This window comes from Peribacillus frigoritolerans, assembly GCF_001636405.1.
Lineage (GTDB): Bacteria > Bacillota > Bacilli > Bacillales > DSM-1321 > Peribacillus > Peribacillus frigoritolerans.
The window spans coordinates 1,294,307-1,409,649 of record NZ_KV440950.1 but is presented as its reverse complement, the minus strand read 5'-3'; the positions used below and the strand labels follow the sequence as shown (position 1 = coordinate 1,409,649).

116 protein-coding genes, 1 pseudogene and 2 riboswitches (2 of these 119 running past the window's edge) are annotated in these 115,343 nt (G+C 39.7%); of the genes and pseudogenes, 28 read left to right on the top strand and 89 right to left on the bottom strand.

Features of this window, described 5'->3' with window-relative positions; translation table 11 throughout:
• The 8 genes from A6755_RS06955 to A6755_RS06920 form a co-directional block, all read right to left on the bottom strand.
• Positions 1-30: the beginning of a hypothetical protein gene (locus A6755_RS06955; protein ID WP_244889645.1), read on the bottom strand. Its footprint begins 1,554 nt before the window's first position; 30 of the gene's 1,584 nt are visible here — the first part of the coding sequence; its start codon is at positions 28-30; its stop codon lies off the left edge, out of view.
• Between the two features lie 11 nt (positions 31-41).
• Positions 42-1,724 (bottom strand): hypothetical protein, encoded by a 1,683-nt coding sequence (locus A6755_RS06950; RefSeq protein WP_063590224.1) that lies wholly within the window; start codon positions 1,722-1,724, stop codon positions 42-44.
• 761 nt (positions 1,725-2,485) lie between these two features.
• The gene (locus A6755_RS06945) at positions 2,486-3,040 is read right to left on the bottom strand and encodes a hypothetical protein (RefSeq protein ID WP_063590223.1); all 555 of its coding nucleotides are present in this window, start codon (positions 3,038-3,040) and stop codon (positions 2,486-2,488) included.
• Between the two features lie 442 nt (positions 3,041-3,482).
• Complete coding sequence (locus tag A6755_RS06940) at positions 3,483-4,262, bottom strand: SDR family NAD(P)-dependent oxidoreductase (RefSeq protein WP_063590222.1); 780 nt, start codon at positions 4,260-4,262, stop codon at positions 3,483-3,485.
• Between the two features lie 62 nt (positions 4,263-4,324).
• Positions 4,325-5,614, bottom strand: coding sequence for an MFS transporter (locus A6755_RS06935; RefSeq protein ID WP_063590221.1), 1,290 nt, complete (start codon positions 5,612-5,614; stop codon positions 4,325-4,327).
• Positions 5,615-5,828: 214 nt separating this feature from the next.
• Positions 5,829-6,905, bottom strand: coding sequence for an MDR/zinc-dependent alcohol dehydrogenase-like family protein (locus tag A6755_RS06930; protein WP_063590220.1), 1,077 nt, complete (start codon positions 6,903-6,905; stop codon positions 5,829-5,831).
• A gap of 83 nt (positions 6,906-6,988) precedes the next feature.
• A complete protein-coding gene (gene aldA / locus A6755_RS06925; protein ID WP_063590219.1) occupies positions 6,989-8,440 on the bottom strand; it encodes an aldehyde dehydrogenase in 1,452 nt (483 codons plus the stop codon).
• Between the two features lie 149 nt (positions 8,441-8,589).
• On the bottom strand, positions 8,590-9,288 hold the full coding sequence (locus tag A6755_RS06920) for a class II aldolase/adducin family protein (protein ID WP_063590218.1): 699 nt from the start codon (positions 9,286-9,288) through the stop codon (positions 8,590-8,592).
• Between the two features lie 166 nt (positions 9,289-9,454).
• On the opposite strand from A6755_RS06920, the gene A6755_RS06915 reads away from it, so the two are divergent.
• Positions 9,455-10,873, top strand: coding sequence for a rhamnulokinase (locus A6755_RS06915; RefSeq protein ID WP_063590217.1), 1,419 nt, complete (start codon positions 9,455-9,457; stop codon positions 10,871-10,873).
• A 20-nt stretch (positions 10,874-10,893) separates the two neighbouring features.
• The gene (locus tag A6755_RS06910; protein WP_063590216.1) at positions 10,894-11,649 is read left to right on the top strand and encodes a DeoR/GlpR family DNA-binding transcription regulator; all 756 of its coding nucleotides are present in this window, start codon (positions 10,894-10,896) and stop codon (positions 11,647-11,649) included.
• Positions 11,650-12,073: 424 nt separating this feature from the next.
• Here A6755_RS06910 and A6755_RS06905 read toward each other — a convergent pair whose 3' ends face one another.
• The 8 genes from A6755_RS06905 to A6755_RS06870 all read right to left on the bottom strand — a co-directional run bounded on the left by A6755_RS06905 (position 12,074) and on the right by A6755_RS06870 (position 18,782).
• Entirely contained in the window at positions 12,074-12,508 is a 435-nt protein-coding gene (locus A6755_RS06905; RefSeq protein ID WP_063592473.1) for an SMI1/KNR4 family protein, read from the bottom strand.
• A gap of 102 nt (positions 12,509-12,610) precedes the next feature.
• On the bottom strand, positions 12,611-12,823 hold the full coding sequence (locus A6755_RS06900; protein WP_063590215.1) for a bacteriocin immunity protein: 213 nt from the start codon (positions 12,821-12,823) through the stop codon (positions 12,611-12,613).
• Positions 12,824-13,113: 290 nt separating this feature from the next.
• Positions 13,114-13,623 (bottom strand): ankyrin repeat domain-containing protein, encoded by a 510-nt coding sequence (locus A6755_RS06895; RefSeq protein ID WP_063590214.1) that lies wholly within the window; start codon positions 13,621-13,623, stop codon positions 13,114-13,116.
• 20 nt (positions 13,624-13,643) lie between these two features.
• Complete coding sequence (locus tag A6755_RS06890) at positions 13,644-15,515, bottom strand: T7SS effector LXG polymorphic toxin (RefSeq protein ID WP_063590213.1); 1,872 nt, start codon at positions 15,513-15,515, stop codon at positions 13,644-13,646.
• A gap of 279 nt (positions 15,516-15,794) precedes the next feature.
• Entirely contained in the window at positions 15,795-16,622 is an 828-nt protein-coding gene (locus A6755_RS06885; protein WP_063590212.1) for a MetQ/NlpA family ABC transporter substrate-binding protein, read from the bottom strand.
• An 18-nt stretch (positions 16,623-16,640) separates the two neighbouring features.
• Positions 16,641-17,303 carry a methionine ABC transporter permease gene (locus A6755_RS06880; RefSeq protein WP_063590211.1) on the bottom strand — a complete coding sequence of 221 codons (663 nt, stop codon included), beginning with the start codon at positions 17,301-17,303 and terminating at the stop codon, positions 16,641-16,643.
• The gene (locus A6755_RS06875; protein WP_063590210.1) at positions 17,296-18,045 is read right to left on the bottom strand and encodes a methionine ABC transporter ATP-binding protein; all 750 of its coding nucleotides are present in this window, start codon (positions 18,043-18,045) and stop codon (positions 17,296-17,298) included. The genes A6755_RS06880 and A6755_RS06875 overlap by 8 nt, the downstream gene beginning before the upstream one ends.
• Before the next feature lie 224 nt (positions 18,046-18,269).
• A complete protein-coding gene (locus A6755_RS06870) occupies positions 18,270-18,782 on the bottom strand; it encodes a helix-turn-helix domain-containing protein (protein ID WP_063590209.1) in 513 nt (170 codons plus the stop codon).
• A 165-nt stretch (positions 18,783-18,947) separates the two neighbouring features.
• On the opposite strand from A6755_RS06870, the gene A6755_RS06865 reads away from it, so the two are divergent.
• Together A6755_RS06865 and A6755_RS06860 are read left to right on the top strand one after the other, a co-directional pair.
• The gene (locus tag A6755_RS06865) at positions 18,948-20,246 is read left to right on the top strand and encodes an MFS transporter (protein WP_063590208.1); all 1,299 of its coding nucleotides are present in this window, start codon (positions 18,948-18,950) and stop codon (positions 20,244-20,246) included.
• Between the two features lie 34 nt (positions 20,247-20,280).
• Complete coding sequence (locus A6755_RS06860; protein ID WP_063590207.1) at positions 20,281-21,264, top strand: ornithine cyclodeaminase family protein; 984 nt, start codon at positions 20,281-20,283, stop codon at positions 21,262-21,264.
• Positions 21,265-21,746: 482 nt separating this feature from the next.
• On the opposite strand, the gene A6755_RS06855 is transcribed toward A6755_RS06860, so the two are convergent.
• On the bottom strand, positions 21,747-22,208 hold the full coding sequence (locus tag A6755_RS06855) for an SRPBCC family protein (protein ID WP_063590206.1): 462 nt from the start codon (positions 22,206-22,208) through the stop codon (positions 21,747-21,749).
• Positions 22,209-22,429: 221 nt separating this feature from the next.
• Between A6755_RS06855 and A6755_RS06850 the strand changes: the two genes are divergently transcribed.
• Positions 22,430-23,698 carry an ATP-binding protein gene (locus A6755_RS06850; protein ID WP_063590205.1) on the top strand — a complete coding sequence of 423 codons (1,269 nt, stop codon included), beginning with the start codon at positions 22,430-22,432 and terminating at the stop codon, positions 23,696-23,698.
• Positions 23,699-23,968: 270 nt separating this feature from the next.
• Here the strand turns inward: A6755_RS06850 and A6755_RS06845 are convergent, their stop codons facing one another.
• The 8 genes from A6755_RS06845 to helD all read right to left on the bottom strand — a co-directional run bounded on the left by A6755_RS06845 (position 23,969) and on the right by helD (position 34,922).
• A complete protein-coding gene (locus tag A6755_RS06845) occupies positions 23,969-27,139 on the bottom strand; it encodes an ATP-binding cassette domain-containing protein (RefSeq protein ID WP_063590204.1) in 3,171 nt (1,056 codons plus the stop codon).
• A gap of 276 nt (positions 27,140-27,415) precedes the next feature.
• Positions 27,416-27,547, bottom strand: coding sequence for a small, acid-soluble spore protein L (gene sspL, locus A6755_RS06840; protein ID WP_034304091.1), 132 nt, complete (start codon positions 27,545-27,547; stop codon positions 27,416-27,418).
• Positions 27,548-27,680: 133 nt separating this feature from the next.
• Positions 27,681-28,604, bottom strand: coding sequence for a dihydrodipicolinate synthase family protein (locus A6755_RS06835; protein ID WP_063590203.1), 924 nt, complete (start codon positions 28,602-28,604; stop codon positions 27,681-27,683).
• Between the two features lie 22 nt (positions 28,605-28,626).
• Positions 28,627-29,412 carry an HpcH/HpaI aldolase family protein gene (locus A6755_RS06830; RefSeq protein WP_063590202.1) on the bottom strand — a complete coding sequence of 262 codons (786 nt, stop codon included), beginning with the start codon at positions 29,410-29,412 and terminating at the stop codon, positions 28,627-28,629.
• 253 nt (positions 29,413-29,665) lie between these two features.
• On the bottom strand, positions 29,666-30,340 hold the full coding sequence (locus A6755_RS06825) for a GntR family transcriptional regulator (RefSeq protein ID WP_063590201.1): 675 nt from the start codon (positions 30,338-30,340) through the stop codon (positions 29,666-29,668).
• A 122-nt stretch (positions 30,341-30,462) separates the two neighbouring features.
• A complete protein-coding gene (locus A6755_RS06820) occupies positions 30,463-31,758 on the bottom strand; it encodes an Nramp family divalent metal transporter (protein ID WP_063590200.1) in 1,296 nt (431 codons plus the stop codon).
• A gap of 483 nt (positions 31,759-32,241) precedes the next feature.
• Positions 32,242-32,478 (bottom strand): hypothetical protein, encoded by a 237-nt coding sequence (locus A6755_RS06815; RefSeq protein WP_063590199.1) that lies wholly within the window; start codon positions 32,476-32,478, stop codon positions 32,242-32,244.
• Between the two features lie 104 nt (positions 32,479-32,582).
• Positions 32,583-34,922: an RNA polymerase recycling motor HelD gene (helD, locus tag A6755_RS06810; protein ID WP_063590198.1), complete on the bottom strand. Its 2,340-nt coding sequence runs from the start codon at positions 34,920-34,922 to the stop codon at positions 32,583-32,585.
• Positions 34,923-35,334: 412 nt separating this feature from the next.
• Between helD and A6755_RS06805 the strand changes: the two genes are divergently transcribed.
• Entirely contained in the window at positions 35,335-35,592 is a 258-nt protein-coding gene (locus A6755_RS06805) for a zinc ribbon domain-containing protein (RefSeq protein WP_057276990.1), read from the top strand.
• 422 nt (positions 35,593-36,014) lie between these two features.
• Here A6755_RS06805 and A6755_RS06800 read toward each other — a convergent pair whose 3' ends face one another.
• The 4 genes from A6755_RS06800 to A6755_RS06785 all read right to left on the bottom strand — a co-directional run bounded on the left by A6755_RS06800 (position 36,015) and on the right by A6755_RS06785 (position 41,012).
• Positions 36,015-36,929 (bottom strand): response regulator, encoded by a 915-nt coding sequence (locus tag A6755_RS06800; protein WP_063590197.1) that lies wholly within the window; start codon positions 36,927-36,929, stop codon positions 36,015-36,017.
• The gene (locus A6755_RS06795; RefSeq protein ID WP_084737502.1) at positions 36,926-38,197 is read right to left on the bottom strand and encodes an ATP-binding protein; all 1,272 of its coding nucleotides are present in this window, start codon (positions 38,195-38,197) and stop codon (positions 36,926-36,928) included. Before A6755_RS06795 ends, A6755_RS06800 begins: the two co-directional genes overlap by 4 nt.
• A gap of 416 nt (positions 38,198-38,613) precedes the next feature.
• Positions 38,614-39,591 (bottom strand): 2-hydroxyacid dehydrogenase, encoded by a 978-nt coding sequence (locus A6755_RS06790; protein WP_063592471.1) that lies wholly within the window; start codon positions 39,589-39,591, stop codon positions 38,614-38,616.
• Between the two features lie 98 nt (positions 39,592-39,689).
• Complete coding sequence (locus tag A6755_RS06785; protein WP_244889644.1) at positions 39,690-41,012, bottom strand: Nramp family divalent metal transporter; 1,323 nt, start codon at positions 41,010-41,012, stop codon at positions 39,690-39,692.
• A 411-nt stretch (positions 41,013-41,423) separates the two neighbouring features.
• On the opposite strand from A6755_RS06785, the gene A6755_RS06780 reads away from it, so the two are divergent.
• Positions 41,424-41,684: a hypothetical protein gene (locus tag A6755_RS06780; protein ID WP_063590195.1), complete on the top strand. Its 261-nt coding sequence runs from the start codon at positions 41,424-41,426 to the stop codon at positions 41,682-41,684.
• Positions 41,685-41,877: 193 nt separating this feature from the next.
• Here the strand turns inward: A6755_RS06780 and A6755_RS06775 are convergent, their stop codons facing one another.
• The 6 genes from A6755_RS06775 to A6755_RS06750 all read right to left on the bottom strand — a co-directional run bounded on the left by A6755_RS06775 (position 41,878) and on the right by A6755_RS06750 (position 46,863).
• Positions 41,878-42,147, bottom strand: a complete 270-nt coding sequence (locus A6755_RS06775; protein WP_063590194.1) for an excalibur calcium-binding domain-containing protein — start codon at positions 42,145-42,147, stop codon at positions 41,878-41,880.
• Positions 42,148-42,304: 157 nt separating this feature from the next.
• Complete coding sequence (locus A6755_RS06770; protein WP_063590193.1) at positions 42,305-42,862, bottom strand: competence protein ComK; 558 nt, start codon at positions 42,860-42,862, stop codon at positions 42,305-42,307.
• A gap of 156 nt (positions 42,863-43,018) precedes the next feature.
• A complete protein-coding gene (locus A6755_RS06765; RefSeq protein ID WP_063590192.1) occupies positions 43,019-44,050 on the bottom strand; it encodes a DNA sulfur modification protein DndB in 1,032 nt (343 codons plus the stop codon).
• Complete coding sequence (locus A6755_RS06760; protein ID WP_063590191.1) at positions 44,037-45,143, bottom strand: DNA sulfur modification protein DndB; 1,107 nt, start codon at positions 45,141-45,143, stop codon at positions 44,037-44,039. Before A6755_RS06760 ends, A6755_RS06765 begins: the two co-directional genes overlap by 14 nt.
• Positions 45,144-45,457: 314 nt before the next feature.
• The gene (locus A6755_RS06755; protein ID WP_063590190.1) at positions 45,458-45,769 is read right to left on the bottom strand and encodes a protealysin inhibitor emfourin; all 312 of its coding nucleotides are present in this window, start codon (positions 45,767-45,769) and stop codon (positions 45,458-45,460) included.
• A gap of 32 nt (positions 45,770-45,801) precedes the next feature.
• Positions 45,802-46,863 (bottom strand): M4 family metallopeptidase, encoded by a 1,062-nt coding sequence (locus A6755_RS06750; protein WP_063590189.1) that lies wholly within the window; start codon positions 46,861-46,863, stop codon positions 45,802-45,804.
• Between the two features lie 354 nt (positions 46,864-47,217).
• Between A6755_RS06750 and A6755_RS06745 the strand changes: the two genes are divergently transcribed.
• The 4 genes from A6755_RS06745 to A6755_RS26960 all read left to right on the top strand — a co-directional run bounded on the left by A6755_RS06745 (position 47,218) and on the right by A6755_RS26960 (position 50,311).
• Positions 47,218-48,561: a PepSY-associated TM helix domain-containing protein gene (locus A6755_RS06745; protein ID WP_063590188.1), complete on the top strand. Its 1,344-nt coding sequence runs from the start codon at positions 47,218-47,220 to the stop codon at positions 48,559-48,561.
• 27 nt (positions 48,562-48,588) lie between these two features.
• Positions 48,589-49,059, top strand: a complete 471-nt coding sequence (locus A6755_RS06740) for a FixH family protein (protein WP_063590187.1) — start codon at positions 48,589-48,591, stop codon at positions 49,057-49,059.
• Between the two features lie 173 nt (positions 49,060-49,232).
• Positions 49,233-49,712, top strand: a complete 480-nt coding sequence (locus A6755_RS06735; RefSeq protein ID WP_063590186.1) for a hypothetical protein — start codon at positions 49,233-49,235, stop codon at positions 49,710-49,712.
• A gap of 422 nt (positions 49,713-50,134) precedes the next feature.
• Positions 50,135-50,311: a hypothetical protein gene (locus A6755_RS26960; RefSeq protein WP_156404343.1), complete on the top strand. Its 177-nt coding sequence runs from the start codon at positions 50,135-50,137 to the stop codon at positions 50,309-50,311.
• A 230-nt stretch (positions 50,312-50,541) separates the two neighbouring features.
• On the opposite strand, the gene A6755_RS06730 is transcribed toward A6755_RS26960, so the two are convergent.
• Both A6755_RS06730 and A6755_RS06725 read right to left on the bottom strand, forming a co-directional pair.
• Positions 50,542-51,741 (bottom strand): phosphoglycerate dehydrogenase, encoded by a 1,200-nt coding sequence (locus tag A6755_RS06730; protein WP_034304108.1) that lies wholly within the window; start codon positions 51,739-51,741, stop codon positions 50,542-50,544.
• 106 nt (positions 51,742-51,847) lie between these two features.
• Positions 51,848-51,926: riboswitch (ZMP/ZTP riboswitch) on the bottom strand.
• 167 nt (positions 51,927-52,093) lie between these two features.
• Positions 52,094-52,501: an ATP-dependent metallopeptidase FtsH/Yme1/Tma family protein gene (locus tag A6755_RS06725; RefSeq protein ID WP_063590185.1), complete on the bottom strand. Its 408-nt coding sequence runs from the start codon at positions 52,499-52,501 to the stop codon at positions 52,094-52,096.
• A gap of 147 nt (positions 52,502-52,648) precedes the next feature.
• On the opposite strand from A6755_RS06725, the gene A6755_RS06720 reads away from it, so the two are divergent.
• The gene (locus tag A6755_RS06720; protein ID WP_063590184.1) at positions 52,649-53,164 is read left to right on the top strand and encodes a GNAT family N-acetyltransferase; all 516 of its coding nucleotides are present in this window, start codon (positions 52,649-52,651) and stop codon (positions 53,162-53,164) included.
• Positions 53,165-53,227: 63 nt separating this feature from the next.
• Here the strand turns inward: A6755_RS06720 and A6755_RS06715 are convergent, their stop codons facing one another.
• The 4 genes from A6755_RS06715 to A6755_RS06700 all read right to left on the bottom strand — a co-directional run bounded on the left by A6755_RS06715 (position 53,228) and on the right by A6755_RS06700 (position 55,464).
• A complete protein-coding gene (locus A6755_RS06715) occupies positions 53,228-53,644 on the bottom strand; it encodes a VOC family protein (protein ID WP_063590183.1) in 417 nt (138 codons plus the stop codon).
• Between the two features lie 108 nt (positions 53,645-53,752).
• Entirely contained in the window at positions 53,753-54,244 is a 492-nt protein-coding gene (locus tag A6755_RS06710) for a PTS sugar transporter subunit IIA (RefSeq protein WP_048687174.1), read from the bottom strand.
• Positions 54,245-54,335: 91 nt separating this feature from the next.
• On the bottom strand, positions 54,336-54,725 hold the full coding sequence (locus A6755_RS06705) for an iron chaperone (protein WP_134402096.1): 390 nt from the start codon (positions 54,723-54,725) through the stop codon (positions 54,336-54,338).
• A gap of 94 nt (positions 54,726-54,819) precedes the next feature.
• The gene (locus A6755_RS06700; protein ID WP_063592470.1) at positions 54,820-55,464 is read right to left on the bottom strand and encodes a hypothetical protein; all 645 of its coding nucleotides are present in this window, start codon (positions 55,462-55,464) and stop codon (positions 54,820-54,822) included.
• Positions 55,465-55,663: 199 nt separating this feature from the next.
• On the opposite strand from A6755_RS06700, the gene blaOXA reads away from it, so the two are divergent.
• Positions 55,664-56,455 (top strand): class D beta-lactamase, encoded by a 792-nt coding sequence (blaOXA, locus tag A6755_RS06695; protein ID WP_063590181.1) that lies wholly within the window; start codon positions 55,664-55,666, stop codon positions 56,453-56,455.
• A gap of 147 nt (positions 56,456-56,602) precedes the next feature.
• Here the strand turns inward: blaOXA and A6755_RS06690 are convergent, their stop codons facing one another.
• The 6 genes from A6755_RS06690 to A6755_RS06665 form a co-directional block, all read right to left on the bottom strand.
• The gene (locus A6755_RS06690) at positions 56,603-58,360 is read right to left on the bottom strand and encodes a SulP family inorganic anion transporter (protein ID WP_063590180.1); all 1,758 of its coding nucleotides are present in this window, start codon (positions 58,358-58,360) and stop codon (positions 56,603-56,605) included.
• A gap of 16 nt (positions 58,361-58,376) precedes the next feature.
• Entirely contained in the window at positions 58,377-58,970 is a 594-nt protein-coding gene (locus A6755_RS06685; RefSeq protein WP_034304115.1) for a beta-class carbonic anhydrase, read from the bottom strand.
• Between the two features lie 338 nt (positions 58,971-59,308).
• Positions 59,309-60,043 carry a PepSY domain-containing protein gene (locus A6755_RS06680; protein WP_063590179.1) on the bottom strand — a complete coding sequence of 245 codons (735 nt, stop codon included), beginning with the start codon at positions 60,041-60,043 and terminating at the stop codon, positions 59,309-59,311.
• Positions 60,044-60,071: 28 nt separating this feature from the next.
• Positions 60,072-61,415: a sensor histidine kinase gene (locus A6755_RS06675; protein WP_063590178.1), complete on the bottom strand. Its 1,344-nt coding sequence runs from the start codon at positions 61,413-61,415 to the stop codon at positions 60,072-60,074.
• Positions 61,412-62,113 carry a response regulator transcription factor gene (locus A6755_RS06670; protein ID WP_034304119.1) on the bottom strand — a complete coding sequence of 234 codons (702 nt, stop codon included), beginning with the start codon at positions 62,111-62,113 and terminating at the stop codon, positions 61,412-61,414. Before A6755_RS06670 ends, A6755_RS06675 begins: the two co-directional genes overlap by 4 nt.
• Before the next feature lie 273 nt (positions 62,114-62,386).
• Positions 62,387-62,719 carry an NUDIX domain-containing protein gene (locus A6755_RS06665; RefSeq protein WP_244889730.1) on the bottom strand — a complete coding sequence of 111 codons (333 nt, stop codon included), beginning with the start codon at positions 62,717-62,719 and terminating at the stop codon, positions 62,387-62,389.
• Positions 62,720-62,944: 225 nt separating this feature from the next.
• Between A6755_RS06665 and A6755_RS06660 the strand changes: the two genes are divergently transcribed.
• A complete protein-coding gene (locus A6755_RS06660; RefSeq protein WP_054399744.1) occupies positions 62,945-63,160 on the top strand; it encodes a hypothetical protein in 216 nt (71 codons plus the stop codon).
• 258 nt (positions 63,161-63,418) lie between these two features.
• Here A6755_RS06660 and A6755_RS06655 read toward each other — a convergent pair whose 3' ends face one another.
• Both A6755_RS06655 and A6755_RS06650 read right to left on the bottom strand, forming a co-directional pair.
• Entirely contained in the window at positions 63,419-63,724 is a 306-nt protein-coding gene (locus A6755_RS06655; protein ID WP_063590176.1) for a hypothetical protein, read from the bottom strand.
• 660 nt (positions 63,725-64,384) lie between these two features.
• Positions 64,385-65,092 carry a DNA alkylation repair protein gene (locus A6755_RS06650; protein WP_063590175.1) on the bottom strand — a complete coding sequence of 236 codons (708 nt, stop codon included), beginning with the start codon at positions 65,090-65,092 and terminating at the stop codon, positions 64,385-64,387.
• 464 nt (positions 65,093-65,556) lie between these two features.
• Between A6755_RS06650 and A6755_RS06645 the strand changes: the two genes are divergently transcribed.
• Positions 65,557-66,174 (top strand): cell wall hydrolase, encoded by a 618-nt coding sequence (locus A6755_RS06645; RefSeq protein ID WP_063575227.1) that lies wholly within the window; start codon positions 65,557-65,559, stop codon positions 66,172-66,174.
• A 244-nt stretch (positions 66,175-66,418) separates the two neighbouring features.
• On the opposite strand, the gene A6755_RS06640 is transcribed toward A6755_RS06645, so the two are convergent.
• The 4 genes from A6755_RS06640 to A6755_RS06625 form a co-directional block, all read right to left on the bottom strand.
• On the bottom strand, positions 66,419-66,637 hold the full coding sequence (locus A6755_RS06640; RefSeq protein ID WP_034304131.1) for a hypothetical protein: 219 nt from the start codon (positions 66,635-66,637) through the stop codon (positions 66,419-66,421).
• A 421-nt stretch (positions 66,638-67,058) separates the two neighbouring features.
• Entirely contained in the window at positions 67,059-67,463 is a 405-nt protein-coding gene (locus tag A6755_RS06635; protein ID WP_063590174.1) for a YbaN family protein, read from the bottom strand.
• Positions 67,464-67,651: 188 nt separating this feature from the next.
• A complete protein-coding gene (locus A6755_RS06630) occupies positions 67,652-68,296 on the bottom strand; it encodes an MBL fold metallo-hydrolase (protein WP_063590173.1) in 645 nt (214 codons plus the stop codon).
• A 220-nt stretch (positions 68,297-68,516) separates the two neighbouring features.
• Positions 68,517-69,062 carry a TetR/AcrR family transcriptional regulator gene (locus tag A6755_RS06625; protein WP_063590172.1) on the bottom strand — a complete coding sequence of 182 codons (546 nt, stop codon included), beginning with the start codon at positions 69,060-69,062 and terminating at the stop codon, positions 68,517-68,519.
• Positions 69,063-69,297: 235 nt separating this feature from the next.
• Between A6755_RS06625 and A6755_RS06620 the strand changes: the two genes are divergently transcribed.
• The 3 genes from A6755_RS06620 to A6755_RS06610 all read left to right on the top strand — a co-directional run bounded on the left by A6755_RS06620 (position 69,298) and on the right by A6755_RS06610 (position 72,549).
• Positions 69,298-70,365 carry an alpha/beta hydrolase gene (locus tag A6755_RS06620; protein WP_063592469.1) on the top strand — a complete coding sequence of 356 codons (1,068 nt, stop codon included), beginning with the start codon at positions 69,298-69,300 and terminating at the stop codon, positions 70,363-70,365.
• A 426-nt stretch (positions 70,366-70,791) separates the two neighbouring features.
• Positions 70,792-71,358, top strand: a complete 567-nt coding sequence (locus A6755_RS26955; RefSeq protein ID WP_063590171.1) for a cyclophilin-like fold protein — start codon at positions 70,792-70,794, stop codon at positions 71,356-71,358.
• A 24-nt stretch (positions 71,359-71,382) separates the two neighbouring features.
• Entirely contained in the window at positions 71,383-72,549 is a 1,167-nt protein-coding gene (locus A6755_RS06610) for an MFS transporter (RefSeq protein ID WP_063590170.1), read from the top strand.
• Positions 72,550-72,743: 194 nt separating this feature from the next.
• On the opposite strand, the gene A6755_RS25905 is transcribed toward A6755_RS06610, so the two are convergent.
• The 3 genes from A6755_RS25905 to azlC form a co-directional block, all read right to left on the bottom strand.
• The gene (locus A6755_RS25905; protein WP_244889642.1) at positions 72,744-72,890 is read right to left on the bottom strand and encodes a hotdog family protein; all 147 of its coding nucleotides are present in this window, start codon (positions 72,888-72,890) and stop codon (positions 72,744-72,746) included.
• A gap of 72 nt (positions 72,891-72,962) precedes the next feature.
• Entirely contained in the window at positions 72,963-73,295 is a 333-nt protein-coding gene (locus tag A6755_RS06605; protein ID WP_034304141.1) for a branched-chain amino acid transporter permease, read from the bottom strand.
• Positions 73,292-74,047 (bottom strand): azaleucine resistance protein AzlC, encoded by a 756-nt coding sequence (azlC, locus tag A6755_RS06600; RefSeq protein WP_095679027.1) that lies wholly within the window; start codon positions 74,045-74,047, stop codon positions 73,292-73,294. The genes A6755_RS06605 and azlC overlap by 4 nt, the downstream gene beginning before the upstream one ends.
• A gap of 188 nt (positions 74,048-74,235) precedes the next feature.
• Between azlC and A6755_RS06595 the strand changes: the two genes are divergently transcribed.
• A complete protein-coding gene (locus A6755_RS06595) occupies positions 74,236-75,624 on the top strand; it encodes an aminotransferase-like domain-containing protein (protein WP_063590169.1) in 1,389 nt (462 codons plus the stop codon).
• A 461-nt stretch (positions 75,625-76,085) separates the two neighbouring features.
• On the opposite strand, the gene A6755_RS25900 is transcribed toward A6755_RS06595, so the two are convergent.
• Positions 76,086-76,205, bottom strand: a complete 120-nt coding sequence (locus A6755_RS25900; protein WP_084737495.1) for a YjcZ family sporulation protein — start codon at positions 76,203-76,205, stop codon at positions 76,086-76,088.
• Between the two features lie 244 nt (positions 76,206-76,449).
• Between A6755_RS25900 and A6755_RS06590 the strand changes: the two genes are divergently transcribed.
• Positions 76,450-76,929, top strand: a complete 480-nt coding sequence (locus tag A6755_RS06590; protein WP_063592468.1) for a hypothetical protein — start codon at positions 76,450-76,452, stop codon at positions 76,927-76,929.
• A gap of 178 nt (positions 76,930-77,107) precedes the next feature.
• On the opposite strand, the gene A6755_RS06585 is transcribed toward A6755_RS06590, so the two are convergent.
• From A6755_RS06585 to A6755_RS06570, 4 genes are all read right to left on the bottom strand, one after another.
• The gene (locus tag A6755_RS06585) at positions 77,108-77,794 is read right to left on the bottom strand and encodes an MBL fold metallo-hydrolase (protein ID WP_063590168.1); all 687 of its coding nucleotides are present in this window, start codon (positions 77,792-77,794) and stop codon (positions 77,108-77,110) included.
• 431 nt (positions 77,795-78,225) lie between these two features.
• Positions 78,226-81,396 (bottom strand): bifunctional cytochrome P450/NADPH--P450 reductase, encoded by a 3,171-nt coding sequence (locus A6755_RS06580; protein WP_063590167.1) that lies wholly within the window; start codon positions 81,394-81,396, stop codon positions 78,226-78,228.
• 69 nt (positions 81,397-81,465) lie between these two features.
• Positions 81,466-82,041 (bottom strand): TetR/AcrR family transcriptional regulator, encoded by a 576-nt coding sequence (locus A6755_RS06575; protein ID WP_034304153.1) that lies wholly within the window; start codon positions 82,039-82,041, stop codon positions 81,466-81,468.
• Positions 82,042-82,320: 279 nt separating this feature from the next.
• On the bottom strand, positions 82,321-82,641 hold the full coding sequence (locus tag A6755_RS06570; protein ID WP_063592467.1) for a MazG nucleotide pyrophosphohydrolase domain-containing protein: 321 nt from the start codon (positions 82,639-82,641) through the stop codon (positions 82,321-82,323).
• A 98-nt stretch (positions 82,642-82,739) separates the two neighbouring features.
• Between A6755_RS06570 and A6755_RS06565 the strand changes: the two genes are divergently transcribed.
• Complete coding sequence (locus A6755_RS06565; protein WP_063590166.1) at positions 82,740-83,321, top strand: LOG family protein; 582 nt, start codon at positions 82,740-82,742, stop codon at positions 83,319-83,321.
• Between the two features lie 61 nt (positions 83,322-83,382).
• Here A6755_RS06565 and A6755_RS06560 read toward each other — a convergent pair whose 3' ends face one another.
• The 3 genes from A6755_RS06560 to A6755_RS06550 form a co-directional block, all read right to left on the bottom strand.
• On the bottom strand, positions 83,383-83,802 hold the full coding sequence (locus A6755_RS06560) for an NUDIX hydrolase (RefSeq protein ID WP_034304156.1): 420 nt from the start codon (positions 83,800-83,802) through the stop codon (positions 83,383-83,385).
• Position 83,803: 1 nt separating this feature from the next.
• Complete coding sequence (gene fabZ, locus A6755_RS06555) at positions 83,804-84,229, bottom strand: 3-hydroxyacyl-ACP dehydratase FabZ (RefSeq protein WP_063575217.1); 426 nt, start codon at positions 84,227-84,229, stop codon at positions 83,804-83,806.
• A 112-nt stretch (positions 84,230-84,341) separates the two neighbouring features.
• Positions 84,342-84,956, bottom strand: a complete 615-nt coding sequence (locus A6755_RS06550; RefSeq protein ID WP_063590165.1) for an undecaprenyl-diphosphatase — start codon at positions 84,954-84,956, stop codon at positions 84,342-84,344.
• A gap of 333 nt (positions 84,957-85,289) precedes the next feature.
• On the opposite strand from A6755_RS06550, the gene A6755_RS06545 reads away from it, so the two are divergent.
• From A6755_RS06545 to A6755_RS06535, 3 genes are all read left to right on the top strand, one after another.
• Complete coding sequence (locus A6755_RS06545; protein WP_063590164.1) at positions 85,290-85,808, top strand: histidine phosphatase family protein; 519 nt, start codon at positions 85,290-85,292, stop codon at positions 85,806-85,808.
• A gap of 363 nt (positions 85,809-86,171) precedes the next feature.
• Positions 86,172-86,378 carry a VOC family protein gene (locus A6755_RS27525; RefSeq protein ID WP_244889641.1) on the top strand — a complete coding sequence of 69 codons (207 nt, stop codon included), beginning with the start codon at positions 86,172-86,174 and terminating at the stop codon, positions 86,376-86,378.
• Positions 86,379-86,447: 69 nt separating this feature from the next.
• Complete coding sequence (locus A6755_RS06535; RefSeq protein WP_063590163.1) at positions 86,448-87,041, top strand: dienelactone hydrolase family protein; 594 nt, start codon at positions 86,448-86,450, stop codon at positions 87,039-87,041.
• Positions 87,042-87,056: 15 nt separating this feature from the next.
• Here A6755_RS06535 and A6755_RS06530 read toward each other — a convergent pair whose 3' ends face one another.
• The 9 genes from A6755_RS06530 to A6755_RS06485 form a co-directional block, all read right to left on the bottom strand.
• On the bottom strand, positions 87,057-87,251 hold the full coding sequence (locus A6755_RS06530) for a hypothetical protein (protein ID WP_063590162.1): 195 nt from the start codon (positions 87,249-87,251) through the stop codon (positions 87,057-87,059).
• 1 nt (position 87,252) lies between these two features.
• Positions 87,253-87,483, bottom strand: a complete 231-nt coding sequence (locus tag A6755_RS06525; RefSeq protein WP_063590161.1) for a Fur-regulated basic protein FbpA — start codon at positions 87,481-87,483, stop codon at positions 87,253-87,255.
• Positions 87,484-87,917: 434 nt separating this feature from the next.
• Positions 87,918-88,496, bottom strand: coding sequence for a TetR/AcrR family transcriptional regulator (locus tag A6755_RS06515; RefSeq protein ID WP_063590159.1), 579 nt, complete (start codon positions 88,494-88,496; stop codon positions 87,918-87,920).
• A 320-nt stretch (positions 88,497-88,816) separates the two neighbouring features.
• On the bottom strand, positions 88,817-90,028 hold the full coding sequence (locus tag A6755_RS06510; RefSeq protein WP_063590158.1) for a M20 family metallopeptidase: 1,212 nt from the start codon (positions 90,026-90,028) through the stop codon (positions 88,817-88,819).
• 33 nt (positions 90,029-90,061) lie between these two features.
• Positions 90,062-90,934, bottom strand: a complete 873-nt coding sequence (locus A6755_RS06505; protein WP_063590157.1) for a MetQ/NlpA family ABC transporter substrate-binding protein — start codon at positions 90,932-90,934, stop codon at positions 90,062-90,064.
• Between the two features lie 21 nt (positions 90,935-90,955).
• Entirely contained in the window at positions 90,956-91,606 is a 651-nt protein-coding gene (locus A6755_RS06500; protein ID WP_063592466.1) for a methionine ABC transporter permease, read from the bottom strand.
• A gap of 21 nt (positions 91,607-91,627) precedes the next feature.
• Positions 91,628-92,644, bottom strand: coding sequence for a methionine ABC transporter ATP-binding protein (locus tag A6755_RS06495; RefSeq protein ID WP_063590156.1), 1,017 nt, complete (start codon positions 92,642-92,644; stop codon positions 91,628-91,630).
• 240 nt (positions 92,645-92,884) lie between these two features.
• A riboswitch (SAM riboswitch) is annotated at positions 92,885-92,996 on the bottom strand.
• A 141-nt stretch (positions 92,997-93,137) separates the two neighbouring features.
• Positions 93,138-93,605, bottom strand: a complete 468-nt coding sequence (locus tag A6755_RS06490) for a GNAT family N-acetyltransferase (RefSeq protein WP_084737493.1) — start codon at positions 93,603-93,605, stop codon at positions 93,138-93,140.
• Between the two features lie 73 nt (positions 93,606-93,678).
• On the bottom strand, positions 93,679-94,047 hold the full coding sequence (locus A6755_RS06485) for a nuclear transport factor 2 family protein (RefSeq protein WP_063590154.1): 369 nt from the start codon (positions 94,045-94,047) through the stop codon (positions 93,679-93,681).
• A 397-nt stretch (positions 94,048-94,444) separates the two neighbouring features.
• Between A6755_RS06485 and tnpB the strand changes: the two genes are divergently transcribed.
• Positions 94,445-95,650 (top strand): IS200/IS605 family element RNA-guided endonuclease TnpB, encoded by a 1,206-nt coding sequence (gene tnpB / locus A6755_RS06480; protein WP_063592465.1) that lies wholly within the window; start codon positions 94,445-94,447, stop codon positions 95,648-95,650.
• A 249-nt stretch (positions 95,651-95,899) separates the two neighbouring features.
• Here tnpB and A6755_RS06475 read toward each other — a convergent pair whose 3' ends face one another.
• From A6755_RS06475 to A6755_RS06420, 12 genes and pseudogenes are all read right to left on the bottom strand, one after another.
• A complete protein-coding gene (locus A6755_RS06475) occupies positions 95,900-97,210 on the bottom strand; it encodes an amidohydrolase family protein (protein WP_063590153.1) in 1,311 nt (436 codons plus the stop codon).
• A gap of 176 nt (positions 97,211-97,386) precedes the next feature.
• Positions 97,387-98,364, bottom strand: coding sequence for a zinc-dependent alcohol dehydrogenase family protein (locus A6755_RS06470; protein WP_063590152.1), 978 nt, complete (start codon positions 98,362-98,364; stop codon positions 97,387-97,389).
• Positions 98,365-98,522: 158 nt separating this feature from the next.
• Positions 98,523-99,311, bottom strand: coding sequence for an ABC transporter ATP-binding protein (locus tag A6755_RS06465; RefSeq protein ID WP_063590151.1), 789 nt, complete (start codon positions 99,309-99,311; stop codon positions 98,523-98,525).
• 15 nt (positions 99,312-99,326) lie between these two features.
• The gene (locus tag A6755_RS06460; protein ID WP_063590150.1) at positions 99,327-100,340 is read right to left on the bottom strand and encodes a FecCD family ABC transporter permease; all 1,014 of its coding nucleotides are present in this window, start codon (positions 100,338-100,340) and stop codon (positions 99,327-99,329) included.
• Entirely contained in the window at positions 100,337-101,317 is a 981-nt protein-coding gene (locus tag A6755_RS06455) for a FecCD family ABC transporter permease (RefSeq protein WP_244889640.1), read from the bottom strand. The genes A6755_RS06460 and A6755_RS06455 overlap by 4 nt, the downstream gene beginning before the upstream one ends.
• Before the next feature lie 109 nt (positions 101,318-101,426).
• Entirely contained in the window at positions 101,427-102,395 is a 969-nt protein-coding gene (locus A6755_RS06450) for an ABC transporter substrate-binding protein (protein ID WP_063592464.1), read from the bottom strand.
• A 1,106-nt stretch (positions 102,396-103,501) separates the two neighbouring features.
• Entirely contained in the window at positions 103,502-104,347 is an 846-nt protein-coding gene (locus tag A6755_RS06445; protein ID WP_063590148.1) for an HAD family hydrolase, read from the bottom strand.
• A 119-nt stretch (positions 104,348-104,466) separates the two neighbouring features.
• A complete protein-coding gene (gene ulaA, locus A6755_RS06440) occupies positions 104,467-105,735 on the bottom strand; it encodes a PTS ascorbate transporter subunit IIC (protein WP_063590147.1) in 1,269 nt (422 codons plus the stop codon).
• 31 nt (positions 105,736-105,766) lie between these two features.
• Positions 105,767-106,033, bottom strand: a complete 267-nt coding sequence (locus A6755_RS06435; protein ID WP_053536259.1) for a PTS sugar transporter subunit IIB — start codon at positions 106,031-106,033, stop codon at positions 105,767-105,769.
• A 17-nt stretch (positions 106,034-106,050) separates the two neighbouring features.
• Positions 106,051-106,317 carry a PTS sugar transporter subunit IIB gene (locus A6755_RS06430; RefSeq protein ID WP_063590146.1) on the bottom strand — a complete coding sequence of 89 codons (267 nt, stop codon included), beginning with the start codon at positions 106,315-106,317 and terminating at the stop codon, positions 106,051-106,053.
• The gene (locus tag A6755_RS06425; RefSeq protein WP_063590145.1) at positions 106,314-108,380 is read right to left on the bottom strand and encodes a BglG family transcription antiterminator; all 2,067 of its coding nucleotides are present in this window, start codon (positions 108,378-108,380) and stop codon (positions 106,314-106,316) included. The genes A6755_RS06430 and A6755_RS06425 overlap by 4 nt, the downstream gene beginning before the upstream one ends.
• A 381-nt stretch (positions 108,381-108,761) precedes the next feature.
• Positions 108,762-109,088, bottom strand: a pseudogene (locus A6755_RS06420) (NADPH-dependent FMN reductase); the annotation flags it as partial.
• A gap of 219 nt (positions 109,089-109,307) precedes the next feature.
• Here A6755_RS06420 and A6755_RS06415 point away from each other — a divergent pair.
• The 3 genes from A6755_RS06415 to A6755_RS06410 are packed head-to-tail and all read left to right on the top strand — an operon-like array spanning position 109,308 to position 111,190.
• Positions 109,308-110,399, top strand: coding sequence for a low temperature requirement protein A (locus tag A6755_RS06415; protein WP_034304190.1), 1,092 nt, complete (start codon positions 109,308-109,310; stop codon positions 110,397-110,399).
• Positions 110,400-110,430: 31 nt separating this feature from the next.
• Positions 110,431-110,553 (top strand): hypothetical protein, encoded by a 123-nt coding sequence (locus A6755_RS27895; protein WP_264639418.1) that lies wholly within the window; start codon positions 110,431-110,433, stop codon positions 110,551-110,553.
• Entirely contained in the window at positions 110,540-111,190 is a 651-nt protein-coding gene (locus tag A6755_RS06410; RefSeq protein WP_063590144.1) for an O-methyltransferase, read from the top strand. Before A6755_RS27895 ends, A6755_RS06410 begins: the two co-directional genes overlap by 14 nt.
• Before the next feature lie 616 nt (positions 111,191-111,806).
• Here the strand turns inward: A6755_RS06410 and A6755_RS25685 are convergent.
• From A6755_RS25685 to A6755_RS06395, 4 genes are all read right to left on the bottom strand, one after another.
• Complete coding sequence (locus A6755_RS25685) at positions 111,807-111,962, bottom strand: DUF1540 domain-containing protein (protein WP_065310844.1); 156 nt, start codon at positions 111,960-111,962, stop codon at positions 111,807-111,809.
• A gap of 143 nt (positions 111,963-112,105) precedes the next feature.
• Positions 112,106-113,899, bottom strand: coding sequence for a carbon starvation protein CstA (cstA, locus tag A6755_RS06405; RefSeq protein ID WP_063575196.1), 1,794 nt, complete (start codon positions 113,897-113,899; stop codon positions 112,106-112,108).
• A 141-nt stretch (positions 113,900-114,040) separates the two neighbouring features.
• A complete protein-coding gene (locus A6755_RS06400; RefSeq protein ID WP_063590143.1) occupies positions 114,041-114,787 on the bottom strand; it encodes a LytR/AlgR family response regulator transcription factor in 747 nt (248 codons plus the stop codon).
• Positions 114,784-115,343: the 3' end of a sensor histidine kinase gene (locus A6755_RS06395; RefSeq protein WP_063592463.1), read on the bottom strand. Its footprint extends 1,198 nt past the window's final position; 560 of the gene's 1,758 nt are visible here — the last part of the coding sequence; its start codon lies beyond the right edge, outside the window — the gene reads right to left on this strand; it ends in the stop codon at positions 114,784-114,786. Before A6755_RS06395 ends, A6755_RS06400 begins: the two co-directional genes overlap by 4 nt.

The window sequence follows — 115,343 nt, the reverse complement described above, 5'->3', positions numbered from 1 at the left end:
TGAAGAGAACTGTTCTACATTATTAGCCATTTTATCGCCCCCTATGGGATTAAAATTTCATCCTCTATATACATTCCTTTGTCATTATCATATCTAAGAATACTCAAGTAATCTGGATCTGGTTCAGAAAATTTTATCAACTCATTTTTAAATGTATCCAGCAAAATTTCTACATCTTCTCTTAATAGATTATGAGTATTTCCTGAATTTAACCTCATTAAATACTCAAATAAATGTAAGTCCATTGGTATTAAAATTTCATCTACTGACAAAAAAAACTTAGAAGCCCTATGATCCATTTCAAGGCGAGCATTTTCAGGTAATATTTTTAAGTTTCTCATTTTATATGTCCCATGAATCATTAAGTTATCATTTGTAGCTAATAGGTCGCTTGAAGGATCCACCAACTTTTTAGAAAATGCTCTATTAAGTCCTGTTATAAGGGCTTTTTTTATCTTTCCCTGTTTATGGGCATTATCAAATAACTCTCCAAAATCTGTTATATAATCAAAAGGTATAAGACTTTTTCTATTAAACAGACTTTCCTCAGGAAACTCGAAGTAGAATTTTCTTCTTAATTTATTTATCCACTCATCGACAAAATTATCATTGCTTTCTTTGTTATGGTTCCTATAGATATCTAATTTTTTTATAAAATAACCTAACTTTAAGTCAAGGTCGGCGTTAAAAATTTCTCTATGAATTTCTTCAAGCTTTTTATTACTGCTTAAATCTCCATTTACGATAAAATCATCAATATTTGAAATAGAGTAATTACCGGGGTCCACTTCTCTAAAAGCTTTCAATGCTCTCATTTCCGAAAAAGCTTCTGCTTCTATTCCATGACCATAAAAATTCTCATAAAAAGGTCTATCCATTTGCTTTGCCAATTCACCATGCCTTGCATTCTGAATATCTGAACAATCGAAACCACCGGTTAGAACATAACTTATGTGGATAAGCAATTCCCTCATTGTAATATGAGTACCTAGATAATCTAGCAATCTATATTGTTCTACTAATCTATCTTTTACCTGCTCTTTAGATGTCTTTTCATGATTGAATTGTATAATGCAAGTTTTTTTTCTAGTACAACTACTACATAGCTCCCAATTAGATTCTTTATTCCATTCTTCGAGGACTTTATCTACATATAATGAAGAAGTAACATCTAATAGATTAAAAATACTAAATTGTTGAGTGTTATTTGTATAAGTCTTCAGTCTCTCCCTGACACTTTCTTTCAAGTAATTCATCTGGGAGTTTTGAGATAAAAATTTTGTTAACTTTCCCTCATTTGCTGCAATTAAATAATAAATTTTTTCTTGATGATTATTTTGTATATAGCTCTGTAATTTTGATAATTCATTTTCAATAACCTCTTCCTTAAGCTCAGATAAATCCTTTACAAATCGAATAATACCTTTATCAAACTTAAGGTCAATAATCCCTTCGTCAGGCCAGTCATTCAATTCAGAAGTGCTAAAATTATTGTAAATAGAACGACAAAGTCTCGTTTTTCCATCTCCGGCATTCCCAGTTAAAATTACACTATGAGGCTCATTTTTAAATATAGAGATTAAATGAGACTCAATTTTAGTTTCTATGGTAAAAGAAAAATTATTCCCGTTGGCTTCATAAGTATACTCATCGTATATTTTTGAATGATTAGGTGACAAAACGTTAAATTGGTTAAGATAGTCCACGAAAGGATTCGACGACATTTTTTCCTAACATCCCCTTTTTTCTATAAATAGATACTTTAAACGTAAATAAAAAATACAGGTATTTTCACTGTTTATTAAAACCATATAAATGGTTAATACTTATAATAATTTGAGTCAAATAATTAAATTTCTTCAACGAACTCTATAGGCTACTTAAGCTTTTCCTTGCAGATCTACTTGTAACCTACCCTTTTCTGCTTTTGATACCGTTTTGCTTAAAACTGTAATTATAACCACTTATTATATCATCAGGTATCATTTTACTATCTCATAGTGTTAATATTATACAACTATCCATCTACTTTGTAAGCAATTTGATCTATTTTAAGGAAATTATAATAATTAAATAGGATAAAACAATTGTATAAAACTGAATTACATCTTTAGAAATAATTAGATGTTAAACTTATTTTTAAAAATGAAGTTTACAGCCAGAATAGAATCGTTTTCACGTACTTTTCTCCAAATCTTTTTTATATATGCTACCTTGGTCACAGTTAGATTTCCATACACTAAAAAAAGGGCATAATCCCCTTAACAATATCCGGGATAACGAACACACATAAAAAGTGTCCTTTATCCTGTTTTTTTATATTCTATAGGTGTAATGAGTATGGACTGAGGGTCCAAGGTCTACCATTACTATTCCAATCGCTGCTTTTACTTTTAGTTCTTCTGCTACGTTTATTTTGAGGGGCTTTTGCATTACCTAATTTCTAGCTGGATTTACCTGCTTGCCCCCTTTTAGTAACATATCCCTACAATAGACCATCTATTATCTGTTTTAATTCTTCATATGTACTTGGGTGAGCTATTTTTTTTAGTGAATTTAAAGATATTGTTTTTTGATTAGGAAAATATATATCTAAGTCTTTAGTTAATGCAACGTAAAAATCCCATTGTTTCATATTTAATGGTTCAATTATTTCATGATTTTTTTCTTTTAGTAAACAAAATACATATATATCAGCATTCCGTTTTACGGTCGGGTTATATTTATTTGTTGTATAATCATATTCTTTTTTTGCCCCAATACTAAAACTGATGTTTGAATATTTTTCTTTATGCCATGCTTGGATATACGCAGAAGATTTGACCTCAATTTTCATGCCTTTATAAACTAAATCATATGAATCCCATTCAACTCGTAATTGATTTAAACAGCCAAGAGCAGTTCCGATTAAAAACTCAGCAAAAATTCCCCTTAGGTTGTTTGTTAGAATATTTGAAAATCCCCATTTCCAGAAATCTAAAATAGTATGGTCTGTTCCTAATATTGGAGTTTCTGATTTAAGATGTTTATCATTATTCATTTATAACCACATCCTTTTATGCACATTTCGACAAGCTACCAGCTTCCCCTAATACCTTTTATCTTCCCAAATAATTTCCATATAAACCTGGAGGCATTTCCGTTGGATGAATCTGCTTTGGTTTCCTTTTGCTCTTATAAGAGTGTTCTTAGAAATAACAAAATCAAAAACCAAGTGTATAACTGTGTCTATACACTTAATAAAGAATTTGATGTTTACAAAGCAAGGAGAAAAGAAATAATGCAGCCCTCGTCAATAAGGATCCGTCCGTATAAGTGTATTTACGGATATAGCCTTACCTGCATATTCTTGATTGATTTAAACGGCATGAAATTATACATATAATAAAAAAAAGACAGTTTCTCCTAAATAGAAAAACCTGTCCCTAATAGTAGCCCAATAGATTATGATTGAAACATTAACTTTTTTCTTTATTTTCTTATTACAATGCTGTGTATCCACCATCAACTGTAAATACACTACCTGTAACAAAAGAAGAAGCTTCTGAAGCTAAATATAAAGCAATTCCCCCTAATTCTTCCGGGGTTCCCGGTCTCCCCATTGGAGTAAGATTCATCCAAGCTTCAACCATTTCACCGCCTCTTTCAAAATATGGTTTTGTTAGTTCTGTTTTCATGTATCCTGGTGCAATTGTATTCACTTTAATATTGTGTTGAGCCCATTCCATAGCTAAACTCTTCGTAAGCATGATAACGCCGGCTTTTGAAGTGTTATAGGAAGATTGGCATTGCGGCGTATTGGCAATTATTCCAGACATAGAAGATATATTCACTATAGAGCCTTTCTTTTGTTCAATCATTACTTTGCCAACAGCTTTGGATACTAAAAAAACTCCATTCAAGTTAATATTTATTACTTTGTTCCAATCCTCAAATGACATATTTTCAGCTTTTTCATGTACCGTGATTCCTGCATTATTAAACAACACATCAATTTTCCCGAAGTGGTCCATCACCTTCGTTACCATATCGTTTACTTGATCTTCCTTTGTTACATCCATCCTTATTGCAATGGCTTCCATTCCTTCGTTACGTTTGAATTCTTCAGCTGTTTTTTTAGATTCCTCAAGATTTAGATCAGCAATGACAATATGGGAACCAGCCTGTGCCAAAGCTTCAGCCATAGCTTTCCCTAACCCCATAGCCCCACCTGTTACAATGGATACCTTATCCTTAAGACTAAATTTATTTAAAATAGTCATTTTCACACTCCTCTAAACCGTCTTTTTGTTAACGCTTTCATAATTAGGGGGAAATGCTCATTTTATTTTGCAATTTCCATTGAATGATTTTCATCTATAAATTTGTTCATTGGTTGATTTACTTTCATAAAATAGGTTAATATAAAACCGAAAATATACAAAATAGTAAATGCCCAAATAGTGCCTTCCACACCTGCAATTGGCACAATCGCTGTTGCTAGGGCAGGTCCAACAAAATTACTCAAACCTGCAGATAAATTGTGCATAGATACAGCTGCACCTTTATGGTTTGGTTCAAGCGTTGGAAAAATAGCAGACATTGGAACGAAAGCAGCAATTGCAAATCCAAAGAAAATAGCTACAAATAATCCTACCCACATATTTGGCCCAATAGACATTGGCAAATAATAAAATAGTAATGTTGCTATAGCCATACCTATGCATCCAAACCATCTTACCTGTCTAACCCAACCAATTCTATCTCCTAGAAGTCCCCACATAAGGTTTGTGAAAATAGTGGTAGCATATACTGCTCCCCATATACGTAACCATTCTGACATTGTAAATCCAATTTGATCAATAAATACAATTGGTAGAATGACTACAAATCCGAATAGTGAAATTTGATTAATGATTCGCACAACTGAAGCAATGGCAATTTGCGGGTTTTCATATGCGATTGTAATTGCCCTTAACACTTCACGAAATTTGCTATTTTCAACATTCGTTTCTTTTTTATAACTATCGAAGTTGTCTTTTATTAAAAACATTGCCATAAAGCCGCCTATTGCAATAAAGACTATTGCCATCCATAAAGTACCCATAACGCCTATAGCTGGGATTGAAAAACTCGGTAGATAAGTTCCAAAGACCCCCATTCCAACAGAATACATGCACCAAAACCATCCCATCGCAGAAGCTAACTTTTGTTTTGGAGCTGCGTATGCAATCCAAACCACAAATCCGTAAATAAACATTGGATATGCAATTCCTCGTATACCATACATAGTGATCATCATAGCAAAATTTTCCTGTTCAAGACCTAGAGTTAGAAAACCTATATGAAAAACAATCCAAAGTATAAATCCAAAAATCATTGTACGTCGCGGTCCTACTAATTCTGCCAACACTCCTGAAAGCCAAGATGCTATGGCAACAGTGAAACCATATACTGAAAATACCAATGAAGCTTGTTGTGTAGAAAAACCTAAATCTACTATATACTTAGATAAAAATGCTTGCTCGATTCCATCACCTGTCATAAAGAAAGCAATAGCAATATATCCCCAAACTAAAGCTATTGGTAGACCAAAGATTTGCTTTGATTGAGAAGTAGATAAACTTCCAGCCATAGTTTTTCCCTCCTAAGGTACTTTTTTATTATGATTATAATTGGCATTTTTTTCATAGAGAGTGTTTTACTAAAAAAACTCAGAAATATGGGGTTCCAGGTCGTTATCTCGGATAATATTCACATTACAATTTCAGGCGTGATTTCATATATCACATGACAAGTTGTGCGCTCAAAATAGAATTACATATTAATAGAGGAACCCCTTTATTCTTCTATGGAATTAAAATAACCTTCAAAGAATCAACCCCTTTTTTTACCATTTTGAACCCCTTCTCAAACTCCTCTAGAGGAAGCTTATGTGTAACTACCCCCTCAGTAGGAATTGATCCAGAAGCTATACCGTTAATTACATTCGGATAGCAGTAAGGTCCTAAGTGGGCACCCAAAATATCAAGTTCTTTTCGATCGCCTATAATACTCCAATCGACAGTTACAGGACTGGAAAATACACTAAATTCAACAAAGCGCCCGAGCTTACGGATTGCATGTAAACCTTGGATAACACTTGCTGGCGCACCACTTGCTTCAATATATACATCGCATCCGTAACCCTCTGTCATATTTTTGATTTCTGCCACCACATCTACCTTTGATGGATTGAGAACGATATCAGCTCCAAATCGTTTGGCAAGTTCTAAACGATCATCACGCATATCTATAGCAACTAGTGTACCAGGTCCTCTCAATTTCGCAGTTGCAACCATCCCTAATCCGAGCGTTCCTGCACCCGAGATAACAACAAAGTCTCCTAATTGTATATTCGCTCGATTTACTGCATGCATGGAACAAGCATATGGTTCAATTAATATAGCTTTTTCAATCGGCAGGTCATGGGGAACTTTATGATTTATAGAATTTACCGGGAACTTCATATATTCAGACATGCCGCCGTTTACATTGGTCTGAAATCCATAAATATCGTGCTTTTCACACATCCAGTATTGTCCATGCTTACAAAATCGACATGTATTACAAGGTACAATCTGTTCTGAAATGAGACGGTCATCAATAGAAAACTCTGTCACACCTTCACCTACCTCGACAACAGTACCAACAAATTCATGACCAGGAATGACAGGGGTTTTTACATAACTAGGTTGACCATCCTCTCCCCCCCAAAACATCGGTGCGCCATCCCATGCTTTTACATCACCAGCACAAATACCACAGGCTTCTACCTTAATAAGAATCTCTCCCGCTTCAGGGGAAGGTGTATCTACAGTTTCAAGTTTGTATTCACCAGGTCCATAACATATAACCGCTTTCATTTTCTCAGGTACATTGGACATAATAATTCTCCCTTCTCTTTATCCTCATTTTCGAAAATATTATCTAAAAAGTCTTATCCATATAAAACTCTTAAATTAGGGTTTTAACGATTATATTGAAGATATACAACATGGGTTTGCAAATACTCATCTAACCCATGCTTTCCGTCTGCACCGCCGATACCTGACTTTTTCCAACCCGCGTGAAAACCTTGTATTGCCTCAAAATTTTCACGATTGACATACGTTTCTCCAAACTGCAATTCATTACTTGCACGCATTGTAACATCTAAATTTTGTGTGAAAATGGAGGACGTCAATCCGTATTCGCAATCATTTGCTAATTCTAGTGCTTCATCTAAATCCTTAAAGATTGCAATAGGCAGTACTGGACCAAAGATTTCCTGATGCATAATGTCCATCTCATTATTTACATTTACAAGTATAGTTGGTTCATAAAAATAGCCTTTTTCTCTAGTTGAACGCTTACCGCCTATCAGCACTTTAGCACCATTGGATACTGCTTCTTGAACCATTTTTTCTACTGATTCTAGGGCTTCCATGCTAACAAGAGGTCCCATATCAAGATTATCATCGACCAAAGGATTCCCGTATTTCGTTTGTTTCATTACTTTTACTACTTTTTCAATAAATTCGTCAGCTACTTTCTCATGCACGTAAACACGCTCTGTACAATTACATACTTGCCCGGTATTAATCACACGAGAAGCGACTATTGAACGTACCGCCAAATCTATATCTGCATCATCCATAACAATAGCCGGTGCTTTTCCACCTAATTCCAAGGACACTTTCGTGATGTTTTCCGCTGCTGAACGCATAACAGAAACTCCAGCATCATAACTTCCTGTCAAGCTGACCATCCCTACCTTTGGATTCCCTGATAACTCTTGACCAAGCGTCCTTCCACTGCCAGTAACAATGTTAATAACCCCTTTAGGCAATCCCACTTTTTCAATGATCTTTGCAAATTCTATAGCGTTGTTAGGGGATACATCACTTGGCTTCAAGACGATGGTGTTACCCGTAATCAAAGCAGGAGCGGCTTTACGAGCAATTAAGAAGAACGGGAAATTCCAAGGCAGAATGCCGGCAATAACTCCAATTGGTACTTTATGAACGAAAATATGTTCATTTGGACGATCACTTTGGACGATTTCTCCTTCATAACGTCTTGCCCACTCAGCCATATAATCAATGTAGTCTGCTGTAAAGTGTACTTCCGTTTCAGCAAGGGAGAGGGTTTTCCCCATTTCCTCTGAAATTGTACGTGATAAGACATCCACACTTTCACGAATCTCCTTAGAAATAGCACGTAAATACTGCCCTCTTTCGATTGCTGGAAGCTTCGCCCATTCCTTTTGTGCTTGTTCCGCTGAATCGATCGCTCGACGGACATCTTCAATGGTTCCTTTTGGAACTTCTGATATTACTTCTTCTGTTGCCGGATTCACAACTTGTGTTGTTTCCTTCGAGCTAGATTCAACAAACTCTCCACCAATGAACATTTTGTACTTCTTTGTAGTCGTCTGCATTTAGATACATCCCCTTACTTAAAGAATAGTGATTTAATTGAGCTAGCGAATTAATAGAAATATTTAAAAATGAATAAAGCATAAGTTCCGACTTGTACCATGTCTTTTCTAAGCTAATAAAATTAACCCTCCCCATTATTAACAGTCAATCATTTTTGGAATGACTTTAAGCTAGGGAAACGACCAGGAACTTTGAATTTTTCTTCTCGTAATTGAACTAATGTGCTCACTTGTTCATCCGTCAACTCTTTTGGCTCTCCGATTGCAGAGGTTAAAAAAAGAAGTTTCGCATAGAATTCCATCGATTCCATCTTAAAGTAGGCGTTCATTAAATCAATCCCGCACGTCAATGCCCCATGATTGGCTAATAAAATAGCATCATGATCTTGAAGGTAAGGAACAATAGAGTTAGGCAGCTCTTCAGTGGAAGGTGTCCCATATTCCGCTACAGGTACTTCTCCCAAGAAGATAGTTGATTCTGGCATGATTTGCTTGTTAAGTGGCTTACCGCAAATAGCATAAGCCGTAGCATGTAAAGGATGACCGTGAACAACCGCTTTTACATCTGGACGTTCTTGATATACACGTAAATGCATTTTAATTTCTGAGGATGGGCTCGTGTTTTGAGCATTTTCCTCTATTACTTCTCCTTTACCATTAATCTTGCAAATCATATCCGGAGTCATAAATCCCTTTGATACTCCTGTAGGAGTGCAAAGTAACGAATCTTCTGAAATTTTAACTGAAATGTTTCCATCATTCGCTGCACCCATGTCTTTCATATACATTCTCTTACCAATGTCACATATTTGTTCTTTAAGTTTTTGTTCTTGTTGAGCTCTACTCATTTTAAATCCCCTTATCATATTTATTTCTTAGGTTAATTTTATGCTTAGGTTTTTTTGTTGTCAACACAAAACAAAATTTATATTATTTTTTTATGTTGTTTTATGTTGTTTTTAATAATAAAATTTAGAGTAGAATAAATTGAATAGTGGGATGGTGAGATTTTTTATGAATACATCTAAAAAATGCCTAGCTTTTGATTTTGGAGCATCGAGCGGAAGATTAATTGCAGGTATTTATGATGGGGAAAAAGTCGTATTAGAAGAGATATACCGGTTTAATAATGAACCAATACGAATAAAAAATCATGTACATTGGAATCTCAAAAGTTTTTATAATCACATATTAAATGGGTTGGCAACTGCTTCGTCAATTATAGGGGAATTTGATAGTATTGGAATTGATACATGGGGAGTTGATTATTGTCTTTTAGACAAAGAAGAAAAGCCTTTACACTGGCCTTTTCAATATCGAGATACTAGAACAAAAGGAATCTCAGATGAAATCCCTATTCCTTTTGAAGATTTCTATTCTAAAACAGGTATACAATTCTTGTCATTTAATACGGTTTATCAATTATTTACTGATTTTAAAACCAATCCGGAGTTGTATAAGAAAGCTGAATATTTATTATTCATGCCAGATTTGTTTAATCATTTTTTAACAGGAAACATGAAAACGGAATATACAATTGCTTCCACTAGTCAACTATTGAATGTATACAGCAAACAATGGGATTTTGACTTAATCAATCAATTGGAATTTCCTAAAAAGATATTTCAGGAAATTATTTCCCCTGGAGAAATTCATGGATATTTACTTGATAAGCATACAAAACAATTAGGCATTAAATCCGTTCCAATTATTTCAGTAGGCAGCCATGATACTGCCAGCGCTGTAGCTGGAATACCATTAGAACACGAAGATAGTGCATATTTAATTTGTGGGACATGGTCTTTATTAGGACTTGAAAGACAAGACCCCATTATTAACGAAAAATCTCTAATTCAGTCGTTTACTAATGAAGGTGGTATTTCTAACACAATAAGATTCCTTAAAAATATTAATGGTATGTTTTTATTGCAGCAATTAAGAAAAAATTATAATCAAATTTATAATAAAAACATTGATTTTCCTGATATCATTAAAGCTGCCAAGTTAACCGACGAAAAGTTCTATATTAATCCAAATCATCCCTCATTCTTATCACCGGATAACATTATTGAAGCTATCAGATCTTATTGCATTTCCACAAAACAGGGGGAACCTAATAATCTAGGGGAGTGGGCATTGGCCATCTATAATGGCTTAACAAGGGAATTCAAGGAACAGTTGCTTAACCTTGAAAAGATTACGGGTAATAAAATAAGTCAGATACATATGGTTGGAGGCGGTATTCAAGACGAATTATTATGCCAACTGACTGCAAATGCAACTAATAAGAAGGTAGTGGCAGGTCCTTTAGAATCTAGTGTTATGGGAAATATAATGGTACAACTGTATGCATTAGGAGAGTTCTCAACTCTTTCAGAAACAAGACAGGTTATAAAGAAGTCTGTATCGCAGAAAGTGTACGAACCAAAATAATAAGAAAAAAGGGGATCATTATGTTACCGAAAGAAAGATTACAAAAGATAGTTGATATAATTCAAACCGAAAAGAAAGTCTATGTGTCAGAACTCAGTCAAAAGTTTGAGGTCACTGAAGAAACAATTCGAAGAGATCTCGAGAAATTAGATAAAGAAGGGATTGTAACAAGAACTTATGGTGGAGCTATAATTAACCGTTACAACAATGAAGATTTACCATTTAGCACAAGAACTTCACTTAATATAGAATTAAAACAATCGATTGTTTCAAAAATCCACCATTTGATAAAAGATGGTGACAAACTGATGGTTGATCCTAGTTCTACAACTTTCGAATTGGTCAAAACATTATATGAAAAGCAAAACTTAACGCTAATTACAAATTCAGTAAAGATATTAAATGAGTTAGGCGACTCTCATCATCAAATCATTTCAACCGGGGGAGATTTGCGAAGAAAATCTCTTTCCTTGATTGGACCCGTAGCTCAAGCAACTGTTAATAGATATAACGCAGACGTAAATATATTTAGCTGCAAGGGGATATCGCTTGAAAAAGGCGTTACGGAATCTAATGAGCCTGAGGCAGAATTAAAAAAGGTTATGCTAAAAAATTCAAGAACAAACATCTTGCTTGTAGATCACACTAAGTTTGATAAGGTAGCGTTTGTAAAACTATTTGAAATTAGTAACATAAACGTATTAGTAACAGATCAAAAACCCTCAAACGAGTGGATAGAGAAACTGCAATCCCATAATGTAAAGTTAATTTACTGAGTGTAATAAAAGTATCAAATTGTCTTCAATAAAAAAAATACCTTTATCCTTAGAAATAACTTAAAGGTATTTCACTAATTCCCAATGATTTTTATGAATTCTTAAAGCGTCTTGATGGACAATCGGAAGCTTCCCTCCGAATCATAGCTACTATTTTATTTCTTTATTTTCAAGATTTATCAATGGGTGATTTTGAGTTAAAAATGGGACGTCTACCCCACCCCTTTATTTACCATATTTCTATAGAAAAAACCTACGAAAAAGCCCTTTTTAATTCTATGAGGGCTTTTTTATATCCATAAATGTGTACTTTATGGACATAAAACAAGTCGAACAGGTGTACATCAAGGTCAACATTTATTAATTATATAAATATATACTTTCTAGTTTTTTCTCGCCAAAGCATGATAAATACCCTCAGCTTTTACCAATCTTCTTTTGCCCATTCAAGGCGTTCGATTAAATAGTCTAAAAAATTAACGGCAAGCGTTCGACCATAGCCTTCCTGATTATCCCACATAATGACCGGGCATTCTCCATCTTTCATTTTATTAGTATCGAGACAATAGGCAAATTCATCAATATCTTCTATAACCACAAGTCCATCGATTAAACCATAATACTTTTGATGATCTTTGGTAGCAGTCACTACTGATGCACCTACTAAATCATATCCAATTATATCAATACCAAAACTTCCACCTGAGCCATAGTTTTTTAAGAACCATTTGTAGCTTTCCGGTAATGCGACTTGTAATTTATTTCCAGTTTCTTCAACTTTGTCTTCACTTACCCCTCCCGTAAAATCATCAACTTTGCCATAGTTTTTAATGAATTCCTGTAAAGCTGAATATTTCACCAAAATCACCTACTAATCTTGATTTAAAAACTCCTATTAATTAAGGGTATCCCCACGAAAAGTAGCCATTTAAGGTTCTAATCATACGTGTTCTAAATACATTTATTTTTCTTCTTTATATGCTAAGGCAATCTCTACTACTTCCTCTGGTGATAAATCCTCATCATTCCAAAAAATTAAGTCACTAGGGGAAGGATGAGGAACATTGTCTTCTAAAATTTCTATGTATTCACTTACTTCTTCATCAGACAGCTGCGGATTACATATTTTATTTACTAGTTCAACTAATTCCTCTTTAGATAACTTTTTACTCATTTTTCCGCCTCCCCTTAATTACTGCGCTTTCTTTTCAAAATGATAAGCATGGTCTAAAGGTCTTTAACTATTGGCGAATCGAAGGCCATACTTATAATGGTCGGCACTACAGAAGCATGATTTTCTTCAATCGCTACTACAGCTCCTTATTCCTTTTTTAACACTTCATATTATAAGGCAAAAAGCACCTGTTTCCTAAAAGGCAACCAAGTGCTTTCATCCGGTTCTTGATAGAATAACTTATAAAGTCATTGTAACCATTTTATTGCATTAACTAAAAAGTCACTTTTCTATTCTTTTTCATCTATCTTCTGCTTTAAATATTCAGCAATTTCTGTTTGCCCTCTTTCAATAGCAAATTCATAAGCTCCCATATCTTTCATAGTATCCCCTGTATATTTAACAGTAATATCAATACCATTCTGAACAAGATACTTTACAATATCAAGATGCCCACCATATATTGCAGCAAACAGAGGATTCCTATCTGGTTCACTAGTATCAATCTCAACATTCTGGTTAATGAGATATTCGACAATATCTAAATGGCCTTTTGTAGCTGCTCTTTCAAGGGCATTTGTAGAAAAAGTTCCGCCCTGTGCATTAGCATCTATCCCAGCATTAATAAGATATTTTATCATTTCTAAATGCCCATGAGCTGCTGCTATATGTAACCATGTACCAAAGGGTGTTACCCATGTTAACATTTCTGGTTCTTTCTCAAGTGAATTCTTCAACGTTTCCAATTGGCCACTTTTTATGGCACCTCTAATGTCTTTCGCAATTTGAGCTTTATCCATTTTAATTTCTCCTTTATTTCTTATCTTCTAGAAGCAGCTTGTTTTCCAAGGTCTTCTAATATTTCAATAATATCATCTATGTCTGCACCTGCCGTATCAACTGCTTTCAATTGATTTACAACATTCTCCAAAGCCGCAATATTATGTTGCCCCATAATTCTATTTGGTGCCCAAACAAGATTTTCTTTACCAATTATAGGGTCAATACCGTACTTTCTTAATATTTCTTGCCCTTCTTGTACGAGTTTTTGCTGAGCCTCACCTAGACCTTTTTTGAATAAAATATGATGTGCATGTGGATTTACCATAGCAGTAGGTGGGTCACCTATTAATCCTCGAAGATATTTACCAAAATCAATTTTAATTAATACATCATTATATTCTTTAGTAATACCTAAATCAGACATCTTTTTACTAATCTCAGAAAGTTCATCTACACTAAAAGTATTATTTTGAATAGCATTTTTAAGCTTATTCATCTTAATGGCATTGACATTACCAGCTTCACCTATACCATCAAGATAATCACTTACAGATTTAACCCTACCACTAACCTCAGACTCAACTTTAGCCATAGATATTAACTGTTCTTTCAACCCAACACCATTAACCACATTATAAGGTACTCCACCTGCCAACGACAGTTGGTTTTTAGGATTGTAAGGTAATAGATTGGGAATTGAGGCTAATTCTTTTGCTTTCGTAACGCCTTTTACTGCAGCCGCTTTTGTAGTGGCTACCCCAGTCTTCGTTATGGCTCCAGCGCCTTTTGTTCCGACTATTGATGTGACGACTGTTCCGAGGGCATAGGATACCCAGTGTGCCCGCGAGTAGGCATCGCCATTTACCATATCCCGTTCATATGAGTCGGAGATGGATTTGGATATATATTTATAGGTTTGAATCGGATGCATGATTGAGTTTGCTGCACCTTCAACTGTTTCCCCGGGATCTGTGACAAAGTCCCAAACTCCTGTCACGAAGTCTTTACCTACATCATACAGGCCTACGCCGATTCCTTTTGTAATGTCTGCGGTTTGCTTGGATGCTTCTAGCTGCATGACATATTGCTGCTGGGTGGGCGCTAAGTTTTCATATCCGATTTGCTTGGCGATTTTGAGGAACTCATCGGGATCTGTGACATGATCGAGTTGGGCCTTCAAGTCTTTGATCCGGCGATTCTCCGCTTCTTCTTTCTTAACTTTGAGATATTGCGCGGTTTCTTTTTTCCTTACTTCCAGGTTTTTATAGGCTTCACTATTTTTATAAGCTGCTGCATTAAAATAGAGCGGGGATACTACTCCTCCCCTTGTACTGGATATTTTCAATTGCTCCATGAGTGCCGTCACTGCCGCTTGGTCCTCTTCGGATTTGGCATATTCAGTCGTCCACTTATGATCGATTTCGTTTACTTTGTCTATCGTTTCGGTCCGTTTTGTTTCAGCTTTCTCGATATTTTCAAAGAACGCATCATCGGAAAAAGGCTCTAACTGAATGATATCATCAATTCCAGCCAATATTTTTTTCAGATCATTTTTCTGGGCTGTGACCATTTCCTTGGAATTTCGGGTGGCATTTGTCAGCTCTTCCTCTAAAAAAGGAACAGTAACCACGGTTTCACTAAGGTTCGCTTCGATTGTATCTCCTTGAATTCCGCTTAAAAAGGCAACATGCCGATTGATCAGACGCAGCCAAGAATCCACGACATCGATCTGTGCTTTGTAAAACCCTTTAATGGCCTCTGCACCTTGCCCCTGCAGCTCATCATCCAAATGAACGATACTCTCAAATCCTTTTTTTAATTCCATGAGCTGTTCCTTTAGGTCCTTATATTGTCCGACACGCGTTTGCATGGCAGAAACTAGTGTTTGAGATTCGTAGATCATCGACATAATGGAAAGTCCTTTCAACTTCTTTTCTTATTCATTTCTATGTAATATTTTTATTCACTGTAAAATTATGGACTAAATATATTTTAGAAGAGTTTCTATATTTATTCAAGAAATGAAGGGACTTTTTATTAAACGGATTTATAGTATAAAGAAGGTAGGATAATAGAATATTTCTTTATGCTTTGTAATTTTCCAGGAGCCACAAAATTTGCAAAGTTAAACTGAAACGTAAATAAGGGCTATTCCTGTTGAAGGAATAGCCCTTTCTTTGTATCAAAATCAAAATGCCGGTATGGCCGTTTCACTATATTTCTCTTCTAAAAATTTGCGTACCTCCGGGCTTGTCATGGCCTTGGCCAACTTTTGGACTGGCTCGGAATCCACGTTATCCTTGCGTGCCACTAATGTAATGGCAAAGTCATTTTCAACACCTTCTGTGAGAAGTGCGTCATTTTTTGGTGTCAAACCAAGCGGTGCAGCGTAAGCAGGTGTTATCACGATCGCATCTGCTTCATCATACGTTCTCGCTAGCATTAATAAATCGACTTCTTTAAACTTATAGTTTTTCGGGTTCTCCGTGATATCAGACATTGTATAGTATGGACCTTTTTTTTCCTTTAAAGTGATCACTTTATGCTGTGCCAGCAAGGCCAATGAACGATCGATATTCGATACATCATTTGCAATGGCAATAACGGCACCCTTTGGCAATTCATCCATTGAATCGTATTCTTTGGAGTACACACCATAATTGGCAAAATAAATGGGTTTCACTGGTACTAGCTCGGCATTTTTGTTTCGATTGAATTCCTCCATATATGGAACGTGTTGGAAGAAGTTCACATCCACTTCTTTTGCCGCTAGTGCGGTGTTAGGCTGCACATTATCACTTAATACAACCATTTCCAGGTTAATGCCCTCCTCTGCCAGCTTTGGTTTAACAAGCTCAAGGATTTCCGTCATTGGGGGAATGAGTGAGGCCACTTTCAATGTTACCTCTTCCTTTTCCTGATTTTGCGCATTTTCTTTCTCTTTTACTTCATTCGTCTTTCCACATCCTACTAAAAACAACATAATTGCTGCCATGAGAAAGAGTATTTTTTTCATGATGTTTCCCTCCATTATTTATCTTTTATCAATCATTCTGGCTAGTGCCGTTCCAATGAATTGGATAAGCTGTACGAGAATAATCATAATGATAATCATATAAATCATTAGCTCTGTTTTAAACTGCTGGTAGCCATACCTGATGGCAAAGTCGCCGATACCGCCGCCCCCGACCACTCCCATGATCGTTGAATAAGAAATAAAGCTGATGATCGATGTTGTTAGTCCGAGGACAAGCCCTGAACGAGCCTCCACGTAAAGAAATTTAAATATGACATCCTTAACGGAAGCCCCCATCGAAATGGCTGCCTCGATCACACCCTTTGGAACATCCAATAAAGATTGCTCGACCAATCGCGAATAATGGGCAATGGCGATGATCGCTAATGGAACGCAAGCAGCTGCTGTACCAATGGCTGTGCCGATTATGAGCCTTGTAAACGGGATTAAAAAAACAACCAATAATAAAAACGGGAATGAACGGATAATATTCACAAGTAAATTTAACATCGAGAAAGCCCACGGGTTTTCAAGCAAATGACCCTTCCTAGAAAGAAATAGCAAGGTCCCGACAGGCAATCCAATCAAAATCGCAGCTAAAATGGACACACCCACCATGGTAATGGTTTCTCCAATTGACTGCCAAATTTCTGCCTCATATTGAACTAAAATCTCAGGCATGGCCCAGCCCACCATTCTCTGCTAATTGTTCGATAAAGTATTCTGGACGATTATCCTTTTTTTGAATCCCGGTTGGTTCGATTATGACCGTGTCATAAATCTCCCCCTCTGCCATGATCGATACACGATTGCATATACTTTTAATGACATCCAGCTCATGACTAACAATGACGATCGTCACACCGAAGCGTTTGTTGATGTTCTCTAGCACGTCTAATATTTCAGCGGTTGTATTTGGATCAAGGGAAGAGGTCGGTTCATCACATAATAACACTTGCGGGTTATTTGCCAATGCCCTTGCAATGGCAACACGCTGCTTTTGTCCCCCGCTTAATTGTGCAGGATATCTCTCCATCTCACCCTCCAATCCGACAAATTGGAGACACTCTGCAACACGGCTCCGACGTTCCTTCTTTGGATAATTTGCCAGCTCTAAAGAGGCTGCCACATTGTCATAAACCGTTTTATTTGCCACAAGATTAAAATGCTGAAAGATCATGCCAATCGACTTCCGTGCCCCTCGAAGTGCTTTATTGTTCAATGTTGTCAAGCTTTGGCCGTTTACCTCCACTTCGCCCGCATCTGGGGTCTCCAACAAATTCATTAGCCGCAGCAGCGTTGATTTCCCTGCTCCGCTTGCTCCGATTATTCCATGAATTTCACCTTTAGGTATTGTTAAAGTAACAGACTTAATAGCCTGAAATTGTGAAAAATTTTTACTCACTTGATCCAGGTTAATCATAAAATCCCACTTTCTATTTGTTGAAAGGTAAGCATGGCGCTCCACATTAATAGTTTCATCAAAGAAACACAACTCATTCTATCAACTAATGAGGACCTAATGCAAAGACACAAATTAACAGTTAGAAAGGATAGATGAACAGTGAGGAATCCCTGTTTACATCTATCCTTTTATACGACATGTTTCGTTAACTGGATATACTTTTATTACACAGCACCGTGACGTTATTTCGACGACACCACCAAAAACCGGACAATATGATCCGAGAAGTTAAACCAGTAATGGGCTTTTCTAGCATCGAACATGAACGACTGCTGTTCATGGAGTTCCATTCTTTCTCCCTCTATTTCCACTGTTAACTTCCCTTCGATAATGAATAAGAATTCATGTCCGCTATGAGAAAAGGCGCTTCCTTTATTTTCTCCTGGCTTTAAGGTGACAAGAATAGGCGAAAAAACAGCATCACGAATGCCGCTGGATAAATTCTGATAGTGAAATTGTTCATGATTATAATCTGAATTTTCTTGGGAACGTTCCTCAGAAAAAAAGAAACTTGGGCTGACATCCAATGTATCAGCGATTTTTTTTAATGACTCTAATGTGACGCTTGATTTACCCCGTTCTACTTGTGATAAAAAGCTGATCGAAACGCCTGTTTGTTCAGCAAGGCTCTTTAATGTTAGTTTTCGCTCTTTCCTCAATGATTTCATTTTTTCCCCGATTGAATCAAAAGGCATGGAGATGCCCCCTTTTTTTTACATAGTATCTAGCTTCATTATACAGTACAAATTTTGAGGAATGTTCCGTCATTAATAAAATAATTGACAGAAAATTATAAATTATTTACAATAAAGGAAATAATAAATTGAAGTGACACTTCAATTTTAATGGGGTGACTCAAGATGGAGAAGAAACAAATGCGGCGAATTTTAATTGCGAGTTTAGTCGGAAGTTCAATTGAGTGGTTTGACTATTTTTTATATGGGACCGTTTCAGCTCTCGTGTTTAACCAGCTATTCTTCGTGAATGAGGATCCGACAATAGGGCTGTTGCTTTCCTATGCATCCTTTGCGTTAGCATTCTTCATCCGTCCCTTTGGCGGAGTGATTTTCAGCCATATTGGCGATCGTATCGGGAGAAAGAAAACCCTTGTTTTAACACTTAGTTTAATGGGGGTCGCAACCTTTGGGATGGGGCTTCTTCCTACGTATCAAGCCGTTGGGATTTGGGCGCCGATACTATTAATCACGTTACGCTTAGTACAAGGTCTGGGAATTGGCGGTGAATGGGGAGGCGCGCTTTTATTGGCCGTTGAATATGCTCCTGCTGAGAAACGGGGCTTGTTCGGAGCCATTCCCCAAATGGGTGTTACGATAGGAATGCTGCTTGGAACCGTTGCCCTATCCATTATGACACTGCTTCCTGAAAACGCATTCATGACTTGGGGATGGCGTATACCATTCATTTTTAGTGCTCTGCTAGTATTTTTTGGCCTATGGATTCGTAAAGGAATTGATGAAACACCGTCTTTCAAAAAAGTGAAGGAATCGGGAGAAGTTCCAAAGCTGCCGATTGTGGAAACTCTTAAGAATTATTGGCGTGAAGTGCTTATCGCCGTCGGAGCCAAAGTGGTAGAAACAGCTCCATTTTATATTTTCAGCACGTTTGTCGTATCCTATGCTACTGCAAATCTCGGTTTCTCCCGGACAGCTACATTAACTGCAGTCATGATTGCAACAATTATAACAACGATTTTAATACCTATCATGGGGAATTTATCTGATAAGATTGGCCGCAAAAAGCTGTTTATAGGCGGAACGATTGGGATGGCACTGTTTGCATTCCCATACTTCTGGCTGCTGGAGCAAAAATCGGTCCTGCTATTAATCGTTGCAACAGTGATAGGTTTAGGGGTTATTTGGGCCCCCATCACAGCTGTTCTTGGAACGATGTTCTCGGAAATTTTCGATGCAAAGATCCGTTATACCGGCATCACGCTTGGCTATCAAATCGGGGCAGCTCTGGCAGGAGGAACAGCGCCGCTAGTTGCAACGGCTTTACTTGATAGGTTTAATAACTCCTATGTTCCTGTCGCCATTTATATTATTTTTGCATCTGTCCTGTCACTAGCAGCGATTTGGGCAGTTAAGGATCGCAGCAATCAGAAATTGGACGAAACGCATAATACTAGTGCCATGTAAACTATGGATCTTTTACTTCAAGGAGGACAATTGAATGTTGGTAATAAGTGAGAAGGAAATTCAACAATCATATGGAATGAAAGACGCAATAGCGGATGTAACGGCCGTATTACGTGCACATGGTGCTCAAAAAATAGACAACCCTCATCGCACAGTTCTTGCTTTTCCTCAACACGAAGCATCGGCCCTTTACATGCCAAGCGCTGATTTATCTGAAGAAGTTTCGGCGGTCAAAGTCGTTACCATTTTTCCAAAGAATCCTTCAAGGGGGATGGCAACCACACAAGGAGTCATCTTACTGTCAGATGCAGAAAATGGAGAACACTTAGCATTGTTGAATGCCTCCTATTTAACACGTCTCAGAACAGGGGCATTGAGCGGCATTGCCACAGACTTTCTTGCTCGTAAAGATGCCAGGGTTCTCACGATCATCGGAACAGGAGCTATGGGATTTGAACAAGCAATTGGTGTGTTAGCCGTAAGGGACATTGAGCGTATTTTATTAGTAAATCGCACACGAGAGAAAGCGCAGAAATTCGGTGAAAAGCTGCGGGCATTCGGAGTAACCGTTCCTTTTGAAGTTTGCGAAGATGTTTCAGCAGCTGTTCGTCAAGCAGATATCATTTGCTGTGCAACCCGCTCGAACGAGCCAGTATTTAATGGACAGGATTTAAAGCCGGGCACACACATTAACGGGGTCGGGTCTTATTTGCCGGATATGAAAGAAGTGGATAATACCACGGTATCACGCGCTGCTAAAATCATCGTCGACGATTTGGCGGGCGTTAAGGCTGAAGCAGGAGAGCTCATTCATGCTGCCAATCGGGGAAATTGGTCGTTTAATGATATTCATGGGGAGCTTTATGAACTTGTAATGCGGACCAAAACAGGCAGGGAAAATGAAGAGGAAATTACCTTCTTTAAATCAGTCGGTGCTGCTTACTTTGACCTCGCTGTGGCAAAAGGTGTTTACAGCCAATCGAAAGAACGGAACATCGGGATGGAGATTGAGGTATAGCAGAAGCCAATGCAATTTGCTATCGCTTGATGTAATAACAAAACCAGAGACGTTCAACATTCAGATAATCATTTGCCTAACCCTGCAGAAACATTTCGTTAAAATAAGAGACCCTTCTTTCGGAAGGGTCTCTTGAATAATTATTATCTTTCACAAGCGATTAAGCCTTTTGCCACGGTCGCTTTTTTTTTACTGGCATCATATTGAAACATGGGGCTTGTATATCAGTCTGAATCCATCTTGAAAAAAGATGGATTCTTTTTTATTTGTGTTGCTGTGTCAATTTAGTTTTCACGCAGAGTTGATTGGAGCGGGTGTACGAGACTCCTGCGGGAATACGCGTCCAAGGGGAGACCCCACAGGCGCAAAAGCGCCGAGGGCGGACCGCCCGTGGAAAGCGAGTGCCTGCAGTGGAATGAAACGATAAAGCACACCCTCCAACATGGACAAGTTGTTTTCCCCCTATAGAAGATTGACTTAATTCATTCTGATACACTTGTTTCTGCTTCAGCTACCTTTTTGACACGGTCTAAAAATTCCACGACCACTTTATCGGTGGCAAATACTAAAAGTAATTTCAAAAACCACTTTAACGGGCGACTGGTGACTGTATATGTAAAGGAAGTTCTATTGTCATTGATTTTATTTAGTTCATAAAAAGCCGTAATTTCAAACATTTTAGCAAGTATGAAGCCTACTTTAAGCTTTTTCTCATTAGTTTCATTCAAATATTCCAATGTTTCTATATCATACTCTTCTGTTCGTTTTCCTTCTCGATATTTTTGGCGATATACACTTCCAACCACTTCTTCCGTTATTTTAACCGGCTTTTGTTCAACTACTTGAGGCATGATTTTTTGCATATTTTCTACAGAACCATCAAGAAACTTCCATACCTGTTCAATTGGGGCATTTATTTCTATTTCTTTTGTCCATTTTTTCAATGAAAATCACCTCTGCCTCTATTATATTTCCTTTATTATGTAATAACCAAATTCGAACGGATGAATCGTTAAATAATTCTAATTAAATAAATACATTAACCTTAACCAACTCTTTTTTTAAAATTTAAAGTCGTTCTGTAAATAAATTACTTATTAAGATTCTCTTTTTTGGTGTTATTCTTGTATAATAAACCAAACGGTTACTTTTTCAGGAGAATCCAATGAATTTTATTTATATCAATCAAAACATATTAGATAATCTCTTTTATATCTTAGTAAGTATTTTGATTTATTACATTTTATTAGATCATGGCAAAAGGTTAAGTCAGTATGGCAAAACCCTTATCACTGCATGCATGAGCATTCCTATTATTTTATGTATGAAGTTTCCTATTTATATCGATGAATATTGTGTCCATGATCTCAGGCAAATCCCTTTTATTATAGGAACCCTTTATGGTGGTTGGCCTGTAGGGGCTGCCCTGTTAGTCATCATATTGACTTTTAGGTTTGCTTTTTATGGCTTTAATTTACTTACGTTAATTGTTTATATCGTTATATTCATTATAACGGCTCTACTTTCTTCCAAATTCAAAAATTTTAATAGAAAAAATAAGCTAAATAGCTCGATACTATTAATTTTGTTTCTAGGAATACTAACCAGCTTTATTTCACTCGGTATGTCTAATCATTTTCGAATAACTGAGGCGTATGTATTTTACTTTATCATCCTCCCTCCTTTCATCATTGGTTTAGCTGTTTATATCATGGAAATTTTAAAGGATGCCATTATAATCCGGACACAAATGATAAGGCTTGAAAAAATGGAGGTAGTCAGTCAGCTTGCTGCCAGCATTTCACATGAAGTTAGAAATCCTTTAACGGTTGTGAAAGGATTTGTTCAACTGCTAAAGGCTCCTGATCTGACTCAGGAAGTAAGAGAACAATATATACAACACGTAGTTAGAGAGCTTAATAGTGCAGAATCCATTATCAGTGAATACTTAGCATTTGCAAAACCTGCAATCGAAAAAGTGGAAAATATTTTAATTAACCGTGAAATAGGGTATGTAATTGAAATGATAAAACCATTGGCTAACATGAATTTAGTTACTATATCTAATCAGTTGGCTCCAGGCATCACCCGGGGGAATATTCAACATTTCAAGCAATGCTTCCTAAACCTCATCAAGAATGGTATAGAGGCAATGCCAAACGGCGGGGAACTTAATATTGTTTCTTATGTAAATAATTTCGATATCATTATCGAAATCAGTGACAATGGAGTGGGAATGAACAAGGAACAAATAAATCGTTTTGGCGAGCCCTATTACAGTTCCAAAGAAAAAGGGACTGGGTTGGGATCTATGGTGGCAGTCAAGACCATCCAAACGATGAATGGTACACTTCATTTAACTAGCGCTTTGAATAAGGGAACAACGATTTCAATAACACTTCCCGTTTATCAAGAAGATCATCCTGGAAAATAATAAAAAAGTCCGCCGTAAATGGCGGACTTTTAGTTTGTAGACAAATATGATTTTTATTTAAATTTAAAACCAAAGTTGATTGGAACGGAAGGTGCGAGACTCCTGCGGGAGAAACGTGTCCAAGGCAAACCCCGGCAGGCGCAAAGGCGCCGAGGAGTCTCCCTGACCGCCCGCGGAAAGCGAGTGCCTGGAGTGGAAATCAAAGTTCAAATTGTACAAAGCTTTATAAAACTGTAGACAAACTTGATTTTCAATAGAGTGCTGTTACATTTATTTTATCTCGTCAAGGCATTGATAAACCGCCATCATGTCTCGTTTGTTCAATTCACGTATCCGGGTGAAAATGGGGATATCGGCCACGGCCTCGGTGCGTTCACCTTCGGCCACGACATCCTTCACTTTCCCTGTCAGCCAGGTCTGGACGTCGATGCTTTCGACGATTTCTTTACGCCCTTCATCATCGATGCCACTGGCATGACAGCTCACACAAGGGATCGTTAATTTATACACACCGTCATGGATGTTGTCTTCTGAAATGACTTTCTTGCCATTACAGAATGGGCATTTATGACTTGCTTTAATTTTATTGATTTGGGTAACGATTTTTTTGTAGCCGAATGCTTCATAGACATAGGTTAGTTTTTTGTATTTGCCATTGGTGAAATATTTATCAATAATGGTTTCTCTTGTTTCGTTAATATTGGCAAAGTCACAGATGGTGATCTGATTTTTACTGCTGATTGCTTCGATATTGCCTTTAATGCTGTCCCAGAATGGTTGGGTATTTTGTAAAACCACTTCATAGCCGACAAAGCTTGCTAGTTCGAGTTCGAGCATTTTCAACGCCGCTTTTGTTTCACGTGGAAGGAATGAGACATCATCGGTGAGTGCCATATCGCCGCCCACAATCTCTTTTAGTTTTTCCAGTTCCGGCAGCTTTCCTACAATTTTGATGACTTGATCAATTGGCTGTTGGATGATCTCGCGAATGTCCGTATCACCAAACATCAGCTTTTTATGATGTTTGAGAACCGTTCCTTGACAGATTGGACAGTCGATCATCTCTTTTGTTTCTTTCATCTGCTCTTTAATGATTGATTTCGATACGAAGATATAGCGCCCAATGATGAAATTGAACCCTTCCCAAATTCGCGATGCCTTGCCTGCTTTATCGTAAAAGGACTTTTCCCAATACCCATATAAGAAGGTATGTTTTTCGGCATCTGTCATCTCATTATAGCTTTTACTAATGTCGTGACCGAGTTCATTCTTGATCTCATCAAACAGGAATTGCAGTTTGGAATGCTGATAATATTTTAATACTTCCATCACGTCCGGATGTAATAAACCATCCCAGAATGGCACGTTTTTGTCTTGTATGACTACATCGAAATCGAATTTTTCAATGACGCGGCGTCCCGAACAGCTTGGACAATGATTTTCTGCTGAATAGAAATCGAAGCTTCTTGTATCCTTATTGGTCGGATGTGCAGCCACTATATGGTTGATCATTCCGCCCAATTCATAAAGAAACGTATATTGACTGTACAAGTGCCGTTCAAGATCAATGGCGATCACAGGGGCAATCGTGTCGGACTCGTACTCCCCATAAATCACGCGAGCGATTGGTGATAAGCTTTTTAAAATGCCGCCCTTATAGACGTTCTCTGCGTTTTTGAAATAGTCCAGATGATTTTCCTGTAAATAATCGATACCAGTTTTTGACCGGAGCGTCGAAGAGATATGCAAGGGCTCCACCCGTTCGTCACTGTTTTTGTGCATGTAATAATCATCATGACTGACAACGTCAAGATGCTGGACAGGTGTTAGCTGTCTTTTGCCAAAATCCACGATATAATCCGAGCTTTCCAGCATATAGGCATTATGTTCAATCATGATGATGGAGACGGATTCATCCTCCAGAATGACCCTGACACTGTCAATGAATTGGTTTAAAATATTTTGCGATAACCCTTTTGAAGGCTCGTCAAAAATGAACAGCGTGTGCGGGTTTCTTGTCTTCGCAAATAGCTCGGAAACTAAGTGGACACATTGAAATTCACCCGTCGATAATGTTTGTGTTTTTCTTTCTAACGTCAAATAACCAAGCCCAAGTTTGATCAATAAGCTCAAACGTTTATGAGCGATGTCTTCTTTTGGGAGTTCTTCGATGATATCTTCGATCGAACGCTGAAAAATATCATCAATTTCATCACTGTATTTGGTTAGCTTCTTTTTAATATCAAGAAACGTCGCAACGGTCGACCGGCTGGTGATCGATTTATTTCGGTCCTGCCCGACCATGACCAGCTTATCCTTTGGATACCGCTTCTGAAAATCTTTGGAGATGCATTCATTGACTAGTGTAGATTTACCGCAGCCGGACTCACCCGTAAAGGTAACGAGTCTATTCTTGGGAATCCGGATTTCTTCCATTTGAATATTACGGCAGTAGAGATCCTGAAATTGATAGGATTCCGTTGGCGCTGCTTCATTACGCTTCCAGCTGATTGGTTTGGGCCGCGGTGATTCCTCAACGATTTTCCCGCCATATTTTCCGCTGCCGGGTCCAAAGAACAATTGGTCATCCGTGCTATCCAGCACCGTGTCGGAGTGATCAATGAGCCAAATTTGATTTTTATAACCTAATTGCTTAATCTGCTCCAAAATTTTCAAAAGGGTTTGATGATCAAGACCGACGGAGATTTCATCGATGATGATCACGGTATTTTCACTTGTTGCCATGAACTCGGCCAAATAAAGCCGGGTTAATTCCCCTCCTGACACTGTCCCCATAATACGGTTCAAGCCTAAATAACCAATATTCATATTGATAATATTTTGGAGAATATGCTGTTTAGCTTCACTTATATGTAAGGTCTCTGCGAGTGAAAGGATCGTTTCGATGCTTAAGTTGTTGATATCGGATATAGTATGCGGGCGGTCTAATAATTCAATGGTATATTGCTCGACTTCTTGATTGTAGCGCTTCCCCTCACACTTTGGACATTCGACGTTTTTCGTCGTACCGCGTCCTTTACAAGTGGGGCACCATCCTAAGGCATTATTAAATGAAAAAACTTCCGGAGAAAGATTGAATTTTTCTGCAAGACAAACACGTATCTCTTTAAACACACCAGTATGTGTGCCAATGGTCGAACGGGGATTAGCTGAAATGGATGATTTGCCGAGAAAAAGGACCAGAGGCATTTCCTCCATCTTGATTGCACTGAAGTTGGTTTCCATAATATTAGGGAATAAATACTGATATTCAGACTTCGGCAATAAGGAAACGAGACGCTTCTTGGATTCTTCGCCAATGGTTTGACAAAAAGTCGTCTTCCCGGAACCTGATAAACCAGCAATTCCTAATGATTGGTCGTCTGGCAGTGATGAATCCAAATGGCTTATATTGTTCGCTATTAATCGATTTATTTTCATTTGTAACTCCTCTCATTTATTTAAGTTCAGTCTTTCATATTAGCACAGCAGTATATGTATTTGGTATTTTTTTAACGGTAACCCCATCCTTTTATTCTTTCACATCCCGCTGCTTCAAAAACGTATGATTCATCGACAAAAAACGAGGAGTAAGGATTGGATTTTTTCCATAACCAAACCAATATGATGATTAAAGCCTTCTAGATTATAAAAGCCCCTCTCGACTAAGAGAAGGGCTTTCCTTATAAAGTATGACCGCATTTTTATCCAATACGTTTATTTTGTATTGGACTTTTTTGCCTTGTTTTCAAGATCGCTTTTAGGCTCGGTGGAGAATTCCACATCTTTTCCATGTCCCTGCGGGTTAACACTTGGTGCGATGCGACCTCTTCCTGTCTTTTTACTCATTTCCTTCACCTCCAAGTATATTATGTCCGAACTGTTCTAAATTAAAAACGAGGTCGTTTCCTTCTATAAACTTGTCAACAAGGCAGGCAAATGAATAAAAAATTGAGTTTAGCCAAATTCACCAGGATGTAACTTAAAGGCGTACACTTTCAAAAGGTAAATTCCATGATTTAAGAATGTTGTATATTTCTTTTTGGTCCGGCTCATCTAAAGGAGAAACGGGCTCCCTAGTTACACCGGCAGTTAGACCCATTTGTTCCATAGCTTCTTTAATCACAACGACATTATTGCCGTTGTTATATTTTGCTCTAAGATCCTCAAATGGCAATATCTCATGCCAGGCTTTCCACACTATTTCCTTGTTGTCTTGACGTAATGCCGTTAATAATTCAAATGATTTTGCCGGATATAGATTCACCAGTCCAGAAGTAAATCCAACTGCACCAGCATGAAAGAAAAATGGAGCCCACTTTTCTGCTGTACCACAAATCCAAGCTAGATTGTGCTCTTTAGGTATATCTGAAACAACTTTTGCAAATCTCGGTAAATCATTAATAGCGTATTTGACTCCAACAAGTTTCTCCAAAGATGATAATTCTTTTAGGACATTATCACTCAGGTTTGGATCTTTAAAATAGATTATAGATGGGATATCCAGTGCATCAATGATTTTTTTAAAATATTGTACTGCACCTTTTTCTGTAATGTACGGGTGAATCGGTTGATGGATCATAACGCAATCAGCACCGGCTTTTTGAGCTTCTATTCCCAGGTCTATTGCAATGTCTGCAGCGTAACCGACACCTGCTACAACAGTCGCCCTTCCATCTACCAGGCGGACAACCTCTTTTGTTATGTCTTTTGCTTCCTCTAGGGTCAAAGCATAGAACTCACCAGTGTTCCCATTTGGTACAATCACTTCGCTTCCGTGCTTGAGCAGAAATTGAATATTCTCCTCCAAGCCTTTCCAATTAATCGCCTTTGTTTCCTTTTCAAACGGTACAATATTAATTGCGGTAATGGTTGAAAGCTTTTCACTGAAAGTTGAATAACTCATTGATTTCCTCTCCCCTTTTTTATTATGATTCTAAAGCTGTTTCACTTTTTGCATCTTTTATATAATCCTTAAAAGACTGGTTAATCAAAGATGTCACTGTAAGGCCTACATAATCTGCACCCCAGTCTTTTCGGCTTTTTGCACCAGCTTTATCTTTTGAATGTATCCCAACTCTCACTCCATACTTTTTGGCAGTTTCGTAAATTCTATCAATACTTTTTAAAACTTCTTGATGATCAATCCTGCCCCCAAAACCTAAGGAAACTGATAAATCAGTAGGACCGATATAAACCATATCAATGCCTTCAACACTTAAAATCTCTTCAAGGTTTTCCATTGATTTTCTAGATTCAATATGAATGCAAACTAAACTTTGTTGATTAGCGTGTTCCAAGTATTCATGAATCGGTACTGTGCCATACTTAGCTGCCCTCATTGAAAATGCTGCTCCCCTTTTCCCCCTTGGAGGGTATTTCACTGCCTCAACGATTTTTTCAGCCTGTTCCTTCTCATCAACCTGGGGAACGTGAACTCCATGGGCTCCTCTATCCATCACTTTTAGAATCTCACTAGGATTGCTTGAGCCAACTCGAACCAAAGGCGTCACTCCTGCATTCTCTGATGCAATTACCATATGCTCGATATTTTCAGCCGAAAACATCCCATGCTCATTATCAATGACAACAACATCAAATCCGTTATATCCGGCCATTTCAACCAATTGTGTACTTGGAAAACCAATAAATATTCCAAATACTGTTTCCTGTTGATCTGTATAGAACGAAGATTTCAATTTGTTGTTAAACACAAAACCCATCTCCCCTTTGGATTTTTATTATGAAATATTTAGCTGTCGTTAAAAAGTGATATTTGATATTTGATATATCATAAATTAGTACAGAGTTTTACCTATACCGATAAAATTCACTATCAACCTTTGATACAAACTAAATGAACTAGATAACTGAACCGGCTTAACAACATAAACGCCATCTTCATGAAACACAAAAGAGAGAGATGGCGTAAAATTTCAAGATACCTTTCTCCAAAATTAAGGGACTTTACTTGCCGCTGTTTTTGTTTAAGGTAAAAGTTGTAGAACGGTTAATGTGATTGCGCATGGCATCCTCTGCACCTACCTCATCCTGCAATTTTATCTTCTCAAAAATGAAATAATGATCATTAAAAGCCCGTTCGTGTTCCTCCTTATGAGACATAGCTTTCTCTCTAAAAAACTTGTCAAAGGAGCATACTGCTTCTATTTGATTGGAGATATAAGTATTCTTGGCCGTTTGTTGGATGAAATCATGGAATTCACTATTATACTTTTTAAGCATTTCGCTATTTTTTTCCTTTGTGTAAGCTTCCATCTCTTTTAGGATAGATTCAAGCTTCTCTAATTCCTCTTGTGTTCTTTTCTTTGCAGCCAACCGTGCCGCAACTCCCTCCAGTGCTGCCCTAGCCCATCTTATTTCTTCCACTGAGCTCATGACACTTTCGGAAACAAATGAACCCTTTCTTGCCTGTGTGACAACTAATCCATCTTTTTCAAGCTGTCTCAAAGCCTCTTTGACCGGTGTAGTGCTTACATTAAACTCTTTGGCCAGTTCCCTCTCTCTTAGATGTGTTCCAGGCTCATATCTTTTGTTCAATATGGCTTCTTTAAGCTCCTCATAAATCAACTCTCGTACAGACCGTGATTGCATACTTATTCTTGTTATAATATCGTCGCTCATTCTGTTTATTCTCCTTCTGAACATTGTTAAATCCATTATAGCATTTGGTTAAAATAGATTAACAATTTATTCCTGATGCACGTACACCTTGGACCCCATGACATAAATACACTTTTAGCAAATTAAGAGAAGAAGCTTAAGAGAAGTTGGTATGATCCCCAAATCGCTAATAATGTAGTCCCTATTAGCATGATGTTTTCAAACCAGTTGTTCGTATATTTGCCCAAATATTTTTTCTGATTAGAAATGATTAGAAGACCCACCGCAATTGCTGGTAAACCTACTACATTCAGTGCATTCGTAAAAAGAGTCAGGGCAACAAATCCAGTAGTCCCAGGTATAGACCAGATAATTGGTGAAATTAGGAGAAATAAACTAATCCATTTAAATTTGTTGTCTCCCTCTATTTTCTGTTCTTTAGTCAATACCTTATTCGTCACCTTGTAATAACAATCCGTAATCACCTTGGCATAGCCATTCGCTGTTCCAATTACACTGCTATAAAGGATAGCAAAAACACCTAAGTAAAAAACCCAGGATCCCAAATCACCCATGTATATGGATAAAGCACGGGATATATCATCTATGTCCTTGATTTGGATTTGATTAGGACGGAGGATTTCAGCTCCAACTATCCATATGGCTAAAGTAAGGCTAATGGCTGCAATAAACCCGAATAACAAATCATTACGTTGAATCCGTTTATGAACTGGTTTCGTCCAGCCTTTATCCTGTAAAAAATAAGGGTAAATTAAATTGGTAAGAGAACCTGCTACTGCGCCCACCAATGAAACACCTACCAAAATAACGCTATATGCACCTGTATCCTCTGGCAGACCAAAACCAACCGTCCCCTTAAGAATACTCCCGACATCAGGTCCGCTATATACGGCCAATCCTATAAAACATATTGTTAAAACAGCCAATAAACCTTTCATGACCAGTTCTAATTTTTTATAAGCATTACTTCCCGCTATGAACAAGCTAACTAAAACAACAATAACTGACCAAATGAAATCGTTGCCAATTCCAAACATCCAATTGAGGGCTATTCCTGAACCTTTAATCATTTGCGCTATAATTAAATGCCCTATTACCAGGGAGGCGATTCCAAAGAAGAAAGGGAAGAATTTATGGAGGCGTGCATATCCTTCTAAAATAGTCATTCCTTGATTATTGTATATCTGGTACCGCCCCATAATATTACAAATGACAAACCGAATTAAGAGAGATAATACAAGAAGCCACATTAAATTATAGCCAAAGCTAGCACCAGATACAGAGGCAGTGATTAGGTCACCCGCTCCCATCATGGTAAGAATCATAATAATTCCCGGACCATATTCCTTTACACTATTCCATATCTTTTGTAAAAAGGTCTTATTCGATTGGATATCAAGTTCTTTTTGAATCTCCATTCTCCCATCCCCCAATTATAATGTTTTTCAAATTATTCAATTATGAAAAAGCATTTACTTACATCTCACGCGACTGGGTTTCTCCTAAAACAATACAGACCATGTTTATTGTCCTTAAAAGATGGAAGACAAAAAGAGTCATCGGTTCTCCCTGTTAATGATCCCTCCCTTTATTTTGTAGAAAGCGCTTTCATTTAGCTTTGACATATGATGTTTTATATATGAGATATGATATATCAGTTTAATGAGTCAGTCAATCTATTTTTACATTATTTTGAATTTATATAAAATAATTTCCTGATGCCAATGTATAATCAAATTTGAATGTTTTATCACTGCAATCAGTCTTATAAAAATTACCCTAATAAAAAAACCTGCATAGAATTTAATTCTACACAGGTTTCTAAAAAGCTGTTTTCCAAATTTCGACTATGGTAAATCCTATCCTTTATTTACTTAAACACCCTATGATGTTGGACGGATCTACTTTACATTACGGGTGTAATTAAATGTGTCTTTGTTCTGAGGAACATCAGGATCTTTTTTCCCGGCAGGCTGTACTGCTCTTCCTGTATTTCCGCTATAGCCTTCTTCCATGGGCCCTGGATAATGATAATGCCCATCATTAACTGATTGAGTTGTTGCTTCACCAGCAGCATGATTCGCTCCCGTTTCCGCGCCATCAATTCTTACGGATGTGTTTTCTTTATCATTAGTCAATCCATCTCCTCCTTTTCTAAAGATTTTCTTTTATAGTATTTCGATAAAAGAGCAATAAAATGAAAGGAGAAAAAAGGAAGCACTAATAATGACTCCATGCCTTGTTATTTGGAGGTCAGAAGTAAACTCTCCGTTGCACCGTTTTTCAAGAAGGGGCTGGGTTCGCCAACCGTATAAATTTGCAAGTCATGCATAGCCCTGGTACATGCGGTGTAGAACAATCTACGCAGGCTCTCATCACTGTATGTTTGCATGGATGCATCATATATGATGACTGCATCGAATTCGATGCCTTTGGCCAAATAAGCCGGTATAACAACTACACCCTGTTCATATTCATTTGTGCCTTTCTGTACGAGTTTAATTTCACCGTGGGCATTAAGGGCATCGTATGCGGCGGCACTTTCGGCAGCAGATTTACAGATTATTGCGATTGTATTGTACTCACGGCTTTGAAAGTCTTTGACTTTAGACATGATTTTGCGGTGCAATTCATCACGGCTGGACACTTGAGTGAGTACCGGCTTCTCGCCTTCACGATTGAATGCCTTAATTCGATGGCCTTCTGGAATTAGTTCACGTGTGAATTCTATAATCTGCTTTGTGGATCTGTAGCTTTGATCCAAGGTAATGCTCTCGGTTTCACTTATCCCGTATAAACTGGTAAGAGTCTGGAAATCCACCCGTTCGCTGGCATGAGCGAATATTGCCTGGTTGAAGTCACCGAGCACGGTCATCCTGGCAGAAGGAAACAATCGTTTCAAAAACTCGAATTGAAATGGAGAATAATCCTGTGCTTCGTCTACAAGCACATATTTTATAGAAGTATTCGACTGGAATCCTTGAATTAACTCCTTCAGCAGCAAAAATGGAGTCGCGTCTTCATAATACAGTTTACCTTCGTCCAGCATTTTTTGGGTTGATAAGCAAATTTCCCTTTCGGCAGGTGTTTCACCCTCATTCCACAGTTCGATCCGTATTTGTTCGTCAAAAAGTTGCTTGTATATGCCCTTAATATTTATAAAATGAAGTGCTTTTATCCGCTTGCGTAACGTCTTCAATTTCTTTCGAACAATCATACGCGCAAGCATTTTATTTTCCATCTCATAATCGTCAAAGGAATCTTCATCATGGTCGCGTTTTTTCTCTAAATGGGTGTATACCTTTTGGTAGTCTTCTTTGCTAAGATACTCGATTTCCTCCTCGACCCAAGGTTGTTTCAACTCAAACTTTTCCCTTTCATCAAGTAGCTCACATAACCACTCTTTCAGCTTTTCAATCCTATTGTGAAATCTTAATGTGGTGTCTGTGTTATAAAATCTTTCCGAGATTTGTTTGGCGGAGACGAGCGTTTCCCCTCGGAACTTCACCCCTCTAAAGATCATTCCGGATTGCTCCAGTGATTGTCTGTAGGTCTTGATGATTTCAAAGAAGCGAATGGATGCCTTAAATTGGATACTCGCTGTTCTGGTGCTATAGGAAGGATCCTCCGCTCCAGTCAGCAAATATTCCAGTTGCTCATAAGGATCCTCAACTTGAAACGAGTCAGTCAGACGATGATCCAGATATTCCTGGAATGTTACCTGCTGCATATTCTCTTCGCCAAGTTCGGGTAACACATTGGATACGTAGTTATTAAACATGGAGTTTGGAGAGAATAGAATGATTTGATCCGCTTTCAGCCTTTCCCGGTTCTTGTAGAGCAAGTAAGCGATCCGTTGAAGGGCAGCTGATGTCTTCCCGCTGCCAGCTGCACCTTGAACAATGAGCAGACGTCCGCGATCGTTCCGGATGATCCTATTTTGCTCACGTTGAATGGTGGACACGATACTGTGCATATGCTTATCCGTTCCCTTGCCCAGTACCTGCTGCAGGATCTCATCCCCAATGGTGAGACTCGTATCGAACATGGATTCGATAACGCCTCCCTTGATGGTGTATTGCCACTTGTTCTCCAGCATTCCCCGAATTACGCCTCCGGGAGTGGAGTATTCTACAGGACCGGGAGGATAGTCATAATAAACACTCGAAACCGGGGCCCTCCAATCGTAGATAATGAAGTTTTCTCCTGTTGCATCAGTAAGAGTGGAAGTCCCAATATAAATTTGTTCCGTAAGGGGAGACCCTTCTTCAGTGATATCAATCCGGCCGAAATAAGGCACTTCCTGCATGCGGCGCAGTGTTGACAGCCTCTTGAAGGCATATCTATGTGCGCCTTCGCTTTGTGACAAGTCTTGAGCCTGCTGCCTCAAGCCAATGATGGTCTCGAGGTAATCATCGAAAGTATCGATATTAACCTTGAGGTCATCCCAAAAGTGTTTACGGATATTAACAACTTCTTTTTTACGCTTTGAAGTTTCTCCTTCAATTTTGCTGATTTGTTTCGTGATGGTTTCTATCACCTCATTCAAACGTTCTTGCTCCTGCCGAATTTCATTGTTCATAACGGACACTCCTTTAAAAAATGAGAAATTAGGGGTTGACTAGAGGTGAGTTTTACCTTATACTTATAGTAAGGGGTAAACCGTTCTTGTGTATATTTAAATGTGTTTCTATACTAACTTATCATAAATTTCGAATGATTTCAATGTATTTTGCACAACAGTTGCCATAATGAATCGTCATTTTAAACTTTAATTTAACATGTAAAGCCAGTAACCAGTTGAGCAATAGCTTGGCTGGTTATTTTTATGATTATTTGAAGGCCTAAAGCTTCGCTAGCCCCGCCTTTCATAAGAACTGCAACACCCACATCAACGTTTGATTCGTTTCGATGAGATGTGATTCATATTGTCTTGACTTAACTTTGTTTGTTAGATAATGTTTAGGATAAAACTTTTTGTAGGAGAAATTATCATGAAAAATTATAAAGCATGTCAGAGTTGTGGAATGCCGCTATCTAAAGATGAATTAGGTGGTGGAACTGAAAAAGATGGTAGGATAAGTACTAAATATTGCAGTCATTGTTATATAAATGGTGAATTCACTCAAAACATTACTGCGATAGAAATGCAAAAAGTTGTTCAAAATCATATGATGGAAAATATGAATATGCCTAAATTTATTGCTAAGTTTTTCACTAGAGGCATCCCAAAGTTAGAGCGATGGAATTAATCAACGAATAGAAAACGAATGAACTTCTTTATCCTTTTCTATAGATTTGAAACAATTCTGTTTATAAAAAAGGCTATTTTCACATACTTTGTTGCTATTTACCAGGTAGTGGGTTGTGGTTGATTTCCCCTCAAGATGCTCGCTTTCCGCGGGGCGGGCGGTGAGCCTCCTCGGCGTAAACGCCTGTGGGGTCTCACCTCTCCCGCTGCTCCCGCAGGAGTCTCGCACTTCCGCTCCAATCAACCTTAAATAGTTTCGTTTAAAAACAACAATCTTTACGAAAAGAGCCATAAAAAACTACGGAGAAAATAGCGATAAAGACAAATCCCATATAAACGGATTTGCCTTTATGCTTCTTCCAACGAAAAATAAGAAAATGTTTTTGTGAATTTTCAATCTATTCCACTTGTGTTACTTGTTTATTATTTCATCATCTGCCTTGCTTCCATAAACAGCACTTGGATAAATTTTTTCATATTATTGCGGCTCTGACTGCTTACTTTTTTGCTTTTGTCTTCTAGCTCCAGCATTTTTTTTCGGACTTCCGAGAAATCAAAAAATGTGGATGAATAGGCTTCGAATTTTGGATTCATATAATCCGTCAATCCTAATGAAGCGATATGGATGAGTGCCTGGTTAAGAGCGCGACGGACACGCTGCTCGGAAGCTTTCATTTCTTTCTGGATTTCGGCCTCTTTCGCTTGATCTCCCAGCTTTTCAGCAGCAATCCCAGCAAAAATCTCCTTTAAATATGGAAACGAGTAGGCAGGACCGAGTCTTTGCTTTTCATTTTGGAGGAATCCTAAAATGTTTAATAAATCCTCGCTTCCCCCTTCGCCAATCATACCTAAATCAGAAATCAAGGACCGTCCGGCTTCCATGATATTTTTTGTATGAAAGGTTTTAGAAGACTTCGGGCGGTCCGTAAACACGTTCAACGACTTTTGAATGCCCTGGATCGATTGATCCACCAGTATTCGCTCGTTCACTTTGTTTAATATGCATGAAATTTCAACTTGGTTCAGCGGTTTTGTAATGTAGTATTCCGCTCCTAATCTATACGCCTCACCAATCATTTCTTTCGTTTCCACTTGCGATATCATCACAAATCTTCCTTGAAATCCATCAGCAAGAGACCTGATTGTTTCAATTCCATCCCTTAATGGCATGAGCAAATCAATTAAGACAACGTCTGCTTTTTTTAAAAACAACAAGCCATTATTCACTAAAGCTCCGTCTTCTGCTTCTCCCACCACTTTGCCTAAATCTTCGTCTTCAATTATCTCTGTCAACATTCCCCGAATGGCAGGATCGTCATCTATAATGAAATAATTCATCTCGTTAGCCCTTTCTCCATAATAGCATCAATCGGAATTCCTACGATGAATACGGTTTCTTTATAGGTATCCATTAGCCTGATATGTCCTCCAAATTTTTCAACTGTTTGTTTCACATACGATAAGCCAATTCCCGTCGAAGGGTTTCCCGCCGCATCGAATTTCTTTGTATATCCTGCTGTAAAAATGATTTCCTTCTGCTTTGGCGCAATGCCGGGGCCATTATCACAGATGCAAAACTCCACGAATTGATCTTTCCTTTTCACATGCAGTGATACGTATCCTTCTTCTTCAATGGCTTCCACTGCATTGGCCAATAAATTATTTATTAATGATAATACCATATATACATGATAAGGGGGATGGTCATCATCTATATGCAAGGTAAATGTAATAACTTTGCGAAGGGACTCTGCATATCGTCTATTGGACACGATCATGATGTTACCAAGGTCTTCGATCTTCATATATTCCTGCAGGTTTTTGGATGACATAAGTTTCGACAGCCCCGCATAAATCCGCTGGTTATCTTTTTTGATCTCATGCACGAGACCGGCAATCTGCAACGCAGTTTGCGCATCGCTTCCATAAGTCCCCCTTGTTTTTATCCGACGGTAAAAGTCATAACAAGTGCGGGTGATTTCTTCCGCATTTTGCATCGTTTTCTTCAGTTGAACCGATTCCTCATACAAACTTGAAATGAAAAGCAGCATTTGTTCCTTTTGGATGCGTTGCTCCGCTTCTGCGGATTTCGCTTCTCTTAGCTTTAATATATTAAAAAAGCCGAGAACGAAAAAGCTTCGAATAAAGGCGATTAAAACAAGTTGGTCAATGGCTAACATGGGTGTGCCCTGATTCGCCAGGATGGATCGGATCGTCATCTCCGATACACTTGCAAAAAGTTCGATCAATACCCCTAAAAGCCCGATCATGAACGGCTGATCGTGCCGTTCGTTCAATTTCATTTTATGAAAGGCCAACGCGTAAATGAAGTAGTAGAAAAAGGCGGGAACATGAAGGTAGATCGCATCCTCAACGGATATGTCCCGTATCCCGACAGCAAGTGAAAAACGCAAAAAAAACACACTCACTCCCGTCACTATGCCTGCAATAATCGGATGGATGCTCCTCCCCCATAGTAAAAACAAGAAGAAGACGGGGGTTCCCAAACTGACTCTGAATGTATCATCGAAGGGGTAAAACTTGAATTCGCCCGCAAGAGGCACCGCAATCATAATCAATAGTAATATCCTTATACTCTTTTTCAATACGGTCCCTCCCCAGTCACTATATTAAAAACATAACACATGAAAAGGTAAAAAAGTGAGAAGGGTTTTGATTGAAATTATTATTTTTTCTGGCCCTTGTACGTATCCGTAGGATTCAGTAGGTTCCAGTAGGATGATCATGAGCTTGAAATAATCTTAAAATCGAAAGCGCTAACAACAGAGCGACTAAGAAGTTCAAACCCAGGTATTTCTTGTGCTGAACTGTTTGATAGATCGTAATTTCCGATTTTGATGAAATGGCAGATGTGGTTGATGTATAACAAAAGTCTGGGGAATTGATATAAAAGCCCTCCTTTATGGGAGGGCTTTTTGTTTTGCAGGATGAGTAAAAATAATAATCCAAACAAAAAAATGGATAGCCCCAATCAAGGCTATCCAGCTTAATTTATAAAAGATCACTTCACCTTTACGCCAGCTTTAATCAACGTGGGCGGAGTTTCGCCCTGTAATCCGGCGACAAGGTTTGTTGCGGCCAGCATCGCCATTTTCAGGCGGGTTTCATATGTTGCGGAACCGATATGAGGCAGAGTGACGACATTCTTCATGGAAAGCAGCGGGTTATCTTCCTGGACGGGCTCCTGTACAAAGACATCCAGTCCTGCCGCGTGAATTTCTCCTTTTTTTAGCGCATCGATCAGGGCTTCTTCATCCACTGTTTTCCCTCTTGAACAATTGATGAAGATGGCGGACTCTTTCATGAGCTTGAATTCTTTTTCCCCCATCATCTTTTCGGTTTGAGGAGTCAGCGGTGTCATCAAGCAGACAAAATCAGATTGCTTTAACAGATCTTCCAGGGAACAGTATGCAGCTCCATACTTTTGTTCCGCGTCTTCGTTTCTGGATCTATTGTGATATAAGATGTTCATATCGAACCCAAAACGGGCCCTTTTTGAAACGGCAGATCCGATTCCGCCCATCCCGATAATTCCTAATACTTTATGGTGGACGTCCAATCCAAACGATTTTTCCCCGATATTCGATGTCCATTGCCCTGACTTTACCATTTGATCCAACTCAGGCATTCTTCTCGCTGTGGAGAGCATCAAACCCATGATCGTATCGGCGACTGTCTCATTCAATACCTCGGGAGTGTTCGTAGCCATGATTCCTCGATTGGACAACTCGGTTACATCCAAATTGTCGTAACCAACCGATGAATTACAAACGATTTTTAATAGCGGTGCTTGATCCAGTAAAGTTTTATCCACTTTTAATCCTGAGCCTAATATACCTTGTGCGTTCTTCAGCTCCTGAAGAAATTCAGGATAGTTTTGTGAATCAAGACCCTCAAAATAAACGACATCACAAGTCTCTTGAATATAATCCAACACCTTTTGATCCACTTTCTTATAAACGATTACTTTCGGTTTCATCATTGATACCTCACTTCCAATAAAGTAGGACCCCATCGGGTTCAAATGCTGACATAACCTATTTTGTTTTACGTCTCTATCTATAATCTACCATTATTTTAAAAAAAGGTAGTAGCTAATTGAACGGCGGACCAAATCGCTAAAACGGAAGCTAACGTTAGAATAATATTTTCGAACCAATTGTTTTTATATTTTCCCATCAAGCTTTTTTTATTTGAAAGCACGAGCATGCCAATTGCGATTACCGGAAAGCCGATTATATTTATTGCATTTACGCCAATTGTCAATGCAATGAAACCTGGCATGCCGGGAATGGACCAAATAAGCGGCGTAACTAATACAAATATCATGACCCATTTAAACATTGGATCTTTTTCATATTTACCATTGTACTTTTCGCGTCGGTTTTTATTTATTACGTAAAAGGCATCTACTATCAATCTTGGAAAACCAGTTGATTTCCCTACTATACTCGCGAACAATACGCCAAATACCCCAAGATAAAAAATGTACCAGCCAAATTGTCCTAACGACATTTGTAATGCCATTGCCAAGTCATCAATCGTTTCCACATGAATTCCATTCGGTTTTAAAATTTCTGCCCCAACCACCCAAATGGCTAAATTAATCACAATGCAAACTCCGATGGCAAACAGTAAGTCATTTCTTTGAACCTTGACATGACTCGGCTTCGTCCAGCCCTTTTCCTTCATGAAATATGGATGTACAAAGTTCGAAATCGATCCTGCCACTGCACCGATAATTGAAATCGCCACCAATAATGCTCCATGAACGCCAGTATCACTTGGAATGCTAAAACCAACTGTACCTTTAATGATTTGCCCCACATCCGGTGTAGCTTGAATGGCCAGGAACAAGAAGGCAATGGTCAATAATGCCAAAAGCACTTTCATTACACTTTCAATTCTATTATAAATATTCCTGCCAATAAGCATAAACACTAATCCTACAACTACCATTGAAGCTAAGAATGGCTGATTGACATGGAAGAGTGTCGATAATACCTCTCCCGCTCCCTTAATCATATAGGCATTAAACAGATGGCCCATGATTAATGCATAACCAAACATGAAATAACCGAAAAATGGGTGGATACGTCCATAGCCTTCAAGAATGGTTAAACCCTCTGTGTTACAAAGCTGGAACCGTGCAATAACATTAACGATAAGAAAACGAAGAATTAATGACAGAGCTAAAATCCACATTAAACTATATCCATAATCTGCACCGGCAACAGAAGAAGTCACCAAATCCCCGGCGCCAAGCCACGTTAACACGGCAAGAATTCCTGGACCATAGGCGGTTTTAAACTTCGTGAAGAAATTTGTTTTCTTACTTTCGACCTCCGGAGCAATCACAGTGGATTCAGCAAGATTTGATTGATTTTTCAAGTTATTCACTCCATTCCAAAGAGTATGTATTCGCTTTCATTTTTTCTAAAGCAATAATACTTAGATAACTCTAGACATTCAGATATTGAAATTATGACAGAACCTTACGTCATTTCCGGAATTGACATAAAGTTAACGCGCAGTATGTTGTCATGCTTCATGTTGAAGTGAATTAGATCTTAAGAAAGTTCTCCTTCCGTTTGATTGAATCTTTCGACTATTTACATTGAAATTGTAAGACAAATTAAAATGTAAGTCAATCATAATATTTAGAAGTTTTTTTAAAGCATAAAAAAGCCCCCTCGTACTTGTTGATCATTCAAGAGAAATTGGCGTTGCTGCAAATAAATAAAGGATAAGGTACAGCGTGCGAATAGATTAGTGCCATCAGCGGATAATATAAGCGAAGGAGTGAAATATATGCCACAAGATAATAACAATGATCCAAATAATACTGCCGGGAACCTTGATGCTCGCAGAGACCCTAATAATGATAGTTTGAACCCTGGGTATCAAAGAGAAGAACGCCCTATGCCTAATGGTAATATCCCAACAACAGAGGGTGTCGCAAATGTTAAAGAACGTTTTCCTTCTGACCATGAAAGACTTATGAGCAGAATCAATCTTGGGGATGCACTTATAAATCGGGAAAATACACATTTTGGACGGTTTGAAAGATAACCCACGAGAAAAAAGCTAAAAACCTGTGTAGGCTTTAGCTTCCGTTTTTTTAGTTTTGTACAAAAATGAACTGTCCTCTTCAGGCACTTGCTTTCCGCAGGAGTCTCTCACACCCGCTCCAATCAATATGGAACACGTTTTACCTACAAAAATTCAAAGAGACCTTCCTATAAAAGGTCTCTTTGAATAATCCTTACTTTTCACAAGCGATAAAGTCTTTGTCGCGATCGCTTTTTTTATTGGCATCATAAAGCGCCTTTGAAACGTGAGGCTTGTATTTCGTTTTTCCTCCTTTATTTTTAACGGAAGATGTACGGGCTACGCCTCCTTTGTAGTCTTTATTCAATGCTGTACAGTTTTTATAAGCCTTCACCTTTGTTTTGGCACTGGCAACGTCATTTGCGCCAAACGAGAGACCTAAAACTAGTCCAAAAGATAGTAAAATAGCAAATATTCGTTTCAAAATACGTACTTACTTCCCTAAATATTAACTTTTTACTAATCATAATGTATCATTCCATTTTTTACAATCACTATTTTTCTGATTTTAAATAATACCCACTCTCACTTAGTCCACCCCTAAGAAAAGACCGCCAATTCAGCGGTCTCATAGATTTTTATTATTCATTTCCTTTCACCCTGTAATGGACCTCCCCGGGTTCTTTGCAAAAGGTGATTCCGCTTCCCGGTTCGTAATAAAAGGTCTTTTTACCCAATGAGCGTTCATGGAAGGTCGTATGCAGATAGGCTGCTTGATCCCTTTTGAAGGCGAGCTGATTTTTGCTTAAGTTTACTGGTAAGCAATGACCGTAGTTTGTGTGGACCAGTGTTTCCTTTTCGTTCATTTCCTCTAAGTCACGAATGTGGATGTAGGAAAACCAGACTCCTCCTCTTTTCCGGAATGAGCGGGTGGAGAACCAGACCATCCCCAGCTGGGCGTTTATGCAGACGGGCAGTCTGTATTTACCGCCCAGTACGGATTTGGCTGCTGCTAGTCCGCCATCCAGATCCAATCCAAAGTGGTTTAACGTGTTATTCAGGATTTCCTGGCGCGGTTGCCTAACATGGAAAGTGCTGTCTCCCTCCACTACCGTAGTCATCTCGACACCATTGGCGTCGTATCGCTCCATCATTCCTACCGTTTCCATATTCAATAAATAGTTTTTTCGTATCATCATTCCATTCACTCCCCATTTCACTATTCCTTTTTATGGAGTATACTGGACATAGAGGCAGGTATACTCCTGCTCGCAAGCCCTTAGGTGATTGTCTGACCGGACGTCCTCACCTAGGGGTTTTTTCACTTTTTCATTATCACATTTCCCCTCACCTCCTCAACAGCTATACAGCCAGCGTACTAGCTCTTCGATATTGTTTTTATCTTTGCTTAGGTGAAATAATGGCGGCCGCCCTTTGTATGTTCCTTTAAACTCCTTCCAAATGGGATTATCGGGGCTCCAGTCCACTTCTTTCAATTTTGACATTCTCGTGGCAATCAGCTGTTGTCTTTGTTCGATTGGCTGGTTTTCCATTTTGTCATTGACATAAAGGGCAACGGCAATGAAAAGCGGGTAACTGGCAAGCATGCATTTTGTGTAATCACCCATCTGTCCTGCCGGGTATATGTCGAATAGTTCATTAAGATAGAGATGAATGAGTGTGATGTATTCACTGTTCGATAGCGGACTTTGGGATACTTTCTCTTCGATGTTTACGTGTGCCTTCCCAGTCATGAAGATGCCGATGACCTGCCTTAATTGCGATAGCGATAAGAGGTTTTTATTGGCTGGACGATTGATGGAACGCTTTTCAAGTTCGACACCGGCTGTTTTTAGCGATTGATGGGTATGGAGCACCTGATTGGTAATGACGTTGAGGTTGTTTCGCGAGTCGAATGATATCCGTTTGGAAAGGGCCACTTTCTTCCCTTTTAGATTGAGATCCAGGTAGAGCTGGGATTCTTCCGCTCTTGTTAGCCCTTCAAATACTTGGATCGCAATCGAGCTGTCCTTCATGAGTGAATCCAGTTCGTATGCTAGTTTCACCTTTTCTTCACCTTTCTTTAACGCTTTAAGGATACTGTCCTCCAATTGCGCGAAAGCCGCTATTCGTTGTGTTCCGTCGATGATCGAAAGTTCGATGGGATCTCCATTAGGGGCTGCTCCTTCCCTGCTGCTGGCAACAAGCGGCGGCAGGTAGATATTTTTCGTTAACGCATTGTCCAAAAGATAGTTTTTGATCGACCGGACCCGCAGCTGGTTGATTTCCCTCGTGGCAATCTGACCGTTGCGATACATATGGACCAGCTCAATGATGGAGCAGGAAACCATCGTCCTTCTTTTCCGGTCCAATTCACCTAGAATCATGCAGCCATCCTCCTTCTTGTTCTATTTTTCGTTTGAACGCGAGAGCCGTTTTCTGGATGGCGTTTGTAGTCGAATGGTTTTTGACTCTTTTTTTCAAGGGGTCGTAAATGTGTGAATAAAGGGCATCATCATGCTTCCAAGTACAGGCTTTCTTCAAATGCAGCATATGATTTATTGCTTCTTCATAGGGGATTTCATGATGTTTACGGAGTTGGTGGATCGTTTGGGCAAGAGCTATTTGAATGCCGGAATACCCTGAAGTGAATGTAGTCCGGTCTGTCATCTTCTTCGGAAAGATTTCCAGCCATGACTCGAAAAACGCGGTCGCGGTGTTGATGATTTCGGCTTTGGTCATATCAACATAATTGGCTTTACCCGTTTTCGCGGTGACGTTTCCTTCAAATAAAGCAATAAGGCAGCGCCTCATGATCGTCAGCGTAGTCAGCGCCGTACATCTCACGGTGATCCTCGAAAGGGTGGCCTCTATCTCCATCTTACTTTCTAATATCCTGGCAATGTTCCGTGTTAGTTCTGCATATTCATCGCGCTGGTCATACTTCATCACCAAGCCGTTATGCGGCTCTTTTCGCTTCGTATTAATATCATTGAATAGCTGTCTTTCTTCATGCGTTTCCAGATTTAAATAGATTTGAATCGTGACCGGATAGGTTTTCAACTTATCAATTTGGTTTTGGAGCTTTGCCGCTTCGGGAAAGTTTCCGATTTCTTCTTCCGTTTCCTTCCGTGCCCTTAGGTGACTGATGGCTGAAATGAGGGCGTAGGTCCTATGCTGACCGTCAAGTATGTATATTTTACTTCCTGGTGGCAGTTCCCCGCCCACGGGCACTTCTTGGATCGCTCCCCTGCTCGAGAAGATGAATGGGGAAAAGTAAAAGTCCCCTTCCGATACAGAATCGATGATGAACTCCCTGATTTCAGTCCTTCGATTGAGATCAAGCTTTCTTTGAACCGCCTCATCGACTTCGAATATCGCCTCCAATGTCGAGAATTGAATCTGCGAAATTAATATTCTTTTCCCGAATTGGGTAAGGCTGTTTCCGGCTATCGTCACTTTTATTTCTTGATATGTCATTCACTTCACCTCTCTGCGACCATTATCCTATTTTATGCTTTTTTTGTAAAACCGCTCTTGTATTACCTCTTTCAAAATTGGTTCCCTTTTGTGACTGCTTTACCTGTTTGATTGGCTAACTCTTTACAAAATCTCATCAAAGGGCTATACTCTTTAATTTCCGTTTCAAATTTGCTACTGCAGATCTCTATTTTGTGTCCATTTAGAGAACAAACAGCCAAAATCCAGATAAAAGTGAAACGAAATGACATTTTTGTGAAGTTTTACGACTCGTCAAAAAAAGTCTATCTGAATGATAGACTTTTTTGACGTAGTTATTCTGCCAGCTTTATTTCAATTGCTAAATTCCGTAAATAATCCAATAAGGGCCGGACTTCCTCTGGAGCTGTTGTGTCTGTGAATGAGAAAGACTGCTTCTTCTTTTCATCGGCTATATCCAGCTGGTATGAAAACGAGTCGAACCCTTGCGTTTTTACCATTTTACTTTGGGCAGCATTATGAAGGTCAGCATGTTTCATTAAGTTCTGCAATTCCTCATACTTCTCTTTCGGCAATTCATCCGTATCTATCCCGAAATTCAAGTCGAGGTTGGCAAATCCCCCTATGCAGCTAAATTTGATATGCATGGTAGATGAAGCCTCCTATTCATGGATTATTTCTACTCAGGCACTCCAACCGCTTTAAAAGCATTTTCAATTGTCTTGATGGCTGTTTTCGTAACATCGCCGCTATCAACAAGTTTTTGCGCTGCCTTGATGACGATTTGCACGAATTGATTGAAATTCGCCGTCGCAAATAAATTCTGCATCGCATTGAACCAAATCAAGGCCGCTTTGTCCGTTCCAATTTCCATGGATACTAGATAAAAGGCCTTGTTTGGTATGCCGCTATTGATATGGACACCATGATTATCACGTTCTCCCTTATAGAAGTTCTTCATATGATCAGGCTGAATATCCTTACCCATTAACTTATTGTCAAATGCCGTACCTGGTGCCTTCATCGAACGGAGTGCCTGCCCTTTCAGTGTCGGTCCCATTATATCAGCACCGATCAGCCAATCGGCATCTCCTGCAGTTTGCTTTAAGTGAAATTGTTTTATGGCAACTCCAAACACATCTGAAAGATGTTCGTTCAATGCCCCGGACTGACCTTCATACTCCAATCCACTTGTGAACTGCGTAACCCCATGTGTCAATTCATGTCCAATTACATCGAGTGAATTGGCAAAATTGCTAAAGATGACCCCATCGCCGTCACCAAATACCATTTCATCTCCGTCCCAATAAGCATTCGTGAACTTATTGCCATAATGAACGTTCAGAATGAGATCAAGACCTTGGTTATCAATTGAATTACGGTGCAAAACATCCTTGAAATAATCACGCACAACTCCGCTATAATCATATGCAGCGTTAACAATAGGATCTGCACTTGATCGGTCTCCTTCTTTCCTAGCCTCATTCTCCCGGAGTTTCGTTCCTCCCTTGCAATCGTAAACATGACGGGCAGATTCACCTTGACGTTCAGATCCTGCATCCGTCAGTGCGACAACACCGTCAATATCGTATTCTTTCAATATTCTGCGCCTGCGCATTTGACGGCTTTTCGCTAAACTGATCCGTGCTTCCTCCACTTCATTTTGTGCCAAATTCTCAAGAATATAGTTAGGTACGATGAAACACTGACACTTCAATTTGGAACAACCTTTTTTATGCATATGCGTCACTCCTTCATGTTTTTTTACGATCTATTATCATATCGTTTATCAAACCGCTCTCATGCTCAATAGCTGTTTATCTGATCCGTTCACATTTGCTGCTCATCCTATCTTCAACACATTTCTCTAGACTACTTTCGCCGCAACTACCTCATTTCCCTCCATTCCTCCCTGCCCCACTGTTTGCTAACTCTTTCTCAGGGAGTTCACTCCTTAGTTACAGTTGTTCTTCTTAGTTGATATGACTTCTACTCTATAACAAATACAAACTTCCTTTTTTTAATAAATTTCATATTTTTCTCACAATTTTCTTTTATCATCTATATAAGAATACGACTCGGAGGTTCTGTATAAATGGAAACTAAACAACCAAACACCTCTCTGTATAGAACAGTATGGAGATGGCATTTTTACGCTGGAATCATTTTTGCACCCTTACTTATTATTCTGGCAGTTACCGGCTCAATCTATTTATTTAAGCCGCAGATTGAACAATTTCTTTATCAAGACTACCAAGCGGTTACACCTCAAGGAGATAGATTGCCGGCATCCCAGCAGATTGAGAATGTGAAGGAACTATACCCTGATGCAGTGGTGACAAAGTATCATCCCGGAGAAAATGCATCTCGTTCGAGTGAAGTAAGCATCACTTCTAATAAAGAGTCTCTTACGATTTTCATGGACCCGTATACTGGTAAATCTATTGGAGAGTTAAATGATGAAGACAGAATCATGGATAAAATCGAGGAAATTCATGGTGAACTGATGGCTGGTACCTTAGGAGATAGAATTGTAGAGTTAGCTGCGTGTTGGGCAGTTGTGTTAATTGTCTCTGGACTTTATTTATGGTATCCCAAAAAGAATCAAAGCCTTTCTGGTGTTCTTTTTCCAAGACTAAAAAAAGGGAAACATATTTTCAGAAGAGATTTACATGCAGTACCTGCCTTTTGGATAACTGCAGGCATGTTATTTTTAATCATGACAGGATTGCCTTGGTCAGGTTTTTGGGGAAATAACTTTCAATTGTTAGCTACCAACTCCGGATCTGGGTATCCTCCTTCCATATGGACAGGAAGTGCTCCAACTTCCTCAATTAAGACAAAAGACATTGCAGATGTTCCCTGGGCAGCAGAAAATTTAGATGTACCACTCTCAGATATTCAAGGCTTTATCCCACTTTCCATTGATGATGTAGTTACGATAGCAAATCGTGAAGATATGCATCCAAGTTATAGCATTAATATTCCACAAGAAACAGAGGGCGTTTATACATTGTCAGCTTTTCCAGCGAAAGCCCAAGATGAAGCGACCATTCATATTGACCAATATTCCGGTGCAGTTCTAGCTGATTATCGTTATGACCATTACGGTTTAATAGGGAAAATAGTTGCTTGGGGAATTACCCTGCACAAGGGGACTCAATTTGGTTTGATTAATCAAATCATCAGCCTTCTTATTTGTTTAGGAATCATGTTTGTTGCATGTAGCGGTTTTTATTTATGGTGGAAGCGAAAGCCGAAAAAAAGCTTAGGTGCACCAAAAGCTCCTCAAATAAAGAACATAAAACTCTTTCTATTTCTGTTAATAGGCCTTGGAATTTTGTTTCCTTTGGTTGGTTTGTCTCTTATTGTTGTTTGGCTAATCGACTGGTTGATTATTAAAAAAATATCTGCAGTCAAAAATTTTTTGAATGCCTAATTCGAAATGTGAAGGGTGGCTTTTGCCGTGAAAAAAAATATATGCATTTCTTTCATCTTTATTTTCAGCATATTGCTAAGTGCGTGTTCACTTGAAAAGGATGTCACTGATCTATACAAAGAAGAAACACCGCTTGAAGCCGAAATAATTATACCAGCATCCTTTTCAGCTAATACACAGGAGACCATAAAGGCTGTGCTTACTAAAGGTGGTAAAATGGTTGAAAACGCAGATTTTGTTCATTTTGAGATATGGAAACAAGATGGCTCGCTCAAATATAGTATGGAACAGGCTGAGGAAAAGGGAAATGGTACTTATACTTTAAGTAAAAACTTTGATAGTGATGGCCTATATTATATAAAAGTACATGCTAGTAACGATGATTCAATCATTATGCCTCAAAAACAATTTATCGTAGGAAAACTGTCTGAAAGTGAATTGGAATTCTTGCAAAAAGGAATCCAAAAAAAAGCAGAAAGTCATGAACATCATCATTAAAAATTCATAAAAAATCCGGTTTTCAATTGAAAATCGGGTTTTTTTTGAATCTGAGAGAATGCATTTACAGTACTTCACCTATGTTTATTAAATTATTCTGCTCGTGCTGCATATACTGCTTTAAACAAGGAATCTTCCTCGGAACATAAACAACATTAAGGGAGGGCATAGCATTGGTAACTTCACAGGGAACTGCTTCGGTTACCTTTCCATTCCCATCTATATGGGGTATCCACTCTTCAATAGCTGGCAGAACGATTATTTGGGGCACATTTTCCATTCATTCCATTATAGATAATAGGGTGGTTGGTACGGTTAATTTTCGCGGCAGACCCATTCCGATTAATGGATTTTGGAATGAAAACACCAAACAAATCGCATTTGATTCACCTTATGCCACATTCTCTGGCAACTTAACCATAATCGATGATCAACAGAGCAGAATTCGGCATTTCATTCTTCAAGGACGTTTTCTTATGAAACCTCCCTCTCTGCAAGCAGGTGAGTCTGGATCGTGGATTGCCACTACAGATATAGCTCTGAATCAATTTCCTGTTAGCAATGCTTATACCGGGCAATTGCCTCCTGTTGGAGCTTTTTTAACATCTAATTTCCTTCATCAGCACCAGAATTTTTTGGGAAGAACAATATAGGGTCATCCTTTTTTTGTAGACAGGGTGTTTAAGATAGATAATCGTCTCTGGATTAGGGGCATTCTTTTACTTAGATGCGCGGAAGTGAACGTAGGCAAGGAGGCATACAAGTGATTCCATTGATTCAGGTTCGCAGCACGTTGCTTCACTGGCGTTCAGCTGATTGCAATGCTTCCCCGTCTTGGTATCGTTTTGCCTATTTGAGATAGTTATTTTGGTAGATAGGTTATGAAGCCGATCATAAAAATGGGAATATGGATTGACAGCATTTTCCCTGTACTTCATACTATTGTATCAATAGAAGTGACAGAATATTTGGTTAATTAGGAGGGTGAAGCTATGAAATTAGCAGATGTTCTAGCAGAAAAGGGTTTTCAAGTGGCTCAAGTATTAATATTTGAGGATAACTGGGGGTATGACATGTGACTAAGCACAGAATCCTTTTAAGCATTCCCATTTTGCTATATGGAATGTACATATTTGTTGTCATTCAAAGTGATAAAGATGTTCCACTTTATTTGCATCTCCTATTCGCAATTTACTTGATGTTTTTTGTACATTATGAAGATAACACAGAAGGAAAGCATGACGGATTTTGAGAATTTCGAAGCTAAAGCAATCCGTGATAGAAGACGTTTTGACTTCAGCTGAATGTATCGAGCTGCCCACAGGCTGAGTCCGTTGTAATCCCTAGGTTGTTAACACGTGAGCCATGTTTAGTATGACCACCCCAATATTTATTCCAAAATCATTAATAAAGCCTAAAAAAGCCTCAACTCCTTAAAGGAATTGAGGCTTTCACTATTTATCAGTTTTATTTTGGTTCCAATTAGATGATACGAGTTGTAACGATGCCTTCGATTTGTTTGATTTGATCTTCCAAGGCAGGAATGATATCGCCGTTTACTTCTCCATCAATGTCGATGATCGTATATGCATATCCCCCACGGCTTCTGTTAACCATGTCAGCGATGTTCAAATTAAAGCTTGATACAGCCAGCGTGATTTGCCCAACCATGTTCGGAACGTTTTCGTGGAAAGTTGCCACACGACGGTTTCCTGTAAAAGGAAGGGAAGTATTCGGGAAATTCACAGAGTTCTTGATGTTCCCTGTTTCTAAAAAGTTCTTCAACTGACGAGCTGCCATGATGGCGCAGTTTTCCTCTGATTCTAGCGTAGAGGCACCAAGATGCGGAATTGGAACGACATTTTTCATTTTCAACACGTTTTCATTCGGGAAGTCAGTAATGAACTTGCCTACTTTTCCGCTTTCAAGTGCAGCTTGCATATCATTTTCATTCACTAGCTCGCCGCGTGAGAAATTCAAGATATGTACGCCCGGCTTCATGATGCTGAATGTTTCTTGGTTAAACATTCCTTTTGTGTCGTCAGTTAATGGAACGTGTACTGTAATATAATCAGATTCTGCAAACAATTCTTCAATTGTCATGGCGCGCTGTACATTGCGGGATAAGTTCCAAGCTGTATCAACAGAGATGAACGGGTCAAAGCCAATGACATCCATGTCCAAATCAAGCGCGTCATTCGCTACAAGTGCACCGATTGCTCCTAAACCGATTACGCCAAGAGTTTTTCCCTTGATTTCTTTACCAACGAATTGTTTCTTTCCTGCTTCGACAAGCTTCGGAATTTGTTCCCCTTCGCCTTCTAGCGTCTTTGTCCAAGCCACACCGGCAAAAAGGTTACGAGATGAAGCCATTAATGTCGTTAGCACCATTTCTTTTACAGCGTTTGCGTTAGCCCCAGGTGTATTGAAAACGACAATTCCTTGCTCAGTGCATTTGTCGACCGGAATATTATTGACTCCAGCCCCTGCCCTTGCGATTGCTTTTAACTGATCGCCGAATTCCATAGTATGCATATTAAAGCTGCGAAGAACGATCGCATCAGGGTTTTCACTATCATTGTCGACTTTAAAATCGCCTTTATTGAAAACATTCAGCCCGCTTTCGGCAATATTATTTAACGCTTTGATCGTTTTGACTTTTTCTAAAAGTATTGTGCTCATTTTGTTAGCTCCTCTTTTGATTATGATGTTTTTGAAATTTCAAAATATTAACTTTAAACCTTTACTATCTGTTAATATACAGAAAGAGGCAAGGGATAAAATCCCTTACCTCTGCCCAGGCGAACGGCTACGACACTATGTGTTCCCTCACGGTTATCCGTGTTTCGCCAGTTGCACATAGTCTTTTTCATTTATTTTATTCTATCAAACTATTCAGCAATCTTCAATACCATTTTAAAGGTTTATCTCTTTTTTTGCAGAAGCCATAACTCAATAGAAATATCGACGAAACTTGCAGTTTTATCTCCGAAAATGGGAATATATCGTCGAAAACTATCTTTTTATTATAACTCTAAATAGTAATAAGACTAAAAACAGGAAGGAAATGATCATGAACGTAATGGTCGTTGTAAACAGGGTGACCCATCCGCTTGCCTCTTTGTATGGTGTAAACTCCATTTTTTATATCATGTTCCTCTGCAGCATTATTCATTCTATCTAGCGAAGTTTCACTATTTGGGACAGACGCGACAAAGTATTGATCCTTTTTATACCCTGCCAGCCGACCGCTTATTTCTATCACACTTTTTCGCTGCTCCACCTCTATTAATGTCACTTTTCCATCCGCTAAATTTGTAAAAAATTCATCGTCAGTTAATTTCTCAGTCGGTTCTTCGTCATTATTAAAAACCAGCAAAACCCCCAAGATAGTCAAGAAGCTTATTAAATAAAATATTTTACTACGGAAAATCTGTTTCATCTCATTCCTTCTCTCACATTAAACAAACTATAGGAAATAGTAACATACAAAGTTAATTATTGGAATATCTCGGGCCAATTAGTTGCTAATTGGATAATATTAGTAAAAAATAGGAAGTATAGCAAACTTAAAAAAGGAGGAAACACTATGCTAATAAGAGAGGCGACGTTGGCTGATGCGGAAGGGATAGCGAAAGTCCATGTGGATTGCTGGCGGACCACTTATAAAGATATAATGCCGAGTGAATTTTTAGATGAACTTTCTTATGAGAAAAGGAAAGACATATGGATAAAGAATATAACTAGTAATGGAAATCATGTTTATGTCGCAGAAAATAACGAAGGAAAAATAGTAGGATTTATATGCGGAGGGAAAAGGGAGACGAATCAAGTTGAGGATTCGGGCGATTTAACTGCGATATATATCCTCGAAAATTCACAAAGAATGGGAATAGGTAAGAAACTCATCAAAGAATTATTCTTTAAATTCGAAGAACTGGGATTCAAGACAATTTTCGTAGAGGTGCTTGAAGATAATAAATCTCGATACTTCTATGAGGCATTTGGTGCTGAATTGCTTAAAACCGAAAAAATCAAAATTGCTGGTGCTGAATTGAACCTATTGGTTTATAAGTGGAAAGACATTAGCCCCGTATTGTTATGAATGAAATTCAGCTAAGATTGCTAGAAAAGGCACAATCCTTCGTGAAGGATTGTGCCTTGCTTTTTATTCTTGATTAAATCCGCTTTCGTCCATGTAAAATACTTCCCAAGAATGCCCGTCGATATCCAGAAAACTCCAACCGTACATGAAACCATGATCAATGGCTTCATTGAAAGGCTTTCCGCCAACATCCAGTGCCCTATTCACGATCTCATCGACTTCTTCCTTGCTTTTAACGGACAGGGCGACGATGGTTTCCTTACTCGCTGCAGAATCAGGGATTTCCTTCTTGGTAAACGTTTTAAAGTAGTCTTCCACTAACAACATGACATATATGGACTCACTTATAACCATGCATGTCGCATTTTCATTGGTCATTTGCTCGTTAAACTCAAAACCGACCTTTGTGAAAAATTCTACTGAGGCATCCAAATCTTTAACAGGCAAGTTTACAAAAATCTTTTCTGCTTGAACTCCCATCCAATTCACCCTCGCTTGATTTTATTTGTTCACTCACCTACTATTCGCTGCAATTTTCGATTTTCCTGCTTGCAGCCTGAAAGGAGAGGTCATCATGGAATCTTTCTTTCACTTCAGATAAACACTCATGATCTCCGTATCGTTAATAGTTGCTTGTGTATTATTTGTTTTTTCCAGTTTTTCAACCAGCTCGCCATTCGTGACAACGATCGGAGTAACGATGCTTGGAGCGTTGGATTTTAGAAAATCGATATCAAATGTCACAAGCTTGTCTCCTGCTTTTACCCTTTGCCCTTCTGCGACATGGACTTCAAATCCTTCGCCTTTAAGGTTAACTGTTTCCAATCCAATATGAATCAACAATTCTATGCCATTCTTCGTACGGAGGCCTAGAGCATGTTTAGTATGAAAAACCTGGATCACTTCTGCATCGATTGGAGATACGACCAACCCTTCCTCAGGAAGAATCGCTATTCCGTCCCCCATCATTTTCCCGGAAAACACCGGATCCGGAACATCTTCTATTTTTATTACTTGTCCGTTTATAGGAGCAAGCAGTTGTTCCACACTTTCTTTTTTACTGAATAATTTTTTGAACATATTATTTCCACCTTTCTCTTTCGGTCCTTAAATCCTGGCAGCTCATACTCTCATATATTAAGCATTTTGTGAATTCTGATAATAATCGATGTTATTTTTTCTTTTGAGATTTGCCTACTGCTTTTTTCTTTTTGTTCGCTTCCACTCTAAATATAACCATCTCGGTTATTAATTCATAAGGAATTGGCTTGTTTAGTGGAAACTGAACGGCCCCTTTTGAACATTTATATTCAGATAAGGCAGATTCAAACGCAGAGATCGCGCTTGGAGTTGGATAGAATCCTATATGTTTTTTATAGGCAGCGAAATGTACTAGATTTCCATATAAAACAAAGGTAGGCATTTGATAACTTATCTTCTCTTCTGCATCCGGTGCTGCATCCTTTATGACTTTTCTTAACGTTTTTAATATCTCCTGAACTTCCTCGGGAAATTGTATGATATATTCATCAATTGAATGAAATGTATTGGTTCCCACCATCATTTCTCCTTTCAGAACCCCAAACTACAATACTCTTATTATAACATTCTCCACCCGCTAACCCCCGGATTGAACCCTTTTGTATTTCGCTAGCCTATTTTTTTAAAAACTCTTCCATTCTATTCATTACACCTTCCAGCACGATGATCGTCCTTGAAGTATCGAAAGGTTCAATATCCAAGGAATGATTTGCATGCGGGATTTTATTCATGCTTATGTTCGGTTTATTTTCAATCGCTTGAATTTTATCTGGAATATAATGATGACCTTTTTCACCAACAACTATATGTGCTGAATGATTGCAGCTCAATACCCCATCAAAAATCGAATCGAACTTCAATAGCGGCGTCAGCAAAATCATTTTGGCATTCGTAAACCGCTCACTTTTCATGATTCCGTTGATGATGGGGATGGTGCCAAGTGATTTGCCTAGAAACACAGTTCCTTGATATTCATGATTTTGAAGCACTTCCGTAATGACGGGATTGATATCATTAACGATCACTTTTGTGATATCCACCAATGGATGCTTGAATATATCCTGGTCGTAGGCGTAATGAATATGCACGACATCATACTGATTTTGAAGCATGATCATCGTCGAATAATAGAATAGCGGCTTCTCATACGTGTACCCCGCACCCGAAAACATAAAACAAACGGCCGGACTTCCGGTTTCAATATGTGTGTATGTAATTTCTTTTTCATTACTATTTACTTTTCTTTGGTTAACCTCCATGATAGATTCCTCCCATTCCATCGTTTGCTCTATATATTCATTAGCTACCCGCTGCATTCCTCCTTAATCGATACTATCTAGATGGAACCCAAGAATAAGGTTTCGTTTTTCATCAGGAATAGGTATACTTTAGCTATCAACCTATTTTATGGAAATTATTTGATGATCGATCAATCCATGCCTTAAAGGAGAGTGTGTAATGAAAATCAAAACGTTATGTTTCATTCTTGTCCTGCTAGTCACTGGTTCCATGAGCACGATTCATGCAAGTGCTAACGATCAAAAGGTGAAAGAACTGGATATCGGGGATTCCTTCGATGGTGCGGAAGGCACGATGGTACTCCAAAACTTTAAAAATGATAAGGTATTTATCTATAATAAACAGAGAAGTAAAGTACGCTACACACCAGAATCGACATTCAAAGTGGCGAATGCATTAATCGGTTTACAGACAAAAGCGGTGAGCGATGAATATGAAGTGAAGCGCTGGGATGGCGTAATCAGGGAATTTGAAGATTGGAACAGAGATCATACGCTTGCTTCAGCCATGAGGCATTCCGTGATTTGGTATTATCAAGCAATGGCCCGCGATATCGGGGCGGAAAACATGCAGCAGTATGTGAACCTGCTCGATTACGGCAATCGTGATATCTCCGGCGGGGTCGATCAGTTCTGGCTGGACAGCAGCATAAAGATTTCCGCCCGGGAACAAGTCCAATTCATGGAAAAGCTTGTAGAGGAAAAGCTGCCTATCGATAAGCAGCATATGAGAACCGTAAAGAGAATCATGATCAATGAAGAAGCGGACTCATATGTCCTCCATGGAAAAACCGGTACACGCCTTTCTGATATGGGATTGGGCTGGTATGTGGGGTACATCGAAACGGACAAAGGAAAATGGGCCTTCGCAACGAACATGGACGGCAGCGGAAGCAAAGCCAAAACGATTACGCTTGAAGCCCTGAAAGAGTTGGAAATCATAGAAGAATAAACGTTCACGCATGCTCTTAATTAGGGCATGCGTTTTGTATTGTCTTAAAGAAATCTGATAAACCGTGGGTAATAGGCGGCACAGACTTTATAATCAAAGAAAAAGGACATCCGCCAAAAGCAGATGCCTTTTTCTTCTTGACGGGAGTCAAGTTAACCCTATCTCCCTTTTTCTGCTTTGTTTTAATAACGCAGGCTTTTGAACTTGCTGTGAGAGTGCGGTACATTCAGCAAATGAAAACTGTTTACACCCTTTACAACGGTTCTCATCCAGTTTGGATAAAGCTTTATTGATGGCATCACCCGTACTGGAAAAGAACTGTTCCTCACCAACCAGTTCAATAAATCCGGTTTTTCTCAGCATTTCTTTAGGTTCCTGTTGAATTCCTGAAATCAGAACTTGTAGATTATGAAACTTGAATTGCTTCACGATGTCGGTTAGCAGTGCTTCCCCCGATGTATCGATGAAGGACACATTGCTCATTCTTAATAGGAGGACTTTTGGTTTTGATCGCATTATTTCCTCGATTTCTTCTTGCAGCCTTTCGATTGTGCCAAAGAATAAAGGTCCTTCTATCGTATAAATGTTAATCTGCGGGCAGCTTGAACCTTGTTGCACCATTTCTGGTTTAACTAGTTTATCAGCTGGATCTGGTAATACCTTTGATAATTTCAATGTACCGCTCATCAGTTTAACGAACGATAGAATGGCTAATAGTAATCCGATCCCGACGCCTGTTGTCAGGTCAATCACTACGGTTAACACGAAGGTAACGAGCAATACGACCGAGTCCATGGTTTTGGCTTTTAAAATATGCGAAAATTCTTTGCGTTCGCTCATGTTCCATGCAACAAACATAAGAATCGGGGCCATGCTGGCCAAAGGAATGGCCGAAGCATAAGGCGCCAAACTGACTAACACCAGCAATACCACCAACCCATGAATCACGCCTGATATGGGGGAGACTGCACCGTTTTTAATATTCGTCGCAGTACGGGCGATGGCACCTGTAGCCGGAATGCCTCCAAATAAAGGCGTAATCATATTGGTCAATCCTTGTCCCATCAGCTCTTTATTGCTGTTATGTTTACTGTTGGTCATGCCGTCTGCCACTACAGCGGATAAAAGTGATTCAATACCTCCAAGCATGGCGATGACCAAAGCAGCCGGAAGGAGTTCAATCACCAGACCGCCAGTGATATGGGGAAACTGAAAATGGGGCAATGTATTAGGAATGGCGCCATATGCCGATCCTATGGTCGCTACCTGACCTGGAAAGAATAAGCTGGCGACAAGAGTTGATACAATCAATCCCAGCAATGCTCCAGGGATTTTCGGTAAATATTTTGGAGTTAATATGACGAGAGTCAGACTTATGCTAGCTACCAGTACACTATAGATATTCACTGTATTGAAGTTCACTAAGATTTCTTTCATATTTAAAAGAAAGACCTCTTCTTTTTTTAAGTTACTGAGTCCAAAGAAATTGGCAATCTGCCCCGAGAAGATGATCACGGCAATTCCAGCTGTAAAGCCGATGGTAACTGGACGCGGAATAAACTTGATGAATCTTCCCAGTTTGAAGACACCTAAAAGAAAAATCATGATACCTGCCAGGAAACCGGCGATTAACAGTTTTTCATATCCGAACTGCATGACCACCCCTAACAAGACCGGGACAAAGGCTCCAGTCGGGCCTGCAATTTGATATTTCGATCCGCCAAAAAGGGAGACCATGATTCCTGCAATAATCGATGTGTACAGTCCGTATTCCGGCCTTACTCCAGAAGCAATGGCAAAAGCCATCGCTAAAGGAATCGCTACTATCCCAACTACAACCCCGGCAACCAGGTCTTTCTGAAAATGGCCTAAGTTATATCCTTCAAACCTGCTAGAACTCTTCATTTTATCGCTCCTTCTTTTATTGAATATGCATTTCTTCCTTGCTGACAATATTGCTATATCCATCTATGATTCGATCCAGTTTACCCGTTTCGGGATGGATGACCATACCGTGGACGGCAATGGAATCCGGTAATAATGGATGGTTTTTGATCAAATGGACACTATTCCTTACACTCTCCTCAACGCATTGAAAGCCTGTCAGCCACTTTGATAAATCAATACCAGAGTTTGTAAGGAGATCAATTTGCTCCTGGCTGATTTTCTTCTCCTTTGCGGCATCAAGCAGTGAAGAGGATTGAAGCCCCACCATACCGCATCCGTGATGTCCGATCACACACACTTCCTCCACTTTCAGCTCATAAATGGCGACAAGGATACTGCGCATAATGCTGCCAAATGGATGAGAAACAATGGCTCCGGCGTTTTTAATGATTTTCGCATCTCCATTTCTTAACCCCATCGCCTTTGGAAGCAATTCCAATAGCCGGGTATCCATGCACGTTATGATGACGATCTTTTTATCTGGATACTTTGTCGTTTGAAACCTTTCATATTTGTTTTGATCGACAAACGTCTTGTTGTAATCCAGAATGCTAGAAATAACTGACATTACTGATTCCCCTTTCTCTTTGCAAAACTTTGTTAAGGTGTAGAAATATGATGGAGTGTTTTATGTACAATAATCCAGATGCCTTTCATCCACTCGCTTCTTTGGCTCTGTTTTATCATTTGGTGCTTTATTCCATGTTAGAGATAGTTAATTAGAGTTAAATGATAGAAGGATTAGAAATTGGTGAGAATTATTACAGTTCCTTCTCTTTTTTTTTGCATTTTTCTTACTCACCAAAGCCAAAAAGGGTGATGCATATTAGACAGCTAATAGCATCACCCTTTTTTTTGCTTTATTCAATTTACGTCTTGATAAGTAAACCCTTATGAGCCACTATTTTATTCAGGGCCATCATTATCGTTCTCTTCGTCATCTTCCCATGTGATTGTTTTTACTTCCTTCGTGTAGCCGTCCACTTGAACGACTGCGTCTCGATCGTCCTCCAATTCAACTTCGACCAAATAATAAGGTGTCTGATCTAGAGGTTGATAAAATTCTGTATCGTCACCTGTTCCTTTTACATGTTTTTCGGCAATCGCAATTGCTTCGCTTTCTGTAATGATACTATCTGCCACCAGTGTCGAGTCAATTATAGCTCCTGTATATGGATCGAGTATCAAGGTGATTTTTTCGTTATTCTTATTTACCACTGCTTTATAAAAGGAGTTGTCTTTCTCCTGTACAAAATCAATTTGTTCCAGGTCACCTTGTGAGGAAATACGCGTCTTTATTTCGTTTTGGGTCAGTTGCTTTTGAGGTATTTTTTCCGTAGTCGCTTCAGCTGTATGACCTATGGTTTCTTTTTTTATAGAACGGACTTCCCCGCTTTTCGCATCCATCCTAATTTGATAGACCCCGGTTTCAAGCTGCATTTCAATCTGATATTCTTCACCTTCACTTTTCGTTGTCTTCATAATGGTTCCAGGAAATTTATCCTTTGCTGTCTGGTTCACTTCTTCTTTCGTCAAACTTTCCGCGGATAATGATGGAGCCCACCATTGAAATCCGACGAATGATAGCAGACCAAAAACGAGAGTCGATCCGGCTGTTATCAGCACTTTTCTAATCTTCATCGTATCCCCCATCCAACATCATTCTGGCTTAATTAAATAAAAGTGTAACGATCGTTCCCCTGCCTTCGAGACTGTCCATTTCAATCCGCACATCTATTGCATCAGCAATTTCCTTTGCCACGGAAAGCCCCAATCCTGATCCGCCTTGCTTTCTGTTTCTAGCTTTATCTACACGATAAAAACGATCGAACACTTTTGGCAATTCAGCCTTTGGAATTCCATCCCCTCTGTCTTCGATGCGGATATATGATTCATTACCTGTTTGTCCTATGTAGACGGAGATTAGCTCGTCACTATACTTTCTGGCATTGTCTAAAAAAATAAACAAAAGCTGTTTTAACTTTTGAACATCCGTTACTGCTTCAATTGCATCGCCACTATAAATCTCCACTGTCCGATTGTACGCATTCTTATATACTTTCGCTAACTCTGCCATGATATCGGTCAGATTGACGTTTTCCTTCTCTATATTCCATTTTTCCTGATGCTTTGCAAGCAGGAGCATTTGCTCAGTCATCTCTCTCATTCTAATGGCTTCAGAATGAATGGCCTCTATGGATTCATCAAACAAATCAGGACGCTCCAACCCTTTTCTCTTCAAAAGGCTTGCATAGCTTTCGATGACAGTTAGCGGTGTTTTTAATTCATGTGAAGCATTCGATACGAATTGCTCCTGTTTTTCGAAGTTGGCCTGCAGTAAATCGATCATGTGATTAAATGTTTTTCCCATTTCCACAAGCTCATCCTTTGATTTTTCTTCTAGGCTAAGCCGCTTAAATTGGCCGCTAGTTTGAATTTCCTTCATCGTATCGATCATCGATCGAATCGGACGGGCGATGAAGTTACTAAGAATAGTGCTTGATATCAGAACAGGTATCATGGCAATGATGGTTACTGCGATTAATACGATGCGCAGAACAGCGAGCATTTCTTCGGTTGCTGACATGCTTTTGGTGATTTGAAGATTAACTACACTTCCATCCCCCCAAACGATCGGGTTTGAAACGAATACATACTTTTTCTGCTGATAAGTGATGATCTCGCTCTTCTCACCGGGGTAAAAGCTGCTATTTCGATTGCTTAATTGTTTTTCAGAATTGGATGTAACAGCTGTTCCTTTTCGTTGACCTTCGATTACGATACCAATCATGCCATCTATAGGCAGATAGGCTCGAAGTAAATCATTTGGAGATATATTATTAACATTTTCACTAACATCAAAGGCAATTTTCCCTGTCTCCGCTTTCGCACGATTCATTTCATTCACCATCATCAGATTACTGAAAACAAAATAAATGGAAACATTCATCAAAAGCAGCAGGAAAATGAATAACACCGCTGTATATAAGTTTATTTTCTTGCGAAGTCTCATTTTGCTTCCTTCATGACGTAGCCAACGCCTCTTACGGTATGAATGAGCGGCGTTTCAAAGCCATGTTCGAGCTTTTTGCGAACATAACGGATATACACATCCACAACGTTTGTTTCTCCCTGGAAATCATACCCCCAAACCGCTCCCAGAATTTGATCACGGCTTAGCACCTGACGCTTATTCTTCAGTAAATATAGAAGTAAATCATACTCCTTTGGCGTTAGTTCAATATGGCTATCACCTCTAATGACTTCGCGTGTTTTGACATTCACTTTTAAATCGGCAGTATTTAGCCATCCACCGATTTCAGCTTCCATTGAAGGTGCTGCAGGCCGCATTCTTAAAACCGCACGAATTCGGGCAAGCAATTCCTCAATTTGGAAAGGTTTGGTGATATAGTCATTCGCGCCGAGATCAAGACCGGAAACTTTATCTTCAACCGAGCCTTTTGCCGTTAACAGGATGACAGGAGTGATATTATTCTTCGTTCGAATTTTCCGAAGCAGCTCGATCCCGCTTATACCCGGAAGCATCACATCCAATAAGATCAAATCCCACTTTCTTGATTGATATGCCTCAAGGGCCTCCTTGCCGTCCATTGCCTTGCCGACTTGATAGCCTTCGATTTCAAGCTCCAATTCAAGCAGCCTTAAGATCTTTTCTTCGTCTTCCACGATCAGTACTGATTCTTTATTCATTTGGAAGACCTCCTTTTGTGTGGGACTCTCCCCATTTATGTATTCTGTGAAACAACGATACTACAGATGGAATAAGATGAAAATAGTGTATTATGACGAGATTAATAGGTGTATGATTTGCTTCCGGCGAAGTGTCCCGCTAAAGGTAATCCTGCAAAACAATCTTTCAAAACTACCGAATCAATTTAAATAGCCATATTCTTTTCGAAAGAATATGGCTTAATTTATTCACTCTTTTAGCTGATTCATCGCGCCCGTTTGTTGAACAAGGCTTCAATTAATATCCCCTAAATAAACTGGAGACTTTTCATGATTAACATGCTGTATGATATATTTCCTTAGTTCTTTAGGATATATCCTATACTGAAGTAAATCATTAATATGTATCCATTCTACCCCTACTTGGTGACTACCTGGATTGGTAGGCGCTTTATTACTTTTTTCCTTTACCAGGTTGCAAACAAAATAGTATTCAACTTGGTGAACATGAAAATCGAATGAAGAATGCTCGTGGTTTTCTATATACTCACGAATATGAAGCAGCTCTCCAATCTCCACTTCTTCTCCAACCTCTTCCATGCACTCTCTTAATAATGCGTCATGAATGGTTTCACCATGTTCTTGTCCACCGCCGGGGAAAAGATAAAAACACCCATCATCATCTTGATTTTTTGTGTTAATAAAATCTTATTTCCACCCATTGTTGAAGAAGAACATCCTTTGACCCATAATTTTTATCTATAAAATTAGAGAATATCGAACACGGGATAAGTTAAGGTGCATAAAATAGGATTGTGATATTTATCTATATTTTTGAAAGGATGTAATATTGTGTATCCTTCTTACACTAACCCACACCATCTCAAACAAGAAACATTGTCACAGGTTGGCCCTTGGGTACAGTATGGTTTAAACGAAGCTCAAAAAACATCTGTCCCTCATGCAATGATGGAAATTGCAGCTATTGCCTATCTGATGGGTAAAGGATATGATCCAAGGATGGCGCATCAAATAGTCGAATCATGGGAAGTTAATGAAATGTTTTAACTGCTGTAGCAATAAAGATTAATCAGTACTCTTTAACCCCCATATTAAATAAAAAATATCCATTTTGAAAAAGGTTTGTTCAAAATGGATTTTCTTGTGATTCATTATTCAGTTGCTTACACTGTTAAGGTCCACAAAAAAAATCAGGCACCTGTAATGGATGCCTTTAAATAGTCGAGCTATCTAGTGATTCGTTTACTTCATAGAAGTTTTTAAGATCTAGTTTAATACTACTCTAAAAACACCCGAAAATGGGTCTTATTTTAAACGATAAATTTTACTCGGTCTTCCTCGAGAAGAATAAGATTCCTCACCAATGATTTCTGCTAAGTTAACTTCACATAAACTTACTACAATGCGCCGTGCATTGCTTTCATCCCAATAGAGATGTGTTGTTAAATCTTTTATTGTAAAATCTTTCAATTTCATTCTGTTGACTAAAGCATACAATTTATTATAATTTTTCACACTTATTTTAGCCTTTTTTAGTTTTTCCATAAAATTCTTGTCATCTATCCGGTAAGAAAAACGTAATTCTTCCTCTTCACCTGCAGACTCAATCATTGTTCCATCCTCTTGTACAATGACGATGCCCTTGTCTGACTTTTCTTTTGAAAGTTGGATGGCACGTTGAGCGTTTATTTCTGCTGAGTGAAGTGTTTGCCCATATCCAATACCTACATGACTTCAAGTATCATTCACCCCACATTTAGTGTGCAATGGTTCATCAACAAGAAAAAGGCTGCCTAAGCAACTCCCAGACTGTAGACAAACTCGATGAAGAAGAACAAGTTCGTCTCAATTTTTATTTAGGTTTATAAAACCTAGAACGTCGATTTTCACTCCAGGCACTCGCTTTCCGCGGGCGGTCCGGGAGCCTCCTCGGCGCTTTTGCGCCTGTGGGGTCTCCCCATGACGCGCTTTTCCCGCAGGAGTCTCGCACCTTCCGTTCCAATCAATCCTGTTTTGAAATTTAGATAAAACCCCTTTTGTCTACAAACTCAGACCCAAAGTAACTCCCTTATTGAAAAAAACACACGTTAGTTGATGAAGATGTAACCATTAAAATCATCGTGAAGAATATACTTATTATCCTCTAAGGATAAAGAATATACTGAACAGCCAATTTCTAATTCTTTATATTCAACACCATAATCAATGTTTAAATAATAGTGCTTTACACATTGATTTTCCTGGATTATCCTTCATTTTGCAAAACCAATTTTAACATCTTACATGCTTGCGTTTAAAACCAAGCCTTCCTCTACCGACTTCTTTTTGAATACTTTCGTATGCATTTAGAAAACTGGTTTTTTTCTTGTCCCGTTTGACTTCTACGATCCCTATTGCCTTTGCGGTCTCGACTGCCTTTTCATGGAGCGGCAAATAGGAAATCCCCACGGTGTATAGAAAATTATTCATGGCGGATTTCGTTCGTACTGGCGATTCGTGAATCGTATTCTTCACAAGGTCCAGCATATCGGAAATTTTGCTTTCTGAAAATTCAACGTCTTTTCGATTCCCCAATAGCCAACAGTAGCAACTCCAGCCCGCTGACATTCTCAGCTCTTCACCGCTTGCAATCCATTTATCGGATACTTCTTGTGCAATATCTGACTCCGATAAAGTTACAGCCACTACATAATCGGACAGCATATAAAAATATGCAGCATCCATCCAACGATCATAATCAGACTCCGTCATGGCTTTTGGGTCTGCAATGATGCCTGCAAAGTACATTGCATCATAGTTGCCTGTCGAATAAAGCTCTTCAGCCAAATCCTGATTTATTTTTATTTTCCTTACAATTGGTTTCATGGCACCTGTCGCCACGCCAAAAAGCGGCTCATGCGCACCATTGGATATGTACATTTTTTTAGTTCGTTCCTTGCCTAGGGCTTCAAGCTCCTGCATGACCATTTCTACATTCATCGTTAAGCACATCCTTCTATATGGAGTTTCCCCCTAATATTTTGCCCATCAAATATATATCCCCATTATCCTATAACAGACTGCCATTTGTCAGTATACTACCGTCTAAGCACCTGAGTGTTACGCAGGGTTCCACTTGTAAACTTTATAATTCTCGATGTTTTGTTGAACTATCCTGCCTCGATAGTTCCATAAGGGGTCTTGTAGCACCCCATCAAGTTAAAATTTCTTTACGCCCCAAAACGAAAAAAGCTATCTTCAGCAGCATATAGCTTAATTTTTCGTTTTGGGTATAATCCTTTTACTAAGCTTGATGGCGATAGGCGGTACCCAGAAAACAGATGAATTTGTCTGAAGACCCCCTAAAATTTTGGTTTAAAATAGTAATAATGTAATATAAATCTATTTTTCTTGTATGATAAGGTAGAATAGTAGGAAAATGAATCGAAGGGTGGTATTACTTGATGGTAAATGTAAAAAAAATGTCGTTTGTTATTTTTATTTGTTTCATGTTTCTTATACCCAATTCAATCTTTGCTCAAGAAGTTTTACACAATGGAAGTCAAGGACAAGCAGTTTATGACTTACAAGAAAATTTAAAGGAAATGGGTTACTTTAACAGGCAACCAACAGGGTATTATGGTTCAATTACTGATCATGCGGTGAAACAACTTCAACTAGATTCTGGAATATTGCCAGATGGAGTTTTTGGAAACCAAACACAACAAAAATTAAATAGTATTGAAATGATGGCCAGGGTTGTTCATGGAGAAGCTCGAGGAGAAACTTATGAAGGAAAAGTAGCTGTCGCTGCAGTAATTTTGAACCGAATGTCAGCGTCAGGTTTTCCTAAAAATACTTACGATGTTATTTTCCAGACAAATGCTTTTACAGCTGTACATGATGGCCAATATTATTTGACCCCAAATAGCCATTCTTATCGAGCTGTTATTGATGCATTACAAGGTTGGGATCCTACTCATGGTTCTGTTTATTATTATAATCCGATGTCGGCAACAGATGAATGGATTTTCACAAGGGAAACAGTCATTAGAATAGGTAACCACTTATTTGCAAAGTAAAGCTAATCTACATACATATTGAGGAATGATAGTTTCGTATTATAAATATCCCATATCTATGTCGTGGAGTATAGTTGAAAGGTCGGGCAGTAATTGCCCGCCCTTTTTGGCGGTACCCCAGAAGAAAACGGTTCCAGCCACTACGTTTGTTGAACTATCCTGCCCCTTTTGTAGAACTGATCGACATAGCTCTTTATAGAACCGAATTAACAAGGTTTTTACTAAAAATGCAAAGCCATGGACTTTACATCCCCCCACTTATAGGGGCTTTTTCATGGGTACCGATCAGGTATTGTCGGAATACATCATTAAAATATCCTACATCAATAATTGCTTTTTCTCCTTTATAAGGACATTGAATATGCGTCAGCTGAAGTGATTCATTTATGATGACCAAGTCTATTGCGTCTAATTCTTTTTTGCAGCACGAACATTTCACAGCTAGTAATTTTTCTTTTTCCATTAAAGAAGCCCCCTTTTATAAATAGGTATTCTTTATGTCTAGTTGCTAATCCTACCTGTTCACACAACCGTCAAAAATTCCTTTTTCCATTAAGTATTCAGTTGGTTCATCATAGCTTGTTTAACTAACCTGCTGCGATAGTCCCATAAGAAAAAGCTTAAAAAAAAGACGCTCTAACCTTCAGCTAACGCACCCATTATTAGCAAAAAAACCACCATTCGGCGCTCTGGTTCTCAACTTATGTACCTGTTTGTTGAATAAACTTTTATAATCCATTAACCTGGAATACCATCCTCATTAAAGCAAACGATACCTCCCTTCTTTACCAAATTTATATATATATTTTTTTATTATTGAAATATCCTCCTTCTTTAGAACCATGAGAAAAAGAGCTGCCGAAGCAACTCCTTTATTTGAAGGTTCAAAACGCTCTTTTTTCCGTACCGTTTCGATCAATTGTCTTAATTTTTTTAATGAAATAATAATGTTTGTAGAGGGCGAGTGCGACCAATAAGATTTTCACCAATAGGATGTCCACATAAAATACAGAAATCACGATGAAGAAATCGGCAATTAAATTGATTCTTATTTTCTCTCTTCGGGTCATGCCTTTTTTTTGCAGGAATGCTTCAACGTATTTTTCATATAATGAGGTGCTCTTGAACCAGTTTTCAATCGACTTGGAGCTTTTAGCAAAGCAAAAGGCAGCAAATAAGTAAAACGGACCGCCTGGCAGAACTGGTAACACAGTCCCTGCGATACCAATCAAAAGAGATATGGCCCCAAGAAGAAAGAATAGGATACTTTTTACTTTTTTTATTGTCATCACCTTTTTATTTATATTCTATCTCCTTATAACGTAAAGAGGAAGCTTAATTGATTCAATTCATTGATTAGTATCTTCCCTTTTTGTTCTTTAACTAACCTGCCCTTTCGTTATTTACAGGATCTCTTATCAATTCGCAACATTTTTTAGACATCGCAATCATTGTGATTCACATCGCAGCCTTATATTCATTCATAGAGCATGGTAACGACACCAGCATATTCCGGCAAATTTTCTTTGGAAATATCCAATGTCTTAACTTCTGTTGTTCGCTTTCCGGAAATCTGAAGAAACTTATCTACCTTTGAAAACATCAAGCCAACAACCGACAATGACTTTGTTCTATAATGCATGGGAATCGTAATAGTAGATTTCAATTGACGCATTACTTGAGTGGCTTCTAGGGCATTAATCGTGAATGTACCTCCTACAGGAATGATGAGAACATCCACTTTTCCAATTTCATTTAGTTGTTCTTCTGATAATAGATGCCCTAAATCTCCGCAGTGACAGATTGTCAGATCGTCCATTTGGAAACGATATATGATATTGGGGCCTCTCTTCTCGCCATTTACCTTGTCGTGAAATGTCTTAAATCCCCTAATTCTTACATCTTCGCGGATGTATTCCTTCGGCTCATTCACAAGCAAGTAATCACCTGTTGCAGCTTGAATTTTATTGTGATCGAAATGATTATGGGTAACGGCGACTATATCTGGTTCAATGCTTGGCATACGGTAACGGATGAAGCGATAATATGGATCAATAAGAATCGTGGTTCCTCTTTCGGATGTTAGTAAAAAGGCAGAATGTCCAAACCATTTTATTTTCATACTAAAATTCTCCTTACTATGCAATTGATTTGAAATCAAGCAACTTTTAAGGAACCTTGGACTACAGTTAAAAATATATTCCATTAATTATAATTCCACTATTCCTGTAATAGTCCTTCTACACCAATCTATCCCTTTTGTTCCATAAAAAAAGAGATGCCTTATAGACACCCCTTTTCTTACAGAGACAACTATCCCAGGTAAGTTTCTCATTAGCTAGTTATACAATCCTCTCTAACAAATCCCCCACTTTTTCTGCCATGGCACGAGGTGGATAAGGCATTCCATTCTTTAACCACCATTCCACTACCCCTACGTAAGCATTTGCAACAAATTGAACAATTACATCTTCATTTTGATCGGCATTTTTCCCTTTTGTTATGTCCACATCTTTCTTGAACTCTTCGATATTGAACTTAAGGAACTGACTGCGAAAATATTGAGCTCCTTCACTCGCTAACATCGTCGAAAAGAATAAATAATTGCCCTTAAAGTATTCCATACAGTGTACAGTCGATTCTATATAGTCCATTTCAGTTGCCGATTCACAAAAATTACTCATGTTGTTTATATGTTCTTCCATGATTTTATCTAATAGATCAAATTTATCTAAGTAATGAAGATAGATGGTTCCTCGATTAACATTTGCTCTGTCTGCAATATCCTGAATGGTAATGTCATCAAAACTTTTTTCGGACATCAGTTCAATGAGAGCCTTTTTAATGGCTTCTTGGCTTTTGGTTATTCTTCTGTCTACTTTCGGCATGGTTTGGTCACCAAACTTTCCTAAAAATAATCAACAATTTTTATTGATTTGTTGAGTAATCAACGAATTGCGTTCATTTAACCATTGAGAGCATCCTGTTTCTATTTAATAATTATAAACAGATGTTGATTAATCAATCAATGAGGATTTCTTTTTGAACGAGGGCAATGTACACCATGATAGTCACAAAAGAATTTTTTTCAAAACAATAATAAGAAAGGGTGTTGTTTTAAAAATGAAGAAAAAAACGATTATCAGGCGTGTACTCACAGTGTTAGCACTGGGCTTGCTTTTATCCGCGACCGGCGTTTGCGCTGCATACACGCCGGACATGTCCAATGGGGCAGACAATTTTTACAAGAGCAACGAGGTAACCATGAAGAAGGTTGAGTTTAAAAACCAATACAACATGAATGTCGCAGGGAACCTTTTCATACCCAAAAGTTTGAAAAAGAACACCAAAAATCCCGCGATCATTGTCGGGCATCCTATGGGCGCAGTAAAAGAACAGAGTGCGAATTTGTATGCCACTAAAATGGCTGAACGGGGATTTGTTACTTTGTCCTTGGATTTGTCTTTCTGGGGAGAGAGTGAGGGTCAGCCCCGCAACGCAGTTTCGCCGGATATCTATGCCGAGGATTTCAGTGCTGCGGTGGATTTCCTAGGCACCCGGCCATTTGTTGACAGAGATCGGATTGGTGTTCTCGGGATTTGCGGCAGCGGGAGCTTTGTCATCAGCGCAGCCAAGATCGACCCACGCATGAAAGCCATTGCGACAGTCAGTATGTACGACATGGGGGCCGCCAACCGTAACGGGCTTAAACACTCGCAGACTCTTGAGCAGAGAAAGAAGATTCTCGAAGAGGCATCGGAGCAACGCTATGTGGAGTTCACAGGCGGTAAAACCAAATACACCAGTGGGACAGTACATGAACTGAATGAAAACTCAACGGCGATTGAACGTGAGTTTTATGACTTCTACCGCACTCCAAGAGGTGAATTCACTCCCAAGGGCACATCGCCGGAACTGACGACACACCCTACTCTGACCAGTAACGTCAAGTTCATGAACTTTTACCCGTTCGAAGACATAGAGACGATTTCCCCACGCCCGATGCTTTTCATCACGGGTGAAAACGCTCATTCCAGAGAGTTCAGCGAAGACGCCTACAAGCTGGCGGCCGAACCGAAGGAACTCTACATTGTTCCGGGCGCAGGTCATGTGGATCTGTACGACCGGGTGAATTTAATCCCCTTTGATAAGCTCGAGTCCTTCTTCAAAGAAAATCTGAAGAAGAAATAAGGCCTGTATGGATCGCAGCGAGCTTTGCGTGCAATGTTACCTTGAGTGAAACCACTGTGTGAGTCCTGCAAATCTTGTCGGGACTCACATTTTTTTGTCTGAATGGAATTCCATACGTATGTAGATTTGAAGGATGTTGTTAATCCTTACCATATACTGGATTTTTAGTATGAAAGTAATTCCCTTTCCACGACAATGATATTCAACTTGGATTAATAGTCAGAGAAGCCAAGTTAGGATGGATTACAGAACAATAAAACGAAACTTGGAGGATGATTCCACTCTAAGGTTTTTAATTGACCACCTATCTATCATGGGAATCTATATTGCTGGGACACATTATGCTTTGAAATTTATTCAGAGGCAGGAGAAAAAAGTAGTTCAAAAAAACTGAAATAACTTTAGAAGTGAAGGGTGGGGATTTTAATGAAGAAGACCGTTCAACGGATATTGTTAACATTCATAGTATCTTCATTGTTTTTAACAGCTTGCAATAGTAGGACCAATGAAGAAAACACAAGCAACGAAGAAAATTTGACTATCAATAGTAGCAAACAAGAAGTGACAGCTGATGAATCAAACAATAGGGATAGCCAAGATTCTACAAGAGATAATGAAGGGGTAGATGCTATGAAAGATATAAGAATAAAATTAACACTTAACAACGGAGATGTCATTGTCAACATGTATGATAATCCAACAAGTAAGGATTTTTTATCATTACTCCCCCTTACATTAACATTTGAAGATTATGGAGGAACGGAAAAGATCAGTTATCCACCAAATAAATTATCTACTAAAGAGGCGCCATCAGGAATTGACCCTAAAATAGGAGACTTCACTTATTTTGCTCCATGGGGGAATTTAGCTATATTTTATAAGGACTTTGGATATTCAAATGGGCTTATTAAACTAGGGAAAATTGAATCTGGAAAAGAAAACATTGAAAATGTTCATGGTGATTTCACAGTTCATATTGAAAAAGTCGATTAAAGGAAGAGGTTTGGAGGAACTTTTTTGCAAAAACAAAATACCTTACTTATCTTTATATTAACCATCGGTGTTTTCGGAATCATCAATACTGAAATGGGGGTAATTGGCATCTTGCCTTCCATTGCCGATCACTTTCATGTCAGCATCTCAAAAGCAGGATTGCTTGTGAGTCTTTTTGCCCTTGCTGTAGCTGTATCCGGTCCGACTATGCCGTTATTATTTTCGGGGATGAACCGGAAGAAGGTCATGCTGCTTGTGCTAGGTGTTTTCGTTTTGGGGAACATCGTATCCATATTTACAACTAACTTTACCCTTGCATTAGTTGCCCGTATAGTTCCAGCCTTTTTTCATCCGATATACTGTTCATTGGCTTTTACCGTAGCGGCCGACTCCGTCAGCAAGGAGGAAGCCCCAAAAGCTGTTTCTAAAGTTTTTATCGGAGTATCCGCTGGAATGGTAGTCGGTGTACCCATCGTAAGTTTTATTGCTAATGCCGTTTCGATTGAAATGGCGATGGCATTCTTTGCGATTGTTAATGCGATTGTATTTCTTGCTACATTGATTTTTGTACCATCCATGCCTGTTGAGGAAAAACTTTCTTACGGAGCGCAATTATCCGTATTAAAAAAATCAATTACATGGCTATCCATTGTGGCTGTCATTCTATTGAACTCAGCCGTATTTGGAGTTTATAGCTATCTTACTGAGTATCTGAAAACTGTTACGAATATGTCTTCGAACACAATCAGTTTAATGTTACTCATTTACGGTGGTGCCAATATTATTGGAAACATCGCGGCAGGGAAGCTGCTTACTAAAAATGCGAACAAATCTGTAGTGATTTTCCCTTTTGCATTGGGATCAGTTTACATCATATTATTCTTACTTGGACAGTTCACCATTCCTATGGCTATCCTTACATTAATTTGGGGGATTTTAGCTGGTATAGGGGGTAATATCAATCAATACTGGATCATGTCTTCAGCCCCCGAATCTCCTGATTTCGCTAATGGACTATTTTTAACAGCGGTTAACTTGGGAACGACAATCGGTGCTGCAGCAGGTGGATTATTCATATCAGAGCTGGGGACACAATACGTGGTATTCGTGGGTTTACTATCATTGTTATTAAGTTCAGTAATGATTTTCCTAAGAAACTACAAGTTTACTCCTACACAACAACTTTCCTGAGTATGAAAAGGCTAGGCATGCCCACTGCCTAGCCTTATTAGCGATTCAGAATAACCGATTCATTTCAGGATTGCTGGAAAGAGGATTGATTAATGTTTCAATAACTCATGAAGAAATGCATGTAACTACCCTGCCCTAAAATGCCATAAGAAAAAGCTGCCTTAAAGACAGCTCTGCTCGTAAACTATTAGTGCTTAATTTTGTTCATCAAGTTCTATAAAATTATGATCTTTTCGGTATGACACTGCCTCCATGGCTGCGATCAGGTTTTGCTCATGGAGGACGTCTATCCGATAAAATCCTGTCCGATGGTTTCGTTTGACTTCCTTTGCACGGGCCACTAAACCTGCCCCTTCCAATTCCATTGATATCAGTAATTGTGATGTGAGTTGGCTGTGCTGATCATTATCTCTTTAAAAAACCAATTGAATCAGCATCATGTAGACAATCGTTCCCCCCGCTATCGAGAGGAGCATCATTTTCTTCCAAACGTGAAGCAGGGCAACTACCGCCACCCCAATGAATTCAGGGATGCCATGACTTCCGGATTGCAGGCTTACATCCTTTAAACAATAAATGATTAAAAGCCCAATTACTGCAGATGGCAGCATTTTACCGAGATACTGTACATACTTCGGTGTGGGTTTTCCTGATGGGAAAACGATGAACGGAAGAAACCTTGTAAGCATTGTACCTAAAACGACCATCGCAATTGTAATGATTTGCTGCGTTAAAGTCATTGTCATATGGTTCTCACCTCAACTTTCTCTAACGGCTTTCTAAGTAAGGAAAGTAACCCCAAAATGGCAAACATGGCAGGGATAATGAAGTTGCTCCCGCCAAATATAATTAGGCAGACAGCTGACAGGCCAAGCCCAGCAAGAGCACTATGATGGTTTTTCTCTTTCATCCATTGTTCAATGAAAATCACGACAAAGAGAGCCGTCATAACAAAATCGAGTCCTTCTGTATTGAATTTGACAAAAGAGCCAAAGATGCCGCCAATCGCTGCTCCTATCACCCAATAGCAATGGTTGAGCATTGTCACGAAAAACATGAACCAGCCCTTATCGACATCCTTCGGTACATCAACGGTACAATTGATGGAAAAAGACTCATCGCAAAGCCCAAAAATCAGATACAGCTTTTTCTTACCGGTCCCCCTATATTTATCAAGCATGGATATGCCATAAAACAAATGCCGTGCATTCACCATTAAGGTTAGAAAAAGGGCGTTAATCGGATTGAACGCGACAAGCAATAAATTGGCTGCAATAAACTCCATCGATCCTGCAAATATCGTTAGACTCATCAATATCGGGTAAATCGCGCTGAACCCTAATGAATTCATAAAGATTCCATAAGCGATGCCTAAAAATAAAAAGCCTGCCAAAATGGGCACTGTGTACGGAAAAGCCGCACGAAATGCTGGTATCAGTTGAGTTCGTTTTTTCATATAAATCACATCCTGATGGCTAAATTTATTTAAACTTAACATACAAAATCCGTACAAAAAACAAGTTAATTGTATGGATTACAATTAAAATAAAATTCCCCCATTTCATCAAAATGAGGGAGTCTGATAGGCTAATCACCTTATATTCTTTTAAAGCCGACCGTTTCAGCATTAGAATTCCATACAAAAAATGATATGATTGTATGGAATAAGACTAGGAGAGGTGAAGTATGCCAGTAAATTCGTTTGACAATTATCCAATGTCCTGGAAACCTGATAAGAATGCATTAAAGCGTCCTTTTTATAAATCTCTCGCATCATTACTTGAACAAGATATAATAAATGGTTTTTTAGCACCTGGAACCAAGTTGCCCCCTCAACGAGAATTGGCAGATTTTCTTGACTTAAACTTCACCACGATTACCCGATCCTACAAATTATGCGAGGTAAAGGGATTGATATATGCCGTTACGGGAAGCGGAACCTTTGTGGCTCCCAATGCCACTCGTTCCATAACCATTTCCGCGGATAAAACGGCAAACAGCATCGATCTTGGTTTTGTGGCATCTTTTGAGCAAACCAATGATATCGTTTCAGAAACTTTACAAAAAACCGTGAACAAAAGTTATTTGGAACAGCTGCTCAATTACAACGATCCGACTGGGATTCCACATCAAAAAACAGCAGCTCTAAACTGGATGGAATCTTTCGGCATTCACGCGGATCAAGAGCATATAGCAATCGTTTCCGGTGCCCAAAATGCATTGGCTGTTGCCCTCGCTGCTTTGTTTGAGCCTGGTAATAGAATTGCAACCGACTTATATACCTATTCAAACTTTATCGAGCTGGCAAAGATGTTTCATATTAAGTTAGTGCCCATTCACGGAGACCAGTTTGGAATGCTGCCAGATGAACTTGAAAAGCAATGTTGTCAAACAAATATTGACGGGATATTTCTGATGCCCTCCTGCAACAATCCGACCACAATCATGATGTCGGATATTCGAAAGCAAGAATTGGCAGCGGTTATCCGAAAGCATCGTTTAATTTTGATTGAGGATGATATTCATGCATTCCTGACGGCAGGCATTATCCCCGACTACCGGCAGCCGATGTTCCATTTGCTTCCGGAACAGAGCGTTTATATTTGCGGCACCTCTAAGTCCATATGTTCCGGATTAAGAGTTGCCTATATGGTTTATGGAGAAACATTTCGCGAGAAAATTTCCCAGGCCATTTTCAACATAAATGTAAAGACCTCTTCTTTTGATGCAGAGGTCATCTCAGAGCTAATCCTATCAGGAAAGGCTCATGAAATTGTTTCTCATAAGAAACGGCTTGCACAAACTGCAAATGATATTTATTCGGAATATTTCCCCTTAAGAAAGGATGTCGGACATCCTCTCAGTCTATATCGCTGGCTTCCAATTAAAGGGCATAACGATGCGTTACAGCTGGAAACCGATTTGAAAAGGCGCGGCATTCGGGTTTTTCATTCCAATCGTTTTCAAAGCGGGCAAACCACCCCTGATATGTATTTGCGTATTGCACTTTCTTCCACAAACTCATTCGATGAGTTAAAAATAGGATTAGAAATATTAAAGCAGTATCTAGGCTGATTTAAGTCTAGTAAAAAAACATTCTAGTTGATTGGATCGGAAGGTTCGAGACTCCTGCGAGAAAATCGAGTATTAAGGAGATCCCCAGCCGAGGGCGAGCCACCCGCCGAAAGCGAATGCCTAGAGTGGAAATAAATGTTCAAGTTTTGACAACTTGATTATTATCGAGTTAGCCTGCAAATCTCCGGAATGGTCTCACCCCGGACCATTCAAATGAAGACCCGTTTATCCTTATGAGGAATTTGCAACACTCCTGCCGAATAACTGGCTAGCCGAGACCCCACAGCCGCTTGCGGTGAGGAGGCTTGGCAGACAGTCGGTGGAAAGGGAGCGGATTTCTGAAATCAACTCCGAACGTTTTTTAATAATTACAGACAGACTTAATTATCTACATTTGGAGCCCGACCAATAAAGGTCGGGCTATTTTATGCTTTTTTTAGCAGAAGCCGCTCTTTCCCGCCTTAAAAACAACTACTTCCAACAATGATTAAGAGTATAAACAAAACGACTATTAAGGCGAAACCTCCACCAAATCCAAACCCGCGATCAAAACCCTGTTCACAACCTGACAAATATAACATCTCCTTAATTTTAATGAGGAATAAATGGGCTATATCATCTTATGCTCCAATCAGGAAAATGACAGCAAAAGTTTCCATCTCCAAGGTGGTAAAGTTACATTTTTAATTTGACATTCACGAATCAGTTATCCATGTAACCTCTGCAATATTATTTGAACTGGACAACATTCATAAACATAAGATGGAAAATACAATTTCATTCATTTCGATCCTAAATGATAACAATAAAATGTTGAAAGAGGAGATGTTTTTTTTGTATCCGAATGATTATTATTATCGAGTAAACAACTGGGAACCTATATTATATATGTTGCACCAAAGTCTATATGCTGAAGAAATGGTATGTGCTATGAGCAGTGAGCTTTTCCATATACCAGAAACCAAAAATTTAAAAGGAAGTCGTGAGATGCATAACCATCTAATCCCGGCATCATATCACCGTGTAACCGCAGTGGGGTCAGCCCAAAGGCTAAAAAATGGTGAGCAACAGCAAACCATTGTAGAAACAATGACAGCTTGTATAGTGAATGCTGAAACCCAAGATAAAAAAGTACGTGAAGGATTAAAGATAATGGAGGAAAATGCAAGCCCTAATTATATAGCCTTCATTAAAGTGATTATCAAATGGCAAGAACAAGCAGAATCCTATTTAAATCAAGCAAAAGAAGCTTTACGATCTATGGGGGTTTCATTTCCTGTTGGAAGTGAACAGCAGAATTATTAAGATATTATGATTCTATAAAAATTCATTCAAGGGTTATATTCCACACCTTTGCTTGACCGAACTGTAAGAAGTTCGGTTTTTTCTGTATAAGCGAAGCTGACACCACCCGCAATAAATACTTCAAACACATTAGAAAAAGCTGCCTTTAAAGACAGCTCCAATTATAAGCAAAACTCCATTATAAAGTGAATGTCCCGCCATGATAACAGTAGTAGTTTTCAGCTTGTAGATCCTTAATCTTTCTTAAAGACTGTTCTGCTTTCTCGACATTTAAACAAAAGTGCGGATTGGCAATGACCAATTCACGATTCTCTATAACAGCTGCATCACCTGCTATTACACTTTTTAAACGTGGAAAATATAATGAAATATGACCTGAAGTATGTCCCGGTGTTGCTACTACTCTACATTCGTTATCCAAAATCCAATCACCATCATGTACCTTTTCATCAATTGAAACATGCTTTAAATTCTTTAATTGTTGGATAAACCATTTCCCGAATTCGATTTCTTGAATTGGCATATTTTCCAGCATTTCTTCGGCCTGAACCAACCTCTCTGACTTCATTTCACCACTAACATATTTTGACTCCACTTCACTTGCAATCAGGTTAATGTGGGGATACTTTTCCTTAAAATCATATAAGGAGCCTATATGATCAATATCATAATGAGTAATGATAATATTCTTTAACTTCTTCATGTCATAACCATTTTTTAAAAATTCATTTTCAATGAATGGTAAAAAATTTGGATACCCTGTATCGACCAAGGTTAGTTCATCCTTTGAAATAATCAAGCTAGGATTAATATGATTTTTTTGTCCATTAAATTCAAATTCAATTGGCAGTTCCATTATCTTCATTTTCCTCCCATACACCTCCCGTTCATTCTATATATTCTTCAACTTTTTATTGAAACCTGCCCCTTTAAAGTTTGAGCAATATACTCGAGAATTTCGCTGTTTTACTCGTGAGTTCCCACTTTACTCGAGGGTTTGATTTTATTCTTGAATTTGAGCGATATATTCAAGAATTTGAGCGATATATTCGAAAATTTGAGCGATTTACTCTAGAATTTCGCTGTTTTACTCGTGAATTCGCACTTTACTCGTGAGTTTTGCTGTTTTACTCGTGAGTTTCCGCGATTTACTCGTGAATTTGCACTATTTACTCGTGAGTTTTGCTGTTTTACTCTTGAATTCGAGCTTTACTCGTGAGTTTCCGCGATTTACTCGTAAGTTCGTATTTTCATCAAGAAAGCAGCGATTCCTTTAAGGATCGCTGCTCTTCTTATTTATGCTCCTGCCCAAACATCTTTCGCATATCTGCCATTCTCTTCTAATGATTGCAGCCATTCTGTGGCTTCTTCTCTTTGTGTTTGATAGATATGCATATAGCTGTCAATTATGGTTCGTTCAACATCTGGCGCCATTTTGCTTCCGTCTCCGCAGATGTATAGGTGTCCTCCTTCTTCTTTTAATAAAGGAAGGATGTCATGGGCGTTTTCCGCCAATCGGTTCTGGACATATGTTTTTTCTTGACCGGGACATCTGGAGTAAGCGGTGTGCAGTGTTACAAGGCCCTCTTGTTCGGCTTGGACGAGTTCTTCTTGATAGAGGAAATCGTGTTCCGGATTACGGCATCCAAAGTAGAGGTGGGCCGTCCCTAGCGTTTCACCTTTTTCTTTTAAAGCGCGACGTGATTGTATGAATCCCCTGAATGGTGCAATGCCTGTTCCAGGGCCGATCATGATGATTGGTTTTCCTGTTTGCTTTGGCAGCTGGAAGTTGGATTGCGGCGTATTGATAAAGCAGGCTATTTTGTCTCCTGGGGAGCGTTCTGCCAAATAATTCGATGCAATTCCTTTGTATTTCCCGTTGCCGCTCAAAGCTTCTCCACGGACGACGCTTACGGTGATGCTTGCTTCTCCTTCGTTGTGGAGTGGTGAGCTTGAGATGGAGTAGTATCTTGCTTTTAAAGGTGGCAGTAAAGCCAGGAAACGTTCAAACGGGATTTCACATGCAAGATACTTTTCGATTAGGTCAAGCATGGTTATGCGCTTGTTCAGGATTTCTTGTTTATAGGTATTATCCAATAGAAGATCTTCAAGTTCTTTTACATGTGGAGGACATACCGTATGAGTGGCAAGCGCCCGTATTTGAGACCGGGTGGCGGGTTCTTGGAACTCCACATGGTTTGATAGTAACTCTTCCAGTTTTACCGGTTTTCCTGTAGGAAGATGGGCAGCTTTTCCGGAATCCCCAGTCAGATTCACGTAATCTTGGCCGTTTAGGTTAAATCGACCGAGCACTCGCTCGACAAGTTCCGCTGGATTTTGCGGAAGCACCCCGAGATGATCGCCTTCCTGATAATGTATTCCCTCTGGCAGCGTTAATTCGATATGCCGTGTACTTCTTCCGCTATCTTCATGCTGTAATTCAGTATTCCTTTTTACAATGGATGTAAATGCATGATGGGTGCGGGCAAGCGGTGTGCCGCTCACATCACTTACGAAGTTCATCGTAATCGAGCTGACTTCCCGATCATTCTTATTCACTTCAATGTTCAGGGCTTCGGCAAGATTCGGCCAAAGGGCTTCTGTCCATTTCTCGTAATCCCCTTCAAAGTCATCGCTTGCATCCCCATAGCCTGTTTCTGTCAGCCGCACTGCTCCTTTTTGTTCCAGCCGCTCATCAATGAGGTTTGGAATGCGTTGGTACGTATTGGCCCAATTGCGGTCCCCGCAGCCGAAGACCGCATAGTGAACACCATCCAATGTGCCATCATGGTTTTCCTTCAGCCATGAAATGAAGTCACCTGCATTATCAGGGGGATTTCCATTATAGGATGCCGAGACTATGAGAACAGCTCCTTCTTTTGGAAGCCGATCGGTGTAATCATTTAAAGGGGCAACTTCGGCATGGAAGCCTTGCCGCTTCCCTGTTTCGGCAAGGTCGCGAGCAATCCCTTCCGCTGTTCCCATGTTTGATCCAAACAGGACGAGTAATGGTGTTCCATGTACTGATTCAGTTGGAGATACCGCGGCACCTTTTTCCGGAGACTTTGGTTCTGAAGAAGCAACGGTAAACGACATCGCCGGCTTCCTCGGTGAAACGCGCATGGTCAATCCGTCCGGTTTAAGAGTCAATGTTTCTTTGACTTCCAATTTATATTCTTCATGATCGATCAGGTCAAAGTGCTGTAAAACCATGCCAAGCACCAGTGTCGCTTCATGAAGGGCAAACTGCTGTCCGATACAGGCGCGCTGCCCGTTTCCAAACGGTTTATACGCATGATAAGGGATGGAATCCAAATCCTCGAACCGCTCAGGAATGAACGATTCAACGTCATCACCCCAAACGGATGGATCACGGTGAAGCTCGGGAATGAGCAGCGAGAACACATCATCTTTCTTCACATTGTATTTTCCGTCCAGCATGGTATCTTCTTTTGCATATACGGAAAACGACGGAGCTGTCGGCCACAGACGAAGCGTTTCATTCAGCACCATCCGGACATATTTCAGCTTTTTCACTTGTTTGTAATCAGGAACATCATCACCCAGCACTTCATCGACTTCTTGCTGCGCTTTTTTTAACTTGTCTCTGTTATTCATGAGGAAATAGATGGCGAACGATAGGAGACCGCTCGTCGTTTCATGCCCAGCTATTAAAAAGGTAATGATTTGGAAACGAATATTTTCATCATCCAGTGATGCGCCCGTTTCAGGATCGACTCCTTTCAACATATGGGAAAGAAGGTCATCTTCTCCGTGATCGCCATTTTGTTTTCGTTCGGCAATCAATTCATCCACTAGAGAGAACATATATTGAATGTCTTCCCTGAATTGTTTTTTAGACTTGATCATCAGTTTATCTTGGATGCCAAGCCGCTGCGTTTGGCTCATTGCTTCATCCAACGCACGCACCATACTGTTGACGAATGGATGGGTGGTCTCCCGATAAAAACTGTTAAAGCGGTAATTGAACCCGCATAGTCCGATCGTATCCAAGGTCAATCGTGTCATATCTTCAGGAACATCTATCTCATCAGCCGGATTCAGGCGAGCCCATTTTTGAATGAGTTGGGTAGCAAGATCCACCATTTTGGCATGATAGCCCTTCATTGCCTGCTGGCTAAAGCTGGGCAGCAGGATGTTATGGGCCTTTTTCCAATTCGGTTCCTTCGTTTCACTTGTGAAGAGACCATCACCGCCAAACGCCCTCACTTTCTGCAGGGCTGGACCGACTTTCTTATCAAATCTAGTTTCATCACATATTTCTTTAGCGAGGGCAGCACTGGAGACGAATGTAGTGATTCGCCCCGGAAATTGAAACTGAAAAATCGGCCCAAGTTCTCGTGCCAGCTTCATGAAAGACTGAAGCGGCTTATCCTTATCAATGATAGGCAGGCTGCCTAGGGGGCCATATGTCTTTGGCTGTGGAAACTGAGTTGTATTTTCCATTTTATTAGCACCTCTTTACGATAGTTAAATTGCGGAATGAACGTTCATTCCGTTTATATTGAAAGTGTCTTAAACATGCAATCGCACTGCATCCCAAAAGCTTTCTTCCACATCTGCCAAAAGTTTTGGGTCAGGTTCTAACTCCCCGATGCGTACAAGTCGCTCAAGCTCAAGAAAAGCTCCGTAAATGATGGCAATCAAAGCTGAAGAAGGAAGCTCCTTAATTTCTTTTTTCTCTTTTCCTGAATCAAAGAAGTTTTTGAATATATTCAATAGCCCTTGAAAGCTGGCATGACTATCTTCATTTAAAAAATGGGCCCCACTATGGATTTTAATAAAATAAAGAGCTTGGTCCTGCTCGGTTGTAAAGTGAACCATCGTTTTAAAAATATGGTGAAACTGCGTGCGAATTGAATCATCATGAGGAAATCCATTCTTGACCGTTTCAGTGAAAATATCCAAGTACTCTTGAAAGATCTTGTTGCCCAGCACTTCCTTATTCTCGAAATAACGATAAATGGTACCCGCTCCAACTCCTGCCGATGCAGCAATCATCGGAATCGTCGTCGCATCATATCCCCGTTCTGCGAAAAGCACTAAAGCGCTTTTTACTATACTGTCTCGTTTATTTGCTGCCGTGATCATAATGATCCCCCCTTTTTTCAAAAGATGCGGAATGAACGTTCATTCCTTTAATCCAAGTGTATACCCAATAAAATCCAATCTCAATCGCGCATACTACCCATATTTTGTGAATTCTTTATTAATGGAGGGGGATAAAAGGCTGAAAGTATTTCTTTTTAAGGAATAAAGTGGGATGATGGACTATCGTTTGCCCCATAAGAAAAAGAGCTGATAGTCACAGCTCTTTCACTGGTTTACTGAAATTATGTAGGCAAACTTTTTGTTCACACGAGAAAAAACTTATGCTTGATTATAGCGTTCAGATAGTTTCTTTTTATGGGCATTGAACACTTCCTCCAAGGGGATATTGTATTTGTTCGCGATCACAATCAAGTTTCCTAACACATCTCCCAACTCTTCGGTTAGCTCCTGTATGTTCTCTTCAAACGAACCAATAATTTCATCAGGTCTATCCCTGCCGATCTCAAGGGAGCGAATGGCTCGTGCAACCTCTCCAGTTTCTTCTGCCAAAAAGCCAATGCGAATGAAAATGTCCAATTCTGACCATCCCCGTGCTTCATAATAATCTTTTACCCATTGTTGAAATTCAGTGACGTCCATATCCATCCACCCTTCCTTTTTTATCATTCAAGTTTAACAAATCCCCTATAATTTTGTATGATAAGAAAGCAAGATTACTAAATGGGAGATGTGATATTTTGAAAAGTCTAGCTGTATTTTGTGGATCAAGCAAAGGTGCATCTGCTGTCTATGTAGAAGAGGCTAAAAAACTGGGTGCGGAACTGGCAAAACGTAAGATTACCCTAGTTTATGGAGGATCAAGTGTAGGAATCATGGGTGCAGTTGCAGATTCCGTCTTGGAAGCAGGCGGAAATGTAATTGGCGTAATGCCGGATTTCCTGAAAAAAAAGGAAATAGCACATAAGAACTTAACCGAGCTGATCGTCGTGGAGTCCATGCATGAAAGAAAAGCAAAAATGGCTGAGCTTGCAGATGGGTTCATGGCTTTGCCAGGCGGGCCTGGAACATTGGAAGAATTCTTTGAGATTTTCACTTGGGCTCAGCTTGGTCTTCATCAAAAACCTTGCGGACTCTTAAATATCAATCACTATTATGATCCCTTGGTCGCTTTATTCAACCATATGGCCGACGAACAGTTCCTTCATGAAAAATTCCGTTCCATGGCGCTGGTGGATGTTGAACCTAATGGACTTCTTGATCAATTCATTACATATGAACCGCCAACCGTAAAAACTTTCATTACCGAGAAACAAACCTGATCATTAAAAAGCAGCCGGCCAAGATCAATAATGATCTTGGCCGGCTGTGATAAACTGCAGGTTAGGTAAATATCCGGTTTAAATAATCTCCATGCCCTTTGATAAGTTGCACTTCATGTTCGGATGAAATCCAGAAGAAATGAAATGTCAGCCCCGCTTCATCTCCTCCACCCGTCGGCTGATGGTCCCATTCATCAGGAACATTCGATACACTTATTTGATAAAAATATCTATTATGTATGGCACCATCGACGTTCTCCCAAAAATCTTCTGTTATTAATTTCTCCACATGAAAATTTTCCAGACCTGTTTCTTCTTTCATTTCCCTAATGACTGCTTGGTAAGCATCTTCCTGAGGCTTCACCGTTCCCTTGGGTATCTGTATACCGGCTTCCTTAATGGGATGTTGAAAAACCAATACCTGTGTTTCACCATTATTGATTCTTGTCACATACCCGTAAGCTTTTTTTATCGGTATCACCTCAATCACCAAAAGCAAAAATGAGCTCTGTCTCGCATACAGTTTCCCCCTCGACAGTGGCCCTTCCTGTTCCTTTACCGATAGGACCTTTCAAGCGAGTAATCTCCACTTCTAAACGTAATTGGTCCCCTGGTTTTACTTGCCTTTTAAAACGGCATCCATCGATCCCGGCCAAAAGCCCGATCCGTCCTTTATTTTCTTCTTTTGTAAGCATGACAACAGCACTTACCTGTGCTAATGCCTCCACGATCAACACACCTGGCATCACTGGGTAATCGGGAAAGTGACCAGAAAAAAACTCTTCATTTGCCGTGACGTTTTTAATGGCCACCGCCCTCTTTCCTTCTTCCAGTTCCAAAACTCTATCAACTAAAAGAAATGGATAGCGATGCCTGATAATGTCTTTGATTTCTTGGATATCAATCAATATTAAGTCCCCCATTGCGATGGATTGCTTTCACTTAATTTTACCATCAGGATCATCATATGGATATTTTTGTATTATAAAAAAAAGGCTGCCTGAGCAACCCTGTTTTCGCTTACAAATCCTTTGATTTTTTTTCCTTCGATTTAGTCAACGGGGATAGAACCATTTCTTCATACCTCTCATATCCCCCTAATAATTTGTGAATCACGCTTATTTTAGGAACAACAAGGTATACCGCCAATCCTGAAATGGTGCTCAGAATTGCTCCTGCCAGCACATCCGCCGGAAAGTGGACACCTACCCAAATACGGGAAATGCCAACAAGGAAAGCCAGCATGATCCATAACAACCACCAACCTCTTTTGAAAAGCCAAAACGATACACAAAACGAGAAAAACAAGATCGTATGGTCGCTTGGAAATGAATTATCCACTGCTTTTTCAATTAACTGATTAACATTGGCCAATTCGGCAAATGGCTGATTATTCGAATGTAATCTCCCTGCCATTTTTCCCATCATTTCAGCTATTACAAAGGTAATCATCCCACAAACAACCATCATCCTACTCTGTTCATTTCGAGTGAACCATATTAAGATGACTGCCAAAGCTAATAAAAATACCATGTACTCGGCAATGAAAATGGCAAAAGGGTTTAAATAATCGTACTGTTTCCCTAAGTCATTGATTATTCTGAACACATTGGTATTCACCTCAAAAAAGTCCATTTCATACCCAACCTTCCTCTTTTTCTTACATATTAAAGAGAAAGGAAATATATCGCCATCGTTCTTCCTAACAGTTTAAGCTGCCGTCTTACAATTTTGTCACGCGGTTGTTTTGCTATTTCAAGGGTTAACTTATCTTCAGGAGTGCTGAAGCTTACTTGTTAACAGCACCACAATCAGATAAACGTGTGAAAAAGGGCATGATACGATCTTATAACATTAATGTAGAGTTTAAAGATATAACTAATAGCTCAATTTTTATTCTTTTAAAGGTTTTATTAAAGTTGAGTAGAATTATAAATTGGGATAAATAAACAAAATTGAGGTGATATCTTGCAGATATTATTAATTCGGCATGGTGAGTCAGAAGACGATTTTCTAGAAGAAAATTACAAACGAACTACTGACTTACCACTAACTGTTAAGGGAGTTAAACAAGTAGAAAAAATGTGCAGACGTGTTTCCGAAGAGTTTCCTCCAGAACTTATATGGTCAAGCACCTTGCTTCGTGCTAGTAAAACTGCCGAAACTTTATCAAATACTATCAAATGTCCAGTCACACTTCTGGAAGATTTACGAGAGATGCAGGATAAGGAGAATAATTTAGATTTTAGATTACGAGCTCAAAATGTACTCGCTTATATTAGAGAGAACAGTGCTAATTATAAACGAATCGCCATTATATCCCATGGAGGGATGATTACTAAAATAATTGAAAGCTTTCTTCAATTACCACCCGCAATTAATGATGTGTGGTTCAATTCTGATAATACAGGAATACATCTTCTTGAGTATACTGATCATCCATACAAACTTATAAGATTTTCAAATAGTACTACGCATTTGGAATAGCTAACGATAAGGGCTGTCTTAAACAACCTTTTCTTTATGTATTATAATGGGGAAAAGGCTGACTCGTATTAAAAAAAATGGGCGTTTCTGTGCAGCTGTTGAATATGGAGTCTACTCAATGATTAAAAAAGGTTTTTTATCGAGATTCGTGAATTCTTAGGTAAGGTTCAACGAAAGGTGGAAAAGTTGAAATCAATAAATTCTCCTATTTTCCCTAAAGTTAACAATGTTTTCATTCATGTTAAAGATTTAAAAAATCAGTTGGATGGTATTGTAATATCCTTGGCATTCCTCATAATGGTGATTCTGTAGAATCGCCGGTTTACAATATTCCTATAACATATGAAACTGGATTAACGTTAGATGACCATACCATTAAATCCTGATTTTAGATTCGAACCATCCAACAATGTATTGTTAAATTTCTACGTAAAGGATATAGACGAAGCCTATAAATTCATTAATGGTAATAACATACGTATTGTTAAAGAAATAGAGCGTATTGGAGACTTTGCTTATTTTAACTTTCAAGATCCTGATGGTAATGTACTTATGATTTGTAATAGTTAAGGATGAAAAGAATTGGTTGGCTTTTATCTATCTAGTTTTTAATTTTCACACAGTTTGAGGAGGTTATACATGCTGAACATACAGAAAAAGTCCGATACTGTCATCATTGTCATTCACGAAATATATGGCCTGAACCGACATATGCAGGGTTATTGTGAGTTATTATCAAAACAGGGTTTTGATGTGATCTGTCCGGATTTGTTAGAACGTGAGAGGCCATTTGATTATTCCCAAGAGGAAGCTGCTTATCGGCATTTTATGGAGAACGTAGGTTTCACAGGCGCTTTACATAAAATAAAGGATATATTATTGGATATTAAAGAGGAATACCAAAAGATTTTTCTCCTTGGATTCAGTGCAGGGGCAACTGTAGCTTGGCTGTGCAGTGAGGAAGAGTATGTAGATGGAATTGTTGGTTACTACGGTTCGCGTATTAGGAATTATGCAGAATTGGCGCAACGATGCCCTGCACTGCTATTTTTCCCGCTAGAAGAGCCATCATTTAATGTCGACGAGTTAATTTCAGCTTTAGAAAGTAAGGATGTCGAAGTTCATAAATTCATGGGGGGACACGGATTCAGCGACCCTTACCATTCAAAATATCATGCAGAATCAGCACAAGCAGCCGTTAGCAAAATGATGAAATTTTTCATGATGAATTAAGGTTCCACATTCACCCTACTGCCGTTTTGTATGGACCCAATGTATGGAACCCGCATCACTATGGGGGTGACAGTCATTTTGAACCTTTTTATATTCTGTTTCCAATTCTTTCAAGGTTAACTTCATAAGCTGTTCCACTGTTTTATTTACAGTATGGATCATAAGTTTATAGATTAATTCCTTCCGCCTTTCTTCCAAGCCCTTCCCCATTTCACCCCCTCCTTCTATTCTCATAGAATATGAAATGTTTCCTTAGACAGGGGGAATGATCGTCGGATTCCTTCTCCTCAATTTTACTTATTTTAATATATTCATTCTCTAAATCGGTTAAGGTCAATTCAAATAGATGGATGTCATTCTTTTTATAAACTCCCTTGTTAATCAACTTATTGATCAGGAAGTTCCTTTTTTTCTCAATGGCTTTACGCAATAATATCCCCATGATAAATCCTCCTTTTTAATACGTATTGACTTGCCCATTCACAAAAAACCGGAGACACCTCTTTACATGAAAGAAAAGTCTCCGGTTTTCCGGTCAATTAACCCATAATTCCTATTTAATTACTCGGTATTATTATAATACTAACTACATGCTTCGTAGTCAACTATTTTTTTCCTGGGGAAAAGGCAATGTTTTATAAAGCCATTATTTTTTTTCACTGTCAAATGGTTTTGTCTTTTTAACTAACAATATTCCTAATACTAAAATGATCACATAGATAACGAGTGAAACTGTACTTGGAAGAGAGAATAAGTTAAAAGTTAATGAATGACCAAAAAACATGCTGAACAATGGTCTTATCAATCCCTGAACTGCAAAAATAAATAGGACAATTCCTATGAATCTTAGTACTTCATTCGTAATTTTAGACATTATTAATCACTTCTTTCGGTGGCTTTATTAAATATGGTTTTTATTTCCATTATCACAGAATCAATATCAGTTATTTCTTCTTTTGCGATTGTTGAACTAAAGCTATCAATTACGTTTCTAACTGCTCTAGCCATTATTTCAGGAGGAAATTTTCTAAAACTCCTGTCAACATCCTGCCCGTATTGAAAAATCTCGATTAGTGGATTTAATATGGTGTTATTTTCATCCACAAAGATCAATTCTCCGTTTTCATTTCTTCCGTTAAGTACTATTTCCGTTATTGCCAATGTTTCTGCTTTATTTTCCGACACGAATCTTAAGTTAGACTCGATGTAAGATTCTAACATCCTTTTTGCATCTTCCTCCAAGATCATGTGCTCTCCCATATAAAAGGCCGCTTTTTCATAATATTGAGTAATTATTGCTTCCAATAGTAATTCTTTCTGAGGGAAATGGTAATTTACTACACCTTTACTTACCTGTACCTCCTTAGCAACATTTCCGATAGAAAAATTAACATAACCATATAGAGAGATAAGTTCTACTGATTTTCGAATGATTTTATCCTTTGTTTTCACCATACTTACATTTTAGTACGACCGTACTAAAACGTCAACAAGTAAAGGCTAAACCTGCTATACCAATTGTTATAGAATGGAAAATTGTAGGGGGAATCTGAAATGTCAGGAAAGAAGTTACTCAATTAAGTAAGAATTTGAAGGATTTTATGCAGCAAAAGACGGGAAATAAAAAGAACAGAATAAGAAAGAAACAAATAAAATTCATTCCTTTACTTATAACTGTTCGTGACAATAATGTATAACGCAAGAATCACAGGGATTAACGAGATAATAAGGTTATTAGGTCATTATACAAGAATCGAAAAAATAATGGCTGCTACTCAAAATTTTTCCGTTTGCTTCGCTTCATGAAATGCCGCTTTCACTTGATCCAACAGGTCTTTATCCGAAAGCAATTTATACCCTGTAAGTGCTAGAGCTTTTGCTCCGGTCAGGATGGCTTTGTCTCCAGCAGGAGATTTGGCACAGTCGCGGAATTCATTCGTATGGGCAATCAACTCATCATGTCCAATTTTTATATAAGGATGTGCTGTCGGCACTGCATGGCTTACATTACCTGCATCCGTCGAGCCAAAGCCACTCTCTTTTCGAGGAGCCACCGCTTCCCCTAATTGAGTCAGTTCTTCTTTTAGCAGTTCATCCAGAACTGGATTGATGACAAAATCGAGTACTTCATTTTGGAAACGTTCCACTTTAACCGTGCTTCCTGTGGCAAGTGCTGCCCCTTCAGCAACAGCACGTATTTTATTGGATACTTCTTGGCAAAGTTTCCATGTTGTTGCTCTGATGTAAAATCTGGCGGAAGCATATTCAGGAATGATGTTAGGCGCTTCCCCGCCATTGGTGATGATTCCGTGAATTTTGACCTCGGCCGGGAGCTGCTGACGCAAAGCATTAATGCCATTGAACAGCTGAATCACCCCGTCAAGTGCATTCACGCCTTCTTCAGGTGCAGCTGCTGCATGTGCTGACTTCCCGTAAAAATGAAAATCAAGGGGGTCGACAGCCAAAAACGGACTTGTTACACCCGTTTTTCCAGCAGGATGGATAAGGATGGCCGCATCCACCCCATCAAATAGACCGTGCTTCACAAAGCTTCCTTTTGCACTTCCATTCGGCCCGCCCTCTTCAGCCGGTGTTCCGAAAACGATCACCTCTCCGCCCGTTTCCTTCAGCACTTGGGCCAGGGAAATGCCTGCCGCAACACTCGTTGTGCCGATGATATTATGGCCGCAAGCATGGCCTAAACCCGGCAATGCATCATACTCGGCTAAAAAGGCAATTGTAGGTCCTTTCTTTGAAGAGGTTTTTTTGGCGATGAACCCTGTTTCATGCCCGGCAATATTGCGTGTCACTTCAAATCCTTCATTTTGAAGTATTCCGGTTAATGTATCCGAAGCGAAGAACTCTTGATTCCCAATTTCAGGTTTGGCATGAATGGCTTGGCTCGTTTCGATATATAATTCGGAATGAAGGTCGATATGATCTTCAATGATTTGCTTATGCTGCTTCAGCACTGATTCTCTCGCCATGCTCTTATCTCCCCTTTTTCTTGAATGCATCGATTACTTTTCATTAGCTGGTTTTGTCCAAGCGTCCTGGTAATTCACTAATTCATCTACAGAAACATAGGCAGGAATGGTGTTTCCTTTAAACGTTTTTTCAATGAACGCTTCCACTTCTTTCGATTGATAAAGCTCCACTAATTTTTGCAGCTCAGGACGATCGGCATTACCCTTTTTAACTGCAATGATATTAATATATGGTTTCGCCGTTTTACTTTCATGGAATAAAGAATCTTTTAATGTAAGGCCTGCTTCGACGGCAAAGTTATTATTGATGGCTGAAGCATCGGCATCATCCAATAGACGCGGTGTATTACCGGCAGCAACAGGCTGGATTTTCAGGTTTTTCGGATTTTCCTTAATGATTTCCAATGATCCCGATCCATTGAATTCTTCTTTCAATGTAATCAATCCAGCTTCCTGAAGCAGGAGCAGTGCACGGCCAAAGTTTGTTGCTTCATTCGGAACCGCTACCGTAGCACCATCCGGAAGATCTTTGAGACTTTTATGTTTTTTCGAATAAAGGCCCATAGGTGCAATGACAGTCGACCCGATGGCCTCCAATTTCAGATTTTGATCTTGAACGAATTCATCGAAATAGGCGACCGTTTGGAATGAATTGGCATCAATTTCACCTTCGCTTAACGCAAGGTTCGGTTGGATATAATCATTGAAAGTGACCAGTTCTATATTAAGCCCTTCCTCTTTCGCCAAATCGATAATGTATTCCCATGTTCTCGTATCCCCGCTGCTGACACCGACTTTCACAGTTTTTACATCATCCGAACTCCCTGATGCACCCTCATCGTTCCCGCATGCTGCAGCCACGATGGCCAATGCCAATACCATGATCGTTAGTAAGATTTTTTTCATTTTTCCTGCCTCCAGTTAGTTTTATCTTCTTCTTATTTTTCTTGAAACAAAGTTCCCGGTGGATTGCATTAATTGAACGATGATCACGAGCGCCGCTACTGTGACGATCATCGTCATCGTATCGAACCTTTGGTAACCGTAAGCCAAGGCTAAATCCCCGACCCCGCCTGCACCGACGGCACCTGCCATCGCCGTAGATCCAACAAGCCCGATTGTCGCTGTTGTAAATGTCAGGATTAACGAGCTAAGTCCCTCGGGAATCAAAAAGCGGTAAATGATTTGCCATGTTGTCGCCCCCATCGCCTGAGCCGCCTCGATAATCCCTTTGTCAACTTCCAACAGAGAGTTTTCCACAAGCCGGGCAATATAAGGAGCCGCGTAAAAGATTAGCGGAACAATGGCCGCATTCATTCCGATCGCACTTCCGACAATCATTCTGGTAAGCGGAATAACTGCTACAAGCAAGATGATGAAAGGAACGGACCGCAATATATTGATGATCGGGTTCAATACATTAAAAATCCATTTATTCTCCAGGATGTGACCCTTTCTTGTAATGACAAGCAGGATACCGAGCGGAAGCCCAATCAATCCGGAAAACACCAATGAGATGGCTACCATATAAAGTGTGTCACCGAAAGCTGTCAACAGCTGCTCTGCCGTTATTTCCATTCCCCAAAGCGTATTACCCATTTATACTTGCACCTCCTGGACGAGAATTCCCTCATCTTTAATATATTGATAAGCCTTGTCCACCTCATTTTTGTTCCCGGTCACTTCGATGATCAAATTACCGAAAGGCGTTTCCTGGATTTCAGAAATATTGGCTGATAAGACACTTAGATGAACATCATATTTCTTCGAGATGGTTGAAAGTAGAGGAGTACCCGAAGTAGTCCCAATAAAATTAATTTTCCAAATAATCGGGATGTGGGACCCTATGCTTTTTAGGAAACTTTGTGGAATTTCATCATGTATGACCGTTCTCACGAAGTTTTTTGCAATATCCGTTTGCGGCTTGGCAAAAACTTCGAAAACTGAACCTTGCTCAACGACGCAACCGCCCTCCATGACCGCTACCTTATTGCAAATTTCCCGAATGACAGACATCTCATGAGTGATTAGCAGAATGGTAATATTGTATTCTTCATTAATTTTTTTTAAGAGCTGCAGAACTGCACTCGTTGTTTGTGGATCCAATGCCGACGTAGCTTCATCACACAATAAGATCGATGGATTCGTAGCCAATGCCCTCGCAATGCCGATCCGCTGCTTTTGACCGCCAGATAATTGATCCGGATAACTCTTTGCTTTGCTCGATAAGCCAACGAACTCCAACAGCTCGCCTACACGTTTTTGAATTTCCTTAGCCGGAGTTCCCGATAAAACCAGCGGCATGGCAATATTATCAAAAACAGTTTTTGAATTTAACAAGTTGAAATGCTGAAAGATCATCCCGATTTTTTTCTTTTCTGCCCGTAATTCCTTCGGGCTTAATTTGGTTAAATCCTTGCCCCCAACAATCACCGAACCATCTGAAGGATGTTCAAGCAAATTGACCAACCTGATCAACGTACTCTTTCCGGCCCCGCTATAACCGACTACCCCGAATATATCCCCCTTTTCCACTTTCAAATCAATGCCCTTCAAAGCCTCGACAGTCTGTTTCTTTGTTTCATAAATCTTTTTAACACCTTGAAACTCAATCATCTCAATCTCCCCCCATGCTGTTTATTTGTACGAATTCCTTATCCAGAGAGAAGAGCTTTGCAACGCTTCATAATGATAGGTTAAATTCTGCGAAACTCTCGAGTATTTGCACCAATTCTCCAAATAACCATATTACATTTTGAATAAACAAAAGAGGCCTCTTCCGTCATCAGACAGAAGAGGCCTCTTTTAGACATAAAAAAGAGTAAACTCTTAAATTAATTATCTAAGAAAAGCTCCTTCTTATCTTTCAAACTTTCGTCCGTTGGAATTAGCACAGTATTTTTACAAAAGTAAAAACCCGCTGCCGAGGTATCATAGGGCCAAGTCCCTCCACATCTCTTGATAAGAATTAACGTTGTATTTAATTATGTCCTTCACTATATATTCTATTTTCTCTAAAGTCAACCATATTTTTTATCGCTATAAATAGTTTCATAATATAGTGAATTGATACTTTTTTATTATATCAATATATTTTATATTTCTATTTTCATAATGATTTGCCCATTCTCCATACAGGGTATTTTTCATTTTCTTCCCTTATCTTCACCATGCCTGAATTCGTATATAAAGAAATCGCCCTTTGATTATCCGGAGAAACCCTTAAGTGATATTCGGATACATTAAATTGCTTGAAAAAGTTTTCTGCGTAGCGAACCAATTCCTTGCCGAGGCCTTTACTGCGGTATTCGGGAATAAGGTAAAATAGATTCACATAGCCAATTTCAGTTCCTTCGTACTCCCGAATTTGAAGTTCCATTTGTCCAATCGGTTCTTGGTCCTTTTCAAGGATCACCTGTCCATCAGGAAATTTGCGGACCCTTTCTTCCATTCGTTGCAGATATGCATGTTCATCTCCAAAACCAGCATCAGTTCCAAAACTTACAATAAAGGAATCTTTCCGGAATTTAATGATAGTATCTTTATCTTTGTCCGTATCAATGGTACGAAAGATCACCTTCATCCACCCCTATCATTTTAGTGAAATAGTTTTCAAGCAGGGAAAACTTTCTTTTTCATAAATAAAAGGCTTAAAGGGGCCCTTTTGTTTTTGTGCCTTGATGAAAAAACATCTGCCATCTTCCATTCGCACATTTCCAGATTGAACTTCTTAAGGTATGTTCCAGCTTATCTTCATCAAAAATCCGGTATGTAGTTAACACGGTATCATCAGACAATGGATGCATCTCAAATTGACTTAGGGTCATGTTCACTGCTCCGGCACCCTCTTGCCCCATAAAATCGTTTTTTGACCATATGTTACCCGAACTGCCGAACTCAAAGAAATCATCTTTCAATAATGATGAAAGCTCTTCTGGAGATGTACGAACTTCAGATTTTAACAATTTCTCCTCCAGCTGATACAAATGCTCTTTTAATAATGAAGATTCCCTGTCCATTCATCTTGTCCTCCTATATCAACCATTGGTGAAACATGATCCATGCGGTTAAAGATTTTTTATCCAGCTGCTTGCTGATTAGCAGTTGGCTCATATTTGCGGTAAGCGGCATTTTTTTCATATTTTCGTTTTTAACCGTTTTTGCCATCCCTATTTTCTTATTAATATTTTTAACTGGCTTACTTTGTTTATATATTTCAAAGAAACTGGACTCACGACGGATTTCTAAGTGCTAAGAACAATTTATCATTTCCCGCCAGAAGACTCCCTCTTCAAGCGTGTGAAGGGCGAAAGCCCAACGGTAAGGGGGAGATGAATGGCGGTTGGCCTAAACCAAAGTATCCTTTTGACAAACGTACGTTCTCTGGTTGATAATAACAATAAGGGGATGAAACCAATGGTCGTAAACAAAGCTTATAAATTTCGAATCTATCCAACGAAAGAACAATTAGTTCTCATCAATAAAACATTTGGCTGCTCTCGTTTTGTCTATAACTTCTTTTTAGGCAAACAAAATGAGAAAGATGCTTACTGGTATATCTGTGAAGAAATGAAGCAGAACGGCCAATTACCCTTTAATAAATGGAAAGGCTCTTTTGTGAATAAATACGCAACTATCAAAGAACTTCCAGCTTTAAAGAAAGAATATTCTTTCCTGAAAGAAGTAGACAGTATTGCCTTACAGAAATCGGTGGAAAATTTAGCAGATTCCTATAGTCGATATTATAAAAAGCAAAACAAGTCTCCACGCTTCAAATCAAAAAAGAATCCGGTCCAGTCCTACACGACTAAACATACGAATGGAAATATCGGAATGATTGGAAACCAAATCAAATTGCCCAAACTCGGTTTAGTTCGTTTTGCTAAAAGCCGCGAAGTCGAAGGGCGAATCATCAATGCCACAATCAGGCGGAACCCTTCAGGTAAATACTTCATTTCCGTTTTAGCCGAAACCGATGTACAAGTACATCCTAAAACGAATCGTTCGTGCGGTGTAGATGTTGGTTTGAAGAACTTTGCAATTCTTTCAGATGGTACGATCTATCAAAACCCAAAATTCTTCCGGACGGTCGAAAAAAAATTGGCCAAAGCACAACGGATTCTTTCAAGGCGACAAGAAATAGCTTTGAATCGAAATAACCCATTGTCTGAAGCTAAAAACTATCAAAAACAAAAACGAAAAGTGGCCATCCTACACGAAAAAATTTCAAATGCCCGAATGGATTACTTACATAAAGTCTCTACCGAAATCATCAAAAACCACGATGTTATTGGAATGGAAGACTTGCAAGTGTCCAATATGATGAAAGATCACAAACTAGCTAAAGCGATTAGTGAAGTATCTTGGTACCAATTCAAAAAAATGTTGGAATACAAAGCAAGATGGTATGGTAAACAAATCGTGACCGTATCAAAAACGTTTGCTTCTAGCCAATTGTGTTCTAGCTGCGGGTACCAAAATAAAGACGTTAAACATCTGAATCTTCGTGAATGGGATTGTCCTTCTTGTTCTACTCACCACGATCGAGATATTAACGCAGGACTTAATCTAATGAACGAAGCCATAAGGCTTCTAACCGTCGGAACGACGGGGTTAGCCTAATTAAAAATTGGCCGATAGGCTAATGTTCTTAGGAATCCCCCACTTCAATCAGACCATAAGGTCGATAGTGGCGGGTAGTTCAATCCACAATACTAGCGGTAATTCCTTTTTGACTGCCATCCGATGCGAACTATTCCTTACTAAAACATAATAATAAGTTCCTCAAAATGGATTATCGAGTCCATAAAAAAAAGGAGCTGCAAATGGCAGCTCCTTTCTTCTGTGCATCCGGTTGTTTTCCCATCAGTGTTATCGTGATAGGGTTCCTTGCAGACGATTGGTTTCGGCGATTACTTTTTCTTCATCGATCGTTAAGCAGCGGCCATCTTTCACTACCACTTTTCCATCAATGTATACATCACATACGTCATTTCCGCGCGCTGCATAGAGCAGGTGCGAATAGGCTTCACTCAGTGGCTGCAGGTGTTCTTTGTTATATGGGTAAATGGTGATGAAATCCGCTTTTTTACCAGCTTCCAGTGATCCTGTATGACCCATGCCTATCGCTTCGGCGCCCATTCTTGTGGCCATGGCGAGTGCTGTTTGGGCAGGGAATTTTGTGGCATCCTTATACAATCCTTTTTGCAGTAATGCGGCTGTCCTCATTTCTTCGAACATATCGAAGTTGTTATTGGAGGCGACGCCATCTGTTGCCACTCCCACTTTAATGCCTGCATCAAGAAGGCTGACGACATCTGCTATCCCAGATCCGAGCTTCAGGTTACTGATTGGATTATGGGCAACGCGAACATCATGCTGTTTTAAGATCGCCCGTTCTTCATCATTAAGGACTACACCATGTGCCATGACGGTGGGCTGATCGAACAGGCCTAGACGGCGGAGGTGCTCGACAGGTCGGGATCCGTAACGTTTTTCGATGTCGAGGATTTCAAAGTCCGTTTCCGATACGTGGATGTGCACCATCAAATCATTCTCTTTTGCAATTCGTGCACTTTCCATGATCGCTTCAGGCGTGCAGGCATATGGGCTATGCGGTGCGACCATGGTAGTCAGGCGGCCATCTGCAAATGCTTTATAGTTTTTTGAAAACTGCTCAGCACCCATGAGGTTCGCTTTTTGGTCTTTTTCGGTACCCAAGCTGAAAATCGTATAGGAAAAGGCTCCGCGCATTCCTGTTTCGCCTATCGTCTCCATGACAGCACCCGCATCTATTCCATTAGGATTGAACATATCCGAAAATGTCGTTGTTCCTGATTTCATCATTTCCATAATGCCTAGCTGTGAGCTTACAGAGGCAATTTCCGTTGTAAACTGGCTTTCGATCGGCCATATTTTCGTTTCAAGCCATGGCTTCAGCAGCATATCGTCCCCGATACCGCGTAAAAGGGTCATTACAATATGCGAATGGGCATTCACAAGGCCTGGCATGATCCATTTCCCGCCAAGGTTGACCACATGATCTGCATCTGCCAATTGCTGTTCATCATGCTGGCCGATGTAAGATATGGTATGATCTTGTACAATCATCATGCCGTTTTCAATGATTTGGTTTTCCTTGTCCATCGTAAAAAATGTAGCATTCACATATATTGTTTTCATAAGTATTTCCTCCAAAGTCGTATCAGTATCAACATGTCCTATTCCGCATTCTAAACTAGCACCTTACAGGTAATCAAGTAATTCCATATTATCAGGGGCCATTTCACTTTACCTTAGGAACCTATTGGAAGAGCAGCAAGATAGATGCTTCAATTAAGTGGTTATCCTTTGTGAAATCAGCTGCTTAAAAATATCTTCCCTTTATTGCTCGTGACAATAATCGCTTCTTGAACATTTTGAAGGCTGTAGTGGGAATCGGGCATCATGAACTTCAACTTTTCATCAGCAATGAACCCCATCAAAAGGTTAAATGTTTCCTGCCAAGTTCGAACGGAAGCCTGCTGATTCCAATGCCGAAGATGAAACATTTTAACATCCACTTTTGTCCTTCGTGAAATTTCCGCCCAATTCACAGACTGTCCTGATAAAAGGCCAATCGTCAATAAGATGCCATTAGGCCGTACGCAAAAGGCCAGTTCTGAACCATCGATGCCGCCCACTGAATCTATGGCCGCTTTCGCACCGCGCCCATTCGTCAGTTCCATCACTGTATCCTGCAATGATGCTCGGGATGTATCGATCACATATGAAGCACCAAGTTTAAGCAGTTCTTCCGTATACTTATCGTTTCTCGTTACAGCAATCAGCTTAAATCCAAGAATCTTGGATAACTGGGCGAGTATACGGCCAATGGAAGATCCGCAAGCATTTACGAGTAATGCATCATCCGGTTTCAAAGTTAATACTTCTGTACAGATTAGCCATGCGGTTACCGGGTTTATATATAACTGCGCTGCTATATGGTCTTCAATCGAATCCGGAATGACGATGGCCAGCTCCGCTGATGTTTTAACAAAATCCTGCCAGGTCCCTTCACCGCGCAAGGGCAGAACACGCTTGCCTATCAGCTCTTTCGAAACTGCTGGACCCACTTCTTCAACAATGCCGACCCCTTCATAACCAGGTATGGAAGGCAAGGGGATTCTGTGGGAATAGGCACCGCGAATGGGCAGCAAGTCAGACGGATTAATGGGACGTGTGATCATCCGAACGAGGACTTCCCCCTCGAAAGGTCTTTGAATACATTTATTTTCAACCTTTAAAACCTTTTGCGGATCTCCAAACTCATAGAATGTAATACATTTGGCTTCCAAAATAGTAGTCTCCTTTAATATATAAGTCTTTCCATTTTAACATTTAACCTCTTGATCTGAAATATCTTGGCAACTCCTAACCAACATTCGTAAATAAGAAAAAAAGCCAACAATGAATATGTTGACTTAATCATTTCGGTACGACCGGCACTAGTTTTCTAATCCTGAGATAAACCAATGGGAATGCATAGAGGCGTTTGATCAACAGGGTTTTCAATAATGCAGCATTCCAGTCTGAAAACGTCCTTGATCATCTCTTTTGTGAATACTGTTTCAGGCGGTCCCTCTTTATAGATTTTCCCCTGCTTGATGCTAATCAGATGATCGGCATACTGTGCCGCTTGATTCAAATCATGCAGAACCATGACAATCGTGCGTCCATACGTTTCGTTAAAATCGCGCAGTAATTCCAATATTTCAATTTGGTGCGCTAAATCCAGATAGGTTGTCGGTTCATCTAATAGTAAAAGGTCGGTTTCTTGTACCAAGGCCATCGAAATCCATGCTCTTTGCCTTTGTCCTCCAGATAATGCATCCAATGTCCGATCAGCGAACTCCGTCATTTTTGTTGCTGATAAGGCACGTTCGACAATCCTATGATCTTCTGGGGTTTGTCTGGAAAATAAGCCTTTGTGCGGGTGCCTGCCATAATAGCATAGTTCTTTAACGGTTATATCTTCCGGAGCTTCCGGAGCTTGGGGTAGGATGGCCAATTTCTTGGCCACTTCTTTGGAAGATTGCTGTTGAATGTCCTTTCCATCTAGATAGATCGTGCCTTGCTGCGGCATCAATAATCTAGCTAGAGACCGCAGAATCGTAGATTTGCCACAACCATTGGAACCAATGATTATACTGATCTTACCTTCAGGAATTTCCAAATCGATATTATCAATGATTTGAGTTGCCCCATAAGAGAGCGAAAGATGCTCTGCTGATAATGTTGTCATGATATTCAGCCTTCCTTATGTTATTTTTCTTTCACGGCGCAATAGATATAAAAAATATGGTACACCAATCACCGCAGTGATAATTCCGGCCGGGATTTCTATTGGAGGGAATAATCCTCTTCCCAGGCTATCGGCAACAAGTAGAAAGATCGAACCAAAAAGAGCTGAAGCGGGAAGTAAAACCTTGAATTTTGACCCTACCACCCTCCTTGCAATATGGGGGGCGATCAAACCAATGAAACCGATCGAACCAACCGCAGCTACACAGACTCCGATCAATATGACAGAAACGCTTAACAATATATAACGCAGTAATTTTGACCTTTCACCGAGACCTGTGGCTATATCGTCTCCAAGGCTCAGTACATCCATTTTTGAAGTTAATGCAATCAATACCGGTACAAGCACAAGACATGGAAGCAAAATGAATACTTGATCCCATCCTCTTCCCCATAGACTGCCAGTCAACCACAGCAGTGTCGTGTTTACATCATCCGGGAACTTGACCATGAAATACTCTATGCCAGCTTGACATATGGCCCCTAAAGCGATTCCGACCAAAGCTATCGTATTTGGTTGAGCTCCTTTTTTATAAACAAATATCATCAAAATGGCCGCCATGACCGCCGCTCCGATAAAAGCTGAAAGAGGCAGTATGATAATGGGCGATTGCGGAAATAAAACAATGACGATAACTGCTGCCAATCCGGCCCCTTTTGTTACCCCAATCACATCTGGAGAAGCCAGCGGATTTCGAAGGACTCCTTGCAGAATGGCTCCGGCCGTTGCCAATCCGGCCCCCACTATCACGGCAATCAGAATGCGCGGTATGCGATAGTTGTGCAGAATGAATGTCTGGCTTTGCATGCCATTTCCAAGGAAATTTTGGAGAATTTCTAAAGGTGAAATATAAATGGCCCCTAAGCCCAGGCTCACCATTGCTAAAATCAGCACGGTAACCGTCAGCAATAGGATAATGGAATAAGGGGGCAAAGTTGATTTCAACCCAAATGTCCGTTTTAGTTTCATTGCTTAATATTCCTCCCTCTCTTCGCTAAATAAAGGAAGAATGGCGCACCGATCATAGCGGTTACGATGCCTACCGGCGACTCAAAAGGATAAGCGATGAAACGTGCGAGAATATCTGCGTACACTAAGAGTAAAGCGCCGAATAATGCAGAAAAAGGGATGATCCTTCGATAATCCCCGCCCACCAGTCTCCTGACGATATGAGGAATGATCAATCCCACAAATCCCACTGGGCCTGCGACGGCAACCGAAGATCCTGCCAAAATGATCACCAATATTCCTGCTAAAATACGGATTCGGTACACCCGCTGCCCAAGTCCCTGCGCCATATTTTCTCCTAAGACAAGGATGGAAACAGATCGAGAGAACATGGCAGCAACAAGCAGTCCGAAAAGAGACCAAGGAAGGATCATGTTCACGTGCGCCCATGTTTTCCCATTAATTGACCCGACTAACCAATAGAGCACATCTTTCGCTTGTTCATTAAAGATGATCATGCCTTGCGTTAAAGAAGATAAAAAAAAGTGAACAGCCATTCCAGCCAATGCCAGCTTCACTTGGGTCATTCCTCCTCCCGAAGCAAAAGAATAGACTGCCATCCCTCCCATTGCTGCACCAATGAATGCAACGCAAACTAGAGACACGGAAGAAAGGTTAGGAAAGAAAACAAAAGCTGACACAATAAAAAATGAGGCACCGGCATTAACACCAAATACTTGTGGAGAAGCTAATGAATTCCGGGTAATGGCCTGCATGAGAGCACCCGCTACCGCTAAATTAGCACCGACCAACGCTCCAACTAAAGCCCGTGGCAATCGAAGAGTCCTTATAATAGTCTGTTCCTTGGACGAGTCGGCCTCAAAAAAGGACTTCAAAACCATTGATGCATCAATATCGGACGCTCCCACAGAAATACTCGTCAGGATGCCTAAAATTAACAAAACGGCCCCAGCTATAGCCGTACATAATACTTTCATTTTACTTCTACCTACAGTTTCCATTTTCTATACAACACACTTCCTGACAAAATTTAAACCTAATGGAAAGCGAAGTAAGAATGGGATCTCTTACTTCGCTTTTGTTCGTCTATTCTTCTCCAAGCATTTTTAAAGTGTCTTTAGCAATGGCCTCTGCGGATACAACACCGCGGTATCTCGTCCATAAGTCTCGATCAACACTATACACTTGTCCGTTTTTTACAGCCTTCAATTCTTTCCAAAGAGGATTGTCTTTCCACTCATCAGTAAGTAACTTACCCTCATTGTTCGCTAAAAGCAGCACATCCGGATCGATTTCGACAAGCTGCTCCAGATTCATCTCGGCATGTGGCAGTTCCTGCTGAATGGCATTTTTCAATCCCATGCGCTCAAGCAATTCTCCATCATAAGAAGATGAAGTATGGGCTTGGAATGAAGTATCTCGTACAACTGCTGGTAAAACCGTCATATTTGAATCTACAGTAAGCTTTGATTTAAGTTCCTTAATCGTTTTTTCATGCTCGCTCAATCTTTTTGCTGCAGCATCTTCCTGATTTACTGCCTTTGCAATCGTTTTAAATGAATCCAGATTTTCTTGATAAGTAGATTCCCGACTTTTTAAAACGATGGTAGGAGCAATCTGCTGTAAATCTTTATAAATCCCTTTATGCCGCTCAGCATCCGCAATGATTAAATCGGGCTGTAAAGAACTGATCACCTCTAAATTAGGCTGCTCGCGTGTTCCTACAGAAGTATAATCCATCTCTTGCCCTACAAGTTTTGTAATCATCTCTTTTTTGTTGTCATCCGAAATCCCGATAGGTTTTATCCCTAGAGCATTTAAAGAATCAACGAAAGACAGCTCAAGCGTAACTATTTTTTTCGGAGTATCTTTCATTTCCGTTTCTCCCATTTCATGCTTAATCGTCCTTATTTCTTGATTACTTGTTTTGGCAGAAGTCTTCTCTGCCTCTGTTGTTTTTTGAGAATTATTACATCCTGATAACATCACCATAATAGCAAGCAACAGGATGAAGGCTCCTCCCCCAAACGTTCTTACTTTTCTAAATTCCCTCATATTTTGCACCCTTCCCGTCATCTATACCTTCTTCACGAGTTAATCATAATTGAAAATGATTATCATTATCCTGCTGTTATGATAAAGTCATAGATTGATACCGTCAATATTAATGAAATTTTGTGAATAAAAATCATTATGGCCATTAAGACAATCTGCATGCATTTTATTGATAACGTGAAGTAAACATGCCATCATAGTCTTAAACTACCGTGGTTTACCAGTTAACAAAATAATGAACTAATATTGCAGATTGTGGACTTCGACGAAAATCAAGTTTGCTTCAGTTTTTATGAGGGTTTATAAAACCTCGAACGTCGATTGGAACGGAGGGCACTCGCTTTCCGCGGGCGGTCCGCGAGCCTCCTCGGCTTGCGCCTGCGGGGTCTCCCTTAGACACGCTTTTCCCGCAGGAGTCTCACAAACCCGCTCCAATTATTACTTTCAGGTAAAACATTTTTTGTGTACAAAACCAAATATTAATTTGACGCTCAGCTTAAATGACAGATAGTTGTTTTATAAATGATCCGACTCAAACTAAAAAAGAGCAAACCCGTTAAGGGTCTGCTCTTTCCTGTTTCAAAAATCATTTTCTATTAATCAGCATCTCTTCAAGAGGAAATTCTTCATTGGAAGCTTCTTTTTTTGAGCGTTTTATGGAGGTATTTGATAAGAATGGTTGAAGCAATTGATAATGCCCCCATGATCAGGTAACCTGTGGATCTTGAAAACACTTCAATCAAGATGCCGATTAAGACTGGACCTAAAAACGTTCGGCGTTGATTTCAGAAATCCGCTCCCTTTCCGCCGACTGTCTGCAAGCCGCATCAAAGCAAGCGTCTGTGGGGTCTCGGCTAGCCAGTTATTCGGCAGGAGTGTCGCAAATTTCTTCAATCCTTTGAGGGTTCCATAAAACAAAAAAAACCATTAGGGATAATCTAGTTTTGTTTTAAAATCATGGTTCGGGATGAGACCAGACTTAAAAGACAATCCAGTTGATTGGAACGGAGGGTACGAGACTCCTGCGGAAAGCGAGCGCCCTACGTTCCAATCCACGTTCAAATTTCATAAGCAAGATTGGATCTTCTTTTGCCTTCCAGAATATTTTAGTGAAACATTCCCTTTAAAAAGCGATACAGTCCATCTTCTCGATATGAATACTCCGTCACTTCATCGGCTTGTTCTTTGACAAGGTCAGTTGCGTTTTTCATGGCAACGCAATGTCCGGCGAGTTTAAATAGCGGGAGGTCATTTTCGCCATCGCCTACTGCCAGGATATCTTCGGGTGCTAGCTGAAAATGTTTCAGCAGCAGTTGAACGCCTGTTGCTTTTGTGATGCCTTCCACCGTCACTTCTACATTATGATGGGTGGAGGAAGCTGTGGTAAAGGCATTGTACTGCTTGATTTTCCCCAACTCCGCTTTCCATTTTCGAATCGTATTCATTTCATTGCTGAAAAAGTAGATTTTGGCGACGCTCTTTATATCCAGTTGTTCTGACCATCTTATTTTGTCTTCGACTGCATCCTGTCTTGATAGCCATTCATTTTCATCGACCGTCTCAGGTTTTGGTATCAAACCTTGTTTAACCATATAGTCTTTATCTTTAAGTAATGCCATCCGTGTTCCTTCGTTCGGATGAACTTCGTAAAAAATCTCTTCCGCTCCTGCTTTGGCGACCAATTCTTCGACAAGTTCCGTCGACAGGGCGTGCTCGACAATCTGTTCCTTTCCGATGAATACGGACATTCCATTGGCGGTCACCATTCCGTCGGCCTCCATGCCGGCCGGCAAAACGTCCCTCACCTCTTCCAGCGTTCTTCCTGTTGCAATGAAAATCAGCTTACCGCTTTCCCTAAGTTCGCCTATGTATTGTTCCAGCGTCTCATTCACAGTATTTCTTTCGTTCAATGTCGTGCCATCCAAATCGAGCACAATTGCTTTGTTGGCCATGCCAATCACCTCAAAAATCAGAATGATGATGAAAATGCCAACAGCCCATTATCTATAAGATCTTAGGCTGTTGGTTTCATTCATATATTTTTACTTCTGTACCTTATCAGTATAACAGTTTAGGATAATCCTAAAAGTTTCATGACACTTAGGATCAAGAGACCTACCACACCGAAGTCCGAATCACCAAATGTGGTGCCTTCAAACCCTACATCCCCCAAGAAGACCAGGAGTATTGCCGGCAGGAAACTGATGATTAGTCCGTTTGCAAACGATCCAAGCATCGCTCCGCGTCTGCCTCCCGTGGCATTTCCGAAAACACCTGCTGCAGCTCCGGTGAAGAAATGCGGTACGAGCCCAGGAACGATTACTTTCAATCCAAGTGCCGGAAGGAGGAACATGGATAGTAGTCCAGCCAGGAAACTGAATAGAAACCCGATGATCACTGCATTTGGAGCGAATGGAAAAATGGTCGGACAGTCCAATGCAGGTTTTGTATTCGGCGCCACTTTATCGGCAATCCCTTTGAATGCAGGGACGATTTCAGCAATTAACATCCGTACCCCTGCAAGGATGATGTAGACTCCCGCAGCAAATGTTATCGCCTGGATGAAAGAGAATACGATGAAGTTCGAACCGCCGGATAATTCCGTTTCAATATAGTTCTGCCCGGCAAACAATGCGACGATCACGAAGAACATCGTCATTGTAAGCGATACAGCGACCGATGTGTCCCTCAGGAATCCTAAAGACTTGGGAACCTTGATTTGCTCTGTCGTTTTTTCCTTATTTCCAAACCATTTTCCCACAGTCGCGGATACGAAATATCCGATTGTCCCGAAATGGCCGATAGCAAAATCATCGCTGCCGGTAATTTTCCGTACGTATGGCTGAAGGAGGGCTGGGAACAACACCATGCATACTCCTAATAGAATGGAGCCGACCAAGATAAGCGGAAATCCGCTGAGCCCGCCGACGGATAGGGTGACTGCAAGTAAGCAAGCCATGAATAAGGTATGGTGTCCCGTTAAAAATATATATTTAAATGGCGTGAAACGAGCAAGCAAAACATTGACAACCATCCCAAATACCATGATAAGTGCAGTCGAAGTCCCAAAATCACTTTGGGCGGCTGCGACAATGGCTTCGTTATTCGGTATGACGCCTTGTACGTTGAATGCATGATCGAACATTTTACTGAATATATCAAGGGCGCCAATGAGCACTGCCGCTCCCGCTCCGATGATAATGAAGCCCATGACGGTTTTTAGCGTTCCGGATACGACATCCGCACTGGATTTCTGCTGTAACAGCAGTCCAATGAGGGCAAACAGCCCCACAAGTATGGATGGTGTACCCAAGATGTCATTCATGATAAGTTCCAGCATTGCCTCTCCCCCTCTTCTTTATGTTTTCTTCTTATAGATGTGAAGTTAATTTCGATGTGATTTCAGGAATGCTCATCATGTTTTCCAGTGTGACGATCGTCCGGGTTCCATCATCCAGCTGACCGACAATATCCGCCGCTCCCAGGAAAATATCAGCCTGAACCGTTTTTGCGGATGCCAGATCCGTATGGTCCACCTCGGCTGTCTTCCCCATTTCCGTCAATGCTTTCTTCACATTCATCTCCATGATGAAGCTGCTTCCCAATCCATTTCCGCATACTACCATGATTTTCTTCATATCAATCTCTCCTTTTTTTATCCTACATGCATTTCCAATTTAGATTTGATTTCAGGGATGCTCATCATGTTCTCCAGTGTGACGATCGTCCGGGTTCCATCATCCAGCTGGCCGACAATATCCGCTGCCCCCAGGAAAATGTCAGCTTGAACCGTTTTTGCAGATGCCAGATCCGTATGATCCACCTCGGCCGTCTTCCCCATTTCCATCAATGCTTTCTTCACATTCATCTCCATGATGAAGCTGCTTCCCAATCCGTTTCCGCATACTACCATGATTTTCATTCCGCTTCCTCCTTCGAATATTTATGAACGTACTCCATAAGGACCGATTTATCTGAAGTGCTTACTATTTCTTCTATATTGGCTGGATCATTCAATAATTGAGTGAGCTGGATCAATGCCCGCAGATGCGAATCGTTATCTACGGCCGCCAAAATGATAATCAGGCGAACCGGTTTATCCGGAGCAAAGTCCACGGCTTCATCCAATTTCAGCAAACTCATGGATAAAGACCTGACCCCCTGCTCCGGGCGTGCATGGGGAATCGCCACTCCAGGCGTTATCACTACATATGGTCCATTCGTTTCTATGGCCTCGATCATGGCATCCACATATCGTTCTTCGACGGTACCTAAGTCCACGAGAGGCTTGGCCGCGACTTGAATGGCTTCTCTCCAATCGGAAACTTGCTGCTGTAATTGGATCGTTTGCATATTGAGCAGTTCTTCTAACACGGGCTTCTCTGCCTCCTTTAAAGAAAATTGGGTTATTTTTGGTGTATGGGTATACACATTCGACTTCAAAGCCTTTTCAAGCTGATCCTGTTCATGGATGGTTGCATACTTGGAAATGATCTTTAATAAAGCTGCAACATCCACACTTTCCGTCGTATATCCATACAATTTCTGCATGACCTGCTGGCGCAATGTATGTTTGTCCTGCATTTCCAAAATCGGCGGTACAACGAATAATGCCGCTTTTGTTCTCATATGCACCGTCGAGAAAACAAGATCGTACGACAGCGGGTATTCAGCCGCATTTCTAACGGACAAAACATCCAGGAACAAAATATCAGGAAATAACTCCCTCAATGTATAAATGAGGATATTGCTGATGCCGATACCATTCGGGCATACGACAATCGCCCGTTTTCGATCATCCAATGTTGTGCCTTGCCTGCGCAGCCATCCGCCAAAATAAATCGTGAAATAGGCCACTTCTTCTTCCGATACTGGACAGCCAACCTCTTTCTCCAACACCCACAGGGATTTTTTTGTCAAATGATGCAGTTCGGGATATACTTTCTGCACCCGTCCCGTCATCGGATTCATTTGCGGGAGACCATACCGCAGGCGATAATATGCCGGTTTAAAATGAACGTATAATTGCTGGCATAGCTGCTCTTTGTCTTTCAGGTGAACAAATGCCAGCCTCTCGAACTCTTCCACGATTTCCTGCAATAGGTGTTGAATGACTTCATCATCTTTTAGAGGGGAAATATCCTTCGTTCGATTCATGCTCAATAAATGTAAGGCTGCGTATAAGTTTTCCGTTTCGCTCCATACTGATTGAAATGCATCCGTCCCGGTCATCTCCTCGACCAGTTTGTATTCTTCCGTCGCAACAAACGGCGTCCAGCTCTGGTCGGCCTGTAACTCTTCCCCTTTTCCTATGAGCTGATCTGTACATAGAAATAAATAGCTCAGTTCATGAAGCCGTTCATCCGTAAAGGTGATGCCCAATTTACGTTCGGCCCTTTCAAGCTGCAACCGGATCGAGCTGATTTGCTTTTCATGATTTCCCCATATGCACTCCATGATCCATTCACTATTGGGACTGTTCAGTACATCATGCACGAGACGTTCAATGATATATCTCTTTGTTCGGCTGTCCCCAATCACCACGTAGCCATCTTGTTTGGAATACTGGATCTTGAGCGATATGTCCCTGTTTTTATCTTTAAGTCTTTTTAAATCCTTCAGCACCGTATTTCGCGAAACCCCGGTGATCGTCTGGAAATGATAGACGGACAATTCTTCTTGGCTTAACAGGATCATGAGGTAAAAAACCTTTTCCCTATCTGTCTCTGAAAATATATAATTGCGTTTTGTCAGTTTTACATTCAATTCTTCATCCCTGATTGTTTCAGAAAAGGAGTAGCCCATTTCACGATTATATTGAATCGGTTGATATCCGTGAAATTGGAGCCAGTCATTCGCTTTGCTCAATCCATATTGAATCTGCCTTCTCGTCAGACCTGTTTGGGCTTCAAGTTCTTTCATTTTTGAAATGGGCGAATGCTGTAATAGTTTTAGTAAATTGGCGCTTCTTTCATCTAAAAACATTCTCAATCCCTCTCCCTGCTTTTACGATATCTCACTTTTTATTAAAAATGTAGCGTTTCTCAGTCCGAATGTTGTCATGGGTACTGCACAATAATATACTCTTTAAATATTTGTGCACAATACCACATGTAATCAGTTTTCAATACAGGCTATATTTGGAAGGTTTGTACATATGCAGTTTGGAGGCAAGTGAGGTCATGAGGACAAGGTATAAAGGGGATTCGGGGATGAAAGTTGAGGGGGTGGAATGAGGCGTTTTAAAGGGCTAAACTTAGCTTCATCTAATCAAAATGAAAGGGATATCAACGTTCATATTTTACAAAACCCAAAAAGAAGTAGATTGATTTCAGAAATCCGCTCCCTTTCCGCCGACTGTCTTCCAAGGCCAACTGGTTTTTTGGTAAGAACGGCGGACTCACGAGATCTTGATCCCCAGACCAATGCATTTTTTAATACGTCTGGCATTCCAGAATTGTACTCAGGACTTACGATAATGATACCGTCGACGTCCTGGATGGCGGATTTAAATGATGTCACTGTTTCTGGAACCCCACTAATTTCTAGGTCTTCGTTAAACAACGGAAGATCATTAATTTCGATCCAGCGAAATTGATACGAATCAACCATATCTATCAATGATTGAGCAATGATTCGATTATAAGAATTTTCCCGTAAACTGCCGCAAATAAGGCCGATGGTTCTGGTCATCTACTTCCCTCCCTGTTTATCTCATGCGGTACCACCATATACCAAAAGTAAAAAAGTGACGTTATTCCTAATTACACGCTTGTATGTACTAAATTTGGCTTAACTTAATATTGGAAAAAAAGAACTTCATATCTTATCCCAAAGTTATATTGGACCCCTTCCATTTTCTGAATGTTTCCAACATACTATAACCTATAAGGCGTTGGGAGGAGTACAGAAATGGATGAAAAGAAAGTTACATGGTTAGAGCTCTTTTATGATTTGTTATTTGTGGCTGCCGTTGCGGGCGCAACTCATGTTTTACTGCATGTTGAAGATGGATATATCCACCCAGAGTATTTATTAAAGTTCGTGCTGATTTTTATTCCTATCTGGTGGGCTTGGGTAGGGCAAACCATATTTATTAACCGGTTTGGAAAGGATGTATTTCATCAACGGCTATTTTTGATATTGCAAATGTTTTTTGTCCTGATCATGACATCAAGCTTATCTGCAGATTTTGATCCTTATTACCTTTCTTTTTTAATTGGTTATATTGGTTTAAGAGCCGTTACTGCTATCCAATATCTCGTTGTACAGCGGATAGAAGAGGGATTTCGAAAAAAGGCAGCACTCTTTTTGGGAAGGTATTTTTGGATTGGAATCGCCATTTCAATATTGTCCGTCCTTTTTGATTCTTGGCTTAGGTATGCTGTGTTGTATTTGGGCATCCTGGTCGATATCATTGTCCCGATCCTTGGAAGAAAGTGCTTGGAAAAGGTTCCTACAAATACGGCCCACCTGTTGGAGCGCTTTGGCCTATTCACCATCATTCTCTTTGGGGAGGCTCTTGTAAGCACGCTTGCGGTCATTCAACCTAAACAAGGAAATTGGGATTCGATAGCCTTTTCCATCATTTCATTTGCGCTGATAATAGCCATGTGGTGGCAATATTTCGATAATATGGACAAGAAAGTCGACAAGTCTGTACAATCTTCCGGCCAAATCATCATTTACGGTCATCTGTTTATTTTAATGTCTATAAGCATGATTGCAGCAGCCATCAGGTTATTGTTTTTACATGAGGTCCATTATTCATTTATCCTCTATTTTGTTTTTGGTTCCGTATTGCTCTATTTCATATCAGCAACGTTTGTTTTCCACCAATATAGACATAAGCACCAGCGGTTGCAAATATATCATTTAGGGTTATTTTTAGGGATTTTAGCCGTCTTTTTTATTTTTAATTTGTTTGTCGGTGTACCGAATATTGTGATAATAGCCGAATTAACACTGTTCTTTATCATCTATGCTAAACTAACGACTACATAAAATCTTAGTCGGTGAATTAAAAGCGATTGATATGTTAATCAACGAATTCATTCAATTATTCGAAATACAAGAAAATGAAGAAGCAGCCGAAAAGGGCAGTGAAGAAAAGGAAACTTCCAATGAGAAAGGAATGGAAATGAATGAAACAAATTAACAGTTATATCGATTCATTATTTTATACTAAAGATGATCTCTTGGAAGAAGTCATTGCGTCCATACAAGAAAACGGTATGCCGTCCATATCGGTATCTCCCTCATCTGGGAAACTTCTTACCATGCTCATATCGATTTCAGGAGCTAAAAATGTGTTGGAAATAGGCGCTCTTGGAGGCTATAGCGGGATCTGCCTTGCCAGGGGTTTCGGCAGCAAAGGTAAATTAACCTCTCTTGAATTACAGGAGGAATACGCAAAATTAGCTTATCGCAATCTATCCAAAGCTGGCTTTGGCGATCAAGTATCCTATATGACCGGAGAAGCCCTGCAAAGCCTTGAAAAACTCGCTCATGATAACAAGAAATTTGATTTCTTCTTTATAGATGCTGACAAGGACAATTATGAAAATTACCTGCAATATTGCATTAAACTCGCAGAACCAGGCGCTTTAATCGTCATGGATAACGTACTTGCAAGTGGCAGTGTCGCAGATCCGGATGCTGAACCTAAACGTCACACTGCCTTTATGAAGGCATTCAATGAAACCGTGGCCAAACATCCTCAACTGGAATCCATGCTGATCCCAATCGGTGACGGGCTGACCCTTTCAAAAGTAATCGATCAAACTCACGAGTAAATAGTGCAAATTCACGAGTAAAATGCCCAAACTCACGAGTAAACTGCTCAAATTCACGAGTAAACTGCTCAAATTCACGAGTAAACTGCCTAAACTCACGAGTAAACTGCCTAAACTCACGAGTAAATAGTGCGAATTCACGGGTAAACTGCTCAAACTCACGAGTAAACTGCGAATTCACGAGTAAACTGCGAATTCACGAGTAAACTGCGAATTCACGAGTAAACTGCGAATTCACGAGTAAACTGCGAATTCACGAGTAAACTGCGAATTCACGAGTAAACTGCCTAAACTCACGAGTAAACTGCCTAAATTCACGAGTAAACGGCGAATTCACGAGTAAACTGCTCAAATTCACGAGTAAACTGCCTAAATTCACGAGTAAATAGTGCGAATTCACGAGTAAACTGCTCAAACTCACGAGTAAACGGCGAATTCACGATTATATCGGTCGATCAAACTTTTGATTTTATCGCTCAAACTCACGATATTGTCACCCAAATATCCTTTTCATGAAGAAAAATAAAATGAATTTCTATATTCTTGAATGAAAATGATTTTTATTATCAATAATAAAATGAAAGAGGGTAACCAGTTGATGGTTACCCCTGATGTTTTAAATTTCTGGATCAAATGTTTTGCAATCCGTTTCTTTGCTATTTGATGCTTGGTTCCCTTTATGGCTGACAACATAAATAGCATCTGCACTGCATTTGTTTCCAGAATCCCAATATTTACAATTATTCACTTCACATAGAACATCTTTTGCCATCTTATCACACCTCCTCATTTGCTATCATTAACAAAGTTGGGGTTATTGATACTTTCCTTTTTCAGGTTAGGTGTCTTAATTTTAAAAGCGGGCGTCATAACGTACAAAAATCCGGGCAGTTTCCGCCCGGATTTTCTGTATGCTCATGCTGATCTTTTCAATAGTTCTGCTTGAGGGATTTTCCAAAGCTCCCGCCATTTTTTCAAGGCGGCAACCAGGATGATCAAGCCGAGGATTAACATGGTGATCGATAATATTCCGTTCAAGATGCTGAATCCTGCAGAGTCAGGGTTCAGGTATACGTTTTTCACCATCCAGTACCCTGCTACATTGACTGTTACATATAAGTAGGCAAGGGGTACGAGGCATGTCCAGATATACCAGCGTTTGTCTGCGATTTTCAGTACGACGGTCGCACCGATTATTAGTCCAATCGAAGCCATGAGCTGGTTGGATACGCCAAAGAGTGCCCAGATTGAACCGATATCCCCAGAGTAAAGCAGGTATCCCCAAATAAAGCAGGCTAATGCGCTGGCGAATATGTTCCCCGGCAGCCAGTCGACTCGTTTTAATGGTTTATAGAACTCCCCGAAGAAGTCCTGGATTAAGTAACGGGCAACACGTGTCCCTGAATCGATTGCGGTTAATATGAACACCGCCTCGAACATGATGACGAATTGGAAGAAAAACGAAGCCAGTTTGTCAAAGAAGGGTATTTCGGTGAAAATATAGGTCATGCCGACAGCAAGTGTAACTGCCCCGCCTGTCCGTCCCTCCAGATTAATGCCGATTTCTTCACTGAGTTCGTCAAGGTGTACGGTTTCCATACCTAATGTTTGAAATACTTCAGGTGTGGAGTTAATCGCAAAATAATCTCCTGGCTGCAGTGAAACCGCAGCAATCAATGCCATGATGGCAACGACACATTCCACTAGCATCGCTCCGAAACCAACGGATTTGATATCACTCCAACGGTTTAACATTTTTGGAGTTGTACCGGATCCGACAAATGCATGGAATCCTGAAATCGCGCCACAGGCGATGGTGATTGAAATGAATGGCCAAACAGGACCGGCTACAATCGGGCCCCCGCCATTAATGAATTCGGTAAACGCAGGAAACTGGATTTCTGGATTCACTACGAAAACGCCGATAATCAATGCGGCAAATACACCGATTTTCATAAATGTACTCAGGTAATCACGAGGGGCCAGCAGCAGCCAAACAGGCAAGGCGGCAGCGAAGAAAGCATAGATCGGCAAAATGATGGCAAGTGTGCTCGCCTCAAGTGTCAATAAGTCGCCAAGTGCCGTTCCTTGAATGTTCGGCCCGAGTAAAATTGCGGCCATGATGAGCCCGAACCCGACGATGGTCGCCCCTTTCAGGTTGCCGGTTTTTTTATGGTAAAGCCCTACACCCATGGCGATCGGAATGGTGATCCCGACAGCGAACGTCCCCCATGGATTGTTTTCCAGAGCATGCAGAACGACCATTGAAAGTCCTGCCATCGTGATCGTGATGATAAAAAGCATCGCGAGTCCTGTACAGAAGCCTGCTACAGGTCCAAGTTCTTCTTTCGCAACTTCCGAAAGGGATTTGCCGTCTTTACGCATCGACGCGAAAAGAACGACGGCATCATGGACGGCTCCGCCGATTACAGCCCCGATCAGTAGCCATAATAAACTTGGCAAATACCCGAATTGTGCAGCAAGGATGGGTCCCACCAAAGGACCAGCCGCTGCAATGGCTGCAAAATGGTGGCCGAATGCCACCCATTTATTTGTTGGAACATAATCTTTTCCATCTTCTAATTTATGGGCCGGTGTCGGCTTGGAATCATCAAGTTTTAATACTTTGAGTGCTATGAATGTCCCGTATAAACGGTAGGCAATCATTAATATACAAATGGAGCCTATGACAATTGTAACCGCATTCATATTTGAACCCCCTCTATTACTTACATCGTAAAAAAATGATATCACAATGAAAGCGAATTCAATGGGTTTTCAAGTTATAATGCAGATATCGAGGGATGGACTGCATTATGATGAAGCTAAAATGCAGAATTATGAAAATTTTTAAAAACCGATCAGCTGCTTTAGCTCCTTCACATACGTCCGGCTTACCGGGATGTTTGATCCGTCACTCATTATGAGATTGTAAGTCGAGTTGAACCAAGGCTGTATTTCGGATATATGGATGACATTCACGATAAAACTGCGATGCACCCGTAAAAATGAGCGCTTATCGAGCTTCTTTTCAAGCACGATGAGAGGGTCGCCGATTTTATATTCATTTTTCCCGGTTTTAATGACCGTCTTTCCTTCCACGAGACCTATGAAAAAAATATGATCCCGGTCGATCAAAACGATCCGATCATCTATTTCTACAGCCAATTTACCTGTCTGTTCCACCGCCATTCGGCTGGCGGGAGCTGCTGTTCCGGATTCGTCTTTCCCGATTTGACGCTGCTTCATGAGCTTATCCAATGTTTGACGTATCCTTTTTTCATTAAAGGGCTTTAATAAATAATCAAATGCATATAACTCGAAGGCTTGGAGGGCAAATTCATCATAAGCGGTCGCAAAAATGAGCGAAGGTGCGGGGTCAAGTTCCGCCAACTGCTTAGCCAACTGCAAACCATTGCCATCTGCTAGCTCAATGTCCAAAAAGACAAGTTCAGGTTTAAGGCGGGAGATATCCCTCATGGCATCTTCTATCCCCTCGGCCTCACCCACGACTTCAACTTGCCTGCTTCTCTTCAATAGATATTTCAATTCATCTCTAGCCAGTGGTTCATCCTCTACGATAAATGCTTTCATCATCGTTGCCATACTCCTTTCTCGTTGAGTGGTATTGATATGTTCACTTTGGTTCCGTGTCCCGCTTCACTTTCGATCGAGAGGCTGGCCTGACCTTTATAGATCCCTTCCAGCCGTTCACTGATATTATGAAGGGCCGTTCCTGTTCCCTTAGCCGATTCTACAGCATTCTTGCCCAATTCATCTATTCTCCCGCCCGGAATCCCTTTTCCGTCATCCTCGACAGCAATGTGCATCGCATCGTCTTTAAAGTATGCGCGGATGATGATTTGACCTTTGTTTTTCACATATGGAAATGCATGGTGTACCGCATTCTCAACAAGTGGCTGCAATGTGAATGGAGGGATGAGAACTTCCTTAAGCCTTGGCTCAATGCGATAATCGATATGATATTTATCTGGAAAACGTGCCTGCTCCAGAGATAAGTATGCGTTAACATGCTCTAATTCCTTTTCTAGCGGCACCAGTATTTGTCGGGCCCCTTGTAAATTAGAGCGAAAGAAGGCACTGAGCTCCTGCAATAAACTTCTTGCCTTCTCGACATCCGTCCGGCATAGAA

What these genes read in the sequence shown, in the direction of transcription:
- A6755_RS06950 (WP_063590224.1), bottom strand. Translation starts at nt 1,724, where the DNA reads ATGTCGTCGAATCCTTTCGTGGACTATCTTAACCAATTTAACGTTTTG.
- A6755_RS06945 (WP_063590223.1), bottom strand. Translation starts at nt 3,040, where the DNA reads ATGAATAATGATAAACATCTTAAATCAGAAACTCCAATATTAGGAACA.
- A6755_RS06940 (WP_063590222.1), bottom strand. Translation starts at nt 4,262, where the DNA reads ATGACTATTTTAAATAAATTTAGTCTTAAGGATAAGGTATCCATTGTA.
- A6755_RS06935 (WP_063590221.1), bottom strand. Translation starts at nt 5,614, where the DNA reads ATGGCTGGAAGTTTATCTACTTCTCAATCAAAGCAAATCTTTGGTCTA.
- A6755_RS06930 (WP_063590220.1), bottom strand. Translation starts at nt 6,905, where the DNA reads ATGTCCAATGTACCTGAGAAAATGAAAGCGGTTATATGTTATGGACCT.
- aldA (WP_063590219.1), bottom strand. Translation starts at nt 8,440, where the DNA reads ATGCAGACGACTACAAAGAAGTACAAAATGTTCATTGGTGGAGAGTTT.
- A6755_RS06920 (WP_063590218.1), bottom strand. Translation starts at nt 9,288, where the DNA reads ATGAGTAGAGCTCAACAAGAACAAAAACTTAAAGAACAAATATGTGAC.
- A6755_RS06915 (WP_063590217.1), top strand. Translation starts at nt 9,455, where the DNA reads ATGAATACATCTAAAAAATGCCTAGCTTTTGATTTTGGAGCATCGAGC.
- A6755_RS06910 (WP_063590216.1), top strand. Translation starts at nt 10,894, where the DNA reads ATGTTACCGAAAGAAAGATTACAAAAGATAGTTGATATAATTCAAACC.
- A6755_RS06900 (WP_063590215.1), bottom strand. Translation starts at nt 12,823, where the DNA reads ATGAGTAAAAAGTTATCTAAAGAGGAATTAGTTGAACTAGTAAATAAA.
- A6755_RS06895 (WP_063590214.1), bottom strand. Translation starts at nt 13,623, where the DNA reads ATGGATAAAGCTCAAATTGCGAAAGACATTAGAGGTGCCATAAAAAGT.
- A6755_RS06890 (WP_063590213.1), bottom strand. Translation starts at nt 15,515, where the DNA reads ATGTCGATGATCTACGAATCTCAAACACTAGTTTCTGCCATGCAAACG.
- A6755_RS06885 (WP_063590212.1), bottom strand. Translation starts at nt 16,622, where the DNA reads ATGAAAAAAATACTCTTTCTCATGGCAGCAATTATGTTGTTTTTAGTA.
- A6755_RS06880 (WP_063590211.1), bottom strand. Translation starts at nt 17,303, where the DNA reads ATGCCTGAGATTTTAGTTCAATATGAGGCAGAAATTTGGCAGTCAATT.
- A6755_RS06875 (WP_063590210.1), bottom strand. Translation starts at nt 18,045, where the DNA reads ATGATTAACCTGGATCAAGTGAGTAAAAATTTTTCACAATTTCAGGCT.
- A6755_RS06870 (WP_063590209.1), bottom strand. Translation starts at nt 18,782, where the DNA reads ATGCCTTTTGATTCAATCGGGGAAAAAATGAAATCATTGAGGAAAGAG.
- A6755_RS06865 (WP_063590208.1), top strand. Translation starts at nt 18,948, where the DNA reads ATGGAGAAGAAACAAATGCGGCGAATTTTAATTGCGAGTTTAGTCGGA.
- A6755_RS06860 (WP_063590207.1), top strand. Translation starts at nt 20,281, where the DNA reads ATGTTGGTAATAAGTGAGAAGGAAATTCAACAATCATATGGAATGAAA.
- A6755_RS06850 (WP_063590205.1), top strand. Translation starts at nt 22,430, where the DNA reads ATGAATTTTATTTATATCAATCAAAACATATTAGATAATCTCTTTTAT.
- A6755_RS06845 (WP_063590204.1), bottom strand. Translation starts at nt 27,139, where the DNA reads ATGAAAATAAATCGATTAATAGCGAACAATATAAGCCATTTGGATTCA.
- sspL (WP_034304091.1), bottom strand. Translation starts at nt 27,547, where the DNA reads ATGAGTAAAAAGACAGGAAGAGGTCGCATCGCACCAAGTGTTAACCCG.
- A6755_RS06835 (WP_063590203.1), bottom strand. Translation starts at nt 28,604, where the DNA reads ATGAGTTATTCAACTTTCAGTGAAAAGCTTTCAACCATTACCGCAATT.
- A6755_RS06825 (WP_063590201.1), bottom strand. Translation starts at nt 30,340, where the DNA reads ATGAGCGACGATATTATAACAAGAATAAGTATGCAATCACGGTCTGTA.
- A6755_RS06820 (WP_063590200.1), bottom strand. Translation starts at nt 31,758, where the DNA reads ATGGAGATTCAAAAAGAACTTGATATCCAATCGAATAAGACCTTTTTA.
- helD (WP_063590198.1), bottom strand. Translation starts at nt 34,922, where the DNA reads ATGAACAATGAAATTCGGCAGGAGCAAGAACGTTTGAATGAGGTGATA.
- A6755_RS06805 (WP_057276990.1), top strand. Translation starts at nt 35,335, where the DNA reads ATGAAAAATTATAAAGCATGTCAGAGTTGTGGAATGCCGCTATCTAAA.
- A6755_RS06800 (WP_063590197.1), bottom strand. Translation starts at nt 36,929, where the DNA reads ATGAATTATTTCATTATAGATGACGATCCTGCCATTCGGGGAATGTTG.
- A6755_RS06790 (WP_063592471.1), bottom strand. Translation starts at nt 39,591, where the DNA reads ATGAAACCGAAAGTAATCGTTTATAAGAAAGTGGATCAAAAGGTGTTG.
- A6755_RS06780 (WP_063590195.1), top strand. Translation starts at nt 41,424, where the DNA reads ATGCCACAAGATAATAACAATGATCCAAATAATACTGCCGGGAACCTT.
- A6755_RS06770 (WP_063590193.1), bottom strand. Translation starts at nt 42,862, where the DNA reads ATGATGATACGAAAAAACTATTTATTGAATATGGAAACGGTAGGAATG.
- A6755_RS06765 (WP_063590192.1), bottom strand. Translation starts at nt 44,050, where the DNA reads ATGATTCTAGGTGAATTGGACCGGAAAAGAAGGACGATGGTTTCCTGC.
- A6755_RS06760 (WP_063590191.1), bottom strand. Translation starts at nt 45,143, where the DNA reads ATGACATATCAAGAAATAAAAGTGACGATAGCCGGAAACAGCCTTACC.
- A6755_RS06755 (WP_063590190.1), bottom strand. Translation starts at nt 45,769, where the DNA reads ATGCATATCAAATTTAGCTGCATAGGGGGATTTGCCAACCTCGACTTG.
- A6755_RS06750 (WP_063590189.1), bottom strand. Translation starts at nt 46,863, where the DNA reads ATGCATAAAAAAGGTTGTTCCAAATTGAAGTGTCAGTGTTTCATCGTA.
- A6755_RS06745 (WP_063590188.1), top strand. Translation starts at nt 47,218, where the DNA reads ATGGAAACTAAACAACCAAACACCTCTCTGTATAGAACAGTATGGAGA.
- A6755_RS06730 (WP_034304108.1), bottom strand. Translation starts at nt 51,741, where the DNA reads ATGAGCACAATACTTTTAGAAAAAGTCAAAACGATCAAAGCGTTAAAT.
- A6755_RS06725 (WP_063590185.1), bottom strand. Translation starts at nt 52,501, where the DNA reads ATGAAACAGATTTTCCGTAGTAAAATATTTTATTTAATAAGCTTCTTG.
- A6755_RS06720 (WP_063590184.1), top strand. Translation starts at nt 52,649, where the DNA reads ATGCTAATAAGAGAGGCGACGTTGGCTGATGCGGAAGGGATAGCGAAA.
- A6755_RS06715 (WP_063590183.1), bottom strand. Translation starts at nt 53,644, where the DNA reads ATGGGAGTTCAAGCAGAAAAGATTTTTGTAAACTTGCCTGTTAAAGAT.
- A6755_RS06710 (WP_048687174.1), bottom strand. Translation starts at nt 54,244, where the DNA reads ATGTTCAAAAAATTATTCAGTAAAAAAGAAAGTGTGGAACAACTGCTT.
- A6755_RS06705 (WP_134402096.1), bottom strand. Translation starts at nt 54,725, where the DNA reads ATGGTGGGAACCAATACATTTCATTCAATTGATGAATATATCATACAA.
- A6755_RS06700 (WP_063592470.1), bottom strand. Translation starts at nt 55,464, where the DNA reads ATGGAGGTTAACCAAAGAAAAGTAAATAGTAATGAAAAAGAAATTACA.
- blaOXA (WP_063590181.1), top strand. Translation starts at nt 55,664, where the DNA reads ATGAAAATCAAAACGTTATGTTTCATTCTTGTCCTGCTAGTCACTGGT.
- A6755_RS06690 (WP_063590180.1), bottom strand. Translation starts at nt 58,360, where the DNA reads ATGAAGAGTTCTAGCAGGTTTGAAGGATATAACTTAGGCCATTTTCAG.
- A6755_RS06685 (WP_034304115.1), bottom strand. Translation starts at nt 58,970, where the DNA reads ATGTCAGTTATTTCTAGCATTCTGGATTACAACAAGACGTTTGTCGAT.
- A6755_RS06680 (WP_063590179.1), bottom strand. Translation starts at nt 60,043, where the DNA reads ATGAAGATTAGAAAAGTGCTGATAACAGCCGGATCGACTCTCGTTTTT.
- A6755_RS06675 (WP_063590178.1), bottom strand. Translation starts at nt 61,415, where the DNA reads ATGAGACTTCGCAAGAAAATAAACTTATATACAGCGGTGTTATTCATT.
- A6755_RS06670 (WP_034304119.1), bottom strand. Translation starts at nt 62,113, where the DNA reads ATGAATAAAGAATCAGTACTGATCGTGGAAGACGAAGAAAAGATCTTA.
- A6755_RS06655 (WP_063590176.1), bottom strand. Translation starts at nt 63,724, where the DNA reads ATGATTGAGTCTGCAGGTGAAGAGGAAGAATTACGTTTTTCTTACCGG.
- A6755_RS06650 (WP_063590175.1), bottom strand. Translation starts at nt 65,092, where the DNA reads ATGAATGTAGAAATGGTCATGCAGGAGCTTGAAGCCCTAGGCAAGGAA.
- A6755_RS06645 (WP_063575227.1), top strand. Translation starts at nt 65,557, where the DNA reads ATGGTAAATGTAAAAAAAATGTCGTTTGTTATTTTTATTTGTTTCATG.
- A6755_RS06640 (WP_034304131.1), bottom strand. Translation starts at nt 66,637, where the DNA reads ATGGAAAAAGAAAAATTACTAGCTGTGAAATGTTCGTGCTGCAAAAAA.
- A6755_RS06635 (WP_063590174.1), bottom strand. Translation starts at nt 67,463, where the DNA reads ATGACAATAAAAAAAGTAAAAAGTATCCTATTCTTTCTTCTTGGGGCC.
- A6755_RS06630 (WP_063590173.1), bottom strand. Translation starts at nt 68,296, where the DNA reads ATGAAAATAAAATGGTTTGGACATTCTGCCTTTTTACTAACATCCGAA.
- A6755_RS06625 (WP_063590172.1), bottom strand. Translation starts at nt 69,062, where the DNA reads ATGCCGAAAGTAGACAGAAGAATAACCAAAAGCCAAGAAGCCATTAAA.
- A6755_RS06620 (WP_063592469.1), top strand. Translation starts at nt 69,298, where the DNA reads ATGAAGAAAAAAACGATTATCAGGCGTGTACTCACAGTGTTAGCACTG.
- A6755_RS26955 (WP_063590171.1), top strand. Translation starts at nt 70,792, where the DNA reads ATGAAGAAGACCGTTCAACGGATATTGTTAACATTCATAGTATCTTCA.
- A6755_RS06605 (WP_034304141.1), bottom strand. Translation starts at nt 73,295, where the DNA reads ATGACAATGACTTTAACGCAGCAAATCATTACAATTGCGATGGTCGTT.
- azlC (WP_095679027.1), bottom strand. Translation starts at nt 74,047, where the DNA reads ATGTTAAGTTTAAATAAATTTAGCCATCAGGATGTGATTTATATGAAA.
- A6755_RS06595 (WP_063590169.1), top strand. Translation starts at nt 74,236, where the DNA reads ATGCCAGTAAATTCGTTTGACAATTATCCAATGTCCTGGAAACCTGAT.
- A6755_RS25900 (WP_084737495.1), bottom strand. Translation starts at nt 76,205, where the DNA reads ATGTTATATTTGTCAGGTTGTGAACAGGGTTTTGATCGCGGGTTTGGA.
- A6755_RS06590 (WP_063592468.1), top strand. Translation starts at nt 76,450, where the DNA reads ATGTTTTTTTTGTATCCGAATGATTATTATTATCGAGTAAACAACTGG.
- A6755_RS06585 (WP_063590168.1), bottom strand. Translation starts at nt 77,794, where the DNA reads ATGAAGATAATGGAACTGCCAATTGAATTTGAATTTAATGGACAAAAA.
- A6755_RS06580 (WP_063590167.1), bottom strand. Translation starts at nt 81,396, where the DNA reads ATGGAAAATACAACTCAGTTTCCACAGCCAAAGACATATGGCCCCCTA.
- A6755_RS06575 (WP_034304153.1), bottom strand. Translation starts at nt 82,041, where the DNA reads ATGATCACGGCAGCAAATAAACGAGACAGTATAGTAAAAAGCGCTTTA.
- A6755_RS06570 (WP_063592467.1), bottom strand. Translation starts at nt 82,641, where the DNA reads ATGGACGTCACTGAATTTCAACAATGGGTAAAAGATTATTATGAAGCA.
- A6755_RS06550 (WP_063590165.1), bottom strand. Translation starts at nt 84,956, where the DNA reads ATGGACTTTTTTGAGGTGAATACCAATGTGTTCAGAATAATCAATGAC.
- A6755_RS27525 (WP_244889641.1), top strand. Translation starts at nt 86,172, where the DNA reads ATGACCATACCATTAAATCCTGATTTTAGATTCGAACCATCCAACAAT.
- A6755_RS06535 (WP_063590163.1), top strand. Translation starts at nt 86,448, where the DNA reads ATGCTGAACATACAGAAAAAGTCCGATACTGTCATCATTGTCATTCAC.
- A6755_RS06530 (WP_063590162.1), bottom strand. Translation starts at nt 87,251, where the DNA reads ATGGGGAAGGGCTTGGAAGAAAGGCGGAAGGAATTAATCTATAAACTT.
- A6755_RS06525 (WP_063590161.1), bottom strand. Translation starts at nt 87,483, where the DNA reads ATGGGGATATTATTGCGTAAAGCCATTGAGAAAAAAAGGAACTTCCTG.
- A6755_RS06515 (WP_063590159.1), bottom strand. Translation starts at nt 88,496, where the DNA reads ATGGTGAAAACAAAGGATAAAATCATTCGAAAATCAGTAGAACTTATC.
- A6755_RS06510 (WP_063590158.1), bottom strand. Translation starts at nt 90,028, where the DNA reads ATGGCGAGAGAATCAGTGCTGAAGCAGCATAAGCAAATCATTGAAGAT.
- A6755_RS06505 (WP_063590157.1), bottom strand. Translation starts at nt 90,934, where the DNA reads ATGAAAAAAATCTTACTAACGATCATGGTATTGGCATTGGCCATCGTG.
- A6755_RS06500 (WP_063592466.1), bottom strand. Translation starts at nt 91,606, where the DNA reads ATGGAAATAACGGCAGAGCAGCTGTTGACAGCTTTCGGTGACACACTT.
- A6755_RS06495 (WP_063590156.1), bottom strand. Translation starts at nt 92,644, where the DNA reads ATGATTGAGTTTCAAGGTGTTAAAAAGATTTATGAAACAAAGAAACAG.
- A6755_RS06485 (WP_063590154.1), bottom strand. Translation starts at nt 94,047, where the DNA reads ATGGACAGGGAATCTTCATTATTAAAAGAGCATTTGTATCAGCTGGAG.
- tnpB (WP_063592465.1), top strand. Translation starts at nt 94,445, where the DNA reads ATGGTCGTAAACAAAGCTTATAAATTTCGAATCTATCCAACGAAAGAA.
- A6755_RS06475 (WP_063590153.1), bottom strand. Translation starts at nt 97,210, where the DNA reads ATGAAAACAATATATGTGAATGCTACATTTTTTACGATGGACAAGGAA.
- A6755_RS06465 (WP_063590151.1), bottom strand. Translation starts at nt 99,311, where the DNA reads ATGACAACATTATCAGCAGAGCATCTTTCGCTCTCTTATGGGGCAACT.
- A6755_RS06460 (WP_063590150.1), bottom strand. Translation starts at nt 100,340, where the DNA reads ATGAAACTAAAACGGACATTTGGGTTGAAATCAACTTTGCCCCCTTAT.
- A6755_RS06455 (WP_244889640.1), bottom strand. Translation starts at nt 101,317, where the DNA reads ATGAAAGTATTATGTACGGCTATAGCTGGGGCCGTTTTGTTAATTTTA.
- A6755_RS06450 (WP_063592464.1), bottom strand. Translation starts at nt 102,395, where the DNA reads ATGAGGGAATTTAGAAAAGTAAGAACGTTTGGGGGAGGAGCCTTCATC.
- A6755_RS06445 (WP_063590148.1), bottom strand. Translation starts at nt 104,347, where the DNA reads ATGGCCAACAAAGCAATTGTGCTCGATTTGGATGGCACGACATTGAAC.
- ulaA (WP_063590147.1), bottom strand. Translation starts at nt 105,735, where the DNA reads ATGCTGGAACTTATCATGAATGACATCTTGGGTACACCATCCATACTT.
- A6755_RS06435 (WP_053536259.1), bottom strand. Translation starts at nt 106,033, where the DNA reads ATGAAGAAAATCATGGTAGTATGCGGAAATGGATTGGGAAGCAGCTTC.
- A6755_RS06430 (WP_063590146.1), bottom strand. Translation starts at nt 106,317, where the DNA reads ATGAAAATCATGGTAGTATGCGGAAACGGATTGGGAAGCAGCTTCATC.
- A6755_RS06425 (WP_063590145.1), bottom strand. Translation starts at nt 108,380, where the DNA reads ATGTTTTTAGATGAAAGAAGCGCCAATTTACTAAAACTATTACAGCAT.
- A6755_RS06415 (WP_034304190.1), top strand. Translation starts at nt 109,308, where the DNA reads ATGGATGAAAAGAAAGTTACATGGTTAGAGCTCTTTTATGATTTGTTA.
- A6755_RS27895 (WP_264639418.1), top strand. Translation starts at nt 110,431, where the DNA reads ATGTTAATCAACGAATTCATTCAATTATTCGAAATACAAGAAAATGAA.
- A6755_RS06410 (WP_063590144.1), top strand. Translation starts at nt 110,540, where the DNA reads ATGAAACAAATTAACAGTTATATCGATTCATTATTTTATACTAAAGAT.
- A6755_RS25685 (WP_065310844.1), bottom strand. Translation starts at nt 111,962, where the DNA reads ATGGCAAAAGATGTTCTATGTGAAGTGAATAATTGTAAATATTGGGAT.
- cstA (WP_063575196.1), bottom strand. Translation starts at nt 113,899, where the DNA reads ATGAATGCGGTTACAATTGTCATAGGCTCCATTTGTATATTAATGATT.
- A6755_RS06400 (WP_063590143.1), bottom strand. Translation starts at nt 114,787, where the DNA reads ATGATGAAAGCATTTATCGTAGAGGATGAACCACTGGCTAGAGATGAA.